We start from the raw sequence: 89,562 nt of genomic DNA, 5'->3' as shown, positions 1-89,562 counted from the left end.
GGGCAGAGCATTCCGCTGTTGGCCTGGGTTGTCGCGCCGTGCGGTGCGCCTCCGTTCCGGCCCCGGATCGCCGAGGCGGTCCGCGACGAGCCCGGCAGGTGGCGGCCGGCAGCCCCGTGACGCTCGTGCCTCGGGCCTCGGGCCTCGGCCACCGGGTGACCGGCGCGGTCTTCGTGGCCGCCGCACTGCCGGCGCGCACCTCCACCTGATCGTCGACCCGGCCGGCGCGGCACGCCACCTCGTCAGTACGGGCCGGATTCCGCCGTCAGTTGGGATTGTCACCGTCGGTGAGGGTCTCCCAGGCCACGAAGAGGTTGTTGGTGCCGGCCGGGCGGTTTCGCTCGGTCAGGGTCTGGGTGTTGGTCATGGCGATGCCCAGTCGGTTGTGCAGGGCGTTGTAGCCGACCTCGGTGACGGGGCCCAGCCCTCGCTTGACCGATCCGCCGCACAGCCAGCTCGGGACCGTGGCGCCCAGCTCGTACTTGGACTGGAAGCCGAGCGCCTGCCGCAGCCGTTCGCCGACGTCGGTGCCGTAGAGATCCTGCCCCTGGATCCGGCTGGTCTCGGCGACGTGCGAGATCGCGGAGATGCCGTAACCGGTGTGCACGAAGTCGCGGCAGGTCTCCTGGGTGAGGCCGGTCACGAAGGTGGACTGGCCCTGCCAGTAGGAGACGATCTTGTCCCGGGTGTTCAGGTTCTGGCTCGGTACGGTCTTCGGCAGGTCCCCGTCGGAGGACAGGTACACGTAGGCGGCGGTGCGGGTGCGGAAGCGGGCCATGGCCGAGTCGTAGGAGGCCTTGTCCTCGAGGAAGACCGAAATACCGACGGCCGCCTCCGTCATCGTCAGTTCCCAGTTGCCGTTGGAGTTGGAGCCGTTGATGACCTTGGGCAGATAGACGTTGCGGAGCAGGGTGGCGAACCGGCCCTCGTTGGCCCACGTGCCGGTGTAGGTGTACTTGATGAGCTCGGCGGCCTTGGCCCAGGAGGCTCCCGCCCAGGCGGTCTGGAGTGGCGCGTTGCTGTTGGTGTGGTCCGTGAGCGTGGCGGACCAGGCGTCCATCAGCTCGATCGCCTTTCGCGCGTACCTCTCGTCGCGGCTGATGTACCAGGCGAGGGCATCGGTGTACGCCGCGATGGCGTCCTCACGTTCGTCCGTGCAGCCGTAGTTGGGGTCGGAGTACGGGCCGCACTCGACGACGGCACGCGGTTTGGGAGTTCGGCCGAGGCTTGCGTACTGGCTCGCCATCATCTGGTCGTAGGCGGCCTTCCACGGCTGGGCGCCGGCGAGAACCTTGCTGCGCGCGAAGTCGAGTTGAGCCCTCGAGACGGTGACGCCGGGGTGGACGAAGGCGGCAGGAGCGGCCGCTGCCCGCTGGGTGCCGGGCCAGGAGAGCAGGCCGGTGGTCAGCATGGCGGCAGCGGCAGCGGCGGTGAGCGCGAGAGCGGGCCGGAGGGACGTGCGACGACGACGTCGAGCGGGTGTTCCCTGCATAGGGCACATGTCCTTGTATGTGAACGACGGGCGAGTCCTTGAACCACGTGCTGACCGATGACCATAGGTACGGACCAATGTCCCGTCAAGTGCCTTGGCGGCACGGGATGTTCAGGCACTCACTCCACGCGGCCGACGCCGTCAGCTGTCGCGGTGGGGAGGTTCGATCTCCGCCCAGATGGTCTTCCCCTGGGCGTGGTGGCGCGTACCCCAGCGCCGGGCGAGCTGGGCGACGAGCAGCAGACCGCGGCCGCCCTCGTCGAAGGTGCGGGCCCGTCGCAGGTGGGGGGCGGTGCCGCTGCCGTCGAACACTTCGCAGATGAGCGCGGACTCACGGATCAGACGCAGCTGGATGGGCGGCTGCCCGTAACGGATCGCGTTCGTGACGAGTTCGCTGACCACCAGTTCGGCGGTGAACGCCACCTCGTCCAGGTCCCACGCCTCCAGCCGGGCGAGCACGTCTGCCCGGGCGTCGGCCACCGCGGCCGGGTCGGACGGCAGGTCCCAGGCGGCGACCCGGCCCGTGTCGAGGGCTCGGGTGCGGGCGACGAGCAGAGCGACGTCGTCCTCGGGCTGTGCGGGCAGCAGGCTGTGGATCAGGTCGTCGCACATCGCTTCCAGCGACCGGCAGTCGGCCCGCTCGAGGCACCGGCGCAGCAGCGCCAGGCCCCTGCCCAGGTCGTGATCGGTGCCCTGGAGGAGGCCGTCCGTGTACAGCACGAGAAGGCTGCCGGGCGGCAGTTCCCACTCGAAGGGCTCGAAGGGCAGGCCGCCCACACCCAGCGGAGGGCCGGGAGGAACGCCGGCGAACTCCGCCGAGCCGGCCGACGTGCGGACGGCGGGTGGCGGATGGCCGGCGCTGGCCGCCGTGCAGCGGCGCGACACCGGGTCGTAGACGAGGTACAGGCACGTGGCCACGAGTCCGGTGGAGTCCTCGAGGTCGGGCTCGCGCTCCGCGGTGCTGTCCTCCTCGGCCGCCAGGTGGGTGACGAGGTCGTCGAGATGGGTCAGGAGTTCGTCGGCGGGGAGGTCCACGTCGGCCAGGGTGCGCACCGCGGTCCGAAGCCGCCCCATGGTCGCCGACGCCCGCAGCCCGTGACCCACCACATCGCCGACGACCAGCGCCACCCTCGCGCCCGACAGGGGGATCACGTCGAACCAGTCACCGCCCAGTCCCGCCCGGGTACGGGCCGGAAGATAGCGATGTGCCGCCTCGACCGCGTCCTGGGCGGCGATCCGACGCGGGAGAAGGCTGCGCTGCAGCGCCAGGGCGGTGCCGCGTTCGAGGGTGTAGCGGCGGGCGTTGTCCACGGCCACGGCGGCCCGCGCGGCGATCTCCTCGGCCAGGAGCAGGTCGTCCTCGGTGAAGGGATCCTCGCGCCGGTGACGGACGAGGACCGCGACGCCGAGGGTGATGCCGCGGGCACGCAAGGGAACGATCAGCAGTGAGTGCATGCCGAACTTCCGGACGACTCCCGCCCGTTCGGGATCCGCCTGCTCCCAGCCCCTGACCGTCGCGTCCCCGATGCGGTGCAGCGAGGCCCTGCCCGTGGCCAGGCAGCGGACGGGAGGTGAGTCCTCCGGGTAGTCGTCCACGGCTCCCGGCTCCACCAACGCCTCGGGTACGCCGGGCAGGACGGACTGGTGCGCCGCGCGGCGCAGGGGAACCCTGCCCGTCGTGGAGTGCCTCGGTTCGACTCCTCGGACCAGGGAGTCGAGCAGGTCGATGGTGATGAAGTCGGCGAGCCGGCCCACCGCGACGTCGGCCATCTCCTGGGCCGTGCGCGTCACGTCCAGGGTGCTGCCGACCTGTGCGCTGATGTCGTTCAGCAGGGTGAGCCGCTCCCGGGCCAGGTGCTGTTCGGTGACGTCGAGCGCGGAGAGTTCCAGGTACCCCACCCGCCCTGCCGCGGTCGTGAGCGGGGAGACCGTGATGGACCAGACCCTTTCGCGTCCTTCCGGCCGGGCCCAGCCCCGCACGTGGAACCGTTCCGCCTCACCCGTCACGAGCACGCGGCGCATGCCGTCCTCGACGGTGCGGCAGATGTGGGGCGGCAGGATGTCGGTGACCCGCCGACCGCCCATCTGCTGCTCGTTCAGGCCGAGTTCACGCACGGCGCCGGCACTCGCGCGGACGGCCCGCAGCGCCGAGTCGTAGACCATCACGGGCAGTTGGCACTGCGCGAACGCCTCGTCCGCCGACACCAGGTCCGGTCCCGGCTGGTGCGACGGTACGACCACGAGGAGCTGCTGGGCGCGGCCTTCACCGTCGACCGACGGATACGCGTGCACCTGGACGGGCATGGGCCGGCCGTCGCGGTGCCGGAGCAAGGTCGTCGCGCCGTACCCGTGAAGGGCCACGTGGGATCGGCCCCCGAGGGCCGCGTCCGACACGATCAGTCGGGTGACGGGGCTCCCGACGGCCTCCTCACGGGCGTACCCGAGCAGCCGCTCGGCACCCGCACTCCACGCCGTCACGATCCCCTGGGCGTCGACGACCGCCGTGGCCGCGTTCGCGGGATCGGGGGCTGCGCCGAGCGGTGTGGAATCGACCACGACGGTTCACCACCCGTTCCGCCCGCTCGGACCGCATGGCCCCGGGCGAACGCCACGGGAGTCACGGGCCGCCCGGGACGGCCGGCCTCGCCACGCCGACCCCATACCTCACTTCTATCGCGCTTTGTTCGTGCTCGCGCGTCGTACGGCCCGCCGTGACCGCAGCTCGCACCGTGGGCAGGAGGCGGTCAAGGCAGGTGTCCGGCGCCGTCTCCCGGTCGGCCCCGGTGAGGGCTCCTGGGCGCTGACCGCGTCGATCACGGGGCCGTCGGTGCCGGTCGGCAGCAGCCTGGCCTCGACCTCCGGACCGAGCCGGTCCCGGAGCCCGGATTCACCCGATGCGGTGATCGCCGGGGAGGAAAAACGCCACCCGCCGGCGGACGAGTCGGCCCGGCCCCGGCCCGGCAGCACCGGCCCCGGGGCGCCTCCGCCGCCGACCGCGCCGGCGAGCCCCGAGCTTTCCGGCCAGAACTTCAGACGCCGCACGACTACGGTATGTGTTCGGGCGAGCCGGGTCGGTCACCATCCGAAGCAGCCGCTCCGTGCCGCGGGCCGGAGCGGTGGTCGTCGTATTGCTGGCCGCGCTCCTGCATCTGCTCGGCTGCTGTCACGGTCCGGCGACGGCCGAGACCCTGCGCACCGACGCCTTGACGCAGGTGACGCCCGGCGGTTGCGGACAGCAGCCGACCGACGGGCACCGGGAGACCGCATCCGGGCGGGGCACGTACGGACCGGACGCATACGGGCAGAGCGCAGCCGGGCAGAGCACGCCCGCTCCCGACGAGGATGCTCACTGCTGCGCCGCGGACGAGCCGACCGTACAGCCGTCGCGTCACCCCCGTCCGTCCGGACCGCCGCTTCCCGCCGTCCTGCTGTCCGATCCTCCCGGACCCGCCCCGACCGTCACACCGCCGGTACGTCAGCACTCCCCCGCTGTCCCCGCCGTGTCCTCCGCAGGAGACGCGCGGGCGCTTCTGGGCGTGTGGCGGACCTGATCGGCACCTCGCCGTGCTCACACGACGTGAGCCCACGGCGACCGATCAGCCCCGCCCCTGTTCCCACCATCGGCCGGCCGCCGGACACGGCGCCGGCCGCAGGAGAAGCACGCCATGAACCAACCCCCGCACACCGCGCAGTCCATGCCCGCGGACCAGTCGACGGCCGACGCCGGACATCCTCTGCACACCCCGGCCGGCCTCGTGCGGGGTCGTGTCCAACCGGCCGTTCCTTCTCTTCTCCGCCGCGATGATCGGCTCGTACGTCCTGGCCTTCCAGGTCTATCTCGCGCTGCCGCTCGCCGCGTCCGACGCCCTCGGCGCCGAGGGGACCGCGGTCACCAGCGGACTGTTCGTCGTCTCGGCGGCGGTCTCGGTCGTGGGCCAACTGCGGCTCACAGGCTGGGCCAAGGACCACTGGCAGCCCGGTGAGGCGCTGGTACGGGGGCTGTCGGCCATGGGGCTGGCGTTCGTGCCGCTCGCCCTCAGCCCGCCCGGCTCCTCGGCGGCCGTACTCGGGTCCCTGGTCGTGGCCGTGGTGCTGCTGGCGGCCGGATCCGCGATCGTCTATCCCTTCGAGATGGACACGGTCGTCGCCCTGTCCGGAAACCGCCTGGTCGCCACGCACTACGGTCTCTACAACACCGTCTCCGGACTCGGTGTCACCCTGGGCAACCTGGGGACCGGGGCGCTCTGGGACTTCGCCGGGCGCCATGACGCCGGCTGGCTGACCTGGGCGGCTCTTACGGCGACCGGGACGGCCTGCGCCGCGGCGGTCGCCGCTCTCGCCCGAACGGGTCGCCTCACCGTGCCACAGCCGGAGCCCGTCGCAGCGTGGGCCGCGGCACGGCGGGCGGCTCGGCCGCATGGTTGTGGCGGGGACACCCGGTCCCACGGCCCCGCGGAGGCCAGGGGACCGGGAGACAATGGCCGTATGACGGACAAGAATGCGGCGACGCTGTCTCGCAAGACGTATGAGGCCGAACTGCTGCGGCTGCAGACCGAGTTGGTCAAGCTGCAGGAGTGGGTGCGCGCCGAGGGTGCCCGGCTGGTCGTCGTCTTCGAAGGGCGGGACGCGGCCGGCAAGGGCGGCGCGATCCAGCGGGTCACCCAGTATCTCAACCCCCGTGTCGCCCGGATCGTCGCGCTGCCCAAGCCGACGGAGCGCGAGCGCACCCAGTGGTACTTCCAGCGGTACGTCGAGCACCTGCCGGCCGCCGGGGAGATCGTGCTCTTCGACCGGTCCTGGTACAACCGGGCCGGCGTCGAGCGCGTCATGGGCTTCTGCACCAGGGAAGAGCACCAGCTGTTCCTGCGCCAGTGCCCGATCTTCGAGCGGATGCTGGTCGAGGACGGGATCCTGCTGCGCAAGTACTGGTTCTCGGTGAGCGACGCCGTACAGCAGGAGCGCTTCCAACGCCGTCTGCAGGATCCGCTGCGGCGCTGGAAGCTGTCGCCGATGGACCTGGAGTCGATCACCCGTTGGGAGGCGTACTCCCGGGCGAAGGACGAGATGATGGTGCACACCGACATCGCCGAAGCGCCCTGGTACGTCGTGGAGAGCGACGACAAGCGGCGCGCCCGGCTGAACATGATGGCCCACCTGCTGTCGTCCCTTCCTTACCACGAGGTGCCACCACCGGTGCTGGAGCTGCCGGAGCGGCCGCCGTCCAGCGGATACGAACGGCCGCCGCGTGATCTGCAGACCTACGTCCCCGACCACGCGGCGCACCTGTGAACCCGACCCCGCCACGGTCCGGGGCGTCGGCACACCGGAGTCACGGACCGGTTCAGCCGTCCCACACCCAGTCGGCCACCTCGGGCAGGTCCATGCCGTGTTCGCGGATCCAGAGGTGGTGGCGCTGCCGGGCGTCCTCCATCCGCTGGCGCACGGCGGCCGCCCGCACCGCCAGACCGGGGACGCGGTCGACCACGTCCATCACGAGGCGGTAGCGGTCCAGGTCGTTGCGGACCACCATGTCGAACGGCGTCGTCGTGGTGCCGATCTCCTTGTAGCCGCGCACATGCAGGTTGCGGTGCCCGGCGCGCCGGTAGGCGAGGCGGTGGATCAGCCACGGATAGCCGTGGTAGGCGAAGATGACCGGCCTGTCGGCGGTGAAGAGGCCGTCGTACTCGAAGTCGCTCATCCCGTGCGGGTGTTCCTCGCCCGGCAGCAGCCGCGCGATGTCGACGACGTTCACCACGCGCACCACCAGCTCGGGCAGCTCCCGGCGCAGCAACTGGGCCGCTGCCAGCACCTCCTGTGTGGGCACGTCGCCCGCGCAGCCCAGGACCACGTCGGGCTCGCGGGTACCGTCCTCGGTGCCGGCCCACGCCCAGATGCCGGCGCCGCGCGCGCAGTGCACCTTCGCCTCTTGCATCGACAGCCAGTCGAAGCAGGGCTGTTTGCCGGCCACGACGACGTTGACGTAGTCGCGGCTGCGCAGCACGTGGTCGGCCACCGACAGCAGGGTGTTGGCGTCCGGCGGCAGGTAGACCCGTACCGCCTCGGGGCTCTTGTTGAGGATGTGGTCGACGAACCCGGGATCCTGGTGGGAGAAGCCGTTGTGGTCCTGCCGCCACACGTGCGAGGTGAGCAGGTAGTTGAGGGAGGCGATGGGGGCGCGCCAGGGCAGGCGGCGCGTGGTGCGCAGCCATTTGATGTGCTGGTTGACCATCGAGTCGACGATGTGCACGAACGCCTCGTAGCAGGAGAACAGCCCGTGCCGGCCGGTGAGGAGGTAGCCCTCCAGCCAGCCCTGGCAGGTGTGTTCGGAGAGGATCTCCATGACCCGCCCGTGCCGGTCGAGGTGTTCGTCGACCGGCAGGGTCGCGGCCTGCCAGGCCTTGCCGCTGGCGCCGTAGACGGCCTGCAGCCGGTTGGAGGCGGTCTCGTCGGGGCCGACCAGGCGGAAGTCGCGGCGGTCGGCGGTGGCCGCCATGACGTCCTGGAGCAGGTCGCCGAGGACGCGGGTCGGCTCGTGCAGGGTGGCGCCGGGCTTGTCGACCTGCACGGCGTACTTCTCCAGTGGCGGCAGGGGCAGCTCGCGCACCAGGAGTCCGCCGTTGGCGTGTGGGGTGGCGCCGAGCCGCCGGGCTCCCTCGGGGATGCAGGCGAGCACGTCCGGGCGCGGGGCGCCGTGCTCGTCGAACAGTTCCTCGGGACGGTACGACCGTAGCCACTGCTCCAGCTGCCGCAGGTGCTCGGGGTTGTCCCGGACGGCGGCGAGCGGCACCTGGTGGGAGCGCCAGGTGCCCTCCACCGGCAGCCCGTCGACCACGGCCGGGCCGGTCCAGCCCTTCGGGGTGCGCAGCACGATCACCGGCCAGCGGGGCCGGTCCGTGGCCCCCTCCTCACGGGCGGCCCGCTGCAGGGCGGTGATGCGGTCGACGGCGGTGTCCATGGCCTCGGCCATCGCGCGGTGTACGGCCACCGGATCGTCGCCGGTGACATGGATCGGCTCGTGGCCGTAGCCCCTGAGCAGGTCGTCGAGTTCCGTCTCGGGGAGCCGGGACAGCACGGTCGGATTGGCGATCTTGTAGCCGTTGAGGTGCAGGACCGGCAGGACGGCGCCGTCGTCGACCGGGTCGAGGAACTTGTTGGAGTGCCAGGAGGCGGCCAGTGGTCCGGTCTCCGCCTCGCCGTCGCCGATCACACAGGCGACCAGCAGGTCCGGATTGTCCAGTGCGGCGCCGTAGGCATGGGAGAGGGAGTAGCCGAGTTCTCCTCCCTCGTGGATCGAGCCCGGCGTCTCGGGCGCGACGTGGCTCGGCACGCCGCCTGGGAAGGAGAACTGCTTGAACAGCCGGGCCATGCCCGCCGCGTCCCGGGTGATGTCCGGGTAGGTCTCGGTGTACGACCCCTCCAGCCAGGAGTTGGCCAGGACTGCGGGGCCTCCGTGGCCCGGCCCCCAGATGCACAGGGCGTTCAGGCCTCGGGCCTTGATGAGGCGGTTGAGGTGGGTGTGCACGAGGTTGAGGCCGGGTGAGGTGCCCCAGTGGCCGAGCAGGCGCGGCTTGACGTGCTCCGGGCGCAGCGGTTCGGTCAGCAAGGGGTTGGCCATGAGGTAGATCTGGCCGACGGAGAGGTAGTTCGCGGCGCGCCAGTGCGCGTCCAGCGTGGCGAGCTCCTCGTCCGTGAGCCCTGCGGGCGCCTGCTGCGTGTCGACGGACATCGGGGTTCCTTCCGGATCGGACGGCGATCGGGGCCTGCCGGGTGCCCGGGCGGGCACAGCACCCACCCTCGGGCGGACCGCCGGGTACCGACAGGGCCGTTCGGGCCACGCCCGCCGGCAAGGCGTCCCTTCGGGCCGGCTCAGCCGCTGAGGCCGCCCCCGTACAGCGTCCGTCCGCATCTCGGCGCCGGCCGGGTGACCAGCTCCGACTGGGGGTACGCGAACACCTCTCGGAGGGACGGCGTCCATGGCGCCGAGGCACGCGGCGCCCCCGGTCGTACGGAACGCAGGGGCATCCGCCCGACGGGCTCGGCTCCTCAGCGCAGCGGCCCTCGCAGGGGTGCGCGGGGTGTGCGGCGGGGAGCGAACCGGGCGTTGAGTTCGATCAGCCGGACGACCCGGTAGCGGTGTGGCCTGAAGGGCTCGTAGAACTCCTCGACCTCGTCGTCCCCCAGCGGCCGGCCGAGCAGGGCCATGCCGGTCATACGGCCGAGGTGGTAGTCGCCCAGCGGCAGCGCGTCGGCGTCGCCGAGGGCGCGGTGGCCGACCTGGGCGGCCGTCCAGGTGCCGATGCCGGGCAGCTTCGCCATCAGCTCGTAGGCCCGGGCGGGGTCACCGGCGGCCCGGTCGAGCCGTGCGGCGTGGCGGGCGATCCGGACGACGGTGCGGGAGCGCTGCAGGTCCACACCGGCCCGGCGCCATTCCCAGCTCGGGAGGGTCCGCCAGACCTCGGGTGAGGGCGGCACCCGCATGCCCGCGGGCGCGGGACCGGGTGCCGGGTCCCCATGGGCCCGGACCAGGCGGGCGAAGGACGCGGCGGCGTCCGGGCCGATCACGCGCTGTTCGATGACCGCCGGGACGATCGCCTCGAAGAGGCGCCCGGTGCAGGGCACACGCAGGCCCGGCGTGCGCCGGCGGGCGGCCCGCAGGACCGGATGCCCGGGCCGGAACAGGTCGGGCCGGTCGCCCGCGCCCAGCTCGGTGCGGATGCCGTCGACGAGTTCGGCGGCCCCGGCTCCCCAGGCGTCGATGCGGAGGTCGTCCAGGCGTTGCTGGCGGATGCGGTACGTCACCGGACCGGAGGCCGTCAGCGCCGTACGCCACAGGGCACCGTCGGCCCCGATGCGGTGCGTGGGGTCTCCGGGGCCACGGCGCAGACTCTCCAGAGTCAGCCGCGCGTCCACGGGGAAGCCGGGCTGCCAGTGCAGGGACCGGTCGGGAGGCTGGTGCATGTTCTCGCCTGCGTAGGTGGCCTATTCGCTACGACTACCCACTGACCCGGGTACCGGAAGCGGCTCCACCGACGGCGCATGGCCCGGGAAGCCGGTCCGCAGTACGGCGGCCGCCCCGGAGCGGGGGAAGCGCAGATGGCTCGGGTGGCCAGGGCCGGCAGGGCGATGCCCGACGCCTGGATGGCGAGCGCCGCGAGCAGCAGACCGCGATGACGAAAGTCCGGTACGGACAGGGAGAAGGATCGGTGTGCCCGAGGATCGGTGTGCCCGTCACGACGTGCGGTCGGCCCGGCCCGGGTCGTTGGGGTGGGACTCCAGCGGGGTGACCGTGAGGGTCATCCACGGACGCAGCGGCAGCGTGCCGAGCACCTTCTCGTGCAGCTCCCCCTCGTCGGTGGCCCGCCAGACACCGATGCTGCGCAGCTCGCCGACCGGCCGCCACAGCCGTGCCAGATTGCCGGCGGCGGCCAACTCCCGAGCGCGGACTGCTTCGGCGGCTCGTCGGCGGTCGACCTCGTCCTGGGTGGTGCCCTCGGGAATGGTGGTGGTGATCTCGACCAGGAACTCTCGCATGTCCCGACTCCGTTCGACGGGGCGTCCGTAACCGGGCTGCCGTACCGTCATCGTCCGTCCGCCGCCGACCCGGGCGCCACGACCGGCTTCCTCGGTACTGGTAGGCAGGGGCTCCTACACGCCGTGGCCTGCCGGTACTCCGGCTCCGAGCGTCTCACGGGGCGAGGCAGAAGCAGTTCCCCGGTGGCGGTGGCCTCGATCAGCACGATCCACAGCAACGGCATGAAGGCCATCCACGCCCAGCCGCCATTCCAGTGCATCATCGCCGCTCACCTGCCCAGGAGGGGTCCTGCTCCCCACTCTCCCCGGGAGCGCTGAACGGCGGCAGGGCCCTTCGGCCTCATCGCCGGACCTGCTGGGCACATCTGTACCGGGTGCGGTGCACACGCCCGAAAATACCCCCCGGGGTACTCGTGCTACCGTCGAGATATACCCCGGGGGGTAATTTCACCGGAAGGGAGTTCCCGTGTTCTTCGTCGACACGATCGAGGTGGCCGGGCTCGGCAACCGCAGTTATCTGGCGGGCGGCGGGCGGACGGCCGTGGTGGTCGACCCGCCGCGTGACATCGACCGGGTGATCGCCGCCGCCGCACGGCGCGGGGTGCGGATCTCCCACGTCGTCGAGACCCACGTCCACAACGACTACGTCACCGGCGGACTGGAACTGGCCCGCATCACGGGCGCCGCCTACCTCGTTCCCGCCGCGGCCCGCGTCTCGTACACGCGCGTGCCGGTGCACGACGGCGACCGCCACGAGATCGACGCCGTCGCCGGACTGGTGCTGCGCGCGATCGCGACGCCCGGCCACACCCCGCACCACACCTCGTACGCGCTGGAGGAGAACGGCACGGCCGTCGCCGTGTTCACCGGCGGGTCGCTGCTGATCGGCACCGTCGGCCGGCCCGACCTGGTCGAACCCCGGCTGACCGAAGACCTCGCCCGGGCCCAGCACACCTCCGCGCACCGCCTGGCCACCGAGCTGCCGGACGAGGCGACCGTGCTGCCCACGCACGGCTTCGGCAGCTTCTGCTCGGCCGGCCAGTCGGCGGGCGCGCCCACGACGATCGGCCAGGAGAAGGCGTCCAACGCCGCCCTGACCCGGGACGTGGACGGCTTCGTCGCCGACCTGCTCGCCGGTCTGGACGACATTCCCGCGTACTACGCCCACATGGGCCCGGCCAACGCCGCGGGGCCCGCGCCCCTCGACCTGACCCCGCCCGCCCTCGCGGACGCCGACGAGATCGCCGGCCGGCTCGCCGCCGGGGAGTGGGTGGTCGACCTGCGCAACCGGATCGCCTTCGCCGAAGGGCATGTCGCCGGTTCGCTCAACTTCGAGGCCGAGGGACAGCTCGCCACCTATCTGGCCTGGCTGGTCCCGTGGGGCAGGCCGGTGACCCTGCTCGCCGAGTCGGCCGCACAACTGGCCGAAGCCCAGCGCGAGTTGGCCCGGGTCGGCATCGACCGCCCGGCCGCCGCGGCCGTCGGGGAGCCGTCGCGCTGGACGCGCGAGGGCGAGGCTCCCACCTCCTTCCCGCGGGCCACCTTCGCCGACCTCGCGGAGCACCCCGGGGACGGCATCGTCGTACTGGACGTCCGCCGGGACTCGGAGCGGGCGTCGGGCCGTGTCGCGGGCTCGGTCCACATCCCCGTGCACACCCTGCGCGACCGCCTTCACGAGGTCCCCGACGGTCGGGTGTGGGTGCACTGCGCCGGCGGTGTGCGTGCCGCCATCGCCGCCTCCCTGCTGGACGCCGCGGGCCGTGACGTCGTCGCGGTCGACGACCGCTTCGAGTCGGCCGAGAAGGCCGGGCTCACCGTCCGCACCCCGTGACGGCGTCCGCCGCCGGGCATCGCCACCGAGAAGTCGAAGAAGACCAGGATGACGAACAGGAGCGATACCAGGATGAGCCTCTTCCAACGCGGCCGGGGCGGCCCGGCACGGGTGACCGTGCGGGAGGCCGCCGTCCGCACGGTGCACGCGTGGGCGGCCGGAAACAGCGCGACCTCCGTGTTGCTCGACATACGCGAAGCCGACGAGTGGCAGACCGGACACGCCCCCGGGGCCGTGCACCTGCCCCTCACGGCACTGGCCGCCGGTGCCGGGCTGCCCGGTGAGGCGCAGGCGCGGCCGGTCGTCGTGATCTGCCGCTCGGGCCGTCGCTCCCAGCGGGCCGCCGAACTCCTGCGGGCCAGGGGCGTCGAGGCCGTCGACGTCATGGGCGGCATGCAGGAGTGGGCACGGGCGGGACTGCCGGTCGTGGACACGCAGGGCGGGAACGGGACCGTCGCGTGAGCGCTGTGGTGTTCGCGCTGGTCGCCGGGGCCGTCATCGGCCTGGCACTCGGCGCCCTGGGCGGCGGCGGCAGCGTGCTGACCGTGCCCGCCCTGATCTACCTGCTCGGTTTCACCCCGGTCGCGGCCACCACGGCCGGCCTGGTCATCGTCACCGTCACCTCCGCGACCGCCCTGGCCGGGCACGCCCGCGACGGGCACGTCCGCTGGCGTACGGGGCTGCTGTTCGCGGCAGCCGGGATCGGCCCGGCCATGCTGGGCGGCGCACTCGCCGGACGCCTTCCGGCGGCCGCGCTGACCGTGGCCTTCGCCGCGGTCGCGGTCGCCGCCGCGGTACGCATGCTCATGCCCCGCTCGGACTCGGACAGCACGGTGCACGTGCGGCCGGGCCGGGCGGCGGCCGCCGGTGCCGGACTGGGCGCGGTCACCGGCGTGCTCGGCGTGGGCGGCGGCTTCCTCGCGGTCCCCGCGCTGGTCAACGTCCTCGGCATGCGGATGCGGTCCGCCGTGGGCACCAGCCTGCTCGTCATCACCGTCAACTCACTGGCCGCGCTGGCGATGCGCGCGGGTACGGCCGACGGCCTCGACTGGTCCGTCATCGGACCGTTCGCCGGGGCCGCCGTCCTGGGCGCCTGGGACGGCAAGCGCCTGTCCGCGAAGCTGTCCGGGCCCACCCTGCAGCGGGCCTTCGCGCTCGTCCTGCTGGCGGTGGCCGGCTTCATGCTGGTCGACGCGGTGGCGGGATGACCGGGCGAAAGCGTTCGCCCGGCCGTGGCGCCCGCTGCCCCGGTTCCCGAGTCCCGACGCCGGCGACAGGAACGGCTTCGCCAGTCCCTACGCCAGCGACAGGAACAGCTTCTCCAGCCGCGCCCGCATCGCCTCCGGGTCCTCACCGTTCGTGCGGCCCGATTCGATGTCCGTCACGCACTGCTGCAGGCCGGTGGCGATGATGGCGAAGCCGGCCCGGTCAAGGGCTCGCGAGGCGGCGGCCAGCTGCGTGATGACGTCCTCGCAGTCCCGCCCCTCCTCGATCATCCGGATCACGCCGGCGATCTGGCCCTGCGCCCGCCGCAGCCGGTTCAGCACGGCCCTCAGGGACGCACCCTCAAGCTCCAGTTCCACCATCACTCCTCCGATACCCCTAGGGGTACTGTACGTCCCGCTTCGGGACGGCGGCGACCGTCAAGGATCACCTCTGCCATGACCACCACCCCCCTCACCCTCGGCACCACCCAGGCCCGCGCCCGGCTGGCGGAGCTCACCGTCATCGACGTGCGCACCCCCGGCGAGTACGCCTCCGGCCATCTGCCCGGTGCCCTCAACATCCCCCTGGACCAGGTCCGGCGCGCGCTGCCCGAGATACGGCACGCCGCCGGTCGCGGCGACGTCCTCGTGGTGTGCGCCTCCGGCGCCCGCTCGCAGACCGCGTCCAGGCTGCTGGCCGAGGAGGGCATCCCGACGGCCACCCTCACCGGCGGGACCAGCGCCTGGGCCGGCGAGGGACACGACCTGCACCGGCCGGCCGTCCGCGACACCCGGGCCCGCTGGAGCATGGAGCGGCAGGTGCGCTTCGCGGCGGGCACGGTCGTACTCCTGGGCCTGCTCCTCGGCCTGCTCGTCCATCCGGCCTTCCAGATCCTCTCGGCCGGAATCGCGGGCGGCCTCGTCTTCTCCGCGCTCACCGACACCTGCGGCATGGCCGCCCTCCTGGGCAGGCTGCCGCACAACCGCCCCCGCCCGGCGGACCTCGCCGCGACGCTCGCCGCACTGCGCCGGGGCTGACCGCCGCTCTGGGACGTGCACGCAGGCGACGCGGGCCAGGCGCTCGCCGGCCATCCTGCTCCCAGGCCGCAGGGCCGGCTCACGTCAGGAGGTGCCGCTCCGCGGCCGGGCGTCGGCGGGCTGTTCGGCCGCACCGACCCGCTGGAGGAGCAGGCGGGCCAGAGCGCGTGCCTCGTCCGGGCTGAGCGCCGCCCAGACTCCCGGTACACCACCCCGGTCCTCCCCCACGTCCAGGGCGATCCGGCTGACGGGCCGGTCCGGGCGTCCGAGCTTCAGGCACCGCACCTCGATCCTGCGTCCGCACCTCGTCACCAGGGGATCGTCGTCGGCCCGGCGCTCTTCTGGCCTGTAAAGCCGGTCGAGCCGGTCGTTCGCTGCCGTCGTCATCCGTCTCACGCTCCTGCGCCGTTGGTTCCTCCCCCGGCGGCCGCCACCCCTGCGGCCCTCATACCGGGCGGGGTATGAGGAACAGCGCTTTGTGCGCGGGAGTTGTTCCCACGCACCGGGGACGAGGGCCCCCGGAAGAGCCGATGGGCCCTCGTGCCGCGCCCGGAGCGGATGCAACCGTGAAGGTGGGCCCCCGTGCGCCGTAGACCTCACTGACAGTCCCTGGAAAGGCGGTGGGGACGATGACACTCCCTCTGGTGGTGGGCGTCGACGGATCGGACTCGTGTCTGCTCGCGGTCGACTGGGCCGTGGACGAAGCCGTCCGGCACGGCGTTCCCCTGCGCTTCGTCTACGGCTCCCTCTGGGAGCGTTACGAGGGCGCGCTGCCGGGGACCGGCATCGGTCGTCCCTCCGAGCAGGTGCCGGCCGAGCACATCATGGCCCTCGCGGCCAAGCGCGCCGCGCGGCACAACCCCGCGGTGAAGGTCACCACCGACATCGTCCCGGAGGACGCCGCGACCGCCCTCGTCCACGAGGGCGATGCCGCCTTCGCGGTGGTGACGGGCTCGCGCGGGCGCGGCCGGCTCAAGGGACTGCTGCTCGGCTCGGTCGGTCTGGCCGTCGCGGCCCGGGCACGCTGCCCCGTGGTCGTGGTCCGAGGTGATCGCGCGGGTCTGTCCGGTACGCACGAACGGATCCTGCTCGGCCTCGGGGATGCGGACACGGGCTCCGAGGCGCTTCGGTTCGCCTTCCGCGAGGCCGACGTCCGGGGCTGCGTCCTGGACGTCGTACGTGCCTGGCGCCACCCCGCCTTCGGGGCGAGCGGCGAGCGGAGCCGGGCGGAAGAGCCGGCCGGCGCGTCGGCCTCCGCGCTGCTCGATGCGTCGCTCCGTGCCCCGGCCGCCGAGTATCCGCGGGTCCGGACCCACCGCTCGGTGCTCGAGGGGCCGGCGAGCAAGGTCCTGGTGAACCGGTCGGCGGCCGCCGATCTCGTGGTCATCGGTGCCCGCCGCAGGAGCAGCCACTTCGGCCTCGAGCTCGGCCGGGTGGGCCACACGCTGCTGCATCACGCTCAGTGCCCGGTCGCGATCGTGCCCCAGCAGCCGTGAGCGCCGGTGCGGCACGCCGCTCCGCTCTCAGCCGAACAGACTGCGCACCCTGATCGTCTCGACGTGCCGCCACGAGCCGCCGGGCAGCAGCAGCCAGTCGCCCTTCGTCGACGAGGCCCTGCGCACGACGGCGGTCCGCGCCGTCCTGCGGGACGGCAACCGGGAACCGCAGCCCGCTGCCCCGGCGCGCGGCCGGGCCATTGCCCCCTTGCTCATGGCTCCTCCCACGACCTGAGGCGCGGTACGTCATCCGCGTTCGCCTGCATGAGCCCTCACCCCCTCAGACATCATCGTCCTTTTCCCGGAGGATCGCCCTCGGACGCGTTGCCCTGGCGAGATCGCGGGCGCGCGTGCAGCGTGGAAACGAACGTGGCCGATCGACGGGGTGGGAGAGCCGTAGGAGAGGTGGGACACATGGACAGGGATGCCTCCGGACCCCGGGTGGTCGTCGGTGTCGACGGATCGCCGTCCTCGTACGAGGCCCTGCGCTGGGCCGTCCGGTACGCGGGCCTCGTCGGCGCCACCGTGGACGCGATCGCGGTGTGGGAGCTGCCGGGGCTGTACGGGTGGTCGGCGCCCGCGGTGGACACGGACCTCGACGAGGAGGAGACCCGGCAGCGGATGCACAACGAGCTGACCGAGGTGCTCGGCGCGGACGCGAGCGGCTCGGTCCGTAGCCAAGTGGTGCACGGCAACGCCGCCGACGTGCTGCTGCGGGCCGCCGAGGGAGCCGAGCTCCTGGTCGTCGGCGGCCGGGGCAGGGGCGGGTTCGCCGCCGCCCTGCTCGGCTCGGTCAGCCAGCATGTCTCCCAGCACGCGAGCTGCCCGGTCGTGATCGTGCGCGCTCAGCAGCAGTGACCCGTCGCGCCCCCGCCCGGCCCGTTCAGCGCACATGCGACGCCCGTTGCGCCCCCGGCGGCCCCGGGGGTTCCCGCAGCACGCTCCAGGCGACCGGACCCAGCAGGTCGGCCAGCCGCCGGAAGACGTCCAGCAGGAGGTCGTCGATCGTCACCACGCCCACGAGGCGGTGTCCGTCCAGCACCGGCAGCCGGCGTACGCCGATGCGGCGGAAGGTGCGATAGACCGTCTGGACGTCGTCCGCGGCGTCGACCGTGACCACGCCCGCGGACATCACCGCCTCGACCGCCGTGGCCGGGGGCAGCCCGCCGCCCAGCCCGCGCACCGCTATGTCGCGGTCGGTGACGATGCCGCGCAGCGTCCCGTCCTCCACGACGAGTACCGAGCCCACGCCGGACTCGGACATCGTCCGGGTCACCTGCGCCAGGGAGACGTGCGGTGGGACGGCCACCGCGGGAGCGGTCATCATCTCGGACACCTTCACCCGGGCTCTCCCTCCAGGTCCGACGCCCGTGGGCGTCGCCGTGTCATACGACGTCGAGCACGTCGGCAACGGGCCGACGGGGACTTGGGTGGCCTTCGGGCCCGTAGCCGAGCCGGATGGCCATCTGCACGTGAGCCATGGCCGAGCCGGGGTCGCGGACCGCCCACCGCAACTCGTCCCATTCCAGGGGCTGGGACGTCAGCGAGGCGACGAGCCCGTCCGTCGTGGCCCGGAGCAGGACCCGCTCCAGCGCCTGCCCCGCGCACAGCCAGTCCGCGGGCCGGTCGTGGGCGGTGCCGAGCAGGGCGATCTGGGGGTTCCGTTCGAAGGCCGCCCAGCCGCGGCCGGGCACTGCGCGTCCCGCGGCGAAATCGCGTACCGGAGCGGCGGTCCGGCGGCTGCGGGGCCCGAACGCCTCGGCGGGGATGCCGTCCGAGGCCTCGGCGCCGCCCGTCGGTTCCGTTCTGGCCCAGCGTGCCGTCTCACCCCGTACACCGGGATCCACGGCCTCCCGGCCCTCGGCGTCCCCCACCAGTTCCAGCACCAGCGCCACGTGCCAGGGCCCCGGGAACAGCAGCTCCGCTCCCTCGGCGCGGGCCGCCTCGCGCAACCGGTCCTTCAGCGCACCCGGTATCTCCTCCTCGAGGTAGGGATGACGGCTGGAGTGCCGGCGGCGGATCGCCGGCTGCAGTGCGGCGAGGGCTTCATCGGGCCGAGCCGGGCCGCCGAGGTCCAGTTCGGCCAGCAGCGCGGGATCGGCCGGGTCGGGCAGCAGCCGGACCACCGGATCCCGGCCGGCCGCGGCGGCGGCCACGCGCAGGTTGAGAAGCGCCGCGCCGCAGCCGAGGTACAGGCCGCGGTTGTCGGGGTCCGTTCGCGGCAGGGCGCGCTCCAGGTCGGCGTGGAGACACAGGACCCCGCTGTCGTGCCGGTAGCGGAACCTCCAGGGCTGGGCGTTGTGCAGCGAGGGGGCCGCCGTGGCATCGGCCACGAGGGCGGTGATGTCCGTCGTGGCGAGGGGTGGCGTGATCACGATGGCCTCCCTGGGGTCGCGCGCCCGGCCGTCGCCCGCGGTGCCGAACCGCATCGCATACCGGGTCCCGTCTCCAGCCTGTGCGGCACTCGCTGTCCGGGGCAGGGCCGCCCGGACCCGACCCGGGGGCCGGTGGGCCCTCGTGCCGAGTTCGGCGGACGCCGACCGCTGACACAGGACCACACGTCCCACCGGCTCCCCGAAGGTCCGCAGCATGCACACCTGCACAAGGGCCACAACGCCGACTCCCCGGTGAGCGGGTGTCGCGGCCGCGGGAAGTTGCGGTGCACACACCTCGGGACCGTAGGCCCCCGCCCCGGGGGCCGGTGGGCCCTCGGCCGAGTTCGGCGGACGCCGACCGCTGACACAGGACCACACGTCCCACCGGCTCCCCGAAGGTCCGCAGCATGCACACCTGCACAAGGGCCACAACGCCGGCTCCCTGGTGAGCGGGTGCGCGGCCGCGGGAAGTTGCGGTGCACACCTCGGGACCGTGGGCCTCGCCGTCGCCGGTCGGGCGGCCGGGCCGGTTGTCGTGGTCCGGGGCGGGACCGCGGGCTCCTGCGGACTCGCGGGCACGCACGGCCGGGTCGTACTCGGTGTCGGCGAATCCCGGCGGCGGCCGCCCCGCCGGTCCGTCCCTGCACCCTCCGCCCACCGGCGACCCGGGCCTCGGCCGGGAGGAGCAGGCGGCCGCGCGCTCGAGTTCGGCTCCGCGCCGCCGGCAACGCCGTGCCACGCCGACGACCACGAGGCCCGCCGCAGCGGACCGCTGTAGCGGCACCTCACGGGCCGGTCCCTTCCACGCCCCGCACCAGTCGCCCCATGGCCGTCGCACCGGGCCTCCCGTGACGCCTGGAGCCGGCCGCGCCTGGGTTCAGGCCCGCGTCGGCGGAACGACGAGGACGGGGCACTGGGCGTAGTGCAGCACTCCCTGGCTGACCGAGCCCAGCAGCATCCCCGTGAAGCCACCGTGCCCTCGTGTGCCCACCACCAGGCCCAGTGCATGGGCGGAGGCCTCGGTGAGCGCCTGTACCGGGTGCCCGGCGACCAGTTCGTGCCGCAGGTCCACGTCCGGGTAGCGGGTGTGGCGGCCCGCCACGGTCTCGGAGAGCAGTCGTCGGCACTCCTGCTGGACTCCGTGCTCGTCGAAGATCCTGAGCGGTCCCCGCTGCCAGACGTACAGTGCCCGCACCTCGGCACCGCGCAGGGAAGCCTCCTCGAACGCCAGGTCCACTGCGGCGGCCGAGTGCTCGCTGCCGTCGACGCCGACGACGTAGAACGCGGGCTCCTGGGTGACGTGTTCCGTTTCCGGGACGACCACGACCGGGCACCGCGCCCGAGCCATCAGGGGCAGGGCGACCGCGGCGGAGCCGAACACCTCCTGGGTGCGGCTGAGGTGCTCCGAGCCCAGCACGACGGCGGTGGCGGCACGGCTCTCCTCGCCCAGTACCCACACGGGGTCGCCTTCGGCGAGTACGGCGTCCACCTCGACGGCGGGATGCCGGGCCGCGACGAAGTCCACGGCCTCGGCGAGGAGTTGCTTTCCGCTCCGGTGCAGCCCCTCGTTCCACCCCTCCCAGGACGCCGGGACGTCGGGCCTCCGTTGCCCCCTGGTCGGCACGCCCTCCGCGCGGACCGGCCGCAGCGGCAGGCCCCGGCGGGCCGCCTCGTCGGCCGCCCAGGCCAGCGCCGTCCGACGGGTGGGACCGCTCTCCACACCGACCACGATCGGCCGGCGCTCACTGGGCGAGGACACGATCGCCTCCAGCCTCCGGCCCGGCGGTCGCCGACGGCACGTGGGCCGCGGCGTCCACCGGTTCCGGCTCGTGCACCAGGTGCCGGACGAAGGCGCCCGGACCCGGGAAGTACAGGATGACTCGTCCGTCGTCGGACGGGCGCACGTCGCAGGGCGGGCTGTCGTCGGCATGGTGGACGCCGACGACCTCGCCGTACCGGGTGACGGCACCGGCCGTGGTGCCGCGTACGACGATCCCGTCGCCGGCGCGGGCGTCCATGAGGGCGACGCGCTCACCGGGGTGTGCGGGCGGCGCGGCCCGGTCGGTTCGCCGTCTCGGTGCCGGCGTGGTCATGGTCCTCGCCTCCTTGCCGCGGTGGCGCGTGGTGCGGTGGCTCGCGACGTGCCGCCACTTGCCGTGCCGCGGTCCTGCCGCCGTCATCCGGTCCCATGCAAGTCGCGCGCCGTACCCGCTGCCAGGGGCCGTTGGTCCCTGCCCCCGGCAGGTCGGCCTCACCTGTCTCCGGAGTCACCCGGTGTCTCCGGAGTCACCCGGCGGTCCCGGCCGTGGGATCCGGGGGGAGGATCCGGGACTCGATGTCCGCGCATGGTGATCGCCGCCGTGTGCGGTCGTTCCCCCGTCACCGGTTCTGATCACGCCCGGCAGGGGCAAAAGGGACTTTGAGGACCCGTGACGGGGGCTGTTCGGCCTCGGCACGGGAGCCCGGAGCGTGCTGAACTGGAAGCAGGAGAAGACCGAGGAGGTACGGCCATGGGCACACTCACCCGCAGGCAGAGGATCCCCTTCCCGGACATGCCCGACTGGTTCGAGACCATTCCGAGCAGGTTCGCGATGCCCTCCATCCGTATCGAGGACTACACGGAGAACGACCGTTACGTCCTGCGCGCCGAGCTTCCGGGCATGTCTGCCGAGGACATCGACGTCGTCATCGGCGACGGGGTTCTCACGGTCAAGGCCGAGCGCACCGAACGGGACGCGGACAAGAACCACAGCGAGATCCGGTACGGCGCGCTGAGCCGCAGCGTGACGTTGCCGCCCGGCGCCGACGAGGACGATGTCACGGCCGACTACACCGATGGCATGCTGACCGTCAGCGTGGGCCTGGGCTCCGAGAAGGCAGAGGCCAGGCACATCGAGATCAAGCACGGCGGCTGACGCGTCCGCCCACGCAGCGGCGGGCTCCTCGCGGGCCCGTCGTACCATCGCGGCCAGTGCGTCCCGCAGTCGGGAATCCGGCGGCGGGGCGGCGCGCAGCCCCTTGCGGAGGGTCGTCGTGCCGTTCCACCGGGGCCGTTCGGCTCTGGGCGGCGGGCGGCAGGGCGCAGGACTGGGACCGCAGGCACCCGATGGAATCCGGAGGCGGCCGTGAACACGCACGAGACTTTCTCCGCTGGGGGCGACGCCCGGCGGAACCTGCCGTCCCGCCCCTGGAGCCCGGGCGAGGCCGGACGGCAGGACATGCTGGTCCGCTACCTGGGCGCCGTCGCCACCGCCGCCGCCACCCACGCCGCGGTCACCGAACGGCCGCCCCACGCTCCGGTCGAGGAGACCCCCTGGCCTGCCGCGCAGATACCCGAGGCCCCGCTTCCGCTCGTGCGGGACGTGATGGAGGTGCCCGCCGCCAGTCTGCGGGACGACCTGCCGTTCCGGGAGATCGCCCGGCTGCTCGCGCGTGAGCACGTCGGAGCGGTCCCGGTGGTGGACGACGGCGACCGTGTGGTGGGGGTCGTCTCGGAGTCGGACCTGCTGGCGAAGGTGGCGTTCGAGGCCTCCGGTCACCGGCCCGGGAGGGTCGGCCGGCTCCGGGAGCGGCGGCTGCACGGCAAGGCCCGTGGCGAGACGGCGGCGGATCTGATGACCAGCCCCGCGATCACCGTGCTGCCGGGCTCGACCGTCGCCGAGGCGGCCTGGCTCGCCGCGCTGTCCCGGCTGAAGCGGATCCCGGTCACCGACCACCAGGGCCGGCTGGTGGGCGTCGTGCGCCGCGAGGCGCTGCTTCAGGCGTTGATCAGGGACGACGCGGGGATACGGGCGGAGGTCGAGGGGAGGATCGAGGCCGTCTGCTCCCCGGGCGATTGGAAGGCCGTCGAGGTGACCGTGCACGACGGCATCGTGGAGCTGACCGGGCGGGTGCCGTCGGCGACGGGAGCCCGGCTGGTGGCCGAGGTCGAGCAGATCGCCGATGTGGTCGAGGTGAAGAACCTGCTCACGGCGGCCTGACCGGGCCTCCCCTGCCCGGTCAGCGGGTCAGGGGGTCAGCGTGCCCCGGGGCTCTGGAGCTCCGCGGCTCCAGGTGGGATGCGAGGACCGCCGCCTGGACCCGCCGCTGGACTCCCAGCTTCGCCAGCATCCGCGAGATGTGGTTCTTGACGGTCTTCTCCGACAGGTACAGCCGCTTGCCGATCTCGCGGTTGGTGAGGCCGTCGCCGATCAGGGCGAGGATGTCGCGTTCGCGGGGCGACAGGCTCGCCAGCTCGGGCGGCAGCGGCGACGAGGGCTGTGCCGGGTCGGTGCGCAGGGAGCGCATCAGGCGGGACGTGGTCGCCGGGTCGAGCATCGACTGTCCGGAGGCCACGGTGCGTACGGCGGACACGAGGTCGGAGCCCTTGATCTGCTTCAGCACATAGCCGGATGCTCCGGCCATGATGGCGTCCAGCAGGGCGTCCTCGTCGTCGAACGAGGTCAGCATCAGACACGCCAGCTCCGGCATCCGGCTGCGCAGTTCCCGGCAGACCGAGATGCCGTCGCCGTCCGGCAGCCGCACGTCGAGCACGGCGACGTCCGGGCGCAGCGCGGGTCCGCGGGCGAGGGCGTGCTCGGCGGTGTCCGCGTCACCGACCACGGAGATGTCCGGTTCGGCGTCGAGCAGATCGGCCAGGCCGCGTCGTACGACCTCGTGGTCGTCCAGCAGGAACACCCGGATCGGGTTCTGTTCCGTGAAGGTCCGTGTCTCGGTCATGACGGCCTCTCGTTCCCCGGGAAGGGACGGACCGCACGATGTCCGCGAGGCAGATCGTCCATCCGGCGGTCCCGTGCGGGCTAGGGCCGACCGGCCCCGGTCACTCCGTGGTGGGCGGGTGCGAGGTCGAACTGCACGTCCACCACGCCTTCCACGGCCCGCACCAGGTGTGCGGCCACCGGGACCAGGGCGGTGTCGCGGATCCGGCCCGTCAGCGTGACGACTCCGTCGTGCACGTCCACGTGGATCGCCGAGGCCGGTGCCGGGAAGAGGTACGACACGACCTCTCGCCGGACCTCCTCGGCGATGTCTTCGTCGTCGCGCAGGAAGACCTTGAGCAGGTCGGTGCGGCTGACGATGCCGGCCAGCAGTCCGGCGTCGTCCACGACCGGCAGCCTCTTGACCCCCTCCTGTGCCATGGCGCGCGCGGCCTCGGCGAGAGTGGCGTTCGCCCGGACCGTGACGGCGGGCGAGGACATGAGGTCGCCGGCGGTGAGGGCGCCGGCCTTCGCCAGGTCGGCCGGCCGGCGCAGCCGCAGGTAGCCGGCCTGCGGGTCGTCCCGCAGTTCCTCCGTGGGCAGCATGTCGGCCTCGGAGACCACGCCGACCACCCGGCCCTCGCCCTCGATCACGGGCAGGGCGCTGATCTGCCAGTCCTGCATGAGCCGCACGATCTCCTTGAAGGGGGCGCGCCGCCCCACGGCGGCGACCGTGTGGGTCATGACATCGCTGACGATGTGCGGAGTGCCGTACATGGTGACCTCCGTAAGGTCCTGGCGGCCGGTCCGTTCTCAGCATCTGCCGGTGCCCGGGGATGCGGCCAGGGGCCACCGGTCCCCCGGGTGGGCCGTTCGGCTCCCCGTCCTGCGCGGTCCGGCCGTCGCAGGAGGGGTTCCGGTCCGCGGGCCGGTCGGTCCCGTATGGGGACTTGCGGCCCTTCGCCCCGCGAGCACGGCGGCACCACGCTGGGACTGGATCCCTCGTCCCGGGAGGTGGAGACGATGACTCGAACGGTCACGGCAGGTCTCGACGGCTCGCCCGAGAGCCGGGCCGCCACCGAATGGGCGGCGCGCGAGGCGGCGTTGCGCGGTCTGCCGCTCAAGATCGTTCACGTCTGGGAGCCGGTGCCGGAACCCGTGGCCCAGGCACCGCTGCTCGGCGGCGAGACCCGGCAGCACTGGACCGAGGAGGTCACCCGTGAGGCCGCCGAAGGGCTGCGGCTGCGCCATCCCGGAGTCGAGGTGATCACCGACCGGGTCACCGGGGATCCGGCCCGCGCCCTGACCGAGGCGGCGGACGCCGCCGAGCTCATGGTGCTGGGGTCGCGCGGCTTCGGCGGGATCGCCGGTTTCATGGTCGGCTCGGTCAGCCTGGCCGTCCTGGCCCACGCCGAACGTCCCGTGGTGCTGGTCCGGGCCGGAGAGCAGGCCGCCGACGAGCACAAGCCGGACCCGGTGGGGGTACCGTCCGCCGCGACCCCCTTCCGGCCCGTCGTGCTCGGCCTGGACATCGGCACGCCCGACGAGACGCTGCTCGGATTCGCCTTCGACGCCGCCGCCCGGCGCGGGGCGTCCCTGCGGGTCGTGCACGCCTGGAGCGAACCGGCCACCTCCTTCTACCGTTTCTACGGTGACGCCGAGCTGCACGACGAGCTCGCCCGCGGGCAGGCCAAGGCACTGACCGAGCTGCTGCGGTCCTGGCGGCAGAAGTTCCCGGACGTGCAAATGATCGAGGCGAGCCGGTGCGGCAGCGCCGCGCAGCTTCTCGTCGACGCCTCCCGCGAGGCCTCCCTGGTCGTCGTGGGCAGGCGTGTCCGCACCAGCCCGCTCGGCGTCCACATCGGCCACGTCGCGCATGCCGTGCTGCACCACGTGGTGGCCCCGGTCGCCGTCGTTCCGCACGGCTGATCCCCCGAGGGAGCGGTGAACACCCATGGACCTTCCGATGGACCTTCCGATCGTCGTCGGCGTCGACGGTTCCGGGCCGAGCCTGCGGGCCGTCGACTGGGCGGCCGACGAGGCCGCCCTGCGCGGGGCCCCGCTGCGGCTGGTCTACGCCTCCCTCTGGGAGCGCTACGAAGGCGCCCTGCTCGCGCAGGAACTCGACAAGCCGCTGGAGGAGGTGATGGCCCGGGATGTCGTCGGTACGGCGGAGGAACGCGCCCGGCGCCGCCGGCCGGAGCTGAAGGTCACCACGGACGTACTGCCCGAGGAGCCGGAGTACGGGCTCGTACGGGAGAGCAGCGCCGCCCTCGCCATGGTGCTGGGCTGTCGTGGCCGCAGCGGCGTGACCGAGGCGCTGCTGGGTTCCGTGAGCCTCACGGTCGCCGGGCACGCGCACTGCCCCGTGATCGTGCTGCGCGGCACCCACGACAACCAGGCCAGCTCCGGGATCCGGGGCCGGATCGCGCTGGGGGTGGGCGAGAAGCCGACCGGCTCGGCCGCCCTACGGTTCGCCGTCGAGGAGGCCTCCCTGCGCGGGGTGCCCCTGGAAGTCGTACGGGCCTGGCGGCGCCCCGCGCACGCGGCCCCGCATTCCCAGAGGCAGCAGGCCGTCGAGTTGCTGGAGGAGGCACTGCGGGACGTACCGGCCGAGCTGAACGCGGACCGCCGTACGGTCGAGGGCCACGCCCGCGACGCCCTGATCGCCGTCTCGCGCGAGGCCGACCTGCTCGTCGTCGGCGCCCGGCGCAGGCACGGTCCCGTCGGCCTCCAGCTCAGCCGCGTCGCCCACGGGGTGCTGCACCACGCGGCCTGCCCGGTGGCCGTCGTACCCGAGCACGCCTGACGGAACGCCGGGCGGACGGCGGGACCCCGGTGCCGGAACGGCGCGGGCCACGGCCCGGCACCATGTCGCAGCCACCGTGTCGCTGTCTCACCACCAGGCACCGGCAGACCGACTCGCACGCCGGGGACGTTGCGGGACTGCGGCGCGGGGAGGCGCGCCCGGTCGCTTCCGGCGGCGGTGCGGATCAGCCCGTCGGGTGGCCCCAGCGGGGCTCGACCAGGTCCCACTCCCGGTCCCAGCGGGCCATGCGACGCCGGTCGAGCCACACCCGGCCGAGCGCTCCGGCCCCATAGGCAGGAGCGGCGACGGCCAGGGCGGCCGCCGCGCCGAAGAGACCGGCCTCGATCGCGCCCTCGGTGGGGTTCGCCGGCTTCGCGGGGGTGAGGCCGCCGTGGTCGTCCTGCCAGACCACCACCCCGGCGCCCTCCTTCAGACCGCTGTCGACCAGCGTGTCACCGGTACGGGGAGTGCCGTCCGGCGCTGTCCAGCGCACCTTCCCCCGGACCAGGCCGCCCCCAGGCCAGGCGGACGTGGTGCCGTGCGGTGCGTCGGCGAGGAGTACGGCGCGGACGGGATGCCGGTGAGCGCGCTGGGCCGCGAACACGTCCCCGGCGGCGCGTGCCGTCACCAGCCCTGCGACGGCCCCGCCGACCACGACCACGATCCAGACGGCCAGGACGAGCCAGGCCTCCACGGCGTCCTCGCGTCGCCGCAGCGGATTGCTCCGCCAACGCCACAGCCCGGCCTTCGCGTTCATCGCCGTTCCTCACCTGGGTGGTCCGGGCAGCGGCTGGGGTGGTCGCGTGTGCACCTCGAAGACGTCCTCCAGTCCCGTGACCCGCAGGATCCGCCGGAAGCCCGCGCTCTGCGTGATCAGCCGCAGCCGGCCCTGCCTGGCCAGCGCCCGGTTGCGTGCGCGGCACAGGACCCCGAGTCCGGAGCAGTCGATGAACGTGACCGGCCGCAGGTCGAGCACCAGGTCGGGCTGGGGGGAAGTGGTGAGTGCGTCGAGCCGGCGCGACAGCGCGGGGGCGGTCAGCACATCGATCTCGCCGTGCAGGGCCACGACGGTCGCTCCGTCGGCCACGCGGTGGGCCGCGAGCGTTTCCGGTGCGGTGTGGTGCTCTGCCGCGCGGGCCGCGTCGTTCTCGGACATGGCACGAGCGAACCGGGCGGACCGGGTGGGCCACTAGGGCCGTCCGGCCCCGGTCGCCGGTCCGTGCGGGGCACCCCCGCGTCCTCGCGACGGCCGCGGCTCCCGATCGGCACCGTCCGGCCACGGCCGCGATCGGCGCCGTCCGGCCGCGGGCGAGGGCCGGACGGCCCAAGCGGCACCGCTCCCCCGCTGGGGAAGCTGAAGGTGCGGGCGGTCCCGGCATCGTGCCGGAACCGCGATCCCAAGGCGGAGCCGACGAAGAGCGACAGGGAGCTGCCATGAAGGGCTTCGTGTTCCACGGTCCGGGACAGGCGTCCTGGCAGGACGTCCCGGACCCCGCCGTCAAGGAACCCACCGACGCCATCGTGAAGGTCGGCGCCGTGACCATCTGCGGGACGGACCTGCACATCCTCAAGGGCGATGTCCCCGAGGTCCGCCCCGGCACGGTGCTCGGTCACGAGGCGGTCGGCGAGATCGTCGAGGCCGGCAGCGACGTGCGCACCGTACGGCCGGGGGACCGGGTGCTGATGTCCTGCATCGCCTCGTGCGGCCGGTGCCGGTTCTGCCGGGACGGCTCGTACGGCCAGTGCCGGGGCGGCGGAGGCTGGGTCCTCGGCCATCTGATCGACGGCACCCAGGCCGAGTACGTCCGCGTTCCCTACGCCGACCTGTCCCTGCATCCGCTGCCCGCCACCGTGCCCAGCGAGGACGCCGTCCTGTTCGCGGACATCTTCCCGACGTCCTACGAGGTCGGTGTCCTCAACGGGCACGTGCGGCCCGGTGACACCGTCGCCATCGTCGGCGCCGGGCCCATCGGACTCGCGGCCGTCGTCACGGCGCGCCTGTTCGCCCCGGAACGGATCATCTCGGTCGACTTGGCTCCGGCCCGGCTGGAGGCCGCCCGGCGGCTCGGCGCCGACGCCGTCGCCGACGCACGCGAGGAACCCGGCCAGTTGGTCGCCGATCTGACCGACGGTCTCGGCGCGGACGTGGTCATGGAGGCGGTCGGCGTCCCGGAGAGCTTCGAGCTGTGCACCCGCATGGTCCGCCCCGGCGGGCACGTGGCCAACATCGGCGTGCACGGCAAGCCCGCGACGCTGCACCTGGAAGACCTCTGGATCAGGAACGTGACCATCACGACCGGCCTGGTGGACACCTACTCCACGCCCACCCTCCTGCGGATGGCCGCCGCCGGCCGGCTGCCGACCGGGCAACTGGTCACCCACACCTTCCCGCTGGACCACATGGAGGAGGCCTACGACGTCTTCTCCCGGGCCACCGAGACCGGCGCGCTGAAGATCGTGCTCGGCGGCGAGCAGCACGCGGAAGTGGCCGTTCCCACGGCCTGACGGAGAAGGCGCGTGACGGCCATGGCCGAACGGACGGGAACGGACGCGGCGACCGAGGCGCCGCTGGGCGATCTTGGCCGCCGCTGGCCGCCCGGCGGGCCGGGCTCGGCCTGACACGAAGGGAGGTGGCCGCCCGCGCCGGGATGGCCATCACCTACCTCGGGTATCTGGAGGAGCATCCCGGTGCGGCACCGGGCCCCGGCCCCCTGACCAGACTGGCCGAGGCGCTGGGGACCACGGTGACCGAGCTGACCGGTGGCGCCGTCGATCTGCCGCCCGGACCCGGACGTGCCGTACGCGAACCGCGCTTCACCGAGCTGGCACCGGGCGAGTGCCGGGCGCTGCTCGGCTCGCACGGGGTGGGACGACTGGCGGTACCCACGGATACGGGGCCGGTGATCGTGCCCGTCAACTACAGCGTGGTCGAGGGTGCTTTCGTCTTCCGGACCGTGCTCGGCGCGACACCGTCCCTCGCGGCCGGCCAGGCAGTGGCCCTGGAGGTCGACCGCATCGACGACACGTTCAGCCAGGGCTGGAGCGTCCTGATCCGCGGCAGCGCACGGTCGGTGACGGACCCTCGGGCACAGCAGAGGCTCACCGAGCAGGCGTACAGCGCCCCTTGGGCGGGTGGAGAGCATGATCTGTGGGTGCGCGTCGAGCCACGCACGGTGACCGGTCGTCGGATCACGGTCTGAGAGCGGGCATCGGGTTCTCCTCGTGCATCCGGTTCACGGCGTCGGGCAACTCCACGTCGTGCGGGTCCGGTTACCCGTCCGCGGTCTCGGACGCGGCGACCCGCACCCGCACTGCGAGGTCGGTGCGGTCGGGCGGGAACTCGTGCAGCGGCGGGTCGAGCAGCCGGACGGTGACCGGCAGGCCGTCCATCGCCTGCAGGACGGAGGCGTCGTTCAGGCCGATGTCCAGGACCGTCTCCGTCATGCCGGGCATGGAGAAGCGCGCCGGAGCGCACGGGCGGTGCCGGGAGACCTCCGCCGGCAAGCCCTCCGGCTCCTCGCCGGTGCCGAGGAAGGCGCGGCGGGCCTCGGTGGTGACGGTGGCACCGGGCGGCACCGGCAGGCCCAGCCGGGTCATCCGGGCCAGGTCGGCGCCCTTGCCGCCGAGCAGGTCGGCCGGGTCACGTCCGCCGTCCCGGAAGTCGTACACGTGACGGGCCATGGCGGCACTCCTGCGCTGAGCGGTCTGTGTACGGCTCAAGCGTCCGGCGGGAGAGGCCCTCGGGGGAGGTGCCCCCGGTCCCGCCGGGCGGCCCGGTCGGCCCAACGGCGCCGGTGCGGGGCGCGGGCCGGTGAAGCGGTTCGCGCCTCCCGTGCCCACCCGGCCCGGGAGGCGCTACGGTGTGGGAAGACCCATCGGTTCTGAGCCATGTGCTGATGGGGACTGGAGGACGTGGTGACCGATTCGGAGGAGCCGCGCGTACGACTGCCGCAGCTGAAACTCGACGAACTGCTGGAGGAGCTGCAGGCCCGGATCAGCGCAGCCCGCGGCACACAGGATCGCGTGCAAGGTCTGCTGGAGGCGGTCCTCTCCGTCGGCCGGGAGCTCGACCTGGAGCAGGTCCTGCACTCCATCGTGGAGGCGGCCGCGGTGGTCGTGAACGCCGGGTACGCCGCCCTCGGCGTCATCGGACCGGACGGCACACGGCTGTCCGCCTTCCACACCGTGGGCGTCAGCGCGGAGCAGATCGCCGCGATCGGCCCCTTTCCGGAAGGACACGGCATCCTCGGCGAGCTGATCCGGCACCCGCAGCCGCTGCGGCTCGCCAAGATCTCCGCACACGCGTCCTCCTACGGCTTCCCGCCGGGCCACCCGCCGATGAACAGCTTCCTCGGCGTCCCGATCCGGGTCCGCGACCAGGTCTTCGGCAACCTCTACCTGACCGAGAAGCGCGGCGGGCGGGAGTTCGACGAGGAGGACGAGTCGGTGCTGTCCACGCTGGCCGTGGCCGCCGGTGTGGCGATCGACAACGCACGCCTGTACGAGGACTCCCGGCTGCGCGAGCGCTGGCAGCGCGCGAACGCGGAGATCAGCCACAGCCTGATGTCCGGCATCGACCGTGCCGAGTCCCTGAACCTGATCGCCGAGCGTGCCCGGGAGATCTCGGGCTCGGCCCTGGCGGCGGTCGCCATGCCCATGGAGGGCACGAAGTCGCTCACCGTGGAGATCGCCGTCGGAGTGGACGCGGAGGCGCACCGGGGACTGGTGCTGCCCATGGACGCGAGCCTGATGGGGCTGGCGTACACCGCGACCGCACCGGTGACCAGCGACAACGTGCTCCACGACGGGCGGATCACCCCCGAACCGCCGCGCTTCGAGGGGCTCGGACCCGCCGTGGCGGTCCCGATCGGCACGGGCGAGAACGGCGTGCGTGGCGTGGTGCTGGTGGCCCGCGAAGCCGGCCGGCCGGTCTTCCTCCAGAAGGAGACCGAGTTGCTGCAGGGGTTCGCCGCCCAGGCCGCGATCGCGATGGAACTCGCCGACCGCAGGCATGACGCCCAGCAGATCGCGCTGCTGGAGGACCGCGACCGCATCGCCCGGGACCTGCACGACCTCGCCATCCAGCGGCTGTTCGCCACCGGGATGACCCTGCAGAGCGCGGGCCGGTTCATCGAACATCCCGAGGCCGCCGAGCGGGTGCTGCGGGCCGTGGACGACCTCGACGAGACCATCAAGATCATCAGGTCGACGATCTTCGGGCTGCGGGCGCACACGGGCCCCGCGAGCAGCGGACTGCGGGCGAGGGTCGTACGCGCCGCCGGCGAGGCCACCCCCGTGCTGGGCTTCGCCCCCAGCGTGCGCATGGAAGGCCTGGTCGACACCGACGTGCCGCCGGAGATCGCCGACCATGTCGTCGCCGTGCTGACCGAGGCCCTCACCAACATCGCCCGGCACGCCCACGCCGACCGGGCCCAGGTGGCGCTGACGGCCCACGGCCGCGAGGTGCGCCTGCGGGTGGCGGACAACGGCGTGGGCATCCCTTCCGGCGGCCGGCGCAGCGGCCTGGCCAACATGTCCGAACGGGCGGACAACCTCGGCGGACGGCTCGAGGTGTCCAGCCCCGAGGGAGGCGGTTCGGCACTGGACTGGCACGTTCCGCTGCCCGCCGGGTAGGCCGCGTCGTCCTCGGTCCCCTCGCCACTGAGCGCCCGCAGGGCCGACGGGTGCATGGGATCGGGACCACTCGGCCCATGTCACGAACGGCTCCGCCGCCGCAGCCTGAAGGTGTCCGAAGACGGCACCCACGTCTCTGGAGGATGCCATGAACGGCACTCCGGCCCTGGTGAACGACGTGATGACCCACCGGGTCGTCGCCCTGCGCACCGGGGCGGCCTTCAAGGACATCGTGAAGGTCATGCGGGACTGGCAGGTCAGCGCCCTGCCGGTGCTGGACGACGCCGGCCGGGTCGTCGGCGTCGTCTCCGAGGGCGATCTGCTGGCCAAGCAGGAGTACCAGGACGGTGACATCGGCCGGTACGGGCAGATCGGCCACCCCGGCGAGGTCCGCAAGGCGGACGCGGTGACCGCCGCCGAGCTGATGACCACCCCGGCCGTCACCGTGGCACCCGACGCCACGCTCGCCCACGCCGCGCGCCTCATGGCCCGCGCCCGGGTCAAGCGACTGCCCGTCGTCGGCCGTGACCTCGCTCTCCGTGGCATCGTCAGCCGCTCCGACCTGCTGAAGGTCTTTCTGCGGGACGACGAGGACATCGCCGAGGAGGTCCGGCGCGAGGTCGTCGTACGCCTCTTCGGCCCGCGCGCCGTCACCGTCCGGGTGGAGGTGTACGACGGTGTCGTGACGCTGGCCGGCCGGGTCCGTGAGACGGCCCTGATCCCGCTCGCCGCCCGGCTCGCACGGGCCGTGGCGGGTGTGGTGGACGTGCACTGCGCACTGGCCGGACCGCCCCGCCGTCCGGACCTCGACCCCGACCTCCCCGAGGCCGGCAGGGCGCGTACGCCCTGACGGACGGCGCACGGCAGGAGGCGGCGACGATGACGCGGAAACCTCCCACGGCGGCCACCCGGGTACGGCTCTGGCGCTGGCGCCGCAATCCGCTCAGGCGGCGCAGCGACCTCGTCGAGGGCTGGGTCGTGCTCGCCGCCTGGCTGCTCGTCCTCGTCGGCGGAGCCCTCGCGGGCGTCGTGGCGGCCCAGGTCACCGACTCGGCGTTCGCGGCGCGGGCGGCCCGGGCGCATGCCGTCTCCGCCGTGCTCGCCGACGACGCGGCGAAGACGCCTGTCACCGCCGGCGGATACGACGACGGCCGCGTGTCGGCCGCCGTGCGCTGGACGGACCCGGACGGTTCCGTGCACACGGGCCGGACACAGATATACCCGGGAGCCCCGGCGGGCACCCCGGTGGCCGTGTGGGCGGATCGCGCCGGCCATCTGGTCCCGGCACCGGTCACCGGGAGGGCGGCGACCGTGCAGGCGGCCCTGACCGGCGCCCTCGTGGCCGTACCGGCCGGTGCGGCTGTCTGGACCGTGGGGTGGGTGGTCCGCTCCCGGCTCGTGCGGCGGCGCATGGCCGAATGGGACGAGGAGTGGAGGCAGATCGGGCCGGAGTGGGGGAACCTGAGCGGGGGGCGGGGCTGAACGCGGACAAACGCTGACAAACATGAGTTGACAAACACGAAGAGCTCACGCCGCGCGATGACAGGCAGGGATGGCAGGTAGGTATGTCTGACAGATAGGTTTGTCGTCTTGTCGGCACTCGGCTCGTCACTCGGCACCGGACGCGGTGAGCCGGCAATCCACGCCCACGACACCCTCGACGCCGCGCGTCATGCGCGCGGCGAGCTGAATCCGCGCGGGGTCCTGAACCCGCCCGGTCAGGGTCGCGACGCCCTCGGTGACCACGACGTGGACCGGTTCGACCGGGGCCGGGAAGAGCGGGTCGACGACATCGCGCCGGATCTCGTCGGCCAGGTCGTTGTCCGGCCGCAGGAAGACCTTCAGCAGGTCCCCGCGGCTGACCACGCCTTCCAGCACACCTTCCGCGTTCACCACGGGCAGGCGCTTGACGTGCCGCAGCGCCATGATGCGTGCGGCCTCGGCCAGCGCGGCGTCGGCGTGCACGGTGACCGCCGGGGTGCTCATCACCTCCTCGGCGCACACGGCCCCCGCCTTGGCGAGGTCCGGCAGCCGGCGCAGTTGCGTGAACCGGTCCGGGTCGCTGCCCCGGAACTCCTCCTTGGGCAGCAGGTCGGCCTCGGACACCACACCGACCACCCGGCCGTCGCCCTCCAGCACGGGCAGGGCGCCGACCTGCCACTGTTCCATGCGCTCGACGATCTCCTTGAACGGAGCCTTGCGGCCCACGGCGACGACGGCTCGCGTCATCACGTCGCTCACCCGGTGGGGGCTGCTGTCCATCGCGCTCTCCTCACAGGACCGGGGTCACGTCAGACTGCCGCTGCCGTAGGGGGCGTAGAGGTCGAGCAGCCGGACCCGGGAGGCATGCAGCCGCTGGGCGACCACTCGCCCGACCCAGACGGCGATCGCGCGCCCGAATTCCGGGTCCTGCGCGCACGTCGCCCGGACGGCCTCGGCGTCGAACTCCCAGGCCCGCACCGGGCTCACGGCCTCGGCGCCCAGGTGCCAGAGGTACGGTGGGAAGTGCCAGGACCAGCCGACCAGTTCGCCGTAGCCGAGGGTCTCGATGACCGCGGTCCGGCGGCCCGGTATGTGCAGGTCGAGGGCGACGGTGCCGGTGCGCACGATCCAGAACCGGTCGGCGCGCCGGCCCTCCTCGAACAGACGGGTCCCGGCCTCGAAGGAGACGTCGTGGGCCAGGCGCAGCAGCCGTTCGCGGTGCATGGGCTCAAGAGCCGCGCTCATGGTGGTGGTGGAGGTCATCGCACCGGCTCCCTTCGTGGCTTCTGCTCCCAGCGTGGGCCCGCCCGGCCGAGGGCGCCACGGGCCACTCGGGCCGGGCCGGGGGTCCTTCGGCCCCGAGCCGGACGAACGGCGGGCCGACGGGTCGCGACGGGCTCGAAAGGGCGGCGCGGCGTCCGCGACCTGGCACATTGTCGGCACGCGCAGCGCGGTGAGAGACATCATGAGACACCGAGGGCCCCGGCGCGGAACTCCGCGCCGGGGCCCTGGCCGAGCAGTGGGCGCCGGATCAGTCGTTGTGGTCCTTCGACCCCGTCGCCGTCTTCGAGTAGGCGTCGTGCCAGGCGGCCTTCGCCCCGGAGTCGCCGATCCGGTAGACGTCCACGACCGCTCCCACTGCGACGGCCAGCGAGAGCACGCCGACGACGATCCGTACCGGCAGGGCGGACCAGCGGGTGCCGTTGCCCTGTCCGGGCTCGGCGGGAGTGCGCCGCCCCGCCCACCACACGACCGCCGCCAGTACGAACAGGCCCAGGGCCCACGGCAGCAGTCCGTCGCCCAGCTCGGTGTGCCGGCGTACCAGGGCGTCGTCCTCCACGTGTCGTTCGAGCCACTCTCCGGCGTGCGTGGTCAGCGGCACGGCGGCCAGGGCCACGAGGGCGAGCACCGGGAGCAGGACACCCAGCCGCCGGGCGGCGCGCGGCCAGAGCGCGGCCGTCACGAGAGCCAGCGCGGTGAGGGGTATCAACACGACAACCACGTGGACGAACAGGACATGAGCGGGCAGACCGTTGATGAGAGTCATCCAGGGGCTCCTGAGGGGGGTGTGGGCGCGCGCCACACTTGCACAGCCACCTCTCAGTCAGCTCTGAGCCACTACAGCCACAGGAAGCTCGCGGCGGATACATCGCTGCGCTGCCCGCCTGTTCAGCACTCGATGACGTTGACGGCGAGTCCGCCGCGGGCGGTCTCCTTGTACTTGACCTTCATGTCGGCGCCGGTCTCCTTCATGGTCTTGATGACCTTGTCGAGGGAGACGTGGTGGCGGCCGTCGCCGCGCAGGGCCATCCGGGCGGCGGTGACGGCCTTGACCGCGGCCATGCCGTTGCGCTCGATGCACGGGATCTGGACCAGGCCGCCGACCGGGTCGCACGTCAGGCCCAGGTTGTGCTCCATGCCGATCTCGGCCGCGTTCTCCACCTGCTCCGGGCTGCCGCCCAGTACCTCGGCGAGGCCGGCCGCGGCCATCGAGCAGGCGGAGCCGACCTCGCCCTGGCAGCCGACCTCGGCGCCGGAGATGGAGGCGTTCTCCTTGAAGAGCATGCCGATGGCGCCGGCGGCGAGGAGGAAGCGGACGATGCCGTCCTCGTCGGCGCCCGGCACGAAGTTCAGGTAGTAGTGCAGGACCGCCGGGATGATGCCGGCCGCACCGTTCGTCGGGGCGGTCACGACCCGGCCGCCGGCGGCGTTCTCCTCGTTCACCGCCATCGCGTAGAGCGTCACCCACTCCATCGCGCTGCTCGCCGGGTCGCCTTCGCCGCGCAGCGCCCGGGCCGCCGCCGCGGCCCGCCGACGGACCTTCAGGCCGCCGGGGAGGATGCCCTCGCGGGACAGGCCGCGGCGGACGCAGCCCTCCATGACCCGCCAGATCTCCAGCAGACCCGCGCGGATCTCGTCCTCGGTGCGCCAGGCCTTCTCGTTCTCCAGCATCAGCGCGGAGATGGACAGGCCGGTCTCGCGGGCGAGTCGCAGCAGCTCGTCACCCGTGCGGAACGGGTGGGCCAACTCGGTGTCGTCGGGCTTGATCCGGTCGGCCCCCACGGCGTCCTCGTCGACCACGAAGCCGCCGCCGACCGAGTAGTACGTCTTCTCCAGCAGCGGCAGTCCGTCGGCGTCGTACGCGAACAGGGTCATTCCGTTGGCGTGGTACGGCAGTGCGCGCCGGCGGTGCAGCACCAGCTGGGTCGAGGCGTCGAAGTCGATCTCGTGGACAGAGCCGATCTCGGCGCCGAGGAGCCGGATGCGCCCGGTGGTGCGGATCCGCTCCACGTCCAGGTCGGCCCGGGTGACGTCGACGGTGTGCGGTTCGTTGCCCTCCAGGCCGAGCAGGACGGCCCTGGGGGTGCCGTGGCCGTGGCCGGTGGCGCCGAGGGAGCCGAACAGCTCCGCTCGTACCGCGGCGGTCTGGGCGAGTGCGCCGTCCTTCTTCAGCCGGGCGGCGAACATCGCGGCGGCGCGCATCGGGCCGACGGTGTGCGAGCTGGACGGGCCGATGCCGATGGAGAACAGGTCGAAGACGCTGATTGCCACGCCATACTCCGTGGGGTGGGCGGGAAGTGCCCGAGCGGTCCCGGGGCACGCCCCTGCGGGAGGGTTGTCGGTTACCGGCCGGGGTGGGGCGCGGCCGCGAACGCGGTGATGCCGACGGCGGCGTTGGCCTCGTCCACGACGAGCCGCGCGTGGTCCCAGGCGTGGCGCAGGTGCCGCGGAATCCTCATGGCGAGCTCCCGGTGGGACCGGATGGGGTGCTCCTCATGCGGGCTCTCCGAGGATGTGGAGCCGTCGGCCGCGCGGTGACAGCCGGTACGGCGACGGCGTGGGAGGTGACGGTCTCGAACGGACGGCTCGAATTGACCGCCTCATCCGCGTGTCTCAGATGACACAACATCCTTCGTTATACGCAACATGCTTTCCGGTGCTTCGGGCCGCTGTCAAGAGGAGGGGAGGCAGCGGTCCCCATGGCGAAGGAAGTTGTTGCGTATGGTGCACCTTCTTGTACCAAGCAGAACACGCCTCTTGACCCCGCACCATCCACACCGGGACCATGTTGCGCATCACTCTCATCGTTGCGTATTGCGCACTAATGGAGGATGTCATGTCTCCTCGCCCGCAGCCCGGCCGCGAGTTCGTCCTCACCCTCTCGTGCCCCGACCGGGCCGGACTCGTCCACGCCGTCACCAGCTACCTCGTGAGTCACTCAGGCAACATCCTCGAGAGCCAGCAGTTCGACGACCGTCTGCAGGACCGCTTCTTCATGCGGGTGCACTTCGAGGTCTCGGACCCGGCCACATCCCTGGAGCACCTGCGCACCGGCTTCGGCCCCGTCGCGGAGGCCTACCGGATCACCTGGCAGCTGCGCGACGCCGCCACCCCGACCCGCACCCTGATCATGGTGTCGAAGTTCGGTCACTGCCTGAACGACCTGCTCTTCCGCCAGTCCACGGGCTCGCTGAACATCGAGGTCCCGGCGATCGTCTCCAACCACCGCGAATTCGAGCCACTGGCGCGCAACTACGGCATCCCGTTCCACCACGTCCCGGTGACCCCGCAGACCAAGGGCGAGGCGGAGGCCCGGCTGCTGGAGCTCGTAGCCGAGCTCGACGTCGACCTGGTGGTGCTCGCCCGCTACATGCAGATCCTCTCCGACGACCTGTGCAAGCGGCTCGACGGCCGGGCCATCAACATCCACCACTCCTTCCTGCCGAGCTTCAAGGGCGCACGGCCGTACGTGCAGGCGCACCGGCGCGGAGTCAAACTCGTCGGGGCCACGGCGCACTACGTCACCCCCGACCTCGACGAAGGCCCGATCATCGAACAGGACGTCGTCCGCGTGAACCACTCCCACACGCCGGACGAGTTGGTCACCATGGGCCGCGACGTCGAGGCCCGGGTCCTCTCGCGTGCCGTGCAGTGGCACAGCGAGAGCCGTGTGCTGCCCAACGGCAACTGCACGGTCGTCTTCCACTGACACCGCCCAGCGCGGCCCGCCGAACCGCCGACGACGGCTCCCCTCCCGGGGAGCCGTCGTATAGCCTCCCCCTACCCTTCCTCCGCGACGCACGGGCCGCATGGGACGGCATTGCGTATAGTTGCGCTATGAGCAACTACGCCGCAGATAGCGAAACAGCTGCACCGGCGGTGAGCGGGGTGCAGTCCGTCGACCGTGCCGTCAGCGTCCTGGAGATCCTCGCCCAGCGCGGCGAGGCGGGTGTCAGCGAGGTCGCCGCCGAGATCGACGTGCACAAGTCGACCGCGTTCCGTCTGCTCGGCGCGCTGGAGGCACGTGGTCTGGTCGAGCAGGCCGCGGAGCGCGGCAAGTACCGGCTCGGCTTCGGCATCGTACGCCTGGCCGGCGCGGTCACGGGCCGGCTCGACATCACACAGCAGGGCCGGGAGGTGTGCGAGCGGCTCAGCGAGGAGATCGGCGAGACCGTCAACATCGCCGTCCTCCAGGAGCACTACGCCGTCAACCTGTACCAGGTGCGCGGACCGGGCGCCGTCGGCACCCACAACTGGGTCGGGCAGCTCACCCCGGTGCATGCCACGTCCAGCGGCAAGATCCTGCTCGCACACCTGCCGGCGGAGGAGCGTGCCGAGGTGCTCGCGGCCTCCGGGCTGCAGAAGCACACCCCGCGCACCCTGACCGCCCGGACGAAGCTGGAGAAGAACCTCACCGAGGCGCGCGAACGCGGATACGCGGTGACGCTGGAGGAGCTCGAGATCGGGCTGCACGCCATGGCGGCCCCGATCCGTTCCCACCACGGCGAGGTCATCGCCGCCCTCAGCGCCTCCGGCCCCGCCTACCGCTTCACCGAGGAGCGAATCCACGAGCTGGCGCCCCTGCTGATCAAGGGTGCGGAGGAGATCAGCCACCGGATGGGCTACGCGGGCTGAGGCCCGTTCATCGACGTCGTCGTCGCAGTGGGCCTTCGCCCGCATCCCTGAACTCCCAGTTGTTCGTGCGCGGTCGCCGAAACCGGCCGGGGAACGGCGGTGCCGGGCCGGCTGTCCGCGTCTGCCCGGCACCTCCGAGTCGGCTCCGCCGCCCTGCCGGGCCGCTCACCGGTACTCGACGGCCGCGTCCAGGAGCCAGTCCGCCAGGTAGCCGGCGAAGGAGGAGCGCACCAGCACCCAGAAGCCGGCCCTGGGCTCGTCGCGGGCCACCAGGACGACCTGGGTGCGGGCCAGCGTCGTCTGGGCGCAGCGACCGGGGCCGAAGGCACGCGGGTGCAGGTCCAGCGCGCAGCCGTGGGCCAGCAGGTCGCGGGCGCGGGGCCCGGCGACCAGCAGGGTGGTGCGCTGGGCCGAGACGTCGGTGACGGAGACCGGTTCGTCCGCCGCCGCCGAGCGGATCCGGCTCTCCAGGTCCCGCTCGGTGCCCCGCCTGCCGACCACCAGCCATTCGTCGGGGCCAAGCCACACCGCGGTCACGTCCCCCGCGTGCACGACGGTGTTGGGTTCCAGGGGCAGTTGGAGTCCCAGGGCGAGTCCGACGGCGTCCGCCGCCGGGCCCTTGGCGTCGAGGCGGACGTTCACCTGGGCCAGGAAGGGGAGTTCGGCCAGGCGGATCGCGCCCCGGGAGGAGCGCGTCGCGGCGGCCAGGCGGTGGGCGGCGTCGGCCAGGGGGCTGCGCTGCCGTGCGGTCAGGGCGGTGTCAGCCATCGCGGCGGGCTCCCTCGGGGTCGTAGAGGACGGGGCTTGCGACGGTCACCGGGACCAGCCGGTCGCCGACGGGTGCGAAGAGACGGTCGCCGATCCGGTCCCGGCCGCCCTTGATCAGGGCCAGTGCGAAGGTCCGGCCGAGCGCCGCGCTCCGGTAGCTGGAGGTGACATGGCCGAGCATCGGCACGGGCGGGGCGGGCAGTTCGCCGTCGGCGACCAGGTGCGTGCCCTCCGGGAGGAAGACGGCCGGGTCCTCGGGGAGGAGCCCGACGAGGTGCTTGCGGTCGGGGCGGACGGTGTCGGGGCGGCCGTAGGAGCGCTTGCCGATGAAGTCGGGCTTCTTCTTCGACACCGCCCAGCCCATGCCGAGGTCCTGCGGGGTGACCGTGCCGTCGGTGTCCTGGCCGACGATCGGGTAGCCCTTCTCGGCGCGGAGGACGTGCATGGTCTCGGTGCCGTACGGGGTGATGCCGTACGGGGACCCGGCCTCGTACAGCGCCTCCCACAGGGCGAGGGCGTCCCACGGCGACACGTTGATCTCGTAGGCGAGTTCGCCGGAGAAGCTGATCCGGCACACGCGCGCGTCGAGGCCGGCGACGGTCGTGTCCCGCCACGCCATGAACGGGAAGTCCTCGTTGCTCACGGCCAGTTGGGGTGCGATCGAACCGAGCACCGCACGGGAGCGCGGGCCGACGAGGGCAACGGTGGCCCACTGCTCGGTGACCGAGGTGCAGTGGACCTGCAGTTCGGGCCACTCGGTCTGCAGCCACTCCTCCATCCAGTCCAGGACGGCCGCCGCGTTGCCGGTCGTGGTGGTGACCAGGAAGCGGTCCCGGGCGAGCCGGATGACCGTGCCGTCGTCGAAGACCATCCCGTCCAGGCGGCACATCACGCCGTAGCGGATCATGCCGACCTTCAGGGTGCTCATCATGTTGGTGTAGAGCAGGTCGAGGAAGAGCGCCGCGTCCGGGCCCTGCACGTCGATCTTGCCGAGGGTGGAGGCGTCCATGAAGGCCACGCCCTCGCGGGCGGCACGGCACTCGCGCAGCACGGCGGTCTCCATGTCCTCGCCGTCCTGGGGGTAGTACCAGGGCCGCTTCCACTGGCCGACGTTCTCGAACAGCGCGCCGTGCCCCACGTGCCACTCGTGCAGGGCCGTCGTACGGACCGGGTCGCTCAGCGCGCCACGGTCGCGACCCGCGAGGGCGGCGAAGGAGACCGGGGTGTACGGCGGCCGGAAGGTCGGCAGGCCGAGCGCCGAGATGTCCACGCCGAGGAGTTCGGCGACGACCCCGCTCGCCAGCACGCCGGCCGTCCTGCCCTGGTCGCCCCCGGTGCCGGCGGTGGTGTAGCGCTTGGTGTGCTCCACCGAGCGCAGGCCCGCGCCCGTCGCCCGCGCCAGGTCGTCGACCGTGACGTCGCGCTGGAGGTCGACGAACCGGGGGGCGCCGGTGCCGGTCGGGATGGTGAAGACCTGCGTGGGCGGGGTGTACGGCTGGGCGGCCACGGCCGGGAGGGCGGGTGTCCCGGCCGTGTAGCCCTCCGCCTCGACGGCCCGGGCGCCGGCCGCCGCGCCCTGTGCGAGGACCGCGGCGAGGCCGAAGGCACCGTTCGCGCTGCCCGCGACCTCCACCGCCTGACGGCCGCTGTCGGGCACGAACGTGCCGAGCACGTCGTCGTGACGGAGCTTGCCGCCCGACTGGCTGAACAGGTGCGCGACCGGGTTCCAGCCGCCGGAGACGAGGAGCAGGTCGACGGCGAACTCCCGCTGTCCGGTGGACTGCCCCTCTCCGGCGGACTCCCCGTACGGGGCCACCGTCACGGCGGTGAGGCGGGCCCCGCCCTCCGTGCCGGTGACCGCGTGCCCGGCCAGCACCTCGATCCCGGCGGACCGGGCACGCTCGGCCCACTCGCCCGGCTCGGGCCGGGTGTCGACGATCGCGGCGATGTCCACGCCCGCCGCCGCCAGGTCGAGTGCGGCGGCGTAGGCGCTGTCGTTGGTGGTGAACACGACCGCGTGCCGGCCGGGCAGCACGGCGTACCGGTGGAGGTAGGTCCGGGCGGAGGAGGCCAGCATCACGCCGGGACGGTCGTTGTCGCCGAACGCCAGCGAACGCTCGTGGGCGCCGGTCGCGAGGACCACGCGCCGCGCCCGGATCCGCCAGACCCGCTCGCGGGAGACGTTCGCCGGGGCATCGGCGCCGAGGTGGTTGGTGCGGTGCTCGACGGCGAGGAGGTGGTTGTCGTCGTAGTGGCCGAAGACGGTGGTGCGGCGCAGGACGCGCACCTCGGGGGCCGCTTCGAGCCGTGCGCGCGTCGCCAGGACCCAGTCGAGGTGCTCGCCGGTGCCGAGCAGGCTGCCGCCGGGCTCCGGCTGGTCGTCGGCGAGGATGACGCGTGCACCGGTGTGCGCTGCCGCCGCGGCGGCGGCCAGGCCGGCCGGGCCCGCGCCGACGACCAGGAGGTCGCAGTGTGCGTGTACGGCGTCGTAGCGGGCGGGGTCGGGTTCGGTGGCGAGCCGGCCCTGGCCCGGGAGGCTGCTCGCGACCAGGCCGTCGTAGAGCTCGACGGTCGTGGCGGGGAGCATGGGCTCGGGGAAGGGCTCCTCGATCTGGACGACCGCGTTGGGTTCCTCCACACCGGCCGAGAAGATGCCGCGGGGCCGGCCGAACCTGATGCTGGTGGCGGCCTGGATGACGCCGTTGGCCAGGAGGGCGGAGGCCAGGGTGTCGCCCCGGCGGCCCCGGTATGCGATGCCGTCGAAGGTGAAGGCGAGGGGGGCGTCCCGGTCGATTCGGCCGCCGGTGGGGGTGCGGAATGGTTCGGCCCCGCCGCCCCCACCCGTCCCGCCCTGAAGGGGCTCCGCCCCTTCGGCCCCGGGCCCTCCTTCGGCCTGATGGGCCTCGTCCTCGAACACCCCCAGAGGGCCTACCCCCGGACGGGCTGATACAGCCGAAGCCGGCTGAGAAGTCACCGGACGCGGCTCCACCGTCTCCGGACGCGACTCCCCCATCCTGTAAACGGCGAGGACCTCGTTGGTCGCCGTGTCCCGCACCGCGTTGAACCACCGGCGGCAGCCTGCCGCGTGGCTCCACCGCTCGGCGAACGGGCCCTTGGGGTTGTCGCGGAAGAACAGGTAGCGCGCCCACTCCGCGTCGCTGAGGGCGGCGGGGTCCTCGGGGTAGGGGACGTGGGCCTGGCCGCCGTAGTGGAACTCGGCCTCGTCACGGGGCCCGCACCACGGGCAGGGGATCAGCAGCATGGTTCGGCTCCCTAGTGGGCCACCGCGGCAGCGCCGTGCTCGTCGACGAGCGCGCCGGTGGTGAAACGGTCGAGCGAGAAGGGGGCGTTCAGGGCGTGCGGGGTGTCGTGGGCGATGGTGTGGGCGTAGACCCAGCCGACACCCGGGGTGGCCTTGAAACCGCCTGTCCCCCAGCCGCAGTTGAGATAGAGGTTGTCGACCGGGGTGAGGCCGACGATGGGCGAGGCGTCGGGGCTGACGTCGACGATGCCGCCCCAGGTGCGCAGCACGTGGGCGCGGGCGAAGACGGGGAAGAGTTCCAGGGCCGCCGACATCTGGTCCTCGATGATGTGGAACGCGCCGCGCTGGGTGTAGGAGTTGTAGGCGTCGATGCCGGCGCCCATCACCAGTTCGCCCTTGTGCGCCTGGCTGACGTACACATGGACGGCGTTGGACATCACCACGGTCGGGTGCACCGGCTCCAGGAGTTCGGAGACCAGGGCCTGCAACGGGTGGCTCTGCAGCGGCAGTTCGATGCCCGCCATGGCGGCCAGGACCGAGGTGTGGCCGGCCGAGCACAGGGCCACCTTGCCCGCGGCGATCGGGCCGAGCGTGGTCTGTACGCCGACCACCCGGCCGCCGGCCATGTCCAGGCCGGTGACCTCGCAGTTCTGGATGATGTCGATGCCGGCGGCGTCCGCTGAGCGGGCGAAGCCCCAGGCCACGTAGTCGTGCTTGGCGATGCCGGCGCGCGGCTGGTAGGTGCCGCCGAGGACCGGGTAGCGCACGTCGGGTGAGGTGTTGACGATCGGGCAGACCTCTTTGACCTGGTCGGCGTCGAGCCACTCGGCGTCGACGCCGTTGAGCCGGTTGGCCTCGACCCGGCGGACGCTGTCGCGGACGTCCTGCAGGCTGTGGGCGAGGTTCAGCACGCCGCGCTGGGAGAAGAGGATCGGGTAGTCGAGCTCCTCCTCCAGCCCCTCCCACAGCTTGAGCGCGTGCTCGTAGATGCCCGCGCTCTCGTCCCACAGGTAGTTGGAGCGGATGATCGTGGTGTTGCGGGCCATGTTGCCGCCCGCGAGCCAGCCCTTCTCCAGGACCGCGACGTTGGTGATGCCGTGGTTCTTCGCCAGGTAGTGGGCGGTGGCCAGACCGTGGCCGCCGCCGCCCACGATCACCACGTCGTACGACCGCTTGGGCGCGGGGGTGCGCCAGAGCCAGTCCGGGTGGTCGGGCAGGTCGGCGCCGGGGGTGCGGGGGCTCATCGGGCGTCTCCGTCGTGCGAGAGGTGCGGGTAGAGCGGGTGCTCGGCGGCCAGCGCCTCGGTGCGGGCGCGCAGGGCGGCCACGTCCGGCTCGGGCTGGAGGGCCAGCGCGATCACGTCGGCGACCTCGGCGAAGTCCGACTCGGTGAAGCCCCGGGTGGCGAGCGCCGGGGTGCCGATGCGCAGGCCGGAGGTGACCATGGGCGGGCGCGGGTCGAAGGGGACGGCGTTGCGGTTGACGGTGATGCCGATCCCGTGCAGCAGGTCCTCGGCCCGCTTGCCGTCGAGTTCGGAGTCCCGCAGGTCGACGAGGACCAGGTGGACGTCGGTGCCGCCGGTCAGCACCTTCACCCCGGCCGCGGCCGCGTCGGGCCGGGTGAGGCGTTCGGCGAGGATGCGGGCGCCTGCCAGGGTGCGGGCCTGGCGCTCGGCGAACTCGGGCGAGGCGGCGACCTTGAAGGAGACGGCCTTGGCGGCGATGACGTGCTCCAGCGGGCCTCCCTGCATGCCGGGGAAGACCGCCGAGTTGATCTTCTTGGCGAGGCCGGCGTCGTTGGTGAGAATGACTCCGCCGCGGGGCCCGCCGAGTGTCTTGTGCGTGGTGGTGGTGACCACGTGGGCGTGCGGGACGGGGCTCGGGTGCAGTCCGGCGGCGACCAGGCCCGCGAAGTGGGCCATGTCGACCATGAGGAGGGCACCGACCTCGTCGGCGATCCGGCGGAAGGCCGGGAAGTCCAGCTGTCTGGGGTACGCCGACCAGCCCGCGATGATCATCTTGGGCCGGTGCTCCTTGGCGAGCCGCTCCACCTCGTCCATGTCCACGAGGTTGTCCGCCTCGGAGACGTGGTACGGCACGACGTTGAGCATCTTGCCGCTGTAGTTGATGCGCATGCCGTGGGTGAGGTGGCCGCCGTGCGCGAGGTCGAGGCCGAGAATCGTGTCGCCGGGCTGGAGGAGGGCGAAGAACACGGCGGTGTTGGCCTGGGCGCCCGAGTGCGGCTGGACGTTGGCGTAGGCCGCCCCGAAGAGGGACTTCACGCGCTCTATGGCCAGGCGTTCGGTGACGTCGACGTGTTCGCAGCCGCCGTAGTAGCGACGGCCGGGGTAGCCCTCGGCGTACTTGTTGGTCGCGACCGAGCCCTGCGCCTCCATCACGGCCGTGGGCGCGAAGTTCTCGGAGGCGATCATCTCCAGGGTGGACTGCTGCCGGTGCAGCTCGGCGAGCAGGGCTTCGTGGACCTCGGGGTCAAGCTCCGCGAGGCGGGTGTTCAGGGCGTTCATACGGTGATCGCGTTCCTCTCGGCGGCCTCGACGACATTCGCGAGGAGCATCGCTCGGGTCATGGGGCCCACGCCGCCGGGCATCGGGGCGATCCGGCCGGCGACCTCGGCGGCCTCCGGGTGGATGTCGCCGACGAGCCCGTGCTCGGTGCGGGTGATGCCGACGTCCAGGACGGCCGCGCCGGGGCGCAGCATGTCCTTGGTGATCAGTCCGGGCGAGCCGGCCGCGGCGACGACGATGTCCGCCTCGCGCACGTGCCAGGCCAGGCCCTTGGTTCCGGTGTGGCACAGGGTGACGGTGGCGTTCTCGGAGCGGCGGGTGAGCAGCAGCCCGATGGGCCGTCCGACCGTGATGCCGCGGCCGACCACGCACACCCGGGCTCCGGCGATCGGTACGTCGTAGCGGCGGAGCAGTTCCACGATGCCGCGCGGGGTGCAGGGCAGCGGGGCGTCGACGCCGAGGACGAGGCGGCCGAGGTTGACCGGGTGGAGTCCGTCGGCGTCCTTGGCGGGGTCCATGCGGGCGAGGACGGCGTTGGCGTCCAGGTGACGCGGCAGCGGCAGCTGGACGATGTAGCCGGTGCAGGCGGGGTCGGCGTTGAGTTCGTCGACGACGTCCTCGACCTGTCGCTGGGTGGCGTCGGCGGGCAGTTCGCGGCGGAGGGAGGCGACGCCGACCTGCGCGCAGTCGCGGTGCTTGCCCGCGACGTAGGCGTGGCTGCCGGGGTCGTCGCCGACGAGGACGGTACCGAGGCCGGGCGGCCGGCCGGTCAGGGCGGTCAACTTGGCCACGCGCTCGGCGAGTTCACGGCGGATGGCGGCGGCGGTGGCCTTGCCGTCGAGGAGTTGTGCGGTCACCGGCGGTGCTCCTTGTCCAGGACTAGCCACGGAGGCGGGACATGGTCGGGTCGAACAGGGGCTCTTCGGCGACGACCGCCTCGACACGCTGGTCGAAGTAGCCGATGTGCACGGTCGTACCCGGTTCGGCCAGCTCGGCCGGGAGCCACGCGTAGGCGATGCCCTTGCCGATCGTGTAGCCGTACGCTGCGCTGGTGACGTAGCCGACGGCGCGGTCGCCGTCGTACACCGGCTCCTTGCCCATGACGACCGCCCGCGGATCGTCGATGGTGAGACAGCTCAGCCTGCGCCGCACGTCGGTCTTGCGCCGCTCCAGCGCGGCCTTGCCGATGAAGTCGCCCTTGTCGAGCTTGACGGCGAAGCCGACGCCGGCCTCGTAGGGGTCGTGCTCGTAGGTCATGTCGGTGCCGAAGGAGCGGTAACCCTTCTCCAGGCGGAGGCTGTTGAAGGCGCCCCGGCCGGCGATGACTCCGCCCAGCGGCTCGGCCGCGGCCCACAGGGTGTCCCACAGCTTCTGGCCCTGGTCGGCGGTGGTGTAGATCTCCCAGCCGAGCTCGCCGACGTACGACAGACGCATCGCCGTGACCGGCACGCTGCCGATGTAGGCGTGCTTGGCGCGGAAGTACTTCAGGCCCTCGTTGGAGAAGTCCGCGTCGGTGAGGGGCTGGAGGACCTCGCGGGCGAGCGGGCCCCACAGGCCGATGCAGCAGGTGCCGGCGGTGATGTCGCGGACCTGGACCGTCCCGTCCGCGGGCAGGTGGCGGGTGAACCAGTCGAGGTCCAGGTTGCCGTTGGCGCCGACCTGGAAGCGGTCGCGGGCGAGGCGGGCGACGGTGATGTCGCTGCGGATGCCGCCGTCGTGATCGAGGAGCAGCGTGTACGTCACCGAGCCGACGGACTTGGCGACCTTGCCGGTGACCAGGCCCTCCAGGAAGTCGGCGGCACCGGGGCCGCTGACTTCCAGGCGCTTGAGGGCGGTCATGTCGTACAGGGCGACCTTCTCGCGGGTGACCTGGGCCTCGGCACCGACGATGGGCGACCAGTAGCGGGCGGCCCAGTCGTTGGGGGTGGGGATGTCGCGGCCTTCGACCAGGGATGCGTTGGCCTCGTACCACTGGGGGCGCTCCCAGCCGTTCGCCTCCAGGAAGAACGCACCGTGTTGCTGCTGGCGGGCGTGGAAGGGGCTGGTGCGGATCGGGCGCGGGTCTCCGGTCGGCTGGAGGGGGTGGATGATGTCGTAGACCTCGACGAAGTTCTGGCAGTCGCGGGCGAGGACGTACTCCGGCGAGAGCTGGTGCGGCTCGAAGCGGTTGACGTCGCACTCGTGCAGGTCGAAGGAGGAGCAGTAGCCGTCGACCAGCCATTCGGCGACGGCGCGGCCGACGCCCGCGGAGTGGGTGACCCACACGGCCTCGGCGACCCAGAACCCCTTGACGTCCGGGGATTCGCCGAGCAGCGGGCAGCCGTCGGTGGTGAAAGAGAACAGGCCGTTGATGCCCTCCTCGACCTTTGCCTCCTTGGTCGCCGGCAGCAGCGACTGCGTCTCGGTCCAGGCGTCCTCGAAGTCCTCCTCGGTGAACTTCAGCACCGAGGGCATCTCCTCGGCCTCGTCCACGGAGAGGATGTCGTCGGCGGAGACCGGCATGGGGCGGTGGCCGTAGTAGCCGATGCCGAGGCCGTCGTAGCGGTCGCGGTAGTAGAGGTCGGCGTCCTGGTGGCGCAGGATCGGGCGGACGGCCTCCTCGGTCTGGCCGGCGAGGGCGGGGACCGGGCCGGTCCAGGCGAGCTGGTGGGCGAGCGGGGTGAGGGGCAGGTTCATCCCGACCATGCGGGCGATCTTCGGGCCCCAGATGCCGGCGCAGCACACGACGATGTCGGCTTCGATCTCGCCCTGGTCGGTGACCACTGCGGTGACGCGGCCCTCGCTCTGCCGGATGTCGAGGACCTCGTGGCGGGCGAGGAAGCGCACGCCGCGCCCGGTGGCCCGGCGGATCTGGGCCTCGATGGCGAGGACGGCCTTGGCGAGCCCGTCGGTGGGGACCAGGAGGCCGCCGAGGACCTTGTCGCGGTCGACCAGCGGGTGCTTCTCCACGCACTCGTCGGGGGTCAGCAGCCGCGCCTCGATGCCCCAGGCCGTGATCCAGCCGTGGCGGCGCCGGAGTTCGGCGAGCCGCTCGGGGCTGGTCGCCACCTCGAGGCCGCCGACCTGGAGGAAGCAGGGCTTGCCGTCCACGTCGAGGGAGCAGAACTTCTCGACGGTGTAGCGCGCCAGCTCGGTCATGGTCTTCGAGGCGTTCGTCTGGAAGACCAGGCCCGGGGCGTGCGAGGAGGAGCCTCCGGTGGCCGGGAGGGGGCCCTGGTCGACCACGGTCACTTCGGTCCAGCCGCGTGCGGAGATCTCGTCCGCCAGGGCCGCTCCCACGACACCCGCTCCGATGATCACCACTCGGGGTCCCGCCATCGCCCAACCTCCGAACTTGAGACCGGTTCAGTTGCTTGTTGCGCAACATAACTCAGGTTACGCAACTCAATGTGCCCGTCGTCGTGAGGGGTGTCAAGGGGTCGGTGACGTCGGAAAACGGCCCGGAGAACGGCCGGGAGGACGGCCCGGAGAACGGCAACGCCCGGCGGGCGGTGCGCATGCGTGCACACCGCCCGCCGGGCGTCCTCGGCCGGCCCCTTCCCGACCTTCCGCTACTTCAGCCAGGTGTCGACCTTGTCGCGGTTGGCGTCGACCCACTTCTTGGCCGCCGCGTCGTCCGACATCTTGTCCACGGCGATGTACTTGGCCACGGTGTTCTGGTCGTCGTTCGTCCAGTGGAAGTTCTTGACCAGCTTGTACGCGGGGCTGCCCGACTTGGCGAACTGTGCGCTGACGATCTTGTCCAGGTCGTAGACGGGATAGTCACAGGCCACCTTGGCCGCGTCGGCGTCGCAGCCCTTGGTGTACGCGGGCAGGTTGACCTTCACGAGCGGCACTTCCGACAGGAACCACTGCGGTTCGTAGAAGTAGCCGATCATCCATTGCTTGTTCTTCTCGGCGGTGCGGTAGGCCTGGATGAGCGCGGTCTCGCTGCCCGCGTACACCACCTTGAAGTTCAGCTTGAGGTTCTTCACCAGGGCGGCGTCGTTGGTGACGTACGACGGGTCGCCGTCGAGCAGCTGGCCCTTGCCGCCCGACTCGGAGGTCTTGAAGTTGTCGGCGTACTTGTCGAGGTTCTTCCAGTCGGTGATGTCCGGGTGCGCCTTGGCCAGCCACGGCGGCACGAACCAGCCGATGACGCCCTTGTTGCCGGTGGAGCCCGCTTCGACGGCGGTCTTCTGCCCGGCGATGTACTTCGCCTTCAGATCGTCATGGCCCCAGTTCTCCAGGACGGCGTCCACCTCGCCGGTCCCGAAGCCCTGCCAGGCGATCTCCTCCTTCAGGTCCTTCTTGTTGACCGTGCAGCCGAGGTCGTGCTGCGCCACGTAAGCGACGACCGCCGCGTCCGCCTCGTAGCCGACCCACGGGTTGACGGCCAGGTTGAAGCTGCCGCATTTCCCGCCCGAGGACTTCGAGCCCGCGGAGCTGCTGTCGCCGACCTTCGCCCCCGAGCAGGCCGTGAGGGTGAGGCCGAGGACGGCCAGGCCGGCCGCGCCGGCTCGCCAGTGTCTTGCCATGGTGTCGTGCTCCTTATGCCCTGGTGCGTCGCGCCGCAGCCTGCGTGATCCGGTCGAACATGACTCCCAGCAGTACGATGGCGAGCCCTGCCGCCAGCCCCTTTCCGTACAGCTGTCCCTGCGAGAATCCGGCCACGACGTCGTAGCCGAGGGCGCCTGCCCCTACCAGGCCGCCCACCACAACCATCGACAGCACATAGATCAGACCCTGGTTGGTCGCCAGGGTCAGGGCACTGCGTGCCATCGGCAGCTGGACCTTGGTGATGATCTGCCAGGTGTTGCACCCGGCGGAGGTGGCCGCCTCCACGGTGGACTCGGACACGTTCCGCACGCCGTCTGCGATGATCTTGATCGCGACGGGCGCCGCGTAGACGACGGCCGCGACGATCGCGGTGAAGCGAGTGGCACCGAAGAGGGCCAGGAACGGCACGAGATACACGAACGGCGGCATGACCTGTGCGGCGTCCAGGCTGGGCCGCACGATCCGGTCCACGAGTTGGCTGCGCCCCATCCACACACCGAAGACGACGCCGAACAGCATCACCAGCACGGTGGCCACGGCGGTGGAGGCGAGGGTCGTCATGCTGTCCGACCAGAGCCCGGTGCCGACGAGCAGCCCGACGCACACGGCGGCCGTCACCGCGGCAAGCCGGCCGCCGAGGACCGCGCCGAGCGCGACCAGGGTGACGCCGACGAGCCACCACGGGGAGTCCGTGAGCAGCGTCTGGAACGGGTTCAGCAGGCCGTTGGTGATCACGTCGCGGACGCCGTTGGTCAGCCCGGAGAGGTGGTCCTGCAGCCAGGTGGTCGTCGTGCCGGCCGCGCTCGCGATGTGGCTGCCGGTGCTGCCGCTGCCGGGGAACTCGGCCGCCCACACATAGGTGTGCGACAGGTAGACCAGGACGGCGGCCGCGATCCCGCCCGCCACCAGCAGCGGGCGGCGCCACTTCAGGAGGTGGCCGCCCGTGCGCCGGGCCGTCTCGGTGCGTGCGGCCGCCGCGGTGGTGACCCGGTCGAGCACGATGGCCATGACGACGATGGCCAGCCCTGCGTTGAAGGCCGTGCCGACATCGAGCGACTGCAGGGCCTGCACGACGGTCTTGCCGAGGCCGGGCGCGTCGATCAGGGCGGCGATGGTCACCATGGCCAGGGCGGCCATGATGGTCTGGTTGACGCCCATGACCACCGTGCGCTTCGACATGGGCAGCAGCACCTTCAGCAGTTGCTGCGTCCGTGTCGTGCCGAGCGAGTCGGCCGCCTCGACGGTGGTCTCGGGCACGGAGCGGATGGCGTGCGCGGTGATGCGGATGGCGGGCGGCGCCGCGTAGATCACCGTGGTGATCACGGCGGAAGCCCCGCCGATGAGGAAGATCAGGGTCAGCGGGGCGAGGTAGACGAAGGTCGGCATCGTCTGCATGAAGTCCAGGAAGGGCGTCATGATCCGGTTGAACCGGTCGGAGAGACCGGCCCACACACCCAGCGGGATGCCGATGAGCAGCGCCACGAGGACCGCCGACAGGGTCAGCGCGAGGGTGTCCATGCTCTCCTGCCACAGGCCCTGCAGCCCGAAGAAGGTGAAGCCCGCGACCGCCAGCAGCGCGACCCGCCAGTTGCCCACGGCCCAGGACACATAGCCGGTGAGTCCGACGACGCCGAGCCAGCCGATCTGCGGGACCGGGCGGCTGCCGGTGGGCTGGGAGATCAGGGACTGGACGAAGGTCACCAGGTTGTCGATGGCCAGCCGGATCTCGTTGAAGAAGTACAGGAAGAGCGGGTTGGAGTTGCGGTTGGCCCCGATGCTGTCGTTGAGGTCGTTGAGCCAGCGGTGCAGGCCGGTGAGGTCGGCCGCCGCGAGGGCGAGCGTCTGCCGGCCGCGCAGCACGGCGAAGAGCACCAGCCAGGCGAGCAGGATCGCCGCCACCACCATGGGGCGGCTGACCTTGTTGCGTATCGTCGCGACCGGCGCGGTCGCGTCGGCGACGGCCATCACGCACCGCCCTGCTGACCGGCGACGACGGAGAGGATCTCCTCGTCGCCGACGATGCCGAGCAACTTGCCGTTCTCCACGACCTTGACCGGCTTCTCGGCGGCCAGGACGGCCCGGGTGGCCTCGCGCACCACGACGTCCGGTCCCAGTTCGGGCCCGTCGAGGGCGTCGTCGGGCTCGGCGGGACGCATGATCCAGCGCAGGGTGAGGACGTCCCCGCGCGGTACGTCCTTCACGAAGTCCCGTACGTAGTCGTCGGCCGGGGCGCCGACCAGTTCGTCGCCGGTACCGCACTGGACCGTCCTGCCGTCGCGCATGATCAGGATGCGGTCGCCCAGCTTCAGGGCCTCGGACAGGTCGTGGGTGATGAACACCATGGTCTTGCCGACCTCGTGGTGCAGGCGGATGACCTCGCTCTGCATGTCACGGCGGATCAGCGGGTCGAGCGCGGAGAACGGCTCGTCGAAGAAGAGGACGTCCGGGTCGCCGGCGAGGGCGCGGGCGAGGCCCACGCGCTGCTGCATACCGCCGGAGAGCTGGTCGGGGTAGGAGTTCTCGTATCCGGCCAGGCCCACCAGTTCGACGGTCTCCAGGGCCTTCCTGGTGCGCTCGGCCCGGCCCATGCCGCGTATCTCCAGGCCGAACGCCACGTTGTCGACGACCTTGCGGTGCGGCAGCAGACCGAAGTGCTGGAAGACCATGGAGAACTTGCTGCGCCGCAGTTCGCGCAGCCGCCGGGCGTCGGCGCCCCGGATGTCCTCGCCTTCGAAGACGATCTCTCCGGCGGTGGGTTCGATCAGCCGGGTCAGACATCGCACCAGGGTGGACTTGCCGGAGCCGGACAGGCCCATGACGACGAAGACCTCGCCCGGCGACACCTCGAAGTCGACGTCACGCACGGCGGCGGTGCAGCCGGTGCGGTCCATGAGCTCGCGGCGCGTGAGTCCGCACAACTCCTCGGAGCCCGGCACCTCGTCGGCCTTCGGCCCGAACACCTTCCACAGCCGGCGCACGGAGATGACCGGGGTGCGGTCCTTGGGATCCTGGGACGTGTCGCGCCGCTGCGACACCTCGGTCTGTGCTGGGGTCATGATCGACCTCTTTCGGCGTTCAGCCGCGGAACCAGTGTTGCGGCCGGGGTTGGATGTTCTGCCAGACGTGCTTGGGCTCTCGGTACTCGTCCAGGCCGGTCGGTCCCAGCTCACGGCCCACGCCCGAGTGCCCGAAACCGCCCCATTCCGCCTGCGGCACATAGGGGTGGTAGTCGTTGATCCACACGGTGCCGTGGCGCAGCCTGCGGGCCACCCGCTGGGCCTTGCCCGCGTCCTGCGTCCAGACGGCGCCGGCGAGGCCGTACTCCGTGTCGTTGGCGATGCGGACGGCGTCGTCCTCGTCGCGGAAGCGCTCGACGGTGAGCACGGGCCCGAAGGACTCCTCGTGCACCACGCGCATGTCCTGCCGGCACTCGTCCAGGACGGTGGGCGGGTAGTAGAAGCCGTCCGCCAGCGCGGGGTCGTCGGGGCGTGTGCCGCCGCAGCGCAGTACGGCGCCCTCGGCGAGTCCCGCGGCGACGTACGCCTCGACCTTCTCGCGGTGCTGCGCCGAGATCAGCGCGCCGGTCTCGGCCTCGGGGTCGAAGGGTCCGCCGAGGCGGATCTGCCGGGCGCGGCGCACGACCTCGTCCACGAAGGCGTCGTGGACCGAGTCCTCGACGATCAGGCGGGCGCCGGCCGAGCAGACCTGCCCGGAGTGCAGGAAGACGGCGGTCAGCGCGAAGTCGACGGCCGTGGCGAAGTCGGCGTCGGCGAAGACCACGTTCGGGTTCTTGCCGCCGAGTTCCAGCGCGACCTTCTTCACCGTGGCCGCGGCGGTGGCCATGATGCGCCGCCCCGTCTGCAGGCCTCCGGTGAAGGACACCATGTCGACGGCCGGGTGCTCGGCGAGCGGCGCGCCCGCCTCGGCTCCGGCACCCAGCACCAGGTTGGCGGCGCCGGCCGGGAGCCCCGCCTCCTCCAGGGCCTTCATGAGCAGGATGGAGGTGGAGGGCGTGAGCTCGCTGGGCTTGAGGACGACGGTGTTCCCCGCGAGAAGAGCGGGAGCGACCTTCCAACTGGCCTGCAGCAGCGGGTAGTTCCAGGGAGTGATGAGTCCGCACACGCCGACGGGCTCGTAGGTGACCCGGCTGAGGGCGTCGTCGCGGCCGGTGTCGACCACCCGGCCGGAACTGGTGCCGGCGATGCCGCCGTAGTAGCGGAAGCAGGAGACGACGTCGGCGATGTCGTACTCGCTCTCGACCAGCCGCTTGCCGGTGTCGAGGGATTCGGCGCGGGCGAACTCCTTGGCGTCGCGCTCGAGGATGTCGGCGGTGCGCAGCAGCAGGGCGCCGCGCTCCCGCTCGGGGGTGCGGGGCCAGGGGCCTTCGTCGAAGGCGCGCCGGGCGGCGGAGATCGCCGCCTCGGTGTCGGGGCGGGTCGCCTCCGAGACCGTCGCGACGAGCGTGCCGTCCGCGGGACAGCGGATCTCCCGGTGGCCGCCGGCCACCGCAGCGCGCCATTCTCCGTCCACGTACAGATCTGCCACGGTCGCGCCCTTCGAAGGAGCTCGTTGCGTAATGTGCACTGTATTGCTTGTGGTGGAACACCCTGGCTGACGGGGCCGACACCCGTCAAGGGGTCGGGGTATGCCGATTTCAGGCGGCCAGCCGGTCCAGCAGGGCCCGGCGCCAGCGCTCCGTCTCGGCGATCTGGTTGAAGGTGAAGAGGTGAAGGCCGGCCACCGCGGCCGCGGGCCCGGCGAACGACTCCGCGCCGCGGCCGAGCAGCCGCTCGGGAGCGTATCCGCCGGGCGCCGCGAACCGCAGGAACCAGGAGGGGTGCCGGGTGAGGAAGCGCGTCGACTCCCCCACCCCGATCTTCGTCGCCATGGCCAGCAGCTTCGCCCGCTGGACGGGCCCGGCGACGCCCACGTACACCGGCAGGGTGATGGCGCGGCGCCGGATCCGGGTGATCCAGTCGCCGAGCACCCGCGGGTCGAAGCACAGGTTGCTGACGATGTACGTGGCGTGCGTCCGCTTGTCCCACATCGACTGGATGGTGATGTCGTCGTGGATGAGCGGATGGCTCTCCGGATAGCCGGTGATGCCCATGTCGGCGAACGGCCTGCCCAGGTCGCTCAGCGCGCGCAGCACCGGCAGCGCCCCGTCGTACGGCCCGGCCGGCGGGTCGGCGTCGCCCGCCGGCACGAAGACGTCGTCGACACGCGCCGCGCGCAACCGCTCGGCCACGTCCTTCAGGTGCGTGTCGTCCCGCAGCAGCCGTGCGGGGACGTGCGGGACGACGCGGTAACCATGTGCCGCCAGCCGCTCGGTCAGGCCGAGCGTCGGCTCCAGCCCCTTGACCGGCGACGCCGTGACCGTGACCACGACGTCGCGGGGCACCTCGGCGAGGACCTTCTCCTCCGTCGCCCTCGCCGGCAGCACCTCGTAGCGGACGTGGCCGAGCAGCGCTCGCAGGGCCTCGGCGCCCATGGTCTACCCGGCCTGCTTCTGGGCGTCGCGGTGCCGGTAGTACGCGGCCTTCGACGGCTCCAGCGGCTCGTTGCCGAGGATGAGGTCGGCCGCCTTCTCGGCGATCATCATCACCGGTGCGTAGATGTTGCCGTTGGTGACGTAGGGCATCACCGAGGCGTCCACCACGCGCAGTCCGGCCAGGCCGTGCACCCGCAGGGTGAGCGGGTCGACGACGGACATCTCGTCGGTGCCCATCTTGCAGGTGCAGGACGGGTGCAGGGCCGTCTCGCCCTCCTTGGCGACCCAGGCGAGGATCTCCTCGTCGGTCTCGACTGAGGGTCCGGGCGAGATCTCGCCGGCGTTGTAGGGGCCGAGGGCGGGCTGGCCGAGGATCCTGCGGGCGACGCGGATCGCCTCGACCCACTCCCGGCGGTCCTGCTCGGTGGAGAGGTAGTTGAAGCGCAGCGCGGGCTTGGCCCGCGGGTCCCTGCTCTTGATCTTGACCGAGCCGATGGCGTCCGAGTACATGGGTCCGACGTGCACCTGGTATCCGTGTCCGCCGGCCGGCGAGGAGCCGTCGTAGCGGACGGCGACCGGCAGGAAGTGGAACATCAGGTTGGGATAGTCCACGTCCTCGTTGCTGCGGGCGAAGCCGCCCGCCTCGAAGTGGTTGGTGGCCGCGGGCCCCTTGCGGAACAGCCACTGCAGTCCGATGAAGGGGGCGCGCCACTTCGCCATGTACGGCTGCATGGAGACGGGCTGCTTGCAGCCGTACTGGACGTACACCTCGAGGTGGTCCTGCATGTTCTCGCCGACGCCCGGCAGGTCGTGGACGACGTCGATCCCGAGGGCGGACAGTTCGCCGGCGTTGCCGACGCCGGAGAGCTGCAGCAGCTGCGGGGAGTTGATGGCACCGCCGCACAGGATGACCTCGCCGGCGCGGACCTGCTGGGGAGCGCCCCTGCCGCGCCGGAACTCGACGCCGACGGCCCGCTTGCCCTCGAAGAGCACCCGGGTGACGAGGGCACGCGTCTTCACCGTGAGGTTCGGCCGCTTCATCGCGGGCTTGAGGTAGGCCTTCGAGGCCGACAGCCGGCGCCCTCGGTGGACATTGCGGTCGAACTTGGCGAAGCCCTCCTGCCGGTAGCCGTTGACGTCGTCCGTCGGCGCGTAGCCCGCCTCCTGGGTGGCCTTGAGGAAGGCGGTGAAGAGCGGGTTGGTCGCGGGGCCGCGTTCGAGGACGAGGGGTCCGTCATGGCCGCGGAACTCGTCGTCGGGGTCGGCCGCCAGACAGTTCTCCATCCGGCGGAAGTACGGCAGGCAGTGGGCGTAGTCCCAGGTCTCCATGCCGGGGTCGGCCGCCCAGCGCTCGTAGTCCATGGGGTTGCCGCGCTGGAAGATCATGCCGTTGATGCTGCTGGAGCCGCCGAGCACCTTGCCCCGGGCGTGGTAGATGCGGCGGCCGCCCATGTGCGGCTCGGGCTCCGACTCGTACTTCCAGTCGTAGAAGCGGCTGCCGATCGGGTAGGTCAGCGCCGCGGGCATGTGGATGAAGACGTCCCAGGGATAGTCGGAGCGGCCGGCCTCCAGGACCAGCACCCGGTTGCCGGGGTCGGCCGAGAGCCGGTTCGCCAGTGCGCTGCCGGCCGATCCACCGCCGACGATGACGAAGTCGTACTGCAGGGGAGCCATGGTGCCTCGTCTCGCTCGCGCCGTTGATGTGCGGGCATGCTAGTACGGGTATCGCTATACGCACCAGGTTGCGATACACGCAACCTGTAAGAACTTTGTTTACGGTGCGTAACTTGCTAGAAAGTTGTTTACTGCGCGTATAGTTTCGCTATGAGCAACTACAGTCCGGATACCGAAACGAGTGGGCCACCGTCCGGCGGAGTGCAGTCCGTCGACCGCGCGATCAGCGTGCTGGAGATCCTGGCCCAGCGCGGCGAGGCCGGCGTGAGCGAGGTGGCCGCCGAGATCGACGTGCACAAGTCGACGGCGTTCCGTCTGCTCGGCGCTCTGGAGGCGCGCGGCCTCGTGGAGCAGTCGGGCGAGCGCGGGAAGTACTCGCTCGGCTTCGGCATCGTACGCCTGGCGGGTGCCGTAACGGGACGCATCGACATCACCCAGCAGGGCCGCCCGGTGTGCGAGCGCCTGGCGGAGGAACTCGGCGAGACGGTCAACATCGCCGTGATGCAGGAGCACTACGCGATCAACCTCTACCAGGTGCGTGGCACGGCCGCCGTCACCGCCCACAACTGGGTCGGCCAGCTGACCCCGCTGCACGCCACCTCCAGCGGCAAGATCATGCTGGCCCACATGGCGGCCAAGGAACGCGGCGCGCTGCTGACGGAGACCGGCCTGAAGAAGCTGACGCCGCACACGATCTCCTCGAAGGCGAAGCTGGAGAAGAACCTGGCCGAGGCCCGCGAGCGCGGTTACGCCTGGACGCTGGAGGAGCTGGAGATCGGTCTGCACGCCATGGCCGCCCCGATCCGCGACCGGGAGGGGCAGGTGATCGCGTCGATCAGCGCCTCCGGTCCCTCCTACCGGTTCACCGAGGAGCGCATGCACGAGCTGGCTCCGGTGCTGGTGAAGGGCGGGGAGGAGATCAGCCACCGGATGGGTTACCTGGGCTGAGCACACACGGTACGACCGCCGTACGGCCCGCGCTCGCCCCCCGCGCGGGCCACGGGCCCCCGTCACTGCGGGTTGTGCGTGCCGAGGCGCTCGTTCACCCAGTCGTGGAAGGCGCCGATGTGGTGCTCACTGGGCACGAGCACGCCGCCCTTGGCGTACAGCCGTGACCTCATCCCCGGCTGGGTCCGTTCGCAGGCGTCGAAGTCCTGCCGGTTGACCCGGTCGAAGAGCTCCACGGACCGGCTGACGTCCTTGCCGCTCGCCACGACGTGCGGCAGATACAGCCAGTCGCACTCGACGATCGTGCGGTCGACGGCCACCGGGTACATCCGGTGGAAGATCACGTGGTCGGGCACCAGGTTGATGAACACCTGCGGCTTGACGGTGATCGCGTAGTACCGGCGGTCCTGGTCCTCGGACACCCCCGGAATGCGGTCCAGTCCCTCGGAGCCGTCCACGGTGAAGCCCTGGATGTCCGCACCGAACTCGGCGCCGTGCCCGACGTAGTACTGGGCGGCGTAGCCGTCGGCGAACTCCGGGAGGACCTCGGTGAGTTCGGGGTGGATCGTGGCGCAGTGGTAGCACTCCATGAAGTTCTCGATGATGAGCTTCCAGTTCGCCTTGACGTCGTAGACGATCCGCCTGCCCACCGAGAGGTTCGCGACGTCGTAGCGCTCGATCGACTCGGTGTCGCCCAGCCGCTCGACCACCGCCCCCATCACGTCCTCCTCGAAGGAGGGCGGGTTCTCCGCCAGGCAGACCCAGACATAGCCGAGCCATTCGCGCACGGCCACGCTCACCAGGCCGTACTCGGTGCGGCCGACGTCGGGCATCTTGGTCAGGTTGGGCGCCGCGACGAGCTTGCCGTTCAGGTCGTAGGTCCAGGCGTGGTACGGGCACTGGAAGGCCCGCTTGACCTCGCCCGTCTCCTCGGTGCAGAGCTTGGCTCCGCGGTGCCGGCAGACGTTGAAGTAGGCGCGGATCGAGTTGTCCCGGGCCCGGGTGACGAGGATGCTCTCGCGGCCCACGTCCACGGTGCGGAAGGCCCCGGGCCTCGCCAGGTCGGACGAGCGCACGGTGCAGAACCACATCGCCTCGAAGATGCGCTCCTGTTCCTGGGCGAAGGTGCCGGGATCCGTGTAGGCGGAGCCGGGAAGAGTGGCGATCAGGCTGTCCGGCAGGCTGGTCGAGGTCACGGTGCACTCCTCGGGAAACGTCGTGGATCGATAGGTCACGCGCCGGGAAGAGCGACTTCGGTCGGCGTTGTGTATGGAGCAACGCTGCGTTTGATATGCAACGCAGAATGTGGTGCCGCGGGGGTGGTGTCACGACGCGGCGGGGGCGAACTGCTTGCGCCGGCGGGTGAACAGCCGCGGCTGGTTCATGCCGAGCACGGCGACCGGCCGGCCTGCCCTGCGGTAGACGGCCAGAAAACTGCGGTCGTCGGTCGAGCCCTCCTCGACCGTCACGCTGTCGGCCCCGGCGGCGTGGCCCACGAACTGGATCTTCACGCCGTACTGGTCGGACCAGAAGTACGGCGGCCGGGGCACGCCCGGCTCCGTCGCACCGTGGGCGAGGAGCACGGCGACGGCGGCGTCCGGCCGTTCCAGCGCGCCGGTCCAGTGCTCGACCCTGCGATGGGCCCCGGTGTGCGGGTCGTACCAGTTGGCGCAGTCGCCCACGGCGACCACTCCGGCCACACTCGTGCGGCCGTCGACGCCGCACTTCACGCCGTTGTCGAGTGCGACGCCGGAGCCCTCCAGCCACTCGACGCAGGGGCGCGCCCCCACGCCGACGACGACGGTGTCGGCGGGGATGCTGCGCCCGTCCTCCAGCAGCACGGCGTCGACCCGGCGCTCCCCGCCCAGTCCCTTGACCCCCACTCCGCACAGCAGTCGTACGCCGTGGTCCGTGTGGAGGGCGGAGACGACCCTGCCCATGGCCTCGCCGAGCGGTCCGGCCAGCGGCGTGGGCGCCGCCTCGACCACGGTCACGTCGAGGCCGAGGGCGTACGCCGTGGAGGCGACCTCGGCGCCGATGAACCCGCCGCCGATCACCACCAGCCGTCCGCCCCGGGCCAGGTCGTCCCTGAGGGCGCGGGCGTCGTCGAGCGTGCGCAGCACATGGACGCCGGCGAGCCCCTCGGTGCCGGGCAGGGTGCGGGCGGCGGCGCCGGTCGCGATGACCACGCCGTCGGCGCGTATCTCCCGGCCGTCGGCGAGCCGGACCGCCCGCTCGGTGCGGTCGAGGCCGGTGGCGCGGGCGCCGAGCACCCACTCCGCCCGGAGCTCCTCGTCGTCCCGCTCCAGCGCCAGTTCCCCTTCGCCGATGGCACCGGCCAGGAACTCCTTGGACAACGGCGGCCTGTCGTAGGGGCGGTGGAGCTCGGCGCCGACGACGACCAGCCGGCCGTCGTACCCCCGCTTCCGCAGCGAGCGCGCGGCCGACAGACCGGCCAGCGAGGCGCCCACCACGGCGACGGTCCTCACGCGGGGCCTCCGGCCAGGCGGGCGGCGACGCAGGGCGGCAGGTTGGGCGCCTCGGTGGACAGCCGCACGTAGACCGTGCCGTCCTCGACGACGACCTCGTGGGTGCGGACCGGGAGCTTGGCCGGCGGGGCGTCCACGGCTCCGGTCCTCAGGTCGAACCTGGAGGCGTGCAGGGGGCATTCCACCTCACAGCCCTCCAGCCAGCCGTCGGCGAGCGACGCGTCCTGATGGGTGCAGGTGTCGTCGATGGCGAAGAGCTCGCCGTCGTCGGTGTGGAACACCGAGACGGGCGGGTCGATGTCGAGCCGGTGGGCCTCGCCTCGCGGCAGATCCGCGAGTCGGCACGCGGGAATCATCATGACACCTCGGTGCGTATAACGAAACGGATTGCGATTAGCGCAACGTCAGTCTGCTGGCCGCTCCGAAGGCTTGTCAAGGCATCCACAGGCCGGTTTCCGCGGCGTTCGGCGCCCGATGTCCGGGCACGCCGAAGCGACCTCGAAAGCGCAGGTCAGCAGGCAGATCAGGGGTGGTGGCGAGGTGCGACGACGGCCCCGCCGCCGGTGCCGTCCGCATCGGTACGCCACCGGGGCAGGGCCGCTGTTCGCCGGGCGGTCAGAAGCCGCGCTCGATCCACTCCTGAAGATGGGGCGCCTCGGCGCCGACGGTGGTGGTGTCGCCGTGGCCGGTGTGCACGACGGTGTCGTCCGGCAGGGCGAGGAGGCGTTCCCTGATCGAACGGATGATGGTCGGGAAGTCGCTGTACGACCGTCCCGTGGCCCCGGGGCCGCCGGCGAACAGCGTGTCGCCGCTGAACAGCGCGGACAGGTGCGGGGCGTACAGACAGACGGCGCCCGGGGCGTGTCCCGGGGTGTGCAGGACGGTCAGCTCCGCTCCGGCGACGGTGAGACGCTGCCCGTCGGTCAGCTCGCCGTCGGGCGCCCGGTCGGGATGGGTCTGTTTCCACAGGGGCAGGTCGTCGGCGTGCAGCAGGATCGGGGCTCCGGTCCGGGCGGCGAGGTCCGGTGCGGCATCGATGTGGTCGTTGTGCGCGTGGGTGCACACGATCGCCCGCAGGGTGCGGCCGCCGAGGGCCCGGGCGATGGCATCGGCGTCATGGGCGGCGTCGATCACGACCGCCTCGGTGTCGTCACCCACGATCCACACGTTGTTGTCGACGTCCCAGGTGCCGCCGTCCAGCGAGAACGTCCCCGAGGTGACGAGACGTTCGATGCGGGCGCCCGCCATCAGAGGACCACCACCGAACGCAGCACGTCCCCGCCGTGCATCCGCTCGAAGGCCTTCTCGACCTCGTCCAGCGCGATGGTCTCGGTGACGAAGGCGTCCAGGTCGAGACGGCCCTGCAGATAGAGGTCGATGAGCATCGGGAAGTCGCGGGAGGGCAGGCAGTCGCCGTACCAGGACGACTTCAGGGCGCCGCCGCGGCCGAAGACGTCCAGCAGGGGCAGTTCGAGCTTCATCTCGGGGGTGGGGACGCCGACGAGGACGACGGTGCCGGCGAGGTCGCGCGCGTAGAAGGCCTGCTGGTACGTCTCCGGGCGGCCGACGGCCTCGATGACGACGTCGGCGCCGAAGCCGCCCGTCAGCTCGCGCACCGCGTCGACCGCGTCGGTCTCCCTGGAGTTGACCGTGTGGGTCGCGCCCAGCTTCTTCGCGGTGTCCAGCTTGCGGCCGTCGATGTCGACGGCGATGATCCTCGCCGCGCCCGCGAGCCTGGAGCCGACGACCGCCGCCGCACCCACACCGCCGCACCCGATCACGGCGACGGTGTCCCCGCGCCCGACGTTCCCCGTGTTGATGGCCGCACCGAGGCCGGCCATCACGCCGCAGCCGAGCAGCCCGGCGGCAGCGGGCGAGGCGGCCCGGTCGACCTTGGTGCACTGGCCGGCCGCGACGAGCGTCTTCTCGGCGAAGGCGCCGATGCCGAGCGCCGGCGAGAGTTCCGTGCCGTCGGTCAGGGTCATCTTCTGCTTCGCGTTGTGCGTGTCGAAGCAGTACCAGGGCCGCCCGCGCAGACAGGCCCGGCACTGACCGCACACGGCACGCCAGTTCAGGATCACGAAGTCGCCGGGAGCCACGTCGGTGACCCCCTCACCGACCGCCTCGACCACACCCGCGGCCTCGTGCCCCAGCAGGAACGGGAACTCGTCGCTGATGCCGCCCTCGCGATAGTGCAGATCGGTGTGGCAGACCCCGCAGGCCTCGATCTTGACCACCGCCTCGCCCGGGCCGGGGTCGGGCACGACGATCGTCTCCAGACTGACAGGGGCGCCCTTGCTCCGCGCGACGACCCCACGGACCTGCTGCGTCATGGCCACTCCTCGGCTCACAGAGGATCGAGATGTTGCCTATTACGGCACACCTCTCACGTTTCGCAACACAGCATCGCGGAGGCCGAAGCAGCGGTCAAGGATCCGTCAGCCGTCAAAGATTTCGCCGACGACTCGGCCGCGTACGCCGGCTCCTGCGACCGGAGGCGGCGTACGCGGCCGAGTCGTCGGCGACGGAGTGCCGGGTGTCTTCCGCGATCAGGCGGGGGCGTACACCCGATGGACGAACTCCACGAGCTGGTCGTCGGTGAGGTGCCGGGCGATGTCGGTCTCGCTGATCATTCCCACCATGCGCTTGTTCTCCACCACGGGAAGGCGCTTGATCTGGTGGCCCTCCATCTCCCGCAGGGCGTCGGAGATGTCGGCGGCGGCGTCGACCCAGCGCGGGGTGCCTTCGCACAGGTCACCGGCCGTCATCCGCGCGGGGTCGTGCCCCGAGGCGATGCACTTCACCACGATGTCGCGGTCGGTGATGATGCCGCACATGCGATCGCCGTTGTCGGGGTCGCTGACCGGAAGTGCGCCCACCTCATGGTCCCGCATCATCTGCGCGGCCCGGTCCAGCGTTTCGTGCCGGGGTATCCACTGGGCGCCCGGATGCATGATGTCCTTCGCAGTCGTCATCGCTCGTCCCTTTCACGGCTGTGCCGGTGCGAGCAGTCAGCCCGCCCGGGAGTCCTGGGTCGTCGCAGTGGACCGGCGCGACCGCCGGCCGACGGAGGCCGCCCGCATCCGCCCGTTCCGCTCCCTCAGGTAGGTGACCAGGTCGGTGCACAGATAGCGCCGGGCTGCGGCGGCCGCCTCCCGCGGGTTGCGCTCGCCCATCAGCACGCACAACGTGTAGCCCAAGTCCTCGAAGGCGGCACGCGACGCGAGATCGGCGGGTGCGGCGACCATGGCGCGCTCGCACACCCGGTAGCGTCGCAGCAGACGGCGCACTTCGGATTTCGCCGGTAGCAGCATGGTGCAGTTCACCACCCCAGGGGACTCGGCGGATCTCCGGTGGCGGCGCCGATGCCGCGGCACGATCACGTCCTTTGTCCCAACTAGGCCTTCAGCCATGGTGCACGAGGTGCGGGGCGCTGTCTTGTTGGCCTTTCAATCGGCGCCGGACGAGCAACTGGGGGTGGGCGAACAGCAGAGGGTTACGGCCGTCAGGCGCGCGCCCTCGGTCCGGCCGACCCGGACATCCCGCCGAGCGTGCTCGCGTCCTGCGTCCCGCGTCCGCCGGGAAGGCGGCGGCGACGGTGGCGGTGTCGGTGGGTGCCGCCCATGGCCGTCATCGCCAGGCCCAGGCAGAAGACGAGTGCCAGCGCGAGGCCCGAACCGAACAGCGCGAGGCCGTTCATCGAGGCGATGTCGTGGCCGAGGACGGAGACGGTGCAGTCGGGGCCGCCGGACAGGTTGCCGACGATCGCCAGGGCGGTGAAGGCACCCGTGCCCGCGAGCAGGAGCAGTCCGAGGAACAGCATCAGGGTCATCTCCTCAGGGAACGTCCGCCGGGCTTCGGGTACCCGCGACTCTCCGGTCCACCCCCACTGCACCGCGTGACGCCCGGCGCCCGGCGCCTCACCGGCCCGCGCCCGCGAACCCCTCTGCGACGCAGAGCGTGCCGTCGGCCTCCAGCACGATGTGCACGTGGCTGATCCGGTCGAGGGTCGAGCACAGCCAGGCGCGGTCCCGGTCCTCGGCGGGCTCCAGCCGCATCCGCCGCGCCTGCAAGGGGAACATCCGAAGTCCGGTCGGGCGCCCCGTGTCCGCCGCCACCGAGACGAGGTAGCCGAGCCGCAGGTCGTCGCGGTACTCCTCGTAGCCCGTGATGCCCTCGTAGTCGTCGATGAAGTCGCCGCAGCCGTGGAGGATCAGCCGGCCCCGGTACACCTCCACGGAGCGCGGGTGGTGCGAGGAGTGCCCGTGGACGATGTCGACGCCGCCGTCGACCAGGGCGTGGGCGAAGCGCGTCTGGTCGCGGGGGACGAGATAGCCCCAGTTGGAGCCCCAGTGCACCGACACGACCACGATGTCGCCCGGCCGCGTGTCGCGCCGTACACGCTGGACGGCCGCCTCGGCATCCGCCGCCGACAGCTCGCGGGCGTAGGCGACGCCGGAGCGGTCCGTGGTCGCGGCCCAGTCGGGCGGGACGCCGCTGGACAGTGTTCCGAGGGCGAAGACCAGGATGCGGCGGCCGGGCCCGACAGGAACCGCCGCGGGCGCGTGGGCCTCGTCGGCGTCACGCCCCGCACCCACGGTCCGCAGGCCCGCGCCGGCGAGTGAGTCCAGGGTCTCTTCCAGGCCCGGCCGGCCGAAGTCCAGCACATGATTGTTGGCCAGCACGCACACGTCGGGCCGGGCCACCGTCAGGGCGGGCAGGTTGGCCGGGTGCATGCGGTAGTGGACCGCCTTGCCCGGTACGAACGCGTCGCTGCGCGTGACGGCCGTCTCCAGATTCACGATCCGGGCATCCGGCGCGGCCTCCTCCAGCAGCGGCAGCGCCTCGCCCCACGGCCAGGCGGGGTGGACCGGTGCCGGGATGGGTCCGCTGACCGCTTCGGCCAGTTCCACGTACGACCGGGCATCCGTGACGTAACCCTCGCGCAGCACCGGGCTTCCGGGGTGCGGAAGGATCTGGTCGACGCCGCGCCCGAGCATCACGTCACCGCACAGAAACAGCGTCACCACGCCGCCCATACACCCACCCTAGGCGGCATCTTCCCGGCATGGTCCGGTCCAAGGGGCGGTGTGTACAGGCCTGATGCGAGCCGAGGCTCCGGCCGGTCGGATTCACTCCTCACAGGGCGAACTTGTCCAGACACCTTTTCTCCATGAGGGGATCGGAAGAAGTTCCCTCGGCCGTAGCGCCGGCCACCCTAGAGTGCGCCCTGTCATGTACGCGATCGAGCAGTCGGTCGCGGCCGGGGACTACCCACCTCACCAGGAGAGCGCATGGTCTCGCGTCGTACAGGTACCGCCCTCACCTCCGCAGCGGCAGCTCTGCTGCTCGGCTTCAGCGGCTACGCGGCCCCCACCGCGAGCGCGGGCACCGGCACGGGGACGGGCACGGGCCTCTCGGTGTTCGCCTGGAACGTCGACCTCGGCACCGCGATCGTCGACAGCACCCAGAACGAGAAGGCGGCCCAGCGCACCCCGACCATCGAGTCGATCATCCGCAAGCACAGCGCGGACGTGGTGGTGCTGGACGAGGACTTCAACAACAGCTCGACCGCCGACATCACCAGCACGCTCGCCGATCTCTACCCGTACCACACCCCCGTCGTCGGCCAGACCTGCTCCGGCGGCGGCTGGACGGGCATCAGCGGTGACTGTTCCAACTCGTGGTTCGTCATCAACGGCGGCACCATGATCCTCTCCAAGTACCCGATCACCGCCCAGTACGCCCACGTCTTCAGCAACTCCACCTACGGCACCTGGGACTACCACGCCAACAAGGGCGCGGCACTGGTGCAGATCGAGAAGGACGGCGTGAAGAGCTGGGTGGTCGGCACCCATCTGCAGGCCGACGAGTCCGACACCTCGACGGACACCACCCAGTCCACCCGGCTCGCCCAGCTCGGCGAGATCCGCACCTGGGTGGACGGCATCGCCGGCTCGACCGCGCCGGTGCTGATCGGCGGGGACCTGAACGTGGAGTACTACGGCGGCCGGGCGCGCGGTGACTACGCAGGCGCCCAGACCGCGGTGAACGGCGTGCTCGGCACCCCGGCCACCGACGCAGGCCAGACCCTGCGGACCATGGACTGCCCGGTCTCCGCCTGGTGCCAGTACATGTCCGGCATCGAGTCCTTCCCGAAGGACTACCGCGACGACCTCGACTACCTCGGCTATCTCAACGCGCCGGGCCGCCCGACGCCGGCCGCGATGTCCACCGTCAAGGTCGACTTCGACCCCCAGTCCGGCTGGACCACGGGCCAGACCGACACCAACGCTCCCAGCGACCACTACCCGGTCGAGGCCACCTTCCAGCTCGGCTGACGGCGCACGAGTCCGACCGGCCGGACACTGAGGAACCCCCGGGACCAAGCGTGGGGTTCTCGGCCCCGGGGTTCTCGGCCCCGGGGCCTCCCACCCCGCAGGACGCGCGGCGGCCGGGCGGAACTTTTCGCCCAAACTGATGGTCGATACACTGCCGAGGTGGGTCTGGATCACCTTCGCTGACCTCTCTGGCCGCCCTCGGCGACGCCACGCGCCGCCGCATGTTCGAGTCCTCCCCCGAGGGCGCGACCGCCTACATCGATGCCGACGTGACCGCCCCGGAACGCATCCTCGAGGCCGCCGGCGAGACGCTGGACTTCGGCCGCCCCGTCGCGCTCATCCTCAGCAACATCCTGGGACACGTCGGCGACTACGATCAGGCCCGCTCCATCGCCGACCGCCTGATGGACGCCCTGCCCTCGGGCAGTTACCTCTCCGTCAACGACGGCTCGCGCGGCATCGACCCGGTCTTCGAGCAGGCGCAGGACGCCTACAACGACAGCGGCGCCGTCCCGTACAACCTGCGTACTCTCGAGGAGATCACCGGTTTCTTCGACGGCCTGGAACTCATCGAGCCCGGCGTCGTACCGGTCACCCAGTGGCGCCCGGAGCCCGGTTCGCCCACCCTGGAGGTCATAGCCGAGCACGGCGGCCTCGCCCGGAAGCCGTATTCCCCAACGGGCCGGCGCAGCAGCCTCCTCGGACAGCCCGCGACATGCCGGGCCACGGGCTGTCCGAGGGGGCCGAAATGCCGTGGACGTCCCACGCTTCACCGTGATCGCATGACGTGATGACGTCATTCTGGACCGGGAAGCACATACGACTGCGCGGCATTGAGCCCGACGACTGGACCGGGTTCATGCGCTTCGCCGAGGACGAGGAGCAGTTGGGGGACCTGCTGAACCCACCGCGCTCCGCCGAGGGTTTCCGCGCCTGGGCCAGGGAACAGGCCACCGCCGCGCCGGACGGCGACCGCTTCCAACTGGCCGTCGAGGCCGTCGACACGGGTGAACTGGTCGGTGCCGTCGGCTCGTACCACTCCGACCCGCGAGCGGGCTGGTTCGAGTACGGCATCACGATCGGCGCTGATCACCGGCGCAAGGGCTACGCGGCGGAAGCCGCGGTGCTGCTCCTGCGCTTCATGTTCGCCGAGCGGCGCTACCACAGGTGCGAGGCGAGGATCTTCGCGCACAACGAGCCGTCGCTGGCGCTGCACCGACGGCTGGGTTTCGTCGAGGAGGGCCGGCTGCGCGACCGCGTGTTCCTCGGCGGCCGCCACCGCGACCTCGTCGTGATGGGCCTCCTCTCCGACGACTTCGCCCACCTGCACGCCCTGCGCCACGCACACTCCCCTGCCGGCCGGGCCGGCGCCGCCGAGTGAGACGAGGGCCGAGCGGCCGGTCGCGAAGAGGCGGGCGTAGCCGGTCACAGCCGCGGCGGACCCGCCTCGACGCGGCGCAGGACCGGTGCCAGACGGTCCAGGTCGGGGCCGGTCTGGATCTGTCGCTCGTCCCACCAGGTGGCGCCGGCGTCGTACAGCGGGCCGATCACGTCCCTGGCCCCGGCCGGGTCCGGGGGCGTGGCACCGCCGAGCACGAACTCGAAGGGGCGCTCGGCTCCGGCCGTACGCTGCTTGCGCACGTAGGCGACCAGCTCCCGTACCTGCGCCGCATCCGGCACGTGCCCATGGCGGGCCGTCTCGAAGAGCGGCACCGCGCCGTCCCACCGCGCCGCACGGCGCATGGGCGGGCGGCGCGGCCAGAACCCGCCGATCCACACCGGCGGACCGGGCCGCTGCACGGTGGCGGGCACGAGCGTCACGTCCCGCACCTCGTAGTGCCGGCCGTGGTGGTCCACCGGCTCGCCGGACCAGAACCGCCGCAACAGCTCCAGTCCCTCGTCCAGCCGCTCGGCGAGCAGGCGCGGATCGGTGGCGTCGCCGAAGCTGCGGTACTCGTCCTCGATCGGGCCTCCCAGGCCTGCGGCGAAGATCACCCGGCCGCCGCTGAGCCGGTCCAAGGTGGCCACCTGGCGGGCGAGTTGCTGCGGCCGGTACCGCGGGACCGGCGTCAGCAGGGTGCCCAGCCGGATCCGGGAGGTCGCCAGCGCGGCGGCGGTCAGCAGCATCCAGGGGTCCCCGAAGGGACGGCCCTGGTGCTGTCGGTGCAGTACGTGATCCCAGACGAACAGGCCGTCCCAGCCGGCCTCTTCGGCGGCGGCCGCCACGGTCGCCACGTTACGGGGATCGGCGAAGTCGCCGAAGTTGGGGATGTTGACGGAAAACCGCATCCCAGCAGGATGCGCACCCGGCGGCGAAGCTGCAATCGGATTTACGTCCGGGCGAGTTGGGGGCGGGCCGGCCCGGCGTACGGCCTCGGCACGCGCCGCGGGTCACGCCCGGTGCCTCAGAGGTGAGGGACGGTGGTGCCGCCGCCTGCCTTGACCGCGTCCACGGCAGCCTGGTGCAGTTGCCGGCTGTACGCCTCGGAACCGCAGGGCACGGGGCTTCCGGCGAGGGTGAACCATTCGGAGGTGCCCGTGTACTGCACCGCCACGTCGGCCTCGTTGCCGTCCCAGGTGGTGTGGACGGTCAGGTCACCGACGACGATCCCCGCCTCCTCGGTACGCGCGCCGCCCCGGCCGGTGAAGACCCCGGGGGTGGTCCATGATGCCCATACCATGACGTCAGCCTTCCTCTCTGGGTGAGCGGCTTCGTGGGGGGAACCGGAGTGGAACCGCTACGGAATGACGATTCCGCGTTGCTGAGCAGGGCGGCGAGGCGGCAGCCCGTCCAGGGTGGCCCGTGCGGGACTCCTGCTGCCCGACCCTGCGCCGGTGTGCAGGCCCGCGGCGGCGGCCACGTAGTCCCGGGCCGTGAGCACGCCGACCAGCCGCCCGCGGGGATCGGTGACCGGCAGGGCGTCGAGGTGTTCCTCGGTCATCACGGCTGCCGCGCGCAGAACCGACTCCTCCGGGTGGACCGTGACCGTCCGGCGGGCGTGCACCAGCTCGCGCACCTTTCGGCGGGACAGCGTGGCGGCCGCGGCGGCGCAGGCCACCGCGAGTTCGGCGCGGTCCAGCAGCCCGGCGCAGCAGCCGTCCCCACGGACCACCGGAAGGTGGGGCTGCTCGGACCTCTCCATGACCTCCCAGGCCATCAGCACGCTCTCGTCGTCCCCGATCGAGTACGGGGCGGCATCCATCAGGCTCCGCACCGAGAGTCGCTCGTTCACGGTTGCCTCCTCGTGCCGCGCGTACGGCCCGGTCATCCCTCTCCTGCGGCACGGGCGTCGCTCCCCGCGCCTCTTCAACGCTCGTTGGACCGGCGGCCCCTGTCATGGGGCCGCATGGCCCCTGCGCGGGCCATTGGCCCCACGCTCGGCGCCGGGTAGGGGGCCACCCGGCCCAGCCTTGCCGAAGCGCACGCGAAGACTCCCTGTGCGGGCTCAGGCGGGCTCGGGTACGACGGCCACCGGGCAGGCCGCCTGGTGGAGCACGCCGTGGGCGACCCGGCCGAGCTGGAGCCCGAAGCGGCCCTGGCGGCGCCGGGCGCCCACGACGAGCAGGTCCGCTTCGCGGGAGGCGGCGAGCAGGGCGTCGCGGGCCGGGCCCTCCACCGTACGCGGCCGGGTCCGCAACCAGGCCGGGGCCTCCCGCAGCGCCTCCTCCACCGCTTCGACGGCCTGCTGCTCCTGGAGGCGGGCCGGTTCCGCGATGATCAGCAGGCTCCCGGTGGCCGCGGACACGGGCCTGCGCCAGGCCCGTACGCCCTCCAGCGGGACCCCGCGCAGCAGGGCCTCCTCGACCGCGTACTGCACGGCGGCCGAGCCGGCCGGTTTCTCGCGCACGCCCAGGACGATCCCGCCGCCTGTGCCGGAGCGCATCTCGTGGTGATGGCCGCCGCGCAGCACGATCACCGGGCAGTGGGCGTGTCCGGCCACCGTGACGCTGACGGAGCCGAGGAGTGCCTCCGCCACACCGCTGCGGCCACGGCAGCCCAGCACCAGCGCGAGAGCCTCGTGGCTCTCCCGGATCAGGCTGTACTCCGGTTCCTCGGTCAGCATGTCGGTGGCGACCTTCACACCGGGCTGCCGGTGCCGGGCCCGCCGCTCGGCGGTGTCGACGATGTCCTCCGCCCGCACATGCTCCGACGGCCTGTCGAGCCCATGGGCCGGGGATGTGCCTTCGTAGCACTCCCAGAGGGATGCGCGCACCAGCCGGAGCGACGCCCCGCGCAGGGCCGCCTCGTCGGCCGCCCACTCCACGGCGCGCAGGCTCGGCACGGAGCCGTCGACACCGACGACGACCGGGAGGTCCGGATACTCGTCGAAGGCCTGCGCGGCCGATGCCTTCATGGTCCTTCTCCTCGCGGTGGCGGGTCAGCCGTGTGCGACGACCGCGACAGGGGCGGCGATGTGGTGGATGGCGGCGTGCGCGACATGCCCGATGCGGGTGCCGAACGGGCCGCTGCGGATGGGTCGGCCGACGACGGCCAGTGAGGCGTCGCGGGAGTCCTCGACGAGGTTCTGCGCGGCGCTGCCGCTCCGGCTCGACTCGATCACCTCGACGTCCGGGAACTTCTGCCGCCAGGGTCGCAGCACCTTGCTCAGCAGGGCGGCCTGCCCCTGCACGAGCGAGTCGTAGAGCTCGGCGTCACCGGCGAAGCGGTAGAAGGAGGTCGGTGGCTCCGGCCAGCTGTGGACGGCCCGCAGGGGGGCTTTCCGGCGTGCGGCGGCGTCGAAGGCGAACTCCAGCACGGTGTCGTCCGGATCCTCGATGTCTACACCGAGCACGACGGGCCGGAACGGCGCCGCGGCCGACGGCACGCCCGTGCGATCCGCCTCGTGCTCGTCCGCGGCCTGCTCCCCCGCCCGTACCAGCACCACCGGACGTTCGGCGCGGGCCACCACGGCCAGACTCATCGAGCCTGCCATGAACCCGCCGATCCCACCGAGGCCCCGTGAGCCCAGCACCAGCAGTTCGGCGAGCCCCGCCACCTCGCAGAGGACGTCGGCCACGGTTCCGGTGAGCTGCTCGGTGACCAGCGCGATGTCCGGGTGACGCAGCCGCATGCCTTCCGCGCACTCCCACATCATCTGATCGGCCCAGTGCTGGTAGCTCTCGGGGGCCAGCAGCGGGTTCTGGGCCAGGCGCCTGGGCACCTGCTCCCTGACGTACACGATCTTCAGCGGCAGGCCGCGCAGCAGCGCCTCACGCGCCGCCCACTCGGCCGCCGCCCGGCTCTCGGGTGAGCCGTCGATGCCTGCCGTGACGGTTCCGGACATGGTCTCCGCCTCCAGGGTGAGGGTCCCGTCTTCAGGCTGGCGCTGCGGTGGGGGCGGCATCAGGGGCCACACGACCCCTGCGGGGGCCGACCGACCCCCTGATCAGGGCACGGGACGGCGGCAGGGCCGGAGGCCGGGGGGCCTCGTACCGGCGTCGGCTCTCGTGACCAGGGCGGAACGCGACGATCAGTGCGCTCTCCGGCGTGGGGGGAGGACGTACGTACGGCCCTCGCGGCCCCACTCCCCGTGTTCGGGGGTCAGACCGGCGTCCATCGCCCGGAGGCAGGGGCGGCCGATGTGGGCGTAGACCAGGCGTCCGACGCGGTTGCGGGCCGCTTCCGCGCCGACGTCCCGTACGGGGGCGTGACCGCCCACCCCGCCGCGGAAGCGAATGGGGCGGTCCCAGGACGAGGCTTCGGCGAACATCAGGTCCGCGTCCGCCGCCCAGGCCGGGAAGGTCCGGAACTCCGGTGCCCACACCACCACCCCCGGCTCTCCCTCGATGCGGTAACCGCAGGTGGGATGGGAGGTGTGCGCGACCGGCAGCGCGCGGATGCGCAGCTCGCCGAGGTCCGTGTCCGTCATACGGGGCACCAGCCCGCGCTCGGCGGCGAGATGCCGCAGGGCGGAGCGCAGTTCGGCGTGCTCGTCGGTGACGAGCCAGGCGTCCAGGCGGCCCTCGGGCGGCTGGGCACCGGGCCCGCCGTCGAACGCGACGCGCCGGCGGCCGTAGGCGACCAGAAGGCCGGCCGGGGCGAAACGCGGCGAGGCCATGGCGCCCACGCCCAGCAGCGTGAGCCGGAGCCGACGCGTCATACCCGTCACCTCCCGGGAGCGTGGCCCGTTCCTCGCCCTCATCGTCCCAGGCGGGGGGCGGCCGTGAACCCGAGCCGTCCGGCGACGTACGGGGGCCGTTCGACCCCGTGCGGGCGGGACGGCCCGGACGGATGGTCGAAGGAGGCCCGAGGGAAGGAGGGGCCGGTATGCGAGGCGAGACCGTCCGGAAGGACATCCCGCTACGAGTCGCCCCCCGCGTGGCCGACTACGACGAGGAGTGCGCGAGCTTCTCCTGGGCGGAGGCCCGGACGATGCTGGACGGGCTGCCCGGCGGGCGCGGACTGAACATCGCGCACGAGGCCGTCGACCGGCACGCGGCATCGGGCCGTGCGAGGGCGGTCGCGCTGCGCTGTGTCGGGCGGGACGGCTCCGTCACCTGCGTGACCTATGGCGAGCTGGCCCGTTCGACGGCTCGGTTCGCCAACGTCCTCCGCGGCCTCGGCATCGGTTACGGCGACCGGGTGGTGACCCTGCTCGGACCCTGTCCCGAGCTGTACACCGTGGTTCTCGGCACGCTGAAGAACACCAGTGTCCTGTGCCCGCTGTGCTGCGCCTTCGGGCCGGACCCGGTCTTCCAGCGGGTGACGCTGAGCGACGCGCAGGTGCTGGTCACCACGGCGGACCTGTACCGCGCGAAGATCGCCGGGCAACGCCGCCGGCTCGCCGCCCTGCGCCATGTGCTGATCGTCGGAGAGAGCGCCGAGGACCTGCCCGGCACCGTGTCCCTGGCCGCGCTGACGGCCGAGGCCGCCGACAGCTTCACCGTCCCGCCGACCTCGCCGCACGACATGGCCCTGCTGCACTTCACGAGCGGCACGACCGGCATCCCCAAGGGTGCGGTGCACGTGCACGAGGCGGCCGTCGCGCACTACGTGTCCGCGCTGTACGCCCTCGACCTCCACCAGGACGACGTGTTCTGGTGCACCGCCCACCCGGGCTGGGTCACCGGCATGTCCTACGGGATCGTGGCACCGCTCATGCACGGCGTGACCGTCGTGGTGGACGAGGGCGACCACGACGCCCGCCGCTGGTACCGCATCCTGGCCGAGCAGCGGGTGAGCGTCTGGTACACGGCGCCGACGGCCCTGCGGATGCTGATGCGGGCGACACCGAGGACGGGTCCGTACGACCTGCCCCGCTCCTTCGACCTGGGCGCGCTGCGGTTCATCGCGTCGACCGGCGAGCCGCTCGACCCGGAGGCGGTGGCGTGGGGACGGGACGTGCTCGGGCTGCCGGTGCACGACAACTGGTGGCAGACCGAGACCGGCGCCATCATGATCGCCAACCTGGCCGGCTGCGACATCCGCCCCGGATCGATGGGGCGCCCGCTGCCCGGTGTGGAGGCGGCGGTGCTGCGGCGCGGGCCGGACGGCCGGGCCGAGGTCGCCGACGGACGCGTCACCGTGCTGGAAGAGCCGGGTGTGGAGGGCGAGTTGGCGCTCCGGCCCGGCCGGCCGAGCATGTTCCGCGGTTATCTGCACGACGAGCCGCGTAGTGCGGCGGCCTTCGCGGGTGGCTGGTACCTCACCGGCGACCTGGTGCGGCGCGACGGCGACGGCTGGTACTGGTTCGTCGGGCGCGCCGACGACGTCATCCAGTCGGCGGGTCACCTCGTGGGGCCGTTCGAGGTCGAGAGCGCGCTGATGGAGCATCCGGCGGTCGCGGAGTCGGGGGTGATCGGACGGCCCGACCCCGTCGCCGGGAACATCGTCAAGGCGTTTGTCACCCTGCGGCCGGGCTTCGACGCGAGCAGCGCGACCCGGCGGGACCTGCTGGCCTTCGCCAGGCGCCGGCTGGGCCCGACGGTGGCGCCCCGCGAGATCGAATTCGACCAGCATCTGCCGCACACCCGCAGCGGCAAGGTCATGCGCCGCCTGCTGCGGGCACGTGAACTCGGCCTGCCCCAGGGCGACATCTCCACCCTGGAGGACTCCGCCCCGCAGGCCGCCTCCGCGGCGAGGACGGAGCAGCACGCGTGACTTTCGGGGCGCCCGTGCCGGTGCCGCACGCGAACACCTCGTACGCCTCCTCCGCCGGTGACGACGGGTCGCATGGCGATGGGCCGGGCCCCGTAAGAAGCTGGAAAGGGACGGTGACCGGCGCGGGTCCGGCACGAGAGGAGACGGGGGCGGTGACGATTCCCCTGGTGGTCGGCGTCGACGGATCCGAGGCCGGCCTGGAGGCGGTCGACTGGGGCGCCTCCGAGGCAGTCCGGCACGGCGTGCCGCTGCACCTCCTGCATGCGGCGGCCGGAGACCGTGACGCGGGCGGCGTGCTCGGCGCTGCCTCGGCACGTGCCAGGAAGAGTGCCCCCGCGGTGCGGCTGTCCAGCGAGGTGGTCCACGAGGACGCGGCCTGCGCCCTGGTCGACCTGGGGCGCGATGCCTTCGCGTTGGTGCTGGGGTCCCGAGGTCTCGGAGGGCTCGCCGGCATGCTCCTGGGCTCGGTCGGCCTCGCCGTGGCGGCACGAGCCGACTGCCCGGTCGTCGTGGTCCGCGGCGCACAGGAGCACCGCGGGGACCGGTTCGGCTGCGTGGTCGTCGGAGTCGAGGACGAACACGGCAGCGGCACAGCGGTGGAGTTCGCGTGCCGAGAGGCCCAGGTGCGCCACTGTCGCCTCGTGGCGGTGCATGCCTGGAGCGCACCGCCGGGTGCGTGCACGACACCTCAAGCCCCGTCGTGGCCCCTGGAGGCCCACGTACGCCCGCCGGCTCAGGTGCTCGACGACACCCTGCGCGGCGTGCCCGGACGGTACCGCGACACCCCGGTGTGCCGGCAGGTGGTCGAGGGACCGGCGCGCCGGGCGCTGCTGGACGCCGCGACAGGGGCGGACCTGCTGGTCGTGGGCGCCCCTCGGCGCCTTGGGCATCCCGGTCTGCAACTGGGCCTGATCAACCATGCGGTACTGCATCACGCGCCGTGCCCTGTCGCGGTCGTTCCCCAGAGGTGACCGCCGACGACTGGGGCCGCCGCCGGCGCGGACGCGACCGAGCGGGCGCCGGGCCGGTCCACCGGGGGCCGGACGCCGGACTCCCGGGGACGTTCGGCCCTGTGACCCGAGGCCGCCGCCGGTCGATGGTGGGACGGAGAGGTGCGGCCGGCCAGCGGCTTGGCGGAGGCCGGACGCCGTACCGGTCGCAGGGGACCGAGGCGAGGAGGAACATCATGTCGCACACGGCGCAGTGGAGGGTCCGCCTCGACCTCTTCGAGGACGACGACGGGACGACGAAGGCACATGTGGTGCTGGACACCGGCACCACCGCTCTGTCCGCCCACGGAAGCGCGCACTGCCATCCGGCGGACATGAACGTGCCGGAGATCGGCGACGAACTGGCGGCGGGCCGGGCCATGGTCGACCTCGCCCACCAGTTGCTCAGCGCCGCCGAACGTGACATGCAGGCAGTGCAGGCGCCGCCGCCCAGTGAAAGCACCCACCGGCCCGCTGCACGGCCCGTGTGAACCCGGCCCCGCATCAGTTCCCCACTCGGGGGATACCGGGCTCGGGCCCCCGTGCGGCGATGTGTCCCGCGTGGCAGTTTGGATAGAGCACCAATCTGAGGAGAGGGCGGCGACCATGCGAGCTCACCTCGGCGACCAGCTCATCGTGGAGAGTCCGGCGACCGGTGCCACCAGGCGCGACGGCGAGATCGTGGGACTCCACCACGCGGACGGAACACCTCCGTACGACGTGCACTGGTCGGACACGGACGAAGTGACCCTGGTGTTCCCCGGACCCGACGCGCACATCCGTCCTCTGCACCACGAACGGGCCGCGGCCGCACGCGAGCCACGACAGGACACGGGTGACGTGACCACCGTCTCCCGCGCTGCCCCACCGCAAGAGGCGGCCAACCCCGGTGACATCGGCCGGCGCGTGGCCCTCGAACGCAGGAGACAGGGCCTCAGCCGCGAGGAGACGGCCGGCCGCGCCCGGATGTCGCCCGACTATCTGGCGTACCTCGAGGAACGGCCCGCCGACCCGACCCTGGCAACGCTCGTCAGGCTGGCCGATGCGCTGGGTACCACCGTCGCCGCACTGCGCGGCGGAGGCATCGATCTCCCGCCCGGTCAGGGCTACGCACTGCTCCATGCCGAGCTGCGCGACCTCACCCCGGCGGAATGCCACATGCTGCTGTCCACGCACGGCGTGGGACGCGTCTCGGTGTCGACGCCCGATGGCCGCCCGGCCGTCGTCCCGGTCAACTACGACGTGGTCGACGACGCCATCGTCTTCCGGACCGCGCCCGAATCCGTGGCCGCGGCGGCGGCCGAACGGGAGGTGGCCTTCGAGGTGGATCACGTGGACGAGGCCCTGAGTCAGGGCTGGAGCGTCCTGGCCGTCGGCCCGGCGAGCGTCGTGACGGACCCGGACACCGTACGGAGACTCACCCGGCAGGCCCACACCACGCCATGGGCGGGCGGTGGGCGCGAGATGTGGGTGTCCATCCGGCCCACGAGCCTCACGGGCCGCCGGATCGGCCCGGCCGAGCGGCAGACGCCGTAGCCGGCCGTCCGCCGGCCGCAGCCCCCGGCCCCCGGCCCCCGACCGGATGGCGTGTCACGGTGACACGCCGGTCGCCGTGGCACATGGCGGATCCTCGACCGCAGCCGACTCGCGCCGCCACGAACGCAGGTCACGCGTGTGTGCCGGACGCAGCGGGCACGGGCAGGCCGGCCAGGCGCCATTCGAGCATGCCGTCGTTGAGGCGGATGGCGCGTCGGCCGTGGTCGGTCAGGAGGCGGACCGCGTCGTAGGCGAGGACGCAGTATTCGCCCCGGCAGTACACGACGATCTCGGTGTTCTCGGGCAACTCGTCGATGCGGTCGGCCAGTTCGCCGACCGGGATGGAGATCGCGCCCGGGATGTGCCCGGCCCGGTACTCCTCGGCCGGCCGCACATCGAGCACCGTCACATCGCCCGCCGCGACGCGGGCCTGGAGCTCCTCGCGGCCGACCTCCACGGCGCCGTCGTCACCGAGGCAGGCGTCGCGGGCGGCCCGGCACGGCGGCCTGGTGGTGGTCGGCGACCTTGCGCAGCAGGGCGAACAGCGGCCTGGTCAACAACCTCAACGACGGCCTCACCTGGGGCGTCTTCCCCCTGCTGTTCACCGACCACGGTCTCGGCCTCGCCGTCGTCGGACTCGTCAAGGGCCTGTACCCCATCCTCTGGGGCCTCGGCCAGATCCCCACCGGCCACCTCTCCGACCGGATCGGCCGCAAGCCGCTGATCGTCGTCGGCATGCTCGTCCAGGCCGCCGGATTCGTCCTCGCCCTCGCCCTGCTGGACACCCCTCTCCTGGCGGGCCTCCTCTCCTCCGTCGCGCTCGGGCTCGGCACCGCCATGGTCTACCCGGCCCTGATCGCGTCGGTCTCCGACCACGCGCACCCCGCATGGCGGACGGGCGCGCTGGGCACCTGCCGCTTCTGGCGCGACATCGGCTACGCCGTGGGCGCCCTCGTCGCGGGCGTCCTCGCCGACGCACTCGGCCTGAACGCCACGGTCGTCGCCGCCGCCGTGCTCACCGCCGGCTCGGGTGTGCTGGCCGCCCGCTGGATCAGCGAACACGAATCCGGCCGCTGACGCGGCTGGACGCACGCGCGCCCGTCAGTTCGGGGCCGGCGGGATGTTCTGGTTGACGTGGAACAGGTTGTCCGGGTCGTAGGCGCGCTTGACCGCAGCCAGGCGGTCGTAGTGGCCGCGGTAGGTGGTCCGCACTCGTTCCTGGCTCTCCCCGGGGCCGATGAAGTTGACGTAGGAGCCGCCCATGGAGTGCGGGTGCAGGTCGGTCCAGTAGTCGACGCACCACTGCCGGATCGCCTCGGCGTTGGCGGGGTCGGGGTCGATGCCGGCGATGATGCCGGACCACACGGCGTCCCGGTAGGCCCAGGCCGTGTCGTCGGCGCCGGCCTGGTGGGCCGCCCCGTCCACCGGGTACAGGTGCATGGTCGACAGGCCGGTCGGGAGGTTCTCCCCGTACTTGTGGTGCACGTCGATCGCGGCGTCGGAGAGGCCGTCGAAGAGGTCGCCGCGCCAGTACCACTGCAGTCCCTTGGGGATCAGCTCGTCGAACATGGTCTGCAGAACGGGGTACGGCATCGGGGTGGCGAAGTGGAAGGCCGGCGGCGCCGGCTCGTTCACCGGGGCGAACACCTCCGTCAGGCGTTCGTCGGAGAGGTCGCCCGTGTAGCACCACACGACCCCGCACATCTTCCGCCCGTGGATCGGCTCGGGGAAGGGCGGGCCGGGCGGTATGACGAGGAAGAGGAAGAACCCGCTGAGCTCGTCCGGCGCGGCGGGCAGGAACTCCCGGTACCAGCGCAGCACTTCGGGGCTCCGGTCGACCGGCCACACCGTCACGGCCACCCCGACGGTGCCGGCCGGGTGCAGCCGGAAGGTGAACGACGTCACCACGCCGAAGTTGCCGCCTCCGCCCCGCAGCGCCCAGAACAGCTCCGGGTGATTCTCCGGGGACGCGGTGACATAGCTGCCGTCGGCGAGGACGACGTCGGCCGACAGCAGGCTGTCGATCGTCAGGCCGTACCTGCGGCTGAGGTGGCCGTGGCCGCCGCCCAGGGTGAGACCGCCGACACCCGTGGTCGACATGATCCCGGCGGGCACGGCCCGCGCGAAGGCGTGTGTCGCATGGTCGAGGTCACCGAGCAGGCTGCCGCCGCCCACCTGGGCGGTGTCCGCCTCCGGGTCCACCCTGACCCAGCGCATCGGGGACAGGTCGAGGACGAGTCCGTCGTCGACCAGGCACAGACCCGGGCCGCTGTGGCCGCCGCCGCGCACCGCGAGCTCGACGCCGGTGTCCCGGGCGAAGGAGATCACCGCCCGCACGTCCGCCACGTCCACGCACTGGGCGAAGGCAGCCGGCCGCCGGTCGATCATGGCGTTGTAGATGCTGCGGGCCGCGTCGTAGCCGGGGTCCTGCGGTGTGATGACGGATCCCCGCAGTGCCTCGCGCAGACTGCCGGCAGCCGTTGCGTCGATGGTGTTCATGACCGAGTACCTTTTCCGTCTTCAGTCTTCAGTCTTCACCCGCCCACCGCAGCCCGCACGTCGGCGTCGGGGACACGAGTCCGCTGGTCAGCGCCTGATCGCCACGTAATCGACGTTGAACGGGTCGCCCTCTCCTCTGCGGGCACTTCCGCCTGTTGCCCGGCCGTCCGGAGGCGGGAACGTCGAGGACCCCTGGCGGGCGTGCGGCCGGCCAGGGGTCCTCGACGGGTCAGTCCGCGTCAGCCGTCGGACTCCGACGACGGGATGTAGGCACCCGGCACGTCGTTGGGTGCGTAGATCTTCTTCTCACCGGGGTACGGCGTCTTCCAGTTGTGCGTCTGGTACCACGTGAGGTGGTTCATCTGCGCGGGGTTGGCGTAGTCGGGCACGGCGTGCGGCCCGGTCAGCCGCTGCTTGGACTTCCAGCTGTCCCACTCGGCGGCGAGCTTCTGCATGTCCGCCGGTACCTCGGCCGCCGGGACGGCCGCCGCCTTCGGGTCCTGCGCTGCCGGGGTGTCGACGCCGCAGGAGGGCGGGGTCTTCAGGCCGTCGGTCAGCGAGGTCCGGTTGGGCACCGCCTTGAACGGCGTGTAGTCCGGGCGCCGGGTGAACGCCCCGCGCATCGGGCTGGCCGCGCTGTCCTTCTGGTTCATCGGGTGGATCCCGAGGATCTGCTCGATGGTGCGGATCATCGTGATCTGCGAGTAGTAGTGGTTGTCGACGGTGCCGTGCTGGGCCCAGGGGCTGATGATCTGGATCGGGGCACGGTGGCCGTCGACGTGGTCGAGGCCGGCCTGGGAGTCGTCCTCGACGACGAAGATCGCCGAGTCCTTCCAGTACTTGCTGTGGGAGATCTCGTCGACCATCTTGCCGACCGCGAGGTCGTTGTCCGCCACCTCGGCCGCCGGGCTCGCCGGACCACCGGTGTGGTCGTTGGAGAGCCAGAACATGTTCAGGTTGGCCGGACCGTTCTTCTCGAAGTCCTGCTTCCAGATCTGGTACTTGTAGACGTCCGGGACGTCGAGGTCGAACAACGGGAAGCCGGGCACCGAGACGGAGTTGAGCGACGGGATCGCCGAGCCCGTCTGTATGGGGTATGCGGTGGGCTGGCCGGTCGCGTCCATGTTCTTGGCGTCGCAGTACAGGTTCTGCCAGGTCGCGCCGGCCGGCTTGCTCTCGATCGACTGGAACTCGCCGAAGTCCCGCACGGTCTTCCCGGCCGCCTGCGCACCGGTCCAGATGAAGCCGGACTTCTGGTGGCCGAGCACGTCGTTCTCGGTGTCGTAGCTGCGCGCGTACTCACCGGCCGAGGACTCGGTGTACTCCGGGTCGTCGGCCTGCATCAGCCAGTTGTGACCCTCGGCGGAGTTGGTGCCGATGTCGTACGTGTTGTCGTACAGGCCGAACTGCCTGGCCAGGGCGTGCTGGTTCGGCGTCACGTTCTCGCCGAACTGCGTCACGGACGGGTCGCCGTCGCCCTGCGGCATGTCACCGAAGACCTGGTCGTAGGTCCGGTTCTCCTTGACGATCAGGAAGACGTGCTTGATCGTCGAGGGGTCGCCGAGCCGCTGCGGGACCGGCACCGGCCACGCCTTGCTCCCGCCCTTGGCCATCGAGACCGAGCCGGGGGTCCAGCCGTTCTGCTGGAAGACCTTGGCCGTCTCGGACCTGATGACGCTGTCGTCCGGCAGAGTGAACCGCTGCACGCTCGACGTGGTGTCGTGGGTGCCGTGCCCGGCGGGGTTGTTCGGGCGGCGGGCGTCGATGCCACGGGTGTTGGAGACCAGCACCTGGTTGCCGACGGTGGTGATCTCCGCGGGGAAGTAGTCCGTCGGGAGCAGGCCGACGTAGCTCACCGGCTCCAGCGGGCTCCGGTAGCGGTACACGGCGACCGCGTTGGCCCGGCCGAGGGTCACCAGCAGGCGGCCGTCGTCGGTGAGCGTCACCGCGTTGGGCTCGTAGCCCACCGACGCCTCCGGCCACGGCCGGGTGTCGATGGTCTGCACGACCTTGTTCTTGCCGGTGTCGATGACCGACACGTCGTTGCTGGCCGTGTTGGTGACGAACAGGGCGCTGCCCTTGGCGTACAGGGCGGTCGGGTGCAGGCCGACGTCGATGCTCGACGGGGCCGCGGCCGGGTTCGCCAGGTCGATGACGCTGACCGTGCCGGTGGTGCTGGCGCCCGTCCTGGGGTTGGCCGGCACCTGGGTGCCGTACGAGTTCATGGTGGTGTCGCCGGACTGGGCCGGACGGCCGCCCTCGTTGCTGACGTAGAGCTTGGTGCCGACCACGACCATGTCGCGCGGCGCGTTGCCCACGTTCCAGCTCTGCTCGACGGCGCCGGTCGCCGCGTCGATGGCGACCACCCGGTTCTGGCCGTTGACCGCCGAGTACACGGTGGAGCCGTCGGCGGAGAACACCGCCTGGCCCACCAGCGCGTGCTTGGACCCGTCCGCCGGGATTTTCACGGCCGTCGGGTTGGCGACCGTGCCGTCCGGGTTGACCGTGAACCTGGTGTAGCCGTCGGTCTGGCCCAGCCACAGCTGCTTGCCGTCGGGCGAGTAGGTGGGGCCTTCCTGGCCAACGGAGTTGCTGCTCAGGCGCGGGGCCGACGTGGCGGCGGTGCCGACGACCTGCTGTACCTTCCAGCTCTGCACGTCGACGATGGCCAGCGCGCTGCCGCCGTCGGTGACCGAGGCCGCGAGGTGGGTGCCGTCCGGGCTGGGCGAGGACGACATGATCTTGCCGTTGTTGATGACGAGGCGTTCGCCGTACGGGGCGAGGTACTGGTCGCTGGAGATGACCTGGCCCCGGTCGGTCGTCTGGCCGACCTGGTCGGTGCCGAACTGGTGGGTCTGGGCGTAACCGATGCCGGCGGTGGTGGCGAGGACCACCGCTGTGGCGATCGCCGTGAGGCTGGTCCGGCGCCCGAGGCGTCTACCGAGGAACTCCGTCTCCACAGCCCGGCGGTGGCGGGTTACCTGCATGGAGTCATCCCTTCGAGGTGCTGAGAAGTACGACGTTGCCGTCGAACTGCCAAAGAGGGTTCGGTGCGTCCCCGGTCGGGGTCCGCACCAGGAAGTAGCCGTTCACTTCCTTCGGTCCGTCGCCGTCGGCCACGAACCGCCCGTCAGAGGTGACGTCGAGCTGGTAGATGGCCGTCCCGGTGGCCTCGACGTCGGGGAGATGCCAGGACACGACGCAGCGCCAGTCGTTGCCGGGGCCTTCGGCGGCGACCCTGACACTGCCCTTGTTGCACGTCGCCGCGGCCTTCAGCTGCGCTTCGGTGACGGCAGGGCGGTTGAGCTGCCTGGTCTGCATGCGATACAGGTGGGCGAACTCCGTGGCGAGGGAGCGCTGCACCTTGTCCTGCGAGATCCCGGAACCCGTCGTCCCGGTCGCCGAGGCGACGACGGCGACGGTCACGCCGGCCAGTCCGACGAGCGGCAGGAGGCCGACGGCGACCGCACGGCGCGCCGAACCGACGTCGGTCAGGTTGGTGAAGTCGCGGCGGAGGAAGAGCAGACAGGCCAGCGCTGTCGCCGTCACCGCCCACACCAGGCTGACAACGATGCCGATCACGAGCGGACCGAGCTGTGCCGGGCTGGTGAACAGTCCGTTCCAGGAGATGAACGCCCAGCTGGGCAGGGCGAGTCGTACGGCGACGGGCAGCGGCAGCATCTGGGCCAGCTGCATCGCCAGCGCGACGACCGCCGGGAGCAGCAGTCCCATCGGGGACCGGCCCAGTACGACCGAGCCGAGCAGGCCGATCCCGACGAGGGCCAGCGTCGGGGCGAGCACGCACGCCCAGGCGAGCAGCACCTGGCCGGCCGCGTCCCCCGGGGCCAGCAGATGGCCGTCGAGGCCGACCAGCGGATGGTTGCCGACCGCCGCGAGCCCGCCGACCGTGCTGGAGGCGGCCAGCCCGGCCACGAGCAGCAGGATCACGGTGAGACTCGCCAGTGCCTTGGCCGCGAAGATCCGGCGGGGCGAGCGGACGGCCACGAGCAGGTGGCGCCAGGTGCCGAGCCGGTCCTCGGAGGCGAACACGTCGCCGGCCACCACGGAGGTCAGCAGCGGGAGCGCCCAGGTGCCCGAGAAGCCGAGGATCACCAGGGGACCGGCCCAGCCGGTGGCGAGCATCCAACGCCCGAAGAGCGTGTCGGCGGGGAGCGTGCTCTGCTGGCTCACCCCGGCGACGAAGAGCCCCGGTGCGATCCAGCAGGCGAGCACCAGCAGGCGGATGCGCCATTGCGAGACGAGCTTGACGAGTTCGAAGCGGTAGCAGCGGGCCACCGAGACGCGGCCGGCGCCGGTGGCGGGTTCGGGGGCGACGACGGTCGCGGTCGCGGTCATCGGCCGGCCTCCTGCGACTGGGCCTCGGTCTCCTGCCGGGCTTCGGCGTCCTCGCGCCGGGCTTCGGTCTCCTGCGCCTTGGGCCCGGTCTCCTGCGGCGGCGTGCCGGCTTGCTGTTGCTGCTCGGTCAGGGCCAGGAACGCGGCCTCGAGCGGGGACACCACGGGGGCGAGTTCGCGCAGCGCGATGCCCGACTCCACGAGCCGCGCCACCAGTTGGTCGAGGGCCGGCACCAGGGCGCGTACGACGAGCACCTCGGCGCCCTGACGTCCTACGGCGTCGTCGACGACACGGACCCCGGGCGCGCCGGCGGCCAGCCGGCGGGCGGTCTGCGGGTCGGAGGTGAGCAGCCGGTAGTCCAGTTCACGGTTCTCGGCGGCCAGCTTGCTCAACGGACCGGAGAAGACGACCCGTCCCGTGGCGAGGATGGTGACCTCGGAACACAGTGCCTCCAGGTCGTCCATGCGGTGGCTCGACAGCACGACAGTCGTCCCCTCGGCCGCGAGCCGGGTGAGGACACCGTGCACGTGCTTCTTGCCGGCCGGATCGAGGCCGTTGGACGGCTCGTCGAGCACGAGCAGCCGGGGCCTGGTCAGCAGGGCGGCGGCGAGGCCGAGCCGCTGGCGCATGCCCAGGGAGAAGCCGCGGGTCCGGTCGTCGGCGACATCGGTGAGTCCGACCTGGTCGAGCACCTCGTCGATGCCCGCCGTGCGGGCGTCGCGACCGCGGAGGGCGGCCAGCGCGGCCAGGTTCTGCCTGGCGGTGAGCGAGGGGTAGAGCCCGGGTCCGTCCACGAACCCGGCGACTCCGTCGGGAGCGGCGAACGTCCTGCCCACCGGCGTACCGAGGATCTCCAGACGGCCGCTGTCGGCCACGGCCAGGCCGAGCAGAAGCCCGAGCAGGGTCGTCTTCCCGGCGCCGTTCGGGCCGACCAGGCCGTGGATCTGCCCCTGCGCCACATCCAGATCGATGCCGTCGAGCGCGACGACATCACCGAAACACTTGCTGATCCCGCGAGCCCGGATCGCGCGGAGTGAGTCCATGAGCCCCTTCTTTCGAAAGCCTCAAGGACCCTAAGGAGGGCACATCACACTCACAGCAATCGCGAGTTGAACGCTCATGGAACGGAAGTCAACCGTCGTACACCTCACGGATAACCGGACATCCTCCTCAATACGGGACTATGTAAGGAACCTGACCGAACGTTACCCAACGCCGCCGGGCGCCACGTCAGAACGCCACGCGCACCTCCCCGACCTCCCGCCCGCCGCCCAGCACCGGCGTGCGGCCGATGCGGTCGACGACGGGTGCGGTCACCTCCATGAGGTTCAACGCGCGGGCCAGGACGGGGCCGAGGGCCCGGACTCCGCCGTCCTCGACCTTGAGGGCCAGGGCACGGCCGTCGGGCAGGGCAAGGGCCTGTACGGCCTCCGCGCCCACCTTCGACAGGGCGCCCGGTATGTCCTTCATGAGCCAGGTGTCGTGGCGTCGGGTGCCGGCGACGTACTCGGGATGGGCGCGCATGGCGTCGGCGACCCGCCGTTCGGGTGTGCCGGGTGCGGCGAGGACGAAGGAGCGGAAGGCACGGGCGAGGCCGGTCAGGCCGATCGCCATCAGGGGCGCCCCGCAGCCGTCCACGCCGACGGCGGCCACCGGTTCGCCGGCCGCCTCCTCCACGGCCGTACGGATGACGCGCTGGAGCGGATGCTCCGGGTCGAGGTAGGACTCCAGCGGCCAGTCCCGGAGCGCGGCGGCCGCCAGCATCGCCGTGTGTTTGCCGGAGCAGTTCATGGCCACGCGGTCGCGCCGGCCGCCGGCCGCGAGGTAGGCCTCCTGCTCCTCCTGATCCAGCGGGAGGGCGGGCGGGCACCGGAGGTGCTCCGGGGTCAGCCCGTGCTCGTCGAGCATCGCGCGCACAAGGTCACGCTGGAACGGCTCGCCCGAGTGGCTCGCGGCAGCCAGGGCCAGCCGTTCTCCCCCGAGGTCGAGTCCGGCTCTCAGCACGCCCGCCGCCTGCATCGGCTTGTTGGCGGAACGCGGAAAGACGGGGGACGTCACGTCGCCGGTCGCCCACTCCACCGAGCCGTCCACGGCGAGCAGCACCACGCTGCCCCGGTGCCGCCCCTCGACGAATCCGGAGCGGACGACCTCGGCGAGGACCGGGACGCCCGACGCGCTCGCGTTGGGGGTGGGTATGGCGGCCTGGGACATCGGCGGTCACCTTCCGGACGGGAACTCGGTTCGACCCGCCCGACCGTCCCGGGATCGCCGGGCATACCGGCCGGATGAGCGGATCGCTCCGCACGGTACCGGCGCCCGAGTCCTGCGCCGTACACAGGCGCGGGATTCCCGGCCATCGGGAGTGATTTACGTACATGAACTCTGCACATGTGGGTGTACGAAAGGGCCGTCGCCGTGCCAGACTCCCTCAACACCCCTGTCGTTCCGCTCACTTGGAGGCCGGCCCATGAGCGTGTCCCGGCGTACCGTGCTGGCCGTGGCAGCCGGAGCCACGGCAACCGCCGTCTCCCCGGCGCAGGCCGCGGAGGCATTCGGCGACCAGCGCTCGGACTCGGCCGAGCGAGCGCTGCACGCGGCGGCCGACTACGCGGTGGAAAAACTGCACGCCGTCGCGCCGGGGGTGACCGGGTTTCCCGTCGGCACGAAGTTCGAGAAATGGACCTACTCCCAGAACGGCGACTGGGTCGGCGGGTTCTGGCCTGGGACGCTGTGGATGGCGTATCTGCACAGCGGAGACGACGTGTTCCGCACGCTGGCACTCGACTCGGCCCGCGAACTGGCTCCGCGCCGGCACGACACCACCACCCACGACCTCGGCTTCCTCTTCTATCCGTTCTGGGTCACCGCCTGGCGCCTGACGGGCGACGACAGTTGGCGCGCGGGCGCGATCGAGGCGGCCGACTCACTCATCCAGCGCTACAACCCGCGCGGCCACTTCATCCGGGCCTGGGGGGCGCTGGACGACCCGAAGAACGCGGGCCGGGTCATCATGGACACGATCATGAACCTCGACCTGCTGGCCTTTGCCGGCCGGCAGACGGGCGACGAGAAGTACCTGCGCATCGCCGTCGAGCATGCCAGGACGGCACAACGGGTCTTTCCCCGGCCGGACGGCTCGACCCCGCACGTCTTCGACTTCGACCCCGACACCGGGGTGCCGATCGGCCCGAACACGGTCCAGGGCTACAGCCCGAGCTCCTGCTGGTCCCGCGGGCAGGCCTGGGGTGTCTACGGATTCACCACGATGTACCGCCGTACCGGCGATCGGCAGTTCCTCTCCACGGCACGCAGACTCGCCGACTACGCGGTGGGAGCCTTGAGTCCGGATCACATACCGGTGTGGGACTACCGTGCACCGCAAGCACCGTACGACGTCAAGGACGCCTCGGCGGGCGCGGTCATGGCGTGCGGACTGCTCGACCTGTCCGCCGCGACCGGCCGGCGTGAGTACCGGCAGGTCGCCCTGCGGATCCTCACGGCGCTGTCGGAGACCTGCCTGACGCGGAACTCCACCCGCGCGGAGGCGATCGTCGCCCGCTGCACCCGCAACCGACCGGCCGAGGACGGCATCGAGATCTCCCTCCCCTACGCCGACTACTACCTGCTGGAGGGCATCCTGCGCGTCCTGCGTCCGCAGGACGCCGACCGGGCCGTCGATCTGTCGACACTCTGAGCAGTGCCACAGCTCACCGCCTTGCCCGGACGGGCAGACGATAGGTTGGGGCGATGAGTGACGACTGGCGGACGGATCGGATCGGGGCTGCTCTGCGGGGTGAGAACCCCACGGTGCTACGGCGGCTCCAGGCGGGGTTCGCGGTGATCGGCGACGTGCAGTTCCTGCCGGGCTACTCGGTCCTGCTCGTGGACGAGCCGGGTGTTCAGCGACTGTCCGACCTGCCGAGGACCAAGCGGCTGGCGTTCCTGTCCGACATGGACCGGCTCGGTGAGGCCGTGGAGCGGGCCTGCCGGCGGCTGGATCCCGCCTTCCGCAGGGTGAACCTGGAGATCCTCGGCAACACGGACCCGTTCCTGCACGCCCATGTCTGGCCCCGATTCGAGTGGGAGACCCCCGAGTTGGCGGGCAAGCCCGTATGGCTGTATCCGCCGGACCGATGGCGGGACGAACGGTTCGGACTCGGTCCGCAGCACGACGCCCTGCGGGATGCGATCGCGAGTGAGCTGGACCTGTCGGCGTCCATGCCCCGAGCGGGTGCGCCGGATCCGGGCCGGGACCGGCCGGACTCCGCCCCTTCACCAGGCTGTGTTACGCCCCTGTGACACTGACCTGACAGTTCCAAGATCAGGCTCTGCCAGGCTCGGCTTCACCGAACGACCTGACCAGTCCATGTTCTGGGGGAATTGAGACATGACCATGCGTACCCGCACCATGGCGGCCGCCATCGCCGTGGCCGCGGCCGTCACCGGCACGGCGCTGCTGGGCGCCTCCGGCGCCGCCTCGGCCGCCGCCGACGCCTCGCACGGGACCCTGACCATCAGCAACGGCACCAAGTACGTGCT

General features: G+C 72.0%; 81 protein-coding genes and 4 pseudogenes (1 of these 85 only partly in view). 31 read left to right on the top strand and 54 right to left on the bottom strand.

Annotated elements, in window-relative coordinates; genetic code table 11:
- Positions 1-265: 265 nt before the first annotated feature.
- Together LMU33_RS22325 and LMU33_RS41460 are read right to left on the bottom strand one after the other, a co-directional pair.
- A complete protein-coding gene (locus tag LMU33_RS22325; protein ID WP_228622283.1) occupies positions 266-1,492 on the bottom strand; it encodes an alginate lyase family protein in 1,227 nt (408 codons plus the stop codon).
- Between the two features lie 141 nt (positions 1,493-1,633).
- On the bottom strand, positions 1,634-4,048 hold the full coding sequence (locus tag LMU33_RS41460; RefSeq protein WP_228622282.1) for a SpoIIE family protein phosphatase: 2,415 nt from the start codon (positions 4,046-4,048) through the stop codon (positions 1,634-1,636).
- Between the two features lie 1,173 nt (positions 4,049-5,221).
- Between LMU33_RS41460 and LMU33_RS42025 the strand changes: the two are divergent.
- Together LMU33_RS42025 and ppk2 are read left to right on the top strand one after the other, a co-directional pair.
- A pseudogene (locus tag LMU33_RS42025) lies at positions 5,222-5,704 on the top strand (MFS transporter); the annotation flags it as partial.
- A gap of 273 nt (positions 5,705-5,977) precedes the next feature.
- A complete protein-coding gene (ppk2, locus tag LMU33_RS22315; RefSeq protein WP_228622296.1) occupies positions 5,978-6,781 on the top strand; it encodes a polyphosphate kinase 2 in 804 nt (267 codons plus the stop codon).
- A gap of 52 nt (positions 6,782-6,833) precedes the next feature.
- Here the strand turns inward: ppk2 and LMU33_RS22310 are convergent, their stop codons facing one another.
- From LMU33_RS22310 to LMU33_RS22300, 3 genes are all read right to left on the bottom strand, one after another.
- Positions 6,834-9,218: a phosphoketolase family protein gene (locus LMU33_RS22310; RefSeq protein WP_228622281.1), complete on the bottom strand. Its 2,385-nt coding sequence runs from the start codon at positions 9,216-9,218 to the stop codon at positions 6,834-6,836.
- Positions 9,219-9,535: 317 nt separating this feature from the next.
- Positions 9,536-10,450 carry a DNA-3-methyladenine glycosylase family protein gene (locus tag LMU33_RS22305; protein WP_228622280.1) on the bottom strand — a complete coding sequence of 305 codons (915 nt, stop codon included), beginning with the start codon at positions 10,448-10,450 and terminating at the stop codon, positions 9,536-9,538.
- A gap of 270 nt (positions 10,451-10,720) precedes the next feature.
- Entirely contained in the window at positions 10,721-11,023 is a 303-nt protein-coding gene (locus LMU33_RS22300; protein WP_228622279.1) for a muconolactone Delta-isomerase family protein, read from the bottom strand.
- 466 nt (positions 11,024-11,489) lie between these two features.
- On the opposite strand from LMU33_RS22300, the gene LMU33_RS22295 reads away from it, so the two are divergent.
- The 3 genes from LMU33_RS22295 (at position 11,490) to LMU33_RS22285 (ending at position 14,062) form a co-directional block, all read left to right on the top strand.
- The gene (locus LMU33_RS22295; protein WP_228622278.1) at positions 11,490-12,854 is read left to right on the top strand and encodes an MBL fold metallo-hydrolase; all 1,365 of its coding nucleotides are present in this window, start codon (positions 11,490-11,492) and stop codon (positions 12,852-12,854) included.
- A gap of 72 nt (positions 12,855-12,926) precedes the next feature.
- Positions 12,927-13,316, top strand: a complete 390-nt coding sequence (locus LMU33_RS22290; protein ID WP_228622277.1) for a rhodanese-like domain-containing protein — start codon at positions 12,927-12,929, stop codon at positions 13,314-13,316.
- Positions 13,313-14,062: a sulfite exporter TauE/SafE family protein gene (locus LMU33_RS22285; protein WP_228622276.1), complete on the top strand. Its 750-nt coding sequence runs from the start codon at positions 13,313-13,315 to the stop codon at positions 14,060-14,062. Before LMU33_RS22290 ends, LMU33_RS22285 begins: the two co-directional genes overlap by 4 nt.
- 87 nt (positions 14,063-14,149) lie before the next feature.
- Here the strand turns inward: LMU33_RS22285 and LMU33_RS22280 are convergent, their stop codons facing one another.
- Positions 14,150-14,437 (bottom strand): metal-sensitive transcriptional regulator, encoded by a 288-nt coding sequence (locus LMU33_RS22280; RefSeq protein WP_228622295.1) that lies wholly within the window; start codon positions 14,435-14,437, stop codon positions 14,150-14,152.
- A 78-nt stretch (positions 14,438-14,515) separates the two neighbouring features.
- Between LMU33_RS22280 and LMU33_RS22275 the strand changes: the two genes are divergently transcribed.
- The gene (locus LMU33_RS22275) at positions 14,516-15,097 is read left to right on the top strand and encodes a rhodanese-like domain-containing protein (RefSeq protein ID WP_228622275.1); all 582 of its coding nucleotides are present in this window, start codon (positions 14,516-14,518) and stop codon (positions 15,095-15,097) included.
- 84 nt (positions 15,098-15,181) lie between these two features.
- Here the strand turns inward: LMU33_RS22275 and LMU33_RS22270 are convergent, their stop codons facing one another.
- Positions 15,182-15,484, bottom strand: a complete 303-nt coding sequence (locus tag LMU33_RS22270; RefSeq protein WP_228622274.1) for a hypothetical protein — start codon at positions 15,482-15,484, stop codon at positions 15,182-15,184.
- Positions 15,485-15,726: 242 nt separating this feature from the next.
- On the opposite strand from LMU33_RS22270, the gene LMU33_RS22265 reads away from it, so the two are divergent.
- Positions 15,727-16,593, top strand: coding sequence for a universal stress protein (locus LMU33_RS22265; protein ID WP_228622273.1), 867 nt, complete (start codon positions 15,727-15,729; stop codon positions 16,591-16,593).
- Between the two features lie 27 nt (positions 16,594-16,620).
- On the opposite strand, the gene LMU33_RS22260 is transcribed toward LMU33_RS22265, so the two are convergent.
- Positions 16,621-16,809, bottom strand: coding sequence for a hypothetical protein (locus LMU33_RS22260; RefSeq protein ID WP_228622272.1), 189 nt, complete (start codon positions 16,807-16,809; stop codon positions 16,621-16,623).
- 198 nt (positions 16,810-17,007) lie between these two features.
- On the opposite strand from LMU33_RS22260, the gene LMU33_RS22255 reads away from it, so the two are divergent.
- Positions 17,008-17,451, top strand: a complete 444-nt coding sequence (locus LMU33_RS22255) for a universal stress protein (protein WP_228622271.1) — start codon at positions 17,008-17,010, stop codon at positions 17,449-17,451.
- Between the two features lie 25 nt (positions 17,452-17,476).
- Here LMU33_RS22255 and LMU33_RS22250 read toward each other — a convergent pair whose 3' ends face one another.
- The 4 genes from LMU33_RS22250 to LMU33_RS22235 form a co-directional block, all read right to left on the bottom strand.
- Positions 17,477-17,935 carry a CBS domain-containing protein gene (locus LMU33_RS22250; protein ID WP_228622270.1) on the bottom strand — a complete coding sequence of 153 codons (459 nt, stop codon included), beginning with the start codon at positions 17,933-17,935 and terminating at the stop codon, positions 17,477-17,479.
- A 43-nt stretch (positions 17,936-17,978) separates the two neighbouring features.
- Entirely contained in the window at positions 17,979-18,968 is a 990-nt protein-coding gene (locus LMU33_RS22245; protein ID WP_228622269.1) for an Acg family FMN-binding oxidoreductase, read from the bottom strand.
- Between the two features lie 877 nt (positions 18,969-19,845).
- Complete coding sequence (locus LMU33_RS22240) at positions 19,846-20,727, bottom strand: universal stress protein (RefSeq protein ID WP_228622268.1); 882 nt, start codon at positions 20,725-20,727, stop codon at positions 19,846-19,848.
- Positions 20,711-21,061, bottom strand: coding sequence for a DUF1918 domain-containing protein (locus LMU33_RS22235; protein WP_228622267.1), 351 nt, complete (start codon positions 21,059-21,061; stop codon positions 20,711-20,713). The genes LMU33_RS22240 and LMU33_RS22235 overlap by 17 nt, the downstream gene beginning before the upstream one ends.
- Positions 21,062-21,478: 417 nt before the next feature.
- Between LMU33_RS22235 and LMU33_RS22230 the strand changes: the two genes are divergently transcribed.
- Positions 21,479-21,883: an Hsp20/alpha crystallin family protein gene (locus tag LMU33_RS22230; protein WP_228622266.1), complete on the top strand. Its 405-nt coding sequence runs from the start codon at positions 21,479-21,481 to the stop codon at positions 21,881-21,883.
- A 210-nt stretch (positions 21,884-22,093) separates the two neighbouring features.
- Entirely contained in the window at positions 22,094-22,948 is an 855-nt protein-coding gene (locus LMU33_RS22225) for a CBS domain-containing protein (RefSeq protein WP_228622265.1), read from the top strand.
- Positions 22,949-22,967: 19 nt separating this feature from the next.
- On the opposite strand, the gene LMU33_RS22220 is transcribed toward LMU33_RS22225, so the two are convergent.
- A complete protein-coding gene (locus LMU33_RS22220) occupies positions 22,968-23,687 on the bottom strand; it encodes a response regulator (RefSeq protein ID WP_228622264.1) in 720 nt (239 codons plus the stop codon).
- Between the two features lie 80 nt (positions 23,688-23,767).
- The gene (locus LMU33_RS22215; RefSeq protein ID WP_228622263.1) at positions 23,768-24,442 is read right to left on the bottom strand and encodes a CBS domain-containing protein; all 675 of its coding nucleotides are present in this window, start codon (positions 24,440-24,442) and stop codon (positions 23,768-23,770) included.
- A 246-nt stretch (positions 24,443-24,688) separates the two neighbouring features.
- Here LMU33_RS22215 and LMU33_RS22210 point away from each other — a divergent pair, with 246 nt between their 5' ends.
- Both LMU33_RS22210 and LMU33_RS22205 read left to right on the top strand, forming a co-directional pair.
- Positions 24,689-25,594: a universal stress protein gene (locus tag LMU33_RS22210; RefSeq protein WP_228622262.1), complete on the top strand. Its 906-nt coding sequence runs from the start codon at positions 24,689-24,691 to the stop codon at positions 25,592-25,594.
- Between the two features lie 37 nt (positions 25,595-25,631).
- A complete protein-coding gene (locus LMU33_RS22205; protein WP_228622261.1) occupies positions 25,632-26,474 on the top strand; it encodes a universal stress protein in 843 nt (280 codons plus the stop codon).
- A gap of 184 nt (positions 26,475-26,658) precedes the next feature.
- Here the strand turns inward: LMU33_RS22205 and LMU33_RS22200 are convergent, their stop codons facing one another.
- Positions 26,659-27,231 (bottom strand): Rv1733c family protein, encoded by a 573-nt coding sequence (locus LMU33_RS22200; RefSeq protein WP_228622260.1) that lies wholly within the window; start codon positions 27,229-27,231, stop codon positions 26,659-26,661.
- 9 nt (positions 27,232-27,240) lie between these two features.
- Positions 27,241-27,630 carry an STAS domain-containing protein gene (locus tag LMU33_RS22195; protein WP_228622259.1) on the bottom strand — a complete coding sequence of 130 codons (390 nt, stop codon included), beginning with the start codon at positions 27,628-27,630 and terminating at the stop codon, positions 27,241-27,243.
- Between the two features lie 278 nt (positions 27,631-27,908).
- Between LMU33_RS22195 and LMU33_RS22190 the strand changes: the two genes are divergently transcribed.
- Together LMU33_RS22190 and LMU33_RS22185 are read left to right on the top strand one after the other, a co-directional pair.
- Positions 27,909-28,979: a zinc-dependent alcohol dehydrogenase family protein gene (locus LMU33_RS22190; RefSeq protein ID WP_228622258.1), complete on the top strand. Its 1,071-nt coding sequence runs from the start codon at positions 27,909-27,911 to the stop codon at positions 28,977-28,979.
- A gap of 21 nt (positions 28,980-29,000) precedes the next feature.
- A pseudogene (locus LMU33_RS22185) lies at positions 29,001-29,674 on the top strand (helix-turn-helix domain-containing protein).
- On the opposite strand, the pseudogene LMU33_RS42020 reads toward LMU33_RS22185, so the two are convergent.
- Positions 29,670-30,155 (bottom strand): annotated as a pseudogene (locus tag LMU33_RS42020) (PEP/pyruvate-binding domain-containing protein); the annotation flags it as partial. The pseudogenes LMU33_RS22185 and LMU33_RS42020 sit on opposite strands and share 5 nt — an antisense overlap.
- A 234-nt stretch (positions 30,156-30,389) precedes the next feature.
- Here LMU33_RS42020 and LMU33_RS22175 point away from each other — a divergent pair.
- The 3 genes from LMU33_RS22175 to LMU33_RS22165 all read left to right on the top strand — a co-directional run bounded on the left by LMU33_RS22175 (position 30,390) and on the right by LMU33_RS22165 (position 33,590).
- Positions 30,390-32,108: a sensor histidine kinase gene (locus tag LMU33_RS22175; protein ID WP_228622257.1), complete on the top strand. Its 1,719-nt coding sequence runs from the start codon at positions 30,390-30,392 to the stop codon at positions 32,106-32,108.
- A 148-nt stretch (positions 32,109-32,256) separates the two neighbouring features.
- Positions 32,257-32,958, top strand: a complete 702-nt coding sequence (locus tag LMU33_RS22170; protein WP_228622256.1) for a CBS domain-containing protein — start codon at positions 32,257-32,259, stop codon at positions 32,956-32,958.
- Between the two features lie 29 nt (positions 32,959-32,987).
- On the top strand, positions 32,988-33,590 hold the full coding sequence (locus LMU33_RS22165) for an Rv1733c family protein (protein ID WP_228622255.1): 603 nt from the start codon (positions 32,988-32,990) through the stop codon (positions 33,588-33,590).
- 126 nt (positions 33,591-33,716) lie between these two features.
- On the opposite strand, the gene LMU33_RS22160 is transcribed toward LMU33_RS22165, so the two are convergent.
- From LMU33_RS22160 to LMU33_RS22145, 4 genes are all read right to left on the bottom strand, one after another.
- Positions 33,717-34,370 carry a CBS domain-containing protein gene (locus LMU33_RS22160; protein ID WP_228622254.1) on the bottom strand — a complete coding sequence of 218 codons (654 nt, stop codon included), beginning with the start codon at positions 34,368-34,370 and terminating at the stop codon, positions 33,717-33,719.
- A gap of 24 nt (positions 34,371-34,394) precedes the next feature.
- The gene (locus LMU33_RS22155; RefSeq protein WP_228622253.1) at positions 34,395-34,853 is read right to left on the bottom strand and encodes a Crp/Fnr family transcriptional regulator; all 459 of its coding nucleotides are present in this window, start codon (positions 34,851-34,853) and stop codon (positions 34,395-34,397) included.
- Positions 34,854-35,121: 268 nt separating this feature from the next.
- The gene (locus LMU33_RS22150) at positions 35,122-35,637 is read right to left on the bottom strand and encodes a DUF2231 domain-containing protein (RefSeq protein ID WP_228622252.1); all 516 of its coding nucleotides are present in this window, start codon (positions 35,635-35,637) and stop codon (positions 35,122-35,124) included.
- A 122-nt stretch (positions 35,638-35,759) separates the two neighbouring features.
- Positions 35,760-37,142: an L-serine ammonia-lyase gene (locus LMU33_RS22145; RefSeq protein WP_228622251.1), complete on the bottom strand. Its 1,383-nt coding sequence runs from the start codon at positions 37,140-37,142 to the stop codon at positions 35,760-35,762.
- A 565-nt stretch (positions 37,143-37,707) separates the two neighbouring features.
- On the opposite strand from LMU33_RS22145, the gene purU reads away from it, so the two are divergent.
- Together purU and LMU33_RS22135 are read left to right on the top strand one after the other, a co-directional pair.
- On the top strand, positions 37,708-38,580 hold the full coding sequence (gene purU / locus LMU33_RS22140; protein ID WP_228622250.1) for a formyltetrahydrofolate deformylase: 873 nt from the start codon (positions 37,708-37,710) through the stop codon (positions 38,578-38,580).
- Positions 38,581-38,708: 128 nt separating this feature from the next.
- Positions 38,709-39,506 carry an IclR family transcriptional regulator gene (locus tag LMU33_RS22135; RefSeq protein WP_228622249.1) on the top strand — a complete coding sequence of 266 codons (798 nt, stop codon included), beginning with the start codon at positions 38,709-38,711 and terminating at the stop codon, positions 39,504-39,506.
- Between the two features lie 165 nt (positions 39,507-39,671).
- Here LMU33_RS22135 and LMU33_RS22130 read toward each other — a convergent pair whose 3' ends face one another.
- From LMU33_RS22130 to betA, 12 genes are all read right to left on the bottom strand, one after another.
- Positions 39,672-40,274 (bottom strand): sarcosine oxidase subunit gamma, encoded by a 603-nt coding sequence (locus LMU33_RS22130; protein WP_228622248.1) that lies wholly within the window; start codon positions 40,272-40,274, stop codon positions 39,672-39,674.
- Positions 40,267-43,536: a sarcosine oxidase subunit delta family protein gene (locus tag LMU33_RS22125; RefSeq protein ID WP_228622247.1), complete on the bottom strand. Its 3,270-nt coding sequence runs from the start codon at positions 43,534-43,536 to the stop codon at positions 40,267-40,269. Before LMU33_RS22125 ends, LMU33_RS22130 begins: the two co-directional genes overlap by 8 nt.
- Before the next feature lie 11 nt (positions 43,537-43,547).
- The gene (locus LMU33_RS22120) at positions 43,548-44,780 is read right to left on the bottom strand and encodes a sarcosine oxidase subunit beta family protein (protein ID WP_228622246.1); all 1,233 of its coding nucleotides are present in this window, start codon (positions 44,778-44,780) and stop codon (positions 43,548-43,550) included.
- Positions 44,777-46,060 (bottom strand): serine hydroxymethyltransferase, encoded by a 1,284-nt coding sequence (gene glyA / locus LMU33_RS22115; protein ID WP_228622245.1) that lies wholly within the window; start codon positions 46,058-46,060, stop codon positions 44,777-44,779. Before glyA ends, LMU33_RS22120 begins: the two co-directional genes overlap by 4 nt.
- On the bottom strand, positions 46,057-46,917 hold the full coding sequence (locus LMU33_RS22110; protein ID WP_228622244.1) for a bifunctional methylenetetrahydrofolate dehydrogenase/methenyltetrahydrofolate cyclohydrolase: 861 nt from the start codon (positions 46,915-46,917) through the stop codon (positions 46,057-46,059). Before LMU33_RS22110 ends, glyA begins: the two co-directional genes overlap by 4 nt.
- A gap of 22 nt (positions 46,918-46,939) precedes the next feature.
- A complete protein-coding gene (locus tag LMU33_RS22105) occupies positions 46,940-49,378 on the bottom strand; it encodes a GcvT family protein (RefSeq protein WP_228622243.1) in 2,439 nt (812 codons plus the stop codon).
- Positions 49,379-49,611: 233 nt separating this feature from the next.
- Positions 49,612-50,577 carry an ABC transporter substrate-binding protein gene (locus LMU33_RS22100; RefSeq protein ID WP_228622242.1) on the bottom strand — a complete coding sequence of 322 codons (966 nt, stop codon included), beginning with the start codon at positions 50,575-50,577 and terminating at the stop codon, positions 49,612-49,614.
- Positions 50,578-50,590: 13 nt separating this feature from the next.
- Positions 50,591-52,564: an ABC transporter permease gene (locus tag LMU33_RS22095; RefSeq protein WP_228622241.1), complete on the bottom strand. Its 1,974-nt coding sequence runs from the start codon at positions 52,562-52,564 to the stop codon at positions 50,591-50,593.
- Entirely contained in the window at positions 52,564-53,655 is a 1,092-nt protein-coding gene (locus LMU33_RS22090) for a quaternary amine ABC transporter ATP-binding protein (protein WP_228622240.1), read from the bottom strand. Before LMU33_RS22090 ends, LMU33_RS22095 begins: the two co-directional genes overlap by 1 nt.
- A gap of 19 nt (positions 53,656-53,674) precedes the next feature.
- A complete protein-coding gene (locus tag LMU33_RS22085) occupies positions 53,675-55,144 on the bottom strand; it encodes an aldehyde dehydrogenase family protein (RefSeq protein ID WP_228622239.1) in 1,470 nt (489 codons plus the stop codon).
- Positions 55,145-55,253: 109 nt separating this feature from the next.
- The gene (locus LMU33_RS22080; RefSeq protein WP_228622238.1) at positions 55,254-56,090 is read right to left on the bottom strand and encodes a methylenetetrahydrofolate reductase; all 837 of its coding nucleotides are present in this window, start codon (positions 56,088-56,090) and stop codon (positions 55,254-55,256) included.
- A gap of 3 nt (positions 56,091-56,093) precedes the next feature.
- Entirely contained in the window at positions 56,094-57,764 is a 1,671-nt protein-coding gene (betA, locus tag LMU33_RS22075; RefSeq protein ID WP_228622237.1) for a choline dehydrogenase, read from the bottom strand.
- Positions 57,765-57,914: 150 nt separating this feature from the next.
- Between betA and LMU33_RS22070 the strand changes: the two genes are divergently transcribed.
- Positions 57,915-58,712 (top strand): IclR family transcriptional regulator, encoded by a 798-nt coding sequence (locus LMU33_RS22070; RefSeq protein WP_228622236.1) that lies wholly within the window; start codon positions 57,915-57,917, stop codon positions 58,710-58,712.
- Between the two features lie 62 nt (positions 58,713-58,774).
- Here the strand turns inward: LMU33_RS22070 and LMU33_RS22065 are convergent, their stop codons facing one another.
- The 9 genes from LMU33_RS22065 to LMU33_RS22025 form a co-directional block, all read right to left on the bottom strand.
- Positions 58,775-59,908, bottom strand: a complete 1,134-nt coding sequence (locus LMU33_RS22065; RefSeq protein WP_228622235.1) for an aromatic ring-hydroxylating oxygenase subunit alpha — start codon at positions 59,906-59,908, stop codon at positions 58,775-58,777.
- Positions 59,909-60,037: 129 nt separating this feature from the next.
- Positions 60,038-61,201, bottom strand: a complete 1,164-nt coding sequence (locus LMU33_RS22060) for an NAD(P)/FAD-dependent oxidoreductase (protein WP_228622234.1) — start codon at positions 61,199-61,201, stop codon at positions 60,038-60,040.
- Positions 61,198-61,560: a bifunctional 3-phenylpropionate/cinnamic acid dioxygenase ferredoxin subunit gene (locus LMU33_RS22055; RefSeq protein WP_228622233.1), complete on the bottom strand. Its 363-nt coding sequence runs from the start codon at positions 61,558-61,560 to the stop codon at positions 61,198-61,200. Before LMU33_RS22055 ends, LMU33_RS22060 begins: the two co-directional genes overlap by 4 nt.
- A 256-nt stretch (positions 61,561-61,816) precedes the next feature.
- Positions 61,817-62,449 (bottom strand): MBL fold metallo-hydrolase, encoded by a 633-nt coding sequence (locus tag LMU33_RS22050; protein ID WP_228622232.1) that lies wholly within the window; start codon positions 62,447-62,449, stop codon positions 61,817-61,819.
- Complete coding sequence (locus LMU33_RS22045) at positions 62,449-63,534, bottom strand: S-(hydroxymethyl)mycothiol dehydrogenase (RefSeq protein ID WP_228622231.1); 1,086 nt, start codon at positions 63,532-63,534, stop codon at positions 62,449-62,451. Before LMU33_RS22045 ends, LMU33_RS22050 begins: the two co-directional genes overlap by 1 nt.
- Positions 63,535-63,750: 216 nt before the next feature.
- On the bottom strand, positions 63,751-64,176 hold the full coding sequence (locus LMU33_RS22040) for a CBS domain-containing protein (RefSeq protein WP_228622230.1): 426 nt from the start codon (positions 64,174-64,176) through the stop codon (positions 63,751-63,753).
- 36 nt (positions 64,177-64,212) lie between these two features.
- On the bottom strand, positions 64,213-64,515 hold the full coding sequence (locus LMU33_RS22035) for a DUF5133 domain-containing protein (protein WP_228622294.1): 303 nt from the start codon (positions 64,513-64,515) through the stop codon (positions 64,213-64,215).
- Positions 64,516-64,706: 191 nt separating this feature from the next.
- Positions 64,707-65,033 carry a hypothetical protein gene (locus LMU33_RS22030; protein WP_228622229.1) on the bottom strand — a complete coding sequence of 109 codons (327 nt, stop codon included), beginning with the start codon at positions 65,031-65,033 and terminating at the stop codon, positions 64,707-64,709.
- Positions 65,034-65,121: 88 nt separating this feature from the next.
- On the bottom strand, positions 65,122-66,240 hold the full coding sequence (locus LMU33_RS22025; RefSeq protein ID WP_228622228.1) for a CapA family protein: 1,119 nt from the start codon (positions 66,238-66,240) through the stop codon (positions 65,122-65,124).
- A gap of 255 nt (positions 66,241-66,495) precedes the next feature.
- Here LMU33_RS22025 and LMU33_RS22020 point away from each other — a divergent pair, with 255 nt between their 5' ends.
- From LMU33_RS22020 to LMU33_RS22010, 3 genes and pseudogenes are all read left to right on the top strand, one after another.
- The gene (locus LMU33_RS22020; RefSeq protein ID WP_228622227.1) at positions 66,496-67,542 is read left to right on the top strand and encodes a sphingomyelin phosphodiesterase; all 1,047 of its coding nucleotides are present in this window, start codon (positions 66,496-66,498) and stop codon (positions 67,540-67,542) included.
- Between the two features lie 221 nt (positions 67,543-67,763).
- Positions 67,764-68,210, top strand: a pseudogene (locus tag LMU33_RS22015) (SAM-dependent methyltransferase); the annotation flags it as partial.
- A 122-nt stretch (positions 68,211-68,332) separates the two neighbouring features.
- Positions 68,333-68,923 carry a GNAT family N-acetyltransferase gene (locus LMU33_RS22010; RefSeq protein WP_228622226.1) on the top strand — a complete coding sequence of 197 codons (591 nt, stop codon included), beginning with the start codon at positions 68,333-68,335 and terminating at the stop codon, positions 68,921-68,923.
- A 44-nt stretch (positions 68,924-68,967) separates the two neighbouring features.
- Here LMU33_RS22010 and LMU33_RS22005 read toward each other — a convergent pair whose 3' ends face one another.
- The 6 genes from LMU33_RS22005 to LMU33_RS21980 all read right to left on the bottom strand — a co-directional run bounded on the left by LMU33_RS22005 (position 68,968) and on the right by LMU33_RS21980 (position 73,643).
- Positions 68,968-69,831, bottom strand: coding sequence for an LLM class flavin-dependent oxidoreductase (locus tag LMU33_RS22005; RefSeq protein ID WP_228622225.1), 864 nt, complete (start codon positions 69,829-69,831; stop codon positions 68,968-68,970).
- 116 nt (positions 69,832-69,947) lie between these two features.
- Positions 69,948-70,223 (bottom strand): hypothetical protein, encoded by a 276-nt coding sequence (locus tag LMU33_RS22000; protein ID WP_228622224.1) that lies wholly within the window; start codon positions 70,221-70,223, stop codon positions 69,948-69,950.
- Positions 70,224-70,280: 57 nt separating this feature from the next.
- Positions 70,281-70,775 (bottom strand): CBS domain-containing protein, encoded by a 495-nt coding sequence (locus tag LMU33_RS21995; RefSeq protein WP_228622223.1) that lies wholly within the window; start codon positions 70,773-70,775, stop codon positions 70,281-70,283.
- A gap of 213 nt (positions 70,776-70,988) precedes the next feature.
- Positions 70,989-71,897: a universal stress protein gene (locus tag LMU33_RS21990; protein ID WP_228622222.1), complete on the bottom strand. Its 909-nt coding sequence runs from the start codon at positions 71,895-71,897 to the stop codon at positions 70,989-70,991.
- A 24-nt stretch (positions 71,898-71,921) separates the two neighbouring features.
- Entirely contained in the window at positions 71,922-72,827 is a 906-nt protein-coding gene (locus LMU33_RS21985) for a universal stress protein (protein ID WP_228622221.1), read from the bottom strand.
- A 186-nt stretch (positions 72,828-73,013) separates the two neighbouring features.
- Entirely contained in the window at positions 73,014-73,643 is a 630-nt protein-coding gene (locus LMU33_RS21980) for an MBL fold metallo-hydrolase (RefSeq protein ID WP_228622220.1), read from the bottom strand.
- A 167-nt stretch (positions 73,644-73,810) separates the two neighbouring features.
- Between LMU33_RS21980 and acsA the strand changes: the two genes are divergently transcribed.
- From acsA to LMU33_RS21960, 4 genes are all read left to right on the top strand, one after another.
- Positions 73,811-75,643, top strand: coding sequence for an acetate--CoA ligase (gene acsA / locus LMU33_RS21975; RefSeq protein ID WP_228622219.1), 1,833 nt, complete (start codon positions 73,811-73,813; stop codon positions 75,641-75,643).
- Between the two features lie 152 nt (positions 75,644-75,795).
- Positions 75,796-76,614 carry a universal stress protein gene (locus tag LMU33_RS21970; RefSeq protein ID WP_228622218.1) on the top strand — a complete coding sequence of 273 codons (819 nt, stop codon included), beginning with the start codon at positions 75,796-75,798 and terminating at the stop codon, positions 76,612-76,614.
- Between the two features lie 215 nt (positions 76,615-76,829).
- A complete protein-coding gene (locus tag LMU33_RS21965; RefSeq protein ID WP_228622217.1) occupies positions 76,830-77,123 on the top strand; it encodes a DUF1876 domain-containing protein in 294 nt (97 codons plus the stop codon).
- Positions 77,124-77,238: 115 nt separating this feature from the next.
- A complete protein-coding gene (locus LMU33_RS21960; RefSeq protein WP_228622216.1) occupies positions 77,239-78,168 on the top strand; it encodes a pyridoxamine 5'-phosphate oxidase family protein in 930 nt (309 codons plus the stop codon).
- A 130-nt stretch (positions 78,169-78,298) separates the two neighbouring features.
- Here LMU33_RS21960 and LMU33_RS21955 read toward each other — a convergent pair whose 3' ends face one another.
- Positions 78,299-78,625: a rhodanese-like domain-containing protein gene (locus LMU33_RS21955; RefSeq protein WP_228622215.1), complete on the bottom strand. Its 327-nt coding sequence runs from the start codon at positions 78,623-78,625 to the stop codon at positions 78,299-78,301.
- Positions 78,626-78,693: 68 nt separating this feature from the next.
- Between LMU33_RS21955 and LMU33_RS21950 the strand changes: the two genes are divergently transcribed.
- Entirely contained in the window at positions 78,694-79,245 is a 552-nt protein-coding gene (locus LMU33_RS21950) for an MFS transporter (protein WP_228622214.1), read from the top strand.
- 24 nt (positions 79,246-79,269) lie between these two features.
- On the opposite strand, the gene LMU33_RS21945 is transcribed toward LMU33_RS21950, so the two are convergent.
- The 5 genes from LMU33_RS21945 to LMU33_RS21925 all read right to left on the bottom strand — a co-directional run bounded on the left by LMU33_RS21945 (position 79,270) and on the right by LMU33_RS21925 (position 87,234).
- Complete coding sequence (locus tag LMU33_RS21945; RefSeq protein WP_228622213.1) at positions 79,270-80,667, bottom strand: FAD-binding oxidoreductase; 1,398 nt, start codon at positions 80,665-80,667, stop codon at positions 79,270-79,272.
- A 239-nt stretch (positions 80,668-80,906) separates the two neighbouring features.
- The gene (locus LMU33_RS21940) at positions 80,907-83,654 is read right to left on the bottom strand and encodes a bifunctional YncE family protein/alkaline phosphatase family protein (RefSeq protein ID WP_228622212.1); all 2,748 of its coding nucleotides are present in this window, start codon (positions 83,652-83,654) and stop codon (positions 80,907-80,909) included.
- A gap of 4 nt (positions 83,655-83,658) precedes the next feature.
- Positions 83,659-85,023: an ABC transporter permease gene (locus LMU33_RS21935; RefSeq protein ID WP_228622211.1), complete on the bottom strand. Its 1,365-nt coding sequence runs from the start codon at positions 85,021-85,023 to the stop codon at positions 83,659-83,661.
- Entirely contained in the window at positions 85,020-86,066 is a 1,047-nt protein-coding gene (locus LMU33_RS21930) for an ABC transporter ATP-binding protein (protein ID WP_228622210.1), read from the bottom strand. Before LMU33_RS21930 ends, LMU33_RS21935 begins: the two co-directional genes overlap by 4 nt.
- A 187-nt stretch (positions 86,067-86,253) precedes the next feature.
- Entirely contained in the window at positions 86,254-87,234 is a 981-nt protein-coding gene (locus tag LMU33_RS21925; protein WP_228622209.1) for an asparaginase, read from the bottom strand.
- A gap of 256 nt (positions 87,235-87,490) precedes the next feature.
- Between LMU33_RS21925 and LMU33_RS21920 the strand changes: the two genes are divergently transcribed.
- From LMU33_RS21920 to LMU33_RS21910, 3 genes are all read left to right on the top strand, one after another.
- A complete protein-coding gene (locus LMU33_RS21920) occupies positions 87,491-88,717 on the top strand; it encodes a glycoside hydrolase family 88 protein (protein WP_228622208.1) in 1,227 nt (408 codons plus the stop codon).
- Positions 88,718-88,770: 53 nt separating this feature from the next.
- On the top strand, positions 88,771-89,322 hold the full coding sequence (locus LMU33_RS21915) for an HIT family protein (protein WP_228622207.1): 552 nt from the start codon (positions 88,771-88,773) through the stop codon (positions 89,320-89,322).
- Between the two features lie 88 nt (positions 89,323-89,410).
- Positions 89,411-89,562: the beginning of a TolB family protein gene (locus tag LMU33_RS21910; protein WP_228622206.1), read on the top strand. 757 nt of this gene lie beyond the right edge of the window; the window shows 152 of its 909 coding nt (coding positions 1-152); its start codon is at positions 89,411-89,413; its stop codon lies beyond the right edge, outside the window.

It is taken from the genome of Streptomyces barringtoniae (genome assembly GCF_020819595.1).
GTDB lineage: Bacteria > Actinomycetota > Actinomycetes > Streptomycetales > Streptomycetaceae > Streptomyces > Streptomyces barringtoniae.
This window is presented reverse-complemented; position numbering and strand designations above follow the sequence as displayed.

What these genes read in the sequence shown, in the direction of transcription:
- LMU33_RS22325 (WP_228622283.1), bottom strand. Translation starts at nt 1,492, where the DNA reads ATGCAGGGAACACCCGCTCGACGTCGTCGTCGCACGTCCCTCCGGCCC.
- ppk2 (WP_228622296.1), top strand. Translation starts at nt 5,978, where the DNA reads ATGACGGACAAGAATGCGGCGACGCTGTCTCGCAAGACGTATGAGGCC.
- LMU33_RS22310 (WP_228622281.1), bottom strand. Translation starts at nt 9,218, where the DNA reads ATGTCCGTCGACACGCAGCAGGCGCCCGCAGGGCTCACGGACGAGGAG.
- LMU33_RS22305 (WP_228622280.1), bottom strand. Translation starts at nt 10,450, where the DNA reads ATGCACCAGCCTCCCGACCGGTCCCTGCACTGGCAGCCCGGCTTCCCC.
- LMU33_RS22300 (WP_228622279.1), bottom strand. Translation starts at nt 11,023, where the DNA reads ATGCGAGAGTTCCTGGTCGAGATCACCACCACCATTCCCGAGGGCACC.
- LMU33_RS22290 (WP_228622277.1), top strand. Translation starts at nt 12,927, where the DNA reads ATGAGCCTCTTCCAACGCGGCCGGGGCGGCCCGGCACGGGTGACCGTG.
- LMU33_RS22275 (WP_228622275.1), top strand. Translation starts at nt 14,516, where the DNA reads ATGACCACCACCCCCCTCACCCTCGGCACCACCCAGGCCCGCGCCCGG.
- LMU33_RS22270 (WP_228622274.1), bottom strand. Translation starts at nt 15,484, where the DNA reads ATGACGACGGCAGCGAACGACCGGCTCGACCGGCTTTACAGGCCAGAA.
- LMU33_RS22265 (WP_228622273.1), top strand. Translation starts at nt 15,727, where the DNA reads ATGACACTCCCTCTGGTGGTGGGCGTCGACGGATCGGACTCGTGTCTG.
- LMU33_RS22260 (WP_228622272.1), bottom strand. Translation starts at nt 16,809, where the DNA reads ATGAGCAAGGGGGCAATGGCCCGGCCGCGCGCCGGGGCAGCGGGCTGC.
- LMU33_RS22255 (WP_228622271.1), top strand. Translation starts at nt 17,008, where the DNA reads ATGGACAGGGATGCCTCCGGACCCCGGGTGGTCGTCGGTGTCGACGGA.
- LMU33_RS22235 (WP_228622267.1), bottom strand. Translation starts at nt 21,061, where the DNA reads ATGACCACGCCGGCACCGAGACGGCGAACCGACCGGGCCGCGCCGCCC.
- LMU33_RS22230 (WP_228622266.1), top strand. Translation starts at nt 21,479, where the DNA reads ATGGGCACACTCACCCGCAGGCAGAGGATCCCCTTCCCGGACATGCCC.
- LMU33_RS22220 (WP_228622264.1), bottom strand. Translation starts at nt 23,687, where the DNA reads ATGACCGAGACACGGACCTTCACGGAACAGAACCCGATCCGGGTGTTC.
- LMU33_RS22215 (WP_228622263.1), bottom strand. Translation starts at nt 24,442, where the DNA reads ATGTACGGCACTCCGCACATCGTCAGCGATGTCATGACCCACACGGTC.
- LMU33_RS22210 (WP_228622262.1), top strand. Translation starts at nt 24,689, where the DNA reads ATGACTCGAACGGTCACGGCAGGTCTCGACGGCTCGCCCGAGAGCCGG.
- LMU33_RS22205 (WP_228622261.1), top strand. Translation starts at nt 25,632, where the DNA reads ATGGACCTTCCGATCGTCGTCGGCGTCGACGGTTCCGGGCCGAGCCTG.
- LMU33_RS22200 (WP_228622260.1), bottom strand. Translation starts at nt 27,231, where the DNA reads ATGAACGCGAAGGCCGGGCTGTGGCGTTGGCGGAGCAATCCGCTGCGG.
- LMU33_RS22195 (WP_228622259.1), bottom strand. Translation starts at nt 27,630, where the DNA reads ATGTCCGAGAACGACGCGGCCCGCGCGGCAGAGCACCACACCGCACCG.
- LMU33_RS22190 (WP_228622258.1), top strand. Translation starts at nt 27,909, where the DNA reads ATGAAGGGCTTCGTGTTCCACGGTCCGGGACAGGCGTCCTGGCAGGAC.
- LMU33_RS22170 (WP_228622256.1), top strand. Translation starts at nt 32,257, where the DNA reads ATGAACGGCACTCCGGCCCTGGTGAACGACGTGATGACCCACCGGGTC.
- LMU33_RS22165 (WP_228622255.1), top strand. Translation starts at nt 32,988, where the DNA reads ATGACGCGGAAACCTCCCACGGCGGCCACCCGGGTACGGCTCTGGCGC.
- LMU33_RS22160 (WP_228622254.1), bottom strand. Translation starts at nt 34,370, where the DNA reads ATGGACAGCAGCCCCCACCGGGTGAGCGACGTGATGACGCGAGCCGTC.
- LMU33_RS22155 (WP_228622253.1), bottom strand. Translation starts at nt 34,853, where the DNA reads ATGACCTCCACCACCACCATGAGCGCGGCTCTTGAGCCCATGCACCGC.
- LMU33_RS22150 (WP_228622252.1), bottom strand. Translation starts at nt 35,637, where the DNA reads ATGACTCTCATCAACGGTCTGCCCGCTCATGTCCTGTTCGTCCACGTG.
- purU (WP_228622250.1), top strand. Translation starts at nt 37,708, where the DNA reads ATGTCTCCTCGCCCGCAGCCCGGCCGCGAGTTCGTCCTCACCCTCTCG.
- LMU33_RS22135 (WP_228622249.1), top strand. Translation starts at nt 38,709, where the DNA reads ATGAGCAACTACGCCGCAGATAGCGAAACAGCTGCACCGGCGGTGAGC.
- LMU33_RS22130 (WP_228622248.1), bottom strand. Translation starts at nt 40,274, where the DNA reads ATGGCTGACACCGCCCTGACCGCACGGCAGCGCAGCCCCCTGGCCGAC.
- LMU33_RS22125 (WP_228622247.1), bottom strand. Translation starts at nt 43,536, where the DNA reads ATGCTGCTGATCCCCTGCCCGTGGTGCGGGCCCCGTGACGAGGCCGAG.
- LMU33_RS22120 (WP_228622246.1), bottom strand. Translation starts at nt 44,780, where the DNA reads ATGAGCCCCCGCACCCCCGGCGCCGACCTGCCCGACCACCCGGACTGG.
- glyA (WP_228622245.1), bottom strand. Translation starts at nt 46,060, where the DNA reads ATGAACGCCCTGAACACCCGCCTCGCGGAGCTTGACCCCGAGGTCCAC.
- LMU33_RS22105 (WP_228622243.1), bottom strand. Translation starts at nt 49,378, where the DNA reads ATGGCGGGACCCCGAGTGGTGATCATCGGAGCGGGTGTCGTGGGAGCG.
- LMU33_RS22100 (WP_228622242.1), bottom strand. Translation starts at nt 50,577, where the DNA reads ATGGCAAGACACTGGCGAGCCGGCGCGGCCGGCCTGGCCGTCCTCGGC.
- LMU33_RS22095 (WP_228622241.1), bottom strand. Translation starts at nt 52,564, where the DNA reads ATGGCCGTCGCCGACGCGACCGCGCCGGTCGCGACGATACGCAACAAG.
- LMU33_RS22090 (WP_228622240.1), bottom strand. Translation starts at nt 53,655, where the DNA reads ATGACCCCAGCACAGACCGAGGTGTCGCAGCGGCGCGACACGTCCCAG.
- LMU33_RS22080 (WP_228622238.1), bottom strand. Translation starts at nt 56,090, where the DNA reads ATGGGCGCCGAGGCCCTGCGAGCGCTGCTCGGCCACGTCCGCTACGAG.
- betA (WP_228622237.1), bottom strand. Translation starts at nt 57,764, where the DNA reads ATGGCTCCCCTGCAGTACGACTTCGTCATCGTCGGCGGTGGATCGGCC.
- LMU33_RS22070 (WP_228622236.1), top strand. Translation starts at nt 57,915, where the DNA reads ATGAGCAACTACAGTCCGGATACCGAAACGAGTGGGCCACCGTCCGGC.
- LMU33_RS22055 (WP_228622233.1), bottom strand. Translation starts at nt 61,560, where the DNA reads ATGATGATTCCCGCGTGCCGACTCGCGGATCTGCCGCGAGGCGAGGCC.
- LMU33_RS22050 (WP_228622232.1), bottom strand. Translation starts at nt 62,449, where the DNA reads ATGGCGGGCGCCCGCATCGAACGTCTCGTCACCTCGGGGACGTTCTCG.
- LMU33_RS22045 (WP_228622231.1), bottom strand. Translation starts at nt 63,534, where the DNA reads ATGACGCAGCAGGTCCGTGGGGTCGTCGCGCGGAGCAAGGGCGCCCCT.
- LMU33_RS22040 (WP_228622230.1), bottom strand. Translation starts at nt 64,176, where the DNA reads ATGACGACTGCGAAGGACATCATGCATCCGGGCGCCCAGTGGATACCC.
- LMU33_RS22035 (WP_228622294.1), bottom strand. Translation starts at nt 64,515, where the DNA reads ATGCTGCTACCGGCGAAATCCGAAGTGCGCCGTCTGCTGCGACGCTAC.
- LMU33_RS22030 (WP_228622229.1), bottom strand. Translation starts at nt 65,033, where the DNA reads ATGACCCTGATGCTGTTCCTCGGACTGCTCCTGCTCGCGGGCACGGGT.
- LMU33_RS22025 (WP_228622228.1), bottom strand. Translation starts at nt 66,240, where the DNA reads ATGGGCGGCGTGGTGACGCTGTTTCTGTGCGGTGACGTGATGCTCGGG.
- LMU33_RS22020 (WP_228622227.1), top strand. Translation starts at nt 66,496, where the DNA reads ATGGTCTCGCGTCGTACAGGTACCGCCCTCACCTCCGCAGCGGCAGCT.
- LMU33_RS22010 (WP_228622226.1), top strand. Translation starts at nt 68,333, where the DNA reads ATGACGTCATTCTGGACCGGGAAGCACATACGACTGCGCGGCATTGAG.
- LMU33_RS22005 (WP_228622225.1), bottom strand. Translation starts at nt 69,831, where the DNA reads ATGCGGTTTTCCGTCAACATCCCCAACTTCGGCGACTTCGCCGATCCC.
- LMU33_RS22000 (WP_228622224.1), bottom strand. Translation starts at nt 70,223, where the DNA reads ATGGTATGGGCATCATGGACCACCCCCGGGGTCTTCACCGGCCGGGGC.
- LMU33_RS21990 (WP_228622222.1), bottom strand. Translation starts at nt 71,897, where the DNA reads ATGAAGGCATCGGCCGCGCAGGCCTTCGACGAGTATCCGGACCTCCCG.
- LMU33_RS21985 (WP_228622221.1), bottom strand. Translation starts at nt 72,827, where the DNA reads ATGTCCGGAACCGTCACGGCAGGCATCGACGGCTCACCCGAGAGCCGG.
- LMU33_RS21980 (WP_228622220.1), bottom strand. Translation starts at nt 73,643, where the DNA reads ATGACGCGTCGGCTCCGGCTCACGCTGCTGGGCGTGGGCGCCATGGCC.
- acsA (WP_228622219.1), top strand. Translation starts at nt 73,811, where the DNA reads ATGCGAGGCGAGACCGTCCGGAAGGACATCCCGCTACGAGTCGCCCCC.
- LMU33_RS21965 (WP_228622217.1), top strand. Translation starts at nt 76,830, where the DNA reads ATGTCGCACACGGCGCAGTGGAGGGTCCGCCTCGACCTCTTCGAGGAC.
- LMU33_RS21960 (WP_228622216.1), top strand. Translation starts at nt 77,239, where the DNA reads ATGCGAGCTCACCTCGGCGACCAGCTCATCGTGGAGAGTCCGGCGACC.
- LMU33_RS21945 (WP_228622213.1), bottom strand. Translation starts at nt 80,667, where the DNA reads ATGAACACCATCGACGCAACGGCTGCCGGCAGTCTGCGCGAGGCACTG.
- LMU33_RS21940 (WP_228622212.1), bottom strand. Translation starts at nt 83,654, where the DNA reads ATGCAGGTAACCCGCCACCGCCGGGCTGTGGAGACGGAGTTCCTCGGT.
- LMU33_RS21935 (WP_228622211.1), bottom strand. Translation starts at nt 85,023, where the DNA reads ATGACCGCGACCGCGACCGTCGTCGCCCCCGAACCCGCCACCGGCGCC.
- LMU33_RS21930 (WP_228622210.1), bottom strand. Translation starts at nt 86,066, where the DNA reads ATGGACTCACTCCGCGCGATCCGGGCTCGCGGGATCAGCAAGTGTTTC.
- LMU33_RS21925 (WP_228622209.1), bottom strand. Translation starts at nt 87,234, where the DNA reads ATGTCCCAGGCCGCCATACCCACCCCCAACGCGAGCGCGTCGGGCGTC.
- LMU33_RS21920 (WP_228622208.1), top strand. Translation starts at nt 87,491, where the DNA reads ATGAGCGTGTCCCGGCGTACCGTGCTGGCCGTGGCAGCCGGAGCCACG.
- LMU33_RS21915 (WP_228622207.1), top strand. Translation starts at nt 88,771, where the DNA reads ATGAGTGACGACTGGCGGACGGATCGGATCGGGGCTGCTCTGCGGGGT.